The following is a 110,324-nucleotide window of genomic DNA, read 5'->3' on the forward strand; positions in this document are numbered from 1 at the left end:
AGAGCACGACATAAGCCGTAAAACCACTGCGCAGGGAAGGCCGGGATGTCCTGGCTACACCTGTATGCCGCTGTGCAGCTTCTTGTTACGCAGAATTCGCACAGTGGACCTCGGGTGCCAGCGGGCTCCCGGTCTTCCCTGCGCCCTCTTTCAATTATGAGGGTGAAGCGATGAAGCAAAGCTCGGGCGAGATGAGCCGCGAGGATGACGAACTATGTCTATCGTTGAACCAAGCTCTCGTGCCCCGGACGCTGCGCAGCGCCTCTTCGGCGGTGCGCTGCAGAGCCGGGGCCCATGTATCAGCACGTGCTGCGGCTTCCTGGGTCCCGGCTCTGCGCAGCAGCGTAAGAACGCTGCAGCGCGTCCGGGACACGCGAGGGTTAAACCGGCTTGCCCGTATACGGCATCGAGGCGGTGAGGCCGCCGTCGACCGGGAACGCCTGGCCGTTGACATACGAGGCTTCGTCGCTGGCCAGGAACAGGCCCATCGCCGCGAGCTCGTGCGGCTGGCCGGGGCGCTTCAGCGGATTGAGCTGGCCAATCTTGTCCTGGGTGCCGCGCTCCTTGGCGCGGTCAAAGATCGGTTTTGTCATGCCGGTCTCGATCAAGCCCGGGCACACCGCGTTGATGCGCACGCCGGTGCCGGTGAGCGAATACGCCGTGGTCTGCACCAGGCTGATCACGCCGGCCTTGCTCGCGGCATAGGGATGCCCGCTGGCGCCGGCCTTGAGGCCCGCGACGGACGCGGTCAGCACGATGGCGCCGGACTGCTGCTTCACCATGTGCGGCATCGCATGCTTCACCGCCAGGAAGGGGCCGATCAGATTGACGCGCAACACCTCCTGCCAATGCTCTACGGTCTGCTCGCCGAGCGGAACGAGGCCGCCGGAGACGCCGGCATTGGCCCAGATCACGTCGAGCCGGCCATGCGTATTCACCGCCTTGTCGATCACGGCGATGATGTCCGTCTCGGAGCCCGCGTCGGCGATCATGGCTTCCGCGACGCCGCCGGCCTTCTTCACCTCGTCGACGGTCTCCTTCACCGCCTCGGTGCGATCGACCGCGATCAGCTTGGCGCCTTCCCGGGTGAACAGCAGCGCGGCGGCGCGACCGATGCCGCTGCCGGCGCCGGTGATGATGACGGATTTGCCTTGCAGGCGGCCCATGCGTTTCTCCCTGTGGTGCCCCGCGCGACGCTTGCCGCGCGACGGAATTTCAAACAAGATTTCAAACGGTAAAGTGTCTTGAGACACGTTCACACCTGACGTACAGCGACATCAAACGGGATGGAAGGGTTTCGATGGCAGGCGCAGACAAGCCCAATGTGGTCATGACACGGTGGTGGTGGGTCCGTCACGCGCCGGTGCGCAATGACGGCGGCAACATCTACGGGCAGAGCGACATCGCCTGCGACACCAGCGATACCTATGTGTTCAACGCTGTTGCCAAGGTGCTGCCACGCACGGCGGTCTGGTATTCGAGCAATCTGATGCGCACGCACCAGACCGCGGAAGCGATCTGGGCGGCTGGTTTCCCAAGGCCTGAATCGATGAAATGGGAAGCGGACCTCGCCGAACAAAATCTCGGCCGCTGGCAGGGCATGAACCGCGCCCAGTTCATCGCCAGCCGCCCCGTCGGCACGAGCTGGTTCGCCGACATCAACGAGCCCGCGCCCGGCGGCGAGAGCTTCATGGATCTCTACAACCGCACGCGCCGCACCATCGAGCGGATCAACGCCGAGGCGGGCGGCCAGGACATCATCGCGGTCGCACATGGCGGCACCATCAAGGCGGCGCTGGGGCTCGCGCTCGACGGCCAGCCGGTGCGGGGATTGTCATTCGACATCGACAATTGCTCGGTGACGCGGTTGGATTATTTCGCAACTCCCGAGCGCAAGGTCTGGCGGCTGCCGATGGTGAACCAGCAACCGTGGATCGCGGATGCTGCGCACGCGGCGATGCATCAGCCGGCGGGACCGGAAGTCAAGAAGCTGGCGTGAGTGAACTGTCATTCCCGGATGGTCCGAAGGACCAGACCACAGGTGCGCAATTGCGCACCGGGGAATCTCGAGATCCCGGGTTCGATGCTTCGCATCGCCCCGGGATGACGTTGAATATCAAAAATCAATCTGGGAGAGAAACATGACCTTGTTCGACATGAAGGGGAAAGTCGCCGTCATCACCGGCTCGACGCGCGGCATCGGGCTTGCGATCGCCGAGCGCATGGCCGAGCACGGCGCCAAGGTCGTGATCTCATCGCGCAAGGCCGACGTCTGCGAGCAGGTGGCCAAGGGCATCAACGACAAGTTCGGCAAGGGCACCGCGGTCGCGGTCGCCGCCAACATCTCATCGAAAGAGAATCTGCAAAACCTTGTCGATGAGAGCAATCGCGCCTTCGGCAAGATCGACGTGCTGGTGTGCAACGCCGCCTCGAACCCGTATTACGGCCCGCTCGCCGGCATCTCCGATGATCAGTTCAGGAAGATCCTGGACAACAACATCGTCGCCAACAACTGGCTGATTTCGATGGTGGTGCCGCAGATGATCGAGCGCAAGGACGGCTCCATCATCATCGTCTCCTCGATCGGCGGATTGAAGGGCTCGACCATCCTCGGCGCCTACGCCATCTCCAAGGCCGCCGACATGCAGCTCGCGCGCAACCTCGCCTGCGAATACGGCAAGGACAACATCCGCGTGAACTGCATCGCGCCCGGCCTGATCAAGACCGACTTCGCCAAGGCGCTGTGGGACAATCCGGAGAACCTGAAGGCCTCGACCGCGCGCTCGCCGCTGCTGCGCATCGGCATCCCCGACGAGATCGCCGGCGCCGCGGTGTTCCTGGGGTCCAAGGCCGGCGACTTCATGACCGGCCAGACCATGGTAATCGACGGCGGCGCGACGATCAGTTGAGAAGCGTTGTAGGCCACGGTGCGGCCGCGAGTGACGGTGCGCTCCCTCTCCCGCTTGCGGGGGAGGGTTGGGGAGGGGGTCTCGCCACAATCGAGGACCCCCAAGAGAAGAGAGCCCCCACCCGGCACTTCGTGCCGACCTCCCCCGCAAGCGGGACAGGTTGCACCCGAGCTTGGCGCTAGATCATTCAACTCAAGCGACGCCGTCTCACTCCACCGCCGCGTAAACAAGATCCCGCACCAGCGTGCGCGTAAAATCGCGCTGTCCCGGGCCCTGGCTCATGAACACCGCGAACAGGTCCTCCTTCGGATCGATCCAGAAGAACGTGCCCGCAATGCCGCTCCAGAAATAGGTGCCGACGCTGCCAGGGAACGGCGCGATGCCGGCCTCACGGCGCACGGCGAAGCCGAGGCCGAAACCGTGGCCGGGCGAGAGCAGGGTGCCGTTGGTCTGAACCTGCGGCCCGAGATGATCGGACGCCATCAGCTCCAGCGTCTTGCGGCCGATGATCCTGTTGCCGTCCAGCGTGCCGCCGTTGCGCAGCATCAGGCAGAAGCGGGCATAGTCCATCGTGGTCGAGACCAGACCGCCGCCGCCGGACTCCATCACCGGCTGCTCGAGCATATTGAAGAGGGCGACCTTGTCGCCGGTCCAGGGATCGGCCGCGAACGGCTCGGCGAGCCTGCCCGCATTGGCCTCGGAGGTCGAGAAGCCGGTCTCGGCCATCTGCAGCGGGGCGAGCACGCGTTCGGTGAGGAACGAGCCGAGCGACTTGCCGCTGACGACCTCGATGATGCGGCCGAGGATGTCGGTGGAGCGGCTGTAGTTGAATTCCGCGCCGGGCTGGCAGACCAGCGGGAAGCTCGCCACCAGGGTGGCGTGCTCGGCGTTGGTGATCTTGCGGCTGCGGACGCGGGACTCCTGATAGAGCTTGTGCACGGGGCCGTCGCCCTGGTGCTCGTAGGTGAGGCCCGAGGTGTGGCGGAGCAGGTCCTGCACGGTCATCGGCCGCGCCGGCAGCACCAGCTCCAGCTTGCCGTCCTTGACGATGCCGACCTGCTGGCTGGCAAATTCCGGGATGAACTTTGCGACGGCGTCGCTGAGCAGCAGGTGGCCGTCCTCGACCAGCGCCATGATGGCGACCGAGACGATCGGCTTGGTCATCGAGAAGATCCGGAAGATCGAATCCCGCGCCATTGGCGTGGCGGCCGCCGGGCTCTGCCGGCCGAGTGCCTCGAACCAGCCGATCTGGCCACCCCTCGCCACCAGCACAGTGACCCCGGGGACGGTTCCCTTGTCGATCTCGCGCTCGAAGGCGTCCGACATGGCCTGCAGGCGCAGCCGCGACAGCCCGAGCGTCTCCGGCCTTGCCTCGGGCAAGGGCGGGGTGGAGGCTGCGATCGTGGCCTGTGAGGCGGCTGGAGCGGTCGCTGTGGCGGTCATGGGCACTCCCAGTTTGTTTTTGATTATCGGCAACGGACTGTGGCCCAGAAACCCCGGTACAAACAAGCGAAGCGGGCGCGGTTCACCCTTGCAAACCGGCCGTCGCCTGTGCTTGAAAGCGGCCCTGATCTTGGGGCGACCCGAGGTCTGTAGGAGTGTAGCTCAATTGGTAGAGCACCGGTCTCCAAAACCGGGGGTCGCAGGTTCGAGCCCTGCCACTCCTGCCAGTAAAATCAATCACTTAAGTCAGATGCTGGCAGGATAGGGACGGGCCGTCCCGCGGGCGAATCGTCACGCGTGAGCCCATCTCACCACGCGTGTGCCCATCCGCTTGATGTCCGGGGTTGGCAGGCCAGGCGGCGCCTAGCGGGCCGGGGCCCGCTCCGCGTCGTCGGGAATCTGGCTGAGATCGACGTTCCGGATGGGAACGCGGCGCAGCAGCGAGACGATGGTGCCGCCGAGCTCGAAATAGGTGCGCAGCCGCAGCGCACGGGACGACCCCTTCAGCTCCGCGTTCAGGCTCACGGGCACCTGGACGTAGGTGAGGCCGAGCTGGAGCAGCGAGATCAACGCGCAGATCTGATAGCCGTAGCCGTCGGCCTTGACCGCGATTTGGCGCAGCCATTTCACGGGGTAGACGATCATGCTGTGATAGTCGGACAGCCAGAAGCCGAACAGGCAATTCAGGATGAACCGCAGCGAATGCGACTGCAGCGAGCGGTTGACGGAGCGGTCCGACTGGTTGTCGCGATAGGTGATGACGAGGTCGGCGGCGCCCGCCGCCTTGAACATCCGGGCAACGCCTTCGTTCTGAAAGGCGTGATCGCCGGGAATGAGCGTGATGGCATCGAATTTTGCGCGCGACAGGGCGTATTCGAAGCCGGCACCGACACCTCGCGGCTTGGCGTTATGTTGCACGATGATGCGCGGCTCGCCGGCCGCGAACTCGTCCATGATCGCGCCGGTGGCATCGGTGCTGCCGTCGTCGATCAGGAAGATCTCGAAATCGTCGAGCAGCTCGCGGGCGAGCGGCAACACGCCGTCAATGGTGTCGGCGATCTTCTCCTGCTCGTTCAGTGCAGGGATGACGATCGTAAGCCGCTTTGCTGCCCTGGAAGGTGTCATCTTATGCCGCCCGTTGCCGGCCACTCTTTACTGGTGGAACCCCGACGCAACTCTAGGTCATCTGGGCCGACCGAACAATAAGGGGCCCGCAGATATGCCCTGCACAATCGGCACGAAACCGGCGATGTGTGTGTTCCTGGCAACTATTCGGAAAAATCATAGAGACTGGTATCGCCGATACCGAAGGCGCGGCGCAGCTGTCCGACGCGGCCTGCCATATTCCGGCCCGCCGCCGTCGCCGCGAAGTGTGAATCCACCGGTTCGACAAGGCCGCCGTCGACCAGGTTCCCAATTCGTCCCTGGAACAGATCTGGAACCTGCCGTTCGGCGATCTCCGAAAGCGGAGCCTTCCGCTCGGGCCTGTCGACGATGCCGAGCAGAATCTCCAGGGAAACCGATTTGTACACTGCGCCAAAAGCGAACACGTAACCCATCACGCAAAAACCGAAAATCGACGCGGCGTCCCAGTACTGAAATTCCGGGATGACGAGGATTCCGAGCATCACGCCGAGACCATGGGTGAGGATCGCGGCGATCGCGAGCAGGGTCACGGCTCCAAGCGACCATCCGCGAGCGCGGGCCATGAGCTGCAAGGCAGGCGCCAGCAAGGCGAAGGTCAGGGCGGCGAGAAATCCGACAACAAAGGACATCGTGGCCTCTCACCCAAGGCCCGTCGACAGACGAACGAGTTTGACGAGACGCGCGACCGCCACCCCCTTGGCCGTCGGAGCCAGCCTGCCGTGTGCCGTGATCACCATCCCCGCGCCGACCAGGAGTTTCAGACGGTTGTGCGTGAAGGTGCCGAGATCTCCGCCCTGCATGTAGGCTACGGCCCATTGCTCCAGGGTGAGGGGACGCCCGGCCTTAACGAGTGCCGTGAGCAGCGTCAGCGTAAAGCCCCAGGCTAGCAGGCTGAACAGGATGTAGAAGAACATCATCGCGGTCGCGAGCAGGAACAGTCCGCCAAGCACGTCGTCGAGATGGCGTTGACCGGGAAGCGTGAGACAGGCGATCGCGTAGAGGGCCAAGACGCTGACGCAGCCGAGCCGGAAGCGGCGGCCGGATCCGCCGGTGGCGGCGATGCGCGCGTAGCACAATAGCAGCAGCGGCAGCGCGACACTGAGACCAATCGCAGCGGCTTGCGCCGGGCCCGGGAGCATGTTCATTGCGGAAAATCGTCCCGGACGCCTCTCAGGCCCAGCCAGAGCGAAAGTCTATAAAAGGTCGCATTTTTCCGGTCAAGGGAGCCCATCATCCCGCCTTGCGGACGTCACGTGGGCGTGCGAATCCTGCCGGCGATGCCGTTCCTCCGTCCGAGATGTCCCCATTGCTGCGTGCGATAGTCGTCCTCCTCGTCGTGCTATTGGCTGCGCATGCGCCGATGCTCGTGAACGATGGTCTCTTCATGGACGACTGGCTGGTGCTCAAGCCGCGTCCCGACTATTTCATCAACATCGATTTCCTGCTGAACGGCGCCGGTCATCCGATCTTTTACAGCTACGACACGTTCGCGAACTGGACGGGCGCCCCGGTTGTCGTGATGGTCTCGCTGGCGATTGCTGGAATTATCTTCGGCGCAATATCGCTCGCCCTGACCGCAACGCGTCTCGGCCTGCTCGACCGCGCCGAGGCGGTCGGTTTCGCGCTGATCGTCTGGACCTATCCCGGCTATCAGCTCTGGGCGGGCAAGGCGAACGCTGTCTACGTCTTCAGCTTCGGACTGCTGTTCATCGGCGCATGGCTGTTGACCCTGGCCTTCAGCGTGCGCGGCCTGCGGCGCGTGCTGCTTCGCGTGGCCTGTGCGCTCGTGTTCCTGCTGGGCTTCGCGCTCAACTCGACGATCGTGCTCTATGCCTTCGTGATGCTTGGTCTCTTCGTTGCGATATGGCGGCGCGGGAAGCCGACGGACGGTTTCGTTCGCCGCACATGGCTCGCGTGCTGGCGCTGTGCCCTGGGTTATCCGGAATTGATCCTGCTTCCTCTGATCTACTGGGGCACGCTCAATATCTGGTTCAAGCGGATCGGCGTGTACGCTCAGCACTATGATGCCCATTTCCCGACGCTCGGCGAGTTGGTGAAGGGATGGTTGGCATTCTTCATCACCGGCTACAGGGACGTCCTGGCCCACGCATTGCGCGCGGCGATCACCGTCCCGGCGCTGTTCATTTTGGCGGCGGTGCTCGTCGGCATCGTCTTGCTGCTGCTGCGCGCCGACACGAAGCCGACCACGTCCAGACTCGCGATCGCCTTGCCGCTCGTGCTCGCCGTGGTTTTGTTCCTCGCATTGTCGTCGCCCTATCTGATCGCCGGCCTGCGGCCGTCGTCGACGCACTTCTACGAGAGCCGCCATCTGCTGATGCTCGGCGTGCCCTCGGCGCTGGGGTTTCTCGCAATCAAGCGGCTGGCCGAACGTTGGACCAGTCCCAGCATCGCCTTTGCAGCCATATTCGGATCGGGCCTGATCATGTCGATCGGCATGCTGTGGAGCGACTACGTCTTCATGCAGGCGCGAACGCTGAAGCAGGAGGCCCTGACGCGCAACCTTGCCGGCCGGGCCCAGCCCGCGGCGACGGTTTATGCGCTCGATGACGGCTTTTTCGACTACCCCTCACGGCATGTGCCGTTCGGTCTCGCCGAGGTTACCGGCATGCTGCGCCTTGCCTGGGGCAATCAGCCGTTCTTCGGATTTGCACTGCGCGCCGAGCGGCCCGACATCCTGCGGGGAATGGACGAGGCGCGGACGGCTCCGGGAAGCGCATTCCATCATTTCGATCCGACGGGGCCGCAGGCGACGATCTCGTTCCAGCCGGGCCCGGGAGCAGCACCGAACCAGACCTTGGTGCGGAAGTACTATGCGTGCCGGTTCCTGGCGCGCTGCGATGTTGCAGAGTTCCTGGCTCAACTTGCGCAGGTCACGATCAAGCTTGGGCCCATCGCGGGCATTCTGCCGCTCGAAGGCGCAAGCAAGGATGCCGCGCCTAGCCGCTAGCCCACTGTTTCCAGACGGTCTCCGCAAGCGCGATGTCGGTCACTGAATCCGCGCCGGAGGCCAAGGGCAGGTCTCGCGCGGCGATATCGGACACGAAGGCGTCGGCCTGGCGCCGGAATGCCCAGCTCTTATCACCCGTCAGCCGCGTGCTCTGACCATCGTGATCGACAATGACCTCCGCCTCTTGCTCGGCAAAGGGCGGGGGCAGTTCCAGGGTGACCGCGCCACGTTCAAAGTCGATCGTCAGTCCCTCGCGCCAACTGCCCTCGGAGCCGTTCACGAGATCCAGCGTGCAGGCGATGCCGTCGAAGTCGAGCGTGATGCGCGCGGCTCCCGAAGTCTCGATCGCGCTTTCGGCGACCGTCGGCGACGATCCGAGCAGGTAACGCGCCAGATTGATGATATGGCTGAAGACGTTCAGAAAATTGTCGTAGCCGGGACGCATCGCGCGCGGCATCCAGTCGGGACCGTCCGGCCAGAGTTCGATCCCGTCCGGTCGCGCTTCGCCGGTCATCACGAAATTGTCGTGCGACCGGCCGGTGTCGCCGCCGAAGCACCAGCCTTTTGCCCGAACGATGCGTCCGAGCGACTGGTCTTCGCGCAAGCGCGTCAGCATCTGCAGCGCCCGTGCCACGCCGGCATCGTGACGCTTCATGTAGCCGATGCTGTAGACGAGGTTTTGCTGCCGCGCGGCTTCGACCAGCGAACTGGCCTGGGCCGTCGTGTAGGCCATCGGCTTTTCCGACAGCACGTGCCGGCCGCTGGTCAACGCGTCCAGGACGATCGGTCCTGTGGCACGACGCTTCGTCACGACGACGACGGCGGACACCGCACTGTCCGCAAGCAGCTCCCGGTGCGTGCCGTAAACCCGGGGGATGCCAAACTTCTGCGCCGCGGCGGCGGCGAGGTCCGGCCGGAGATCGGCGATCGCGACGACGCGGCAGGCGGGATTGGCAGCGAAATTGGCGAGGTGGCACATCTGGCCGACCATGCCCGTTCCGATGATGCCAATGCCTGGCTTCACTGGCTACGATCCCTTAGCGCTTCCGGATCACGAGGAAATGCGCCGGCTGCCCCCACGTGTTGATGAAGGCCGGATCCGACTGGGTGAGGGCTGCGACCGCAGACGCATCCCGTCGCCCGATCGCGCCAAAGATGCGGTGGAAGCTGTCGAGCGTCGCGATGATGGCTTCGATGTCGGCGGCATCGTCGGCGAGAATGTCGGTGGTCCGGATCGTCTCGCGCAGCGACGCAAGGCCCGCGACCACGCGCGGCAGGCTCTCGCCGAAGGGATCATCGATCATGCCATCGACGTCGAGAACCAGCGCCTCGATCGAGGCCGAGATCGCCTGCACGGCATCGGCCTTGCCGACCAGATAGAGCTTTCGTCCGCCGAGGAAGCTCAGCCGGCTGCGGTCGAGATGGCGTCTGGCGCGATGCAGCTTCTCGTCGCCGGACAGAACTTTCTTGTGCCAGTAGATGTCGAGGCTGTCGCGGTAGGCCGGCCACGCCGAATGGACGTCGAACCCCTGTTGATGCGCCGCCGCGCACAAGGTGGCCGCGTCGAGGAAATAGCGATGCCGGACGAACGGATTTTCCAGCACGTCCATCAGCCAGGATTCGAAGCTGCGGGTGTGCGGAATGCTGTCCCACTTCGCCTCGAACAGCATCTTTGCCGTGTCGAGCGGAGCGCGACCGCCCAATGCCTTGCCGGCCGCATGGATCGCCTTGAGCGCGAGCTCGAAGAAGCCGCCATAGCGCTCGTAATAGGACACGACGGCATAACCGTCCGGATTGAGCAGCCGGTGGAAGATGCCGAGCCATTTTTCGCTCGGCTGTACCGTGTAGATGAAGCCCTCGGCATCGATGATGTCGAAGCGGCGATCGCTGCTGAAGCCCTCGACGTCGGCGAGTGCGAGCTCGCGGAGACGTTGAGTCAGGCCGAAATGTGCGAAGTAGGCCTGGATTTTCGGGTGTGCATGCCGGTTCGGCTCGGCGAGCGTCATGTTCGCGCCCCAACCGGCAAACACCAGCGCGTTCTCGCCGGAATCGGGACCGAATTCGAGCACATCGGCATCGCGGAACAGCCGCGGCGGCAGCACCAGCTTGTCCGAGAACAGCTCGCGCCGCTGGCTGGCATAGGCCTCGAGCTCGGTGGACGATTTGAAATTCCCGAACGTCGGCAGAACATCCTGACGTTCGTAATAGTTGAAGAGCTTGTCCTCAGCCATGCCGCGACCCTGCGGCCGCCTCGAGACGGTCGAGCTCGCTCCAGATGTCGTTCGGCGCGAAGATCGAAACGATCTGCAGCGGACGCTTCACGCTCTCGCGCAGCCGGCTGCTGACCTTGGCCTCGTTCTCCTCGTTCACGGCCAGGAGACAGACGAGCGGACCCGGCTTGCCGGCGAGATCCTCGGGCGAGCGGATCGGAATGCCGGTGCCGGGCAGGAACAGCCCCTGGCGCTCCTTCTGGTCGTCGACCGAGAGGTCGACGAGATCCGCCAGCTCGTGGGCGTTGGTGAAGGTGCAGGCGCGGCAGCCGGCGCCGTAGATGGCAATCTCGGCGCCGTTGGCGCGGGCCTTCGCGAGAATCGGGCGGAGACGCGCGCCATACTCGCGTGCGCGCTGACCGAATTTCTCGCCGACGCCGGACGGCGCGGGCGGCGGCGTCACGGCGCCCTTGGCGCGGCGGGCGGCGATCGCGAGGCTGCCGCCGCTGAAATTGTATTTCTTCACGGACACCGCCTCGAAGCCGTGGCGCGCCAGCAGCGTGAGCAGGGTCGGTTCGGTGAAATAGCTGACGTGCTCTTCCCAGAGGACGGAGAGGTCTCCCACCGCTGACCCCGGGGCGAAATCCGGCACGTCGATGAACAGCAGTCCGTCGTCGCTGAGCGCGATCTTGACGCAGTCGAAGAAGTTCTCGAAATCGACGATGTGCTCCAGCACCTGGCGCGATATGACGAGATCGAACTTGCCGGACTGAGCGACAGCATCGTGGGCCATCGCCGGGCTGAGCATGTCGGCATAGACCTTGATGCCGCGCTCGCGGGCGATCTTGCCCGACACCGGATTGGGCTCGACGCCGACCATGACCTTGGTGCCGCGCTCGCGCAGCTTGTCCATGAACAGGCCGTCGTTGCATCCGATCTCGAACACGGACTGGTGCTTGGAGAATTTCGCGATGGTATCGAGCTCGTCCGCCTGATGCGGCTCCGGCTTCCAGCTGCTGAAATTGTAGTTGAACTGCCGGTACAGAATGTCGGGATCGATCGGCTTGACGATCTGGGGCAGGCCGCAATCGCCGCAGGCCAGCACCTCGAACGGATATCGTTCATCCTGCTCGTTTCGGCTATGCCGAAGCCGATGCGCAATCGGCATCAGTCCGAGGTCGATGACCGGACGCAGGTTGGTCGAATGGCAAAGGCGGCAATGGTCGGTCACGGCTTTAACTCTTTGCAGGAAAACACGGGAACATCGGCGCCCCCAGGCGATACGCGGCAGTTGAAGCCTATATAGCGCCGCAGGCCGTGCCACAATTCTTAAGTTGCGCCGATCGGGCTATTCACAAGCCTGGCGACACCCTCAAGCTGGTACCCGTGGCCTTCGTTTACGGGCCTTCCTCTTGCCGAGATGGACGGAACCGGCGCGAAGCACAACCTAGTGGCAGGTCATGAGCTGATCGAGGACCGTGACGTCCGCTCGCTGGCCGTTGGGAGACAGACGGTGCTTCACCACCTCGAACGGCTCGATCCCGTAGGCCTGCCGGTAGATGTCTTTCGATCTCGTCCGGAGCGCAGAAATGCCGGCCTCGGCCTCGGGACTCAGGGTTTGACCGCCATCCCTCCACGTCAACATCCAGTAGTTCGGGGTCTCGCTATGAAGGGCGAACCGCCTCTCCAGCTCGGCGCTCTGAAAGAGGTCGGAGAAACCGTTGAGCCAGAAATCGCAATTCTGCTTCTGAACATAGAACAGCTTGACCCCAAGTGATCGAAGAGTGGCTTCGGCTGTATCGGCGCTCCCAAGTGCGATCTTGCTGAAGTTGCGCGCGACATCGCTCTGATAGGTGTGGATGACCTTACCTCGCGTGAGCAGCGGCGAGAAATAGCAGGGCACCATTGCGCGGTAGCCGTTCAGCGCGAGAATCCGATCGGAGCCCGTCGATTGCTGCAGTTCGTCACAGCGCTGCCAGTTCAGGCTGACACGCGGCATCTCGATGAGAGAGCGCCCGCGGGCCGCAAAGGCGAGGGCTCCGTCGTCCCTGAAGCTCTGCCAGGGATACGAGGTCGTCATCCAGGCGCAAGCGGCGAGCAGCGCCAAAATGGCGACATTGGGTGCAAAGCGCCCGACGAACACGGTCGGGACCAGCCACCGCACGATGACGAGCCCCCAGCAGGCGATCGCGGCGGCCGCGAGCGGGAAGAGCGCGTTGACGTGAATGGATAGCCTGATCAGGCTCGGAATGTTCAGCGTCATGTCCAGCAGCCGCACGCTGGCGACGTACGCGATCACGATGAACACTCCCGCAACACTGGGCAGTGTCCGCTTTTTCGTGAAGTCGGAGCGATCCGGAAACAACTTCGAATCGAGGAAAGAGATCGCACAAGTCGTCGCCGCGATGAGAGCTGCAACCAGGAGAACGGACTTGGCTTGCCTGATGAAGGCGACCACTCCCGCCTTGCTGAGGAAGTCGCTGACCTCCAGCGACTGCGCCAGCACGAAGAAATCAAGAATATCCAGGCTGCCGAACTGCGAGAAACGCTCGACTGATGCGATTTTTCGAAAGAGCGCGTACGGATTGGTTGCCGGGATTCCGAGATAAAAATAATTGATGGAGAAGGCCAGGATGCACCCGCCAACCGCTCCCAATCCGAGCAACAGGCTGGTGACGAGGCCAGATCGGTCTCGCTGAAGGACCTTGGTGAATACGCCCAGCGACGAAATCAAGAACACGAACGCTGCATAGAGCGGATAGGAGGCGGCGACGGCGAGGCCGCAAATGCCGGCGGCAAGCCGGTCGCGAGCTTGGGACGATCGAATGACGACCAGCAGGAAATAGACGAAGAATGCCGCCGTCTGAAGATGGTATTTGCCGAACTCCATGATGTAGAGGCCAGCCTTGACGCTCGGCATCGTGCGGGGCCACGCAAGCCCGAGGATCGCCAAACCGAGGGCTAACGGGATCGCGGCGTCTTCCCAGCGGCGTCCGAGAGCTTGCAACGGCAGAATGACACGGGCGAGCTCGAAAATGACCGCGCCGATCCCGACGAAGTAGAGAAACGAAACGATCTGGGCGACATGGGGCGGCAGGAAGGTCGCCAACAACAGATGCAGCCCGTTTCCGTGGCCGATCTCGAAGTCGGAGAAGATGGGATTGTCGGCGGCAAGCCAGATGCTGTGATTTCTCGCAACCTCCGCAAGATACGGGGCATATAGCTGCTGAACGTCGGTCGAAATCACGTCCGGTATGACGGCGCGATCGAGGAACACCGTCGCCAGGAGCCAAAGGCCCATCAACGACGTTGCGGCCAGCGGTAGAGTCACCGCGAGTTTCCGCGGCTTTCCGAAGCTGCGGCTGTCCCACAGCAGCAGCACGGCCGCAAATCCGACAACGATCTGCGGGTACAGGATCGAAAGAGCGCCGAGGCCAACCCCCGTCAAGATGAGCGCGGCCGCGCCGACGAAGAACTCATCGACGCGCTGAGTGGGCTCGTGCTTGATCAGCGAGAACGTCAGGCGTCCGGTCGCCATGATGAACCAGCCGAGATACGGCGTCAGGACGATCCAGGCGAGGACGTAAAATCGAGTCGTCCAGCCGCCGTCGAACAGCAGGGTACGGTAGGTGCCGGTTCGGTTCACGAACCAGATGGAAAGAGCCGCCGGCACGAAGATGAGGATGCGGGGCCACCACGTTTCGATGATGGCGCGCAAACGCACCTCGCCAACCGTCATCGTTTGATCTTGTACAGGGTTGCTCATGCTACCGGCGCTGCATCAGTTCGTTCGGCGACGGCTCGCGCCTGGTCGGGGCTGAAGCTGGTGCGCTCGGGTGCGATCAGCCATACCAGCCCGCCGAACAGGCCGACGATCAGGCCGCCAAGCCCTAGCAAAACCGATATTGCGAGCGCCTTGTCGGATGCGATTCCAGCAAGACCAAGCGCAGCGACCATCGCGCCTTCGCGCACACCCCAGCCTCCGATCGAGATGGGGACCGCGGAAGACAGGATGACGAGCGGGACCAGCACGAAGGCGTCAAGTGCGGAGAGGGGCGCCTCCAGTCCGATCGCGAGGACATAGCAGGTCGCGACGGTGATCAGGTGGACGACAATGGCTGATACGATCAACATTGCCCGCCCTCCGGCCGTCAGCAACGGAGCCCTGACCAGCATCGCGAATTGCACGACCCTAGCCGGTACGGCCGCGATCAAGCGTGGCGGCCACCGGTCCAGCGTCGCCAGGGCGATTGCGCCGAGGCATGCAGCTGCCAGAACGGTCACGATCGCGAAAAGGAGTGAGTTGTCGTGGACACGAGGCAGCAGGAACGGCATTCCCGCCAGGACGATGAGACCGAGCGCCAGCAGCGCCAGGAAGCGATCGGCCACGATGCTGCCGATCGTCTGCGACCATTGCACGCCATTCCGCCGCAGCATCCAGATCCGGACCGCGTCACCGCCCGCGGGCAGCACCTGATTGAAAAAGGTGCTGATGATGAGAATGCGCCAGCCGGCCAGCCAGCCCAGGGGCACGCTCATGGCGCGGAGGATCAGGATCCAGCGGTGGCAGAGAACGAAGGTCTGGGCGAACAGCAGCAACACCGCGAGCGCGAGCATGTTCAAGTTGACGGCGAGAAGATCGGCTTTCAGGGACGACAAGTCCTGGCTGCGCAAGAGCAATACCAGGATCCCGATCGACACCGCGAACTTGACCAGGGTAACCAATGCTTTTGCAGGCGGCTTCATCGTCTGGTTTCGTCCTCGATCATTCACGGCGGGATCGTCGAGCAGCGAGTGTGGTCGAAATTTACCGTCTCGCCAGATGCTCCACGGCGAGTGTGCCAATCCGCGTGACGTAGTCGTGGACCTCGGCAGCGTCGCCGCCATCGGGGGCCCAGTCGGGAAATGCCGTGCGTGAGGGATCGAACGGGCCGGCGGTGGTTTCGTGGAACACCAGCCATTCCGAGGTGATCAGGATCGAGTGGAAGACCTTTTCGGGCATCCGGTAATAGCAGCGCTTGCCCTGGCCGTAGGGCGCCATCTCGAGCACGTCGCGAATGCGGCCGTCATCCTCGAAGATCACGACCTGCGCAGTGCCCTCGATCACGTGAAACGATTCAGGTTTGCCAAAATGCTTGTGGGGCCGGACATAGGCCTCGCGATGATGCACGATCAGCATCTCGTGCAGACTGGACGCGGGATCGGGGTGCGTGCACAGCCGGCTGCGCAGACGCGGGTTACCGGCGGCGATGCGTTTCAGCTCCGCGATCGTGGCGTCATCCGCCGTGACGATGGCGTCGTCCGAATAATACACTTCCGGATTCTGCGCGCGCAGCGACGTCGGCCGGCGCAGGCCGGCTTCATTCGAAGAAGATGAACCCATGGTCGCCCCGATAGCCGCATTTGTCGTAGATCCACGCCCAGGTTTCCGGGCCGTGGAAGCTCAGGCAGGTGAGCTGCCAGTAGAGGAGGTTCGCCTTCTCGCGCTCGTTGCGGAACGATTCCACCATCAGATATTTCGAGGCGCCACGCCCGACGCGCTCGATCTCCGACACCGCGCGGAACACGTCCTCGAGCGGAAGGTTGTGCAGCACGCCGAGCGACACCACGAGGTCGAAGCTGTGATCGGGGTAGGGGAGCTCGACGGCGCTGCCGACCTTCAGCAGCGGCCGCACCTCCTCCTTGGCGTTGGCGATGCCGTAGTCGGAGATGTCGATGCCGGCGATCTTGAGGTCGGGGACGAGCTGAGTGAACTCGTAGAGCAAATAGCCCTTGCCGCAGCCGACGTCGAGCACGCTCATGCCGGGCTTGATGCCGTAGCGATCGATCAAGGTCTGGGCGAGCGGGCGCCAGCGTCCGTCATAACGATAGCCGCCATAGCCGTAGCGCCGGTCGCCATCCCAGTAGTCCTGTCCCCATTGCCGCGCGACGGTGGCGGATTCCGCCTTGTCGTGCTCGACCACGCGCTGAACGTAGTTCCGCCTGGTCGATGCGTGCATCGGTTGGAGCAGGTTGATCTCGCTCATGGGGCCCAACCGGTCCGCGGCATCGTCACAGGATGGTGGCGTATTTATTGACCAGCAGGATGTCCTCGACGGCCTGGATGTCCTTCTGCGACGACAGCGTAATCTCCTCGACGGCGGCGTGGAGGTCGCAGCCCTCGCGCAGCACGCGGTCGTACATCTGCCGTCGCCGTGCCTCGTCGGGCGGCAGCATGAAGATGCTGTAGAGGATCAGGCCATTCAAGCGGGGCAACTCGTCCAGGATGTCCTCGAGCACCATGTAGCTGCCGGGCATGATGTGCTCGACGGCGCTGAGCAGAAATTGCAGATTCTTCCGCCGCGCGTAGTCGCGGATCACGATGTTCTGGACGTGCTGCGGGGTGCGGCTGCCGTTCAGCGGTCGCGCGCCGATATAGCCGCGATGGCCGGCTCGCTCAGCCATGGAAGCCTCCCGGCAGCTTGTATTGCATGCCGACCCGCGTCGCCGGGCGCAGCAGGATCGGCTCGAAGAACTCGCCGAAGCGCTTGTCCGCATAGGGCGACATGATGCTCTTGAAGCGGCAGTTCATGCTCCAGCGCGTGCCGGGCTCCTCGTTGACGCGATTGCCGTGCATCAGGGTCTGGTTGAACAGCATCACGTGACCGTAGGGAATCTCGATGAAGGTCGCGTGCGGCTTGATCGTCTTGTACAGCTCCTCGGCGCTGCGCAAGTCGGCCATCCGGTCCTGCATGTCGCCGTTCAGCGACGGCGGCAGCAGATACATCGCCTTGGTGTGGTGGACGTCCACCAGCGGCACCCACACCACGACCTCGAACGGCGAGTCGCCCGACCAGACGTCGGAATGGGTGGCGAGCAGCGAGGAATCGTCGCCGGGCATCTGGATGCTGAGATTGACGCGGCGCTGCATGCAGAGCTCGTTGCCGACGATGGTCTCGATCGTCGAGCGCGCCAGGCGGAAATAGGTCGGCCGAAACCACGCCTCGGCGTTGAGGCCGTTGAAGACGTGCAGCCGCAGGCCGTTGAGATCGTCCACGCTCACCCGGGTGTGGATGCTGTCGAGCATCGCATAGGGATCGTTGCTGTGCGGCAGCTTCAGATAGTCCGCGGCAAGCTCCGCGGCGCGCCGCTGGATGCGGTCGAGGCCTGCGCGGTCATCGGCCGGCGTGGTGACGAAGCCGTTGTCGATGAAGCGCTGCGCCAGCGCCTGCTCATCGGCCTGAAGGAAGTCCGTATCCGTCATGCAAAATACTCCCGGGCGGTCGCGCAGATATAGCTGATATCGGCGGCCGACAGGAACTGGTTGATGGGAAGCGTGAGGATCTGGTCCGCCTGCCGCTCGGTCACCGGGAACGCGCCGCGGCCTTGCCCAAGATGCGCAGCCGCCGGCTGCAAATGGATCGGGACCGGATAGTGGATCGCGGTCTCGATGCCCTTGTCGGCCAGATATTTCTGGAAGTCGTTGCGGCGGTCGGTCTGCACCACGAAGGTGTGGAAGGTGTTGAACTCGATGTTGCGGCAGGGCGGAATGAACAGAGGAAGCCCGGCGAGCTCGGCGCGGTATTGCGCGGCGTTGCGCCGCCGGCGCTCGATCACCGAGGGCAGGTGACGCAGGCGAATGCGCAGCACTTCGGCCTGGAGCGTGTCGAGCCGTGACACGATGCCCCATTCCTGGACGTCGCTGCGGTTGATCAGCCCGTGATTGCGAAGGCGGCGGATGCGTGCGGCCATCTCGGCGTCGGCGGTGACGAGGAAACCGGCATCGCCTGCGGCATTGAGATTCTTCAGCGGATGGGCAGAGAAGCAGCCGAACGTGCCGATGGTGCCGCTCATCCGGCCGTCATAGGTCGAGCCGACCGCCTGGGCGCTGTCCTCGATCACGGCGAGCGCGTGCTTGTCCGCGATCGCCATCAGCGGGGTCATGTCGGCCATGCGCCCGGTCAGGTGCACCGGCATAATCGCCTTGGTGCGCGGGGTGACGGCGGCCTCGACTGCGGCCGGATCGATGTTCTGGTCCGGCAGCACATCCGCAAACACAGGCGTGGCGCCGACCGCGACGATCGCTGCGGTCGATGCCACGAACGAATTCGGCGGGGTGATCACCTCGTCGCCGGGACCGATGTCGAGCGCCCGCAAGGCGAGGATCAGCGCGTCGGTGCCGGAATTCAGCGTCACGACATGGGGCGAGCCGAGATAGGCGGACAATTCCTCCTCGAGCTTTCCAACCGCTGCGCCCCCGATGAAGTCGCCGCGCTGGAACACGCCCTCGACCGCCTGCATGATCTCGGCGCGCTCTTCCTCGAACTGGGCGGGAAGATTGACGTAACCGATGCGCCGGCGGTCGGTGTCAGCGTCCATGGCAGAACTTCCTGACGGTCTCGATGACGCGATCCTGCTGCGCGCGCGTCAGATGCTGGTCGACGGGGAAGCTGATGACTTCCTTGGCGTGGCGATCGGTGACCGGGAAGGTGCCGGGCGCGTAGCCGAGATGCTTGAGGCCTTCCTGCTGATACAGCGGGATCGGATAGTGGATCTTGGCCTCGATGCCGTTGTCCAGGCAGTATTGGTAGAGCTCGTCGCGGCGCTCGGCGAACACCATGTAGAGATGGTAGACGTGCTTCACGTTGGGCCGGCGCGGCGGGACGCGCAGGCCGGGCAGGCCGGCAAGGCCCGCGTCGTAATAGGCCGCGTTCTCGATCCGGCGCCGCGTGATCTCGCTGGTCTGGCCGATTAGCCAGTTGCCGACGACGGCCTGCAAGGAATCGAGCCGCGAGTTGCAGCCGAGGATCGCGATCTCGTCGCGGTTCTTCATGCCGTGGTTGCGGATCAGGCGAAGCTTCTCGTTCATGCCGTCGTCATTGGTGACGACGACGCCGGCATCGCCCCAGACGTTGAGGTTCTTGAGCGGATGCAGGGAGAAGCCGGCGGCGATGCCGTGGGTGCCGGAGCGCTTGCCGGCGAATTCCGAAAGGATGCCCTGGCAGGCATCCTCGACGACGGGGAGATTATGGCGCTGCGCGATCGCCATCAGCTTGCCCATGTCGGTGACCTCGCCGGTCAGCTGAACCGGCATGATCGCTTTGGTCTTCTTGGTAATGGCGGCTTCGACCTGGTCGACGTTCATGCAGAAGGAATCGTCGCAATCGACCAGCACCGGCGTCGCGCCGGTTTCCGCGATCGCGCCGACGGTGGCGATGAAGGTGTTGGCGGCGGTGATGACCTCGTCGCCATGACCAATACCGAGCGCCTTGAGTGGCAGCTTGAGCGCATCGGTGCCGGATCCGACGCCGATGGCGTGACGCACGCCGATCAGCTCGGCAAAGCGCTTCTCGAATTCGGCGACGGGCTTGCCAAGGGTGAAGTCACCGGTCGCAACCAGCCGGCCGATCTCGGCCAGGATCGGAGCGGGGTCGGAGAATTGCTCGAGCAGATAGGAATATCGAACGTCGTACATGTGACCCGTCAGGTGGAATGAAGTTGAGGAGCGGAGGTGCGCGACGCCGCGAGCGCGTGCTCGATCGAGGTCGCGATGGCGTTGGGCGCGAGGCCGTGCTTCTTCAGCAGCGAGTCCTGCGAGCCGTAATTGTGCATGAAGCGGTCCGGCAGCGACAGCCGCAGTATCGCGGGCAGGCCGGAGCCGAGCTTGTCGATCAGCGTCTCCGCGACCGCGCTGCCGAGGCCGCCGGAGGGCACGTGCTCCTCCAGCGTCGCCACGAGCTTGATGCCGCGGATCGCCTGCAGCAGGGCTTCGGTGTCGAGCGGCTTCACCGTATGCATGTGCAGGATGCCGGCGCGAACGCCTTGCGCGGCCAGCAGGTCGGCTGCGGCGATGGCGCGCTGGAGCATGATGCCGGTTGTCACCATGAGGACGTCGCCCGGCGGCCGCATCAGGATGGCCTTGCCGATCTCAAAACCGTGCTCGGCCTTCGAGACGACGGCGTCGCCGCCCTTGCCGAGCCGGATGTAGATCGGTCCGGTCCAGTCGAGCGTCTTGTCCATCATGCGCGCGGCCTCGTCGGCGTCGCACGGGCAGACCACCGTCATGTTCGGCAGCGCCCGCATGATGGCGATGTCCTCGATCGCCTGGTGGGTGGGGCCGAGCGGGGCGTAGACCAGACCGCCGCCATTGGCGATCAGTCGCACCGGCAGATTGTGCAGGCAGAGATCGACGGCCACCTGCTCGTAGCAGCGGCGGGTGAGGAATGTCGCGATGGTGTTGACGTAGGGCACGAAGCCTTCCATCGCCAGGCCAGCCGACATGCCGATGATGTGCGCTTCCGAAATGCCCTCGATCAGGTGGCGCTTGGGAAATTCCTTGCTCATCGCACGCAGCGTGCCGGCGCCGGGATCGGAGCCGATGTAAAGCACACGCTCGTCGCGCGCGGCGAGCTTGTGGACCATGTTCATCGCGGTGTTGCGCATGGGGAGCCGATCAAAAATCGCCGACGGCGACGCGGATGGCGTCGAGCTCGCTATCGGACAGCTTGTTCTTGTGATGCCAATCGGCGTTGGATTCCGCAGCCGGCAGACCCTTGCCCTTGACGGTATGGCAGATGATCGCGGTGGGCTTGCCCGGAACGGGAGGGACCTGCTTCAGGACGGTGCGCAGGGCGCCGACGTCGTGGCCGTTGAGCTCCTGCACGGCAAAGCCGAAGCTGCGCCATTTGTCCGCGAGCGGCTCCAGCGGCAGGACGTAGTCGGTGGGGCCGTAGCTCTGCAGCTTGTTGTAGTCGATCATCGCGACGAGGTTGTCGAGCCCGTGCTTGGCCGCGCCCATGGCGGCCTCCCACACAGATCCTTCGTTGATCTCGCCGTCGCCGAGCAGCACGAAGGTCCGGTAATTGCGCTCGCGCATGCGGGCGGCGAGCGCAAGGCCGACGCCGATCGACAGGCCGTGTCCGAGCGCGCCGGTCGACGCCTCGACCCCCGGCACCATGCCGTATTCGGGATGTCCGCCCAAGATACTGTCGGAGCCGCAAAAGCCATCGAGCTCCGATAGCGGGAAGAAGCCGCGATCGGCGAGCAGCGCGTAGAGCGCCAGGCAACCGTGTCCCTTGCTGAGGATGGCGCGGTCGCGTTCGGGATCGCGCGGGTTGTTCGGATCGATCCGCAGGATGTCGTCGTAGAGCACGCGGACCATTTCGATCAGCGACAGGGCCGGACCGACATGGCCGCGTCCCGCGGAGCGGACAGAACCGAGGACCAGGCGGCGCAAATAGAGACTGCGCTCGTCCAGCGTGCAGGTGAGGGCGGCTTCAGCGTGGGGTGAGATCTGGATCACGTTGGCAAATCGTTTGATGAAGCCGGCGTGCTTTGTCGAGCTGACCGGCAAGGCGGACCGTCAGATCGCCACCTTGCGCAACCAAGGCGCGCCGGGAGCGGCTTTCGGGCAAATAGGCATTCAGGACAATCAGGCACCAGATCGCCCCGAACACAGGATACAGTACGTCACGGCGGATCGCAAACGCGTCATCCCTAGCCGCGAAGGCTTGCGTGAGGCGTTCGATGAGGCGATTCGCGCTTGTTGCGGGCAGATCGCTGCCGGGGTGGATCGCGGTATCGGACAGCAATTTGACAGGATCGTCCCAGCCGAAATATTCGAAGTCGATGAAGCGCAGGCGGCCGCCTTCGCCGCGCAGCGCGTTGTGCAGTCCGAAGTCGGACGGGCTCAATGCGCGATGCGCGGGCAAGAGGTCCGCTGCGGGATCCCGCCCCAGTTCCGCATAACGCTGGCGGAGCCGCTGAATGGCGGTGGCAGTGCTGGGAACCAGGCTGCCGTCGATGAATGTACGCAGCTCGGGGTGATCCTGCGACTCGCGCGTCAACCCGTCGAGGCGCTGCTCGTACTGGGCGATGGCTTCCTCGGGCGAAAAGATGCTGGCCGACGCGTTCCGCAAGGTCTGCGCACCGTCGGCGTCGCGGAGCTTCTGCAATTCGATCAGGAAATCGGCCAGCTGGTCCGCATCGTTGTCCCGGGGATGCAGCATCGCCGCCTCGCCGTCGAACCATTGATACAGCGCGCAGAACGCATCGGTGTCCTTTGCGATGGGCCGTGGTGTCGAATTGATGCCGTGGCGCGACAGGAACGTCAGCGCATCATATTCCTGTCCCAGCCGATCGCGTCCGTCGGACGGATAATGCTTGAGGGCGAGGGGTGGGCCCTCAGCCATCTCCAGCCGAAACACCCTGTTGTTGCCGCCGGACCGTGCCGGGTGGGCGGCCGCGACCGTTGCTCCGGCAAGGCGGCTGCCGATCGAGATCGCATCCGCTGCGCTGATGTCGGGCTCACTCATGCCGCAAACACCTCGTCGCGGATGCCGGCCCATGTCGCGATCGGCTTGCAATGTTCGGGGTGCGGGGACTGCGAACGCGTGAACAGGATCGATCGCGTGTCCTTCGGGAAATGCGGCTGCTCGAAGACCTCGACGAGATCGTCGATGAAGATGTCCAGCTCCAGGCTCGCGAGCCTGTCGACCTTGGCGGCCATCGTGTCCTCGAAATAAACATCGCCGCTGGCCACCGCCGCTTCCGCAGCGTCGATGAGGCCGGCGCCACGCAGCCAGCCGCGTGCGGCCTCGCGCAGGTCGGTATGGTCGGGGTCCTGATGACCAAATCGGGTCTTGTGGCTGACGATGTACACCTTGGCGCCGGCCTGTCTGCAGGCCGCGAGGAATTCGCGCACGCCCGGATAGATTTCGGCGCCGCCAATGCCCTTACCGTAGACGAAGCCCTGCAGGCCTTGCCAGGCGAGCTCGCCACCCGTGCGGGATCGCAAGAGATCCCGCACATCGTTCTTCAGCCCCTCCCAGCCCTCCGGCACCAGGTCGCGCTGGCGCGCCGCGGCGGCAAAGACCTTGTCGTAGCAGATGATCGTGTTGTCGAAATCGATGCCGATCCGCACGCCGCTCACTTCAGGCTGATGTTCTGCATCATCTTGATGTTGAAATACCGGGGATCGTTGAGCGAGTTCGGCAGGCGGCCGGACCTGAAGGCGTCCACGAGGCCGGACACGGCCTGCTCGATCGTGTGCGTCGGTGCAAATCCGAGCTCGCGGCGGATCTTCTCGGAGGAGACGTGGTAGGAGCGCAGATCGTCGGTCGGCTCGACGGCCACGTCGACGTTGTTTCCGACCACCGATTTGACGATGTCGGCGATCTTCATCAGCGAGTGGTTCTCGTAGCCGATATTGTAGGTCTTGCCGTCGATCTTCGCGTCATCCTGCTGCAGCAGGAACAGATAGGCCGCCGACATGTCCTCGATGTGCAGATTGGGCCGCTTCTGCGTTCCGCCGAACACGCGGATACGGCCGGTGTTGACCGCGAGGTTGGTCAGGATGTTGACGACGACGTCGAGCCGCTGCCGCGGAGCGTAGCCGCAGACGGTGGCGGGACGAACCGTGCAGGTGACGAAGCCGGACGCGGCCTCTTCGGCGAGGTCGGTCTCGCACATCGCCTTGAACTTGGAGTAGTCGGTGAGCGGCTCGCAGGACAGTTCCTCGGTCACCTCGGCCTCGTCCTTGATGCCGTAGACGCTCGACGAGGAGGCGTAGATGAAGCGCTTGATGCCGGCCTTCTTCGCGGCGCGCACCATCGGACGGAAGCAGTCGTAGTTGATGGACTTGCCGAGCCCGGGATCGAGCTCGAACGAGGGGTCGTTGGAGATGCAGGCGAGGTGGATCACCACATTGTTGCCGCGCAGGGCCTCGTTGATCGCGGCCTCATCGCGGATGTCGCCCTTGATCAGGCGAAGGTTCGGATTGTTGCGAACCGCGTCGAAGACGGATTCGCCGTACATGAACAGGTCGAGCACCGTGACCTTGTGGCCCGCTGCCAGCAACTGGGGAACCAGCACGCTGCCGACATAGCCGGCGCCACCGGTGACCATCACGTTCCATTTCTGATCAATCACTGTCGTTCTCCAGATTTCCCGCTCGCGTTACTTCAATAGCGCGGTGACGAATTTGACCAGCGGCGCCTTTTCGACCGAGTTGCGGTGACCGACAATGCCGACCTTGATCGCGCCTGCCGCGTTGCCGATGAAGGCGACGTCCTCGATATTGCCGCCGGCTGCCACCAGCGGCGCCGTGATCGTCAGGAAGGCATCGCCGGCGCCGACCGTGTCGACGACGGTCTTGGTGAAAGCGGGCACGCGCGCGACGCCGGTCTTCGACGAGAAGGGGTAGCAGCCGAAGGAGCCGTGCGTGATGATCATGTTGTCGCAATCGATCTTGCTGTGCAGGCGATCCTCGATCACCGACGCGATGTCGCTGAACTTGTCGGTCGCGGCCAGCCGCGCTTCCGGCGCGTCGATGCAGACGTAGTCGGCCCGCGGATACTTGGTGATAAGATTATAGCCGTGGTTGCCGCTGTTGCTCTGGGCGTTGACCGCCAGGAACTTGGAGTTCGCGATGAGCGTGTCGATGGTGCTGGACGCGATCATGCCGTGACCGAAATCGGTGACGATCACCACGTCCCCGCCACGAACGCGCTCGGCGGTGATTCGGTCGATCTCCTTGCGCTCGGCCTCGTCGAGCGGCGTGTCATCCATGGTGTAGACTTCGAAGAGCTTGTGCAGGTAGCCCATCTCGACGTACCGCAATTTACGGGTCGTCGGTCGGCCCTGAATGCGGATCGGCGTCAGCGTGACATTCGGGCGGACATGCGCGCGAATGAACTCCTCGGGGTAGTCGTTGCCACCGAGCGTCGTGACGATCTCCACCGACTTGCAGAAGCTCGCCACGTGATTGGCCGCAGCAATGACGCCGCCGGCAAATTGCTCGCCATTCTTGAGCAGGGTGGCGACGATGTTCTCCTTCGAAGCCTTCCCCAGCGCCGTGACGTACTGGTATTCGTCGATGATGGTATCGCCGACCAGCACGACGTGCATGTCCTGGATCTTGTCGATCAGCTTCAGCAGGCGTTCGGCGCCGCCGCCTTCGCGTACCTTCTGGAGGTAGTCGCGCAGGGGGGGATCGTAGATGTCGAAATAGCGGTTCAGCAGCGACGACGAAGAGAAGGTGACGTCGCGCGTGAAGACGATCCGTCCGCCATGACGTTCGACGGCCTCGCGCTCGGTGGCGATCTTGCCGGTGACGTCGTCCTCGGGATTCTCGTAGTCCGAGCCCTTCACGTAGATGTCGGGGCGCACGGCATCGAGGATCGGCTCGGCGCTGGAGGTCCGGTTGATGCCGACCCAGTCGACCGTGCCGAGCGCGGCCAGCATCTCGGCGCGCATGTTTTCCGGAAAGATCGGCCGTCCCGGACCCTTGTTGACGAAACGGTCGGCGGTGATGGTCACGATGACCACGTCGGCCTCGTTGCGCGCCGCCAGGATGTGCCGGACGTGGCCGAGATGCACCAGATCGAAAACGCCGTGGCAGAGCGCGACGGTCTGGCCCTTGGCCTGCGCGGCGCGCGCAATCTCGCCCAGCTCCTCGATCGTCCTGATCTTGTCGTGCGGTGCCGGATGGCCGGTCGGCTTGTCTGTCGCAGCATTACCCATGTGGATTACCCAAAGCGCCGGCAGGTCTCAGATGGCCGGCCTGAAATGATCGACTCGCAGCAACGATATCCGGCGAGCCTGTTCAAGAGCTTGCCTTCTGCGGCGAGCCGTCGTCGTCACCGAGATATTTGAACCAGTCCTTGGTGGCGTCGGCGATCTTGTCGACCGTCCACAGCGGCGCGTCCTTGTACTGATCCATCGACTTCAGCATCGTCGCGACGCCGTCCTCGAATTTCACCTTCGGCGTCCAGTTCAGGACCCGCTTGATCTCAGTGATGTCGGCGTAGGTGCAATCGGGCTCGCCCGGTCGCTTGGGAATGTGGACCTTGTCGCCGCCGAGAAGCTCGACCAGCCGGTTGACGCTGTAGGTGTTGTCAGAGCCGACATTGAATATCTCGTGCGAGATATCGGAGCGCGCGGCGGTCACGAAGGCGTCTGCGACGTCGCTGACGAAGGTAAAATCGCGCGTCTGCTCGCCGTCGCCGACCACGGTGAAGGGCTTGCCGGCGAGCTTCTGCGCCATGAAGACGCCGAACACGGCGCCGTAGGTGCCGGTGGTGCGATGGCGCGGCCCGTACACGTTGAACAGGCGTAGCGCGACCGCAGGCAGCTTGTAGACCTGGCACCAGTGCATGACGCACTGCTCGCCGAGATTCTTGGTAAGCGCGTAGGGATACATCGGCCGGATCTCGGCGCTCTCCGGCGTCGGATAGACGTCGGGAATGCCGTAGCAGGACGACGAGGCGGCGTAGACGAAGCGCTTGGCGCCCGCGTGCCGCGCCGCTTCGAGAACGTTGACCGTGCCGTCGACATTGGCGCGATGATACGGGATCGGGGACTCGATCGAGGGAACGATGTCGGCCAGCGCCGCGAGATGGAAGACCCAGTCGATACCGTGGAAATACGGCTTGATCGACTCGAGGTCGGTGACGTCGGCCCGCACAACCCTCAACTGGCTCGAACCGGCGCGTGCGGCCAGATTTTCGGGGCGACCGATCACGAAATTATCGAGCGCGATGACCTCGTGGCCGTCGTCGAGGAGACGATCGACGAGGTGACTTCCAATGAAACCGGCGCCGCCAGTAACGATGCATTTCATGAGGAACATCCGTGACGCGAATGCCCAGCGAAACAGGCCCGCCAATGTTGAGTGAAACCCGAAAGCCGACTACCAGCCGCTCGCCGACTTTGCAAGTATTATACCTTTGCAATCCTTGGTAATAGCCGGTATCACCCGGTCATGTTGCAATCGAGCCGCCAGCCCATGCCCGCCGTGTCCGTCGATCCCGATCACAAGGCTTTCCTCGACGATTACGTGGAGCGCCTCCATCGCGCGACGGCGGTCGACGACGGCGCTTTCGCCGCAATCTCCGCCACCCGCGCCACTTGGTTGCGCGCGCGCGAGCAGGGCGGCCGCGTCATCTTCATCGGTAATGGCGGCTCGGCCGGCATCGCTTCGCATCTGGCGATCGATCTGGCGAAGAACGCATCGGTGCCTGCGCTCTGCTTCAGCGACGCGAGCATGATGTCGTGCCTTGCCAACGATTACGGATTCGAGGACTGGATCGCGCACGCCGTGCGGCTGAGCGCACGTGCTGGCGACTGTCTCGTCGCGATCAGCTCCTCGGGGCGCTCGAAGAACATCCTCAACGCGGTTGCGCAGGCGCGGACGATGAAGCTCGACGTGATCACGCTGTCGGGCATGAATGCGGACAATCCGCTGCGCAATCTCGGCGACGTCAATTTCTTCGTCGATAGCCGCAGCTACAACATTGTCGAGACCACGCACCAGTTCTGGATGATGGCCGCGATCGACCTCGTGATCGGTCGCGCGGAATATCCGGCATCCTGAGGCGGGCATCCGATGCAGTCGCGGTTCAAACAGGCGGCCCTGTTTTCGATAAAGCTGCTGCTGTCGATTGCCGTGCTGGTCTACATCGCGCGCGGTCTCGATCTCCAGCGGTTGCGCAGCCATCTCGTCTCGGTCGATCCTTTGCTGTTCGTCCTGGCGCTGGCGTTGATTTTCTTCCAGACCTTCGTGCTCAACGGCCGATGGGAGCTGATCATGCGCGCGCTCGGCGTGTCGCTGGACTGGCTCGCGGGCTGGCGGATCCTCATGATCAGCCTCTGGTTCAACCAAGTGTTGCCGTCCTCGGTCGGCGGTGATGCGGTGCGGATGTGGCTGCTGCGCCAGCGCGGCGTGCAGTGGCCGGAGGCGGTCAAGGGCGTTGCGGCCGACCGTTTCACGGCATTGATCGGTCTGATCGCGTTGATGGTGGCCGGATTGCCGTTTCTGTTGTCTCGGGTGTCCGATCAGGCCGCGATCCTGGCCATCGGCGGGCTGACGCTGGCCGGCGTCGCCGGCACCGTGGTTCTGTTGACGCTCGACCGTCTGCCCAAGCGCCTCATCGCCCATCCGGCAATCGCAAGCTTCGTCCGGTTCGGAGCGCTGGTCAGGTTTCTCCTGCTGCAGTCCGTGCGCCGTGCTTTGCTGTTCGGGTCGGCGCTGCTCATCCATCTCGTGACCGCCGCGGCCTGCTTCGCCCTGGCGCGCGGTGTCGGAGCACAGCTTTCGGTGGTGGACGCCGGCATCCTGATTCCGCCCGTGGTGCTGTTGACCGCGGTCCCGATCTCGATCAGCGGCTGGGGTGTTCGCGAGGGGGCGATGGTCGCCTGCCTCGGTCTGGCGGGTGTTCCTTCCGAGGAAGCGCTGTCGGTTTCGCTGCTGCTGGGCGCCATCAGCGTGATCATCGGGTTCGTCGGCGGCGCGATCTGGCTGGCAAGTCCGGAGCGCGGATCGTATTCAGCGGACAAGGCCGCCAAGGCGGCGGAGGAAGCCCCCAGCTACGACGGGCTGGGCAAGGAAGTCTCGAGCCACCCATGACCCGCCTGAGCCCGTTGCTGGCGGTCTGGTCTTCACAGGGTGGGATTGCCTCACCCGATCGCGTATCTCATTTTTCGGTTCCACGATGAAAAACCTGTTCTACGTCCGCCACACCTGCCGCCTCTGTCATTCGGACAAGCAGGAGCTTGTCGTCCCGATGGCAGGCATGCCGATCGGCACGCCGAACTTCCAGGTCCCGGACGCCAGCGTCGACGATCCCGTGTTCCGCGCTGCGGTGCCGATGGCGCTGCATCTGTGCAGGGATTGCGGCCATCTCCAGATTCTCCATGTCGGTAATCCCGAGATCCAGTACCGCAACTACGTCTACACCACTTCGCTCTCGCTCGGTCTGCGGGAGCACTTCGCCGGCTACGCCAATGACGTCGTCAGCCGCTTCGGTGTCGCGCCGGGCTCGCTGGTCGTCGAGCTCGGCAGCAACGACGGATCGCTGCTCGGATTCTTCAAAGAGCGCGGCATGCGGGTGCTGGGTGTCGATCCCGCTGTCGATATCGCGAAGCGCGCGACGGAAGCGGGGATCGAGACCATCGGCGATTTCTTCACCGATGCCATCGGCCACCGCATCCTGCAGAGCCACGGCGCGGCGAGCGTCGTGATCGCCAACAACATGATCGCCAATGTCGACAATCTCGATCCGCTGGTGATCGGGGTTCGCGACGTGCTCGCGCCGGACGGGTTGTTCGTGTTCGAAACGCAATACGGTGTCGACGTCACCGAGAAGAACCTGCTCGACACCGTCTATCACGAGCATCTGTCGTATTTTAACATCAAGCCGCTGATCCGTTTCTTTGCCCGGCTCGGCATGGAGCTGATCGACGTCCAGCACATCTGGACCAAGGGGGGCTCGATCCGCGTGACCGTGCAGCGCGCCGGCGGTGCCAAGAAACCGTCGGCTGAGGTCGCGCGCTTCGTCGCCGAGGAAGAACGGCTGGGCGTCGATCAGCCGGCCTATTATGCGCCCTATGTGAAGCGGATCGCCGCGATCCGCGACGAGCTGGTCGCGATGGCTGATGCCGCTCATGCGCGCGGGCAGCTCGTTGCCGGCTACGGCGTCTCGGTCGGCACCACGACGCTGCTGCCGCAGTTCGGTCTGGAGAACAAGATCGACTTCCTAGTCGACGACGATCCCAAGAAGGGGAACGTGATGGCCGGCCCGGGTTACGATATCCCGATCCTGCCGCCTGCCGCCCTTTACGAGCGCAAGCCGGCGTTCGTCGTCGTCTTCGCCTGGCGCTACGTCGACCCGATCCGGGCCAAGCACGCCCGCTACTTCGCCGAAGGCGGAAAGTTCGTGGTGCCGCTGCCGGGCATTTCCATGGTCGAGCGGGCCGACTGACCGGCGCAATAGGGCCGAGGCAGACGCTCCGGGGGAGCGTCTGGGAGGAACCGGACGGGCGCTGCGATTGCGCCCTGAAGGGTGGGTGGATAAGCCTTTGATCCGGCTGGGCTCTGCTCTAGCGCCCGGGAAGGTCGGCTGGTCCAGTCGGGCCCTCTATATCTTGACCTTTGGTCCTATCCGCAGTAGATACCCCGCACTCGCAGCCGGCCCGTTAGACGCGGATCTCCGGCGCGGCTTTGAAATCCCCGAACAATCGAGCCCGGTTTCCGGCTCATCCTTCGAGACAGAGGGCTGGGCCAACGGCGGCTGTTCGGATCCCTGAAATTCATTAGCGTCTGTCGACGGACGTTGGACATCAAAACGATGGCAGTCAGCCCGTTCAAGTTCTTGCAGGAAGTGCGCTCAGAGACCGCCAAGGTCACCTGGCCGACCCGCCGCGAGACCACGATCACCACCATCATGGTGTTCGTCATGGTCGCCGTGGCCTCGATCTTCTTCTTCGCCGCCGACCAGATCATCCGTGTCCTCATCACTTACCTTCTGGGCATTCACTGATGGCAACCGCAACCGCTCAACTGTCCGACAAGCGCTGGTACATCGTCCACGCCTACTCGAACTTCGAGAAGAAGGTCGCCGAGTCGATCCGCGAGCAGGCCAAGCAGCGCGGGCTCGAGGAGCTGTTCGAGCTGGTGCTGGTTCCGACCGAGAAGGTCACGGAAGTGCGCCGCGGCCGCAAGATCGACGCCGAGCGCAAGTTCTTCCCCGGCTACGTGCTGGTGAAGATGAAGCTGACCGACGAAGCGTTTCACCTGATCAAGAACACGCCGAAGGTCACGGGCTTCCTCGGCGCCGAAAACAAGCCGATGCCGATCTCGGAATCCGAGGCCATGCGCATCCTGCACCAGGTGCAGGAGGGCGTGGAACGGCCGAAGGCGTCGGTGTCGTTCGAGATCGGCGAGAACGTGCGCGTGGCCGATGGCCCGTTCGCCTCGTTCTCGGGTGTCGTCGAGGAAATCGACGAGGCGCGCTCGCGCGTGAAGGTCGCTGTGTCGATCTTCGGCCGTGCCACGCCGGTCGAACTGGAATTCGGTCAGGTCGAGAAGGTCTGACCGGGTCACGCGTGAAGCCGAAAAGGCTTCGCGCAAAGAGAGGCCGTGGGAGGGAGAGGGCGGTTGCCAGCCGCATCCGACCCAGACCACGAACCTGAAACCGCCGGCTCCGCCGGCACAACAGGAGTGATACATGGCAAAGAAAGTGACCGGATACCTGAAGCTTCAGGTCCCGGCCGGAGCGGCGAATCCTTCGCCCCCGATCGGTCCCGCGCTCGGTCAGCGCGGTCTCAACATCATGGAGTTCTGCAAGGCGTTCAACGCGCAGACCCAGAAGGAAGAGAAGAACACCCCGATTCCCGTCGTGATCACGATCTACGCCGATCGTTCGTTCACGTTCGAGATGAAGACGCCCCCGATGTCCTTCTTCCTCAAGCAGGCCGCCAAGATCCAGTCCGGCTCGAAGGCGCCGGGCCGCGACAAGGCCGGCAAGGTGACCAAGGCGCAGGTGCGCGAGATCGCCGAGAAGAAGATGAAGGATCTCAATTGCGATTCCATCGAGTCGGCCATGAAGATGGTCGAGGGCTCTGCCCGTTCGATGGGCCTGGAAGTGGCGGGGTAAGCGGTCATGGCAATCGGAAAGCGTTTGAACAAAGCCCGCGAAGGTGTTGACCGCGAAAAGCTTTACCCGCTCGCGGACGCCATCAAGATGGTCAAGGAACGCGCGAAAGCGAAGTTCGACGAGACCATCGAGGTCGCGATCAATCTCGGCGTCGATCCGCGTCACGCCGACCAGATGGTCCGCGGCGTCGTGACCCTGCCGAACGGCACTGGCCGTACGCTCCGCGTCGGCGTGTTCGCCCGCGGCGCCAAGGCCGACGAAGCCAAGGCTGCCGGTGCCGACGTCGTCGGCGCCGAAGACCTGGTCGAGAAGGTGCAGAACGGCTCGATCGATTTCGACCGCTGCATCGCCACCCCCGACATGATGCCGCTGGTCGGCCGTCTCGGTAAGGTGCTCGGCCCGCGCGGCCTGATGCCGAACCCGAAGATCGGCACCGTGACCATGGACGTCACCGGTGCGGTGAAGGGTGCCAAGGGCGGCTCGGTCGAGTTCCGCGTCGAGAAGGCCGGCATCCTGCAGGCAGGCGTCGGCAAGGCCTCGTTCTCCGAGGAGAAGCTGGTCGAGAACATCAAGGCTCTCGCCGATGCTGTCTCGAAGGCGAAGCCGGCCGGTTCCAAGGGCACCTACATCCAGCGCGTTGCGGTGTCCTCGACGATGGGCCCGGGCGTGAAGGTCGAGCCGGGCACCATTCTCGGCTAAGGCCTGCCTCGACGAGAGGTTTGGAAATTGCATGAGGCGAGGGGCGGAATTGGGCAACCGATTCCGCCCCTCGTCGTTTGTGCCAGGGCTCACCGGAAACAAGAACAATGGCTGACAAGGTCCTGATCTATTCGCGCTTTCCCAAGACGATGATGGCGCGCTTTGCCGAACGGTTCGAATTGCTCGACACCGGCGGCAAGCCCGCTAGCGAGGTGTTTTCGGCGGAGGATCTCAGTGGCATCCGCGCGATGCTGACCGCAGGCGGCTCGCCGCTCGGCGCGGAGGCGATGGACCTGTTTCCCAAGCTCGGCGCCATCGTTTGCTACGGCACCGGCTATGACGGTGTCGACCTGAAGGCGGCAGCCAGCCGCAACATCGCAGTCGGCCACAGCCCGGGCGCCAATGCCGCTTCGGTCGCCGACATCGCGATGACCCTGATGCTGGCGACGACCCGCCGGATCCTCGTCGCCGACCAATATGTCCGCAGCGGCGACTGGGCGGCGTCGAAGCAATCGCCGATGATGCGCCCGCAGGCCGGCATGCCCGGCCGCCGTATCGGCGTCTACGGCATGGGCGAGATCGGTCGCAAGATCGCAGGCCGCTGCGCCGCCTTCGAGAGCGAAATCGGCTATTTCAGCCGCAGCAAATACGATCTGCCCTATCGATATTTCCCGACGCTGGAGGCGCTGGCCGACTGGTGCAGCGTGCTGATGATCGCGGTCCGGGCAGGGGCCGAGACCCAGCACGTCGTCAATGCCGACATCCTCAAGCGCCTCGGGGAGCACGGCTACGTCGTCAACATCTCCCGCGGCTCTGTCATCGATGAGAAGGCGCTCGTGGCGGCCCTAACCGACAAGACCATTGCGGGGGCCGGCCTCGACGTCTTCGAAAAGGAACCGCACGCCCCCGACGCGCTGACGGCGTTGCCGAACGTGGTGTTCGCCCCGCATATCGGCGGTCACACCCTCGAATCGCACGTCGCCATGCAGAACTGCGTGCTGGCGAACCTGACGGCGTTTTTCGTGGGCAAGCCGCTGCCTCATGCGGTCAAATCGGCCTGAATCGGTCCTTATCGGCCCGGATCAAGCGCCCAGGGCAACGGATTGGAACTGGTGTGAATTTTGCTCTTGGCAAGCAGGCTCCGAGCGGTTAAAGAACCGCTTCCGGACGTGCCGGCCTCGGCTGGCGCGTTCGTGCACGCATTCCGAAAACCCGACAGGCAGGAGATCATTCCTTTTCAGGACGTCCGTGAGGATTTGCCCGAAAAGGAAGGAAAATCCGTCAGTTGGTGGAATGCGGGCAGGGGTCGGACGGTTCGCCGGCTGACCCTGTCCTGTCCAAGACTGCAGGCGCTCGCGGGAAATTTCGATTTCTCAACGGCTTAATCGCACGGCCTGCATAGACGGGTGAAGACCGGATTTCACTTCGCACCCAGCTTTAAGGGCTGGTTTCGCGAAACGGGTCTGGTTCGGACCTCGACACGCCGTGGGCCCCAGGGCTCCCGGAGGGCAGGCTTTAAATTGTCGTCTCGCCCGGCGCGTGTCCGAAGGGTTTTTTGACCCGGAGGTTCAGGTTTTGGGTGGGGCGACGGGTGCAACCCGGTGGTCCCGCTTTTCGCGATGACCGCCAACCGGAAAGAGCTTGCTGTGGAACGAGCGGCAAAAAAGGAAGCGGTCGAACAGCTCAATGAGGTCTTCAAGACCACGAGCGTCGCGGTCGTTGCCCAATATTCCGGCCTCACCGTCGCCCAGATGCAGAAGCTGCGTACGCAGATGAAGCAGGCTGGCGCCTCGGTAAAGGTCTCGAAGAACCGTCTCGCCAAAATTGCTCTTGAAGGCACTGACGTCATTGCCATCGGCCCCATGCTGAAGGGACCGACTGTGATCGCCACTTCGAACGATCCGGTAGCGGCGCCAAAGGTCGCCATCGAATTCGCCAAGGCGAACGAAAAGTTCGTCATCGTCGGCGGCTCGATGGGGAAGACCGTCCTGAATGTCGACGGCGTGAAGGCGCTTGCCTCGCTGCCGTCGCTTGATGAACTGCGCGCCAAGATCGTCGGCCTGCTTGTGGCCCCGGCGACCAAGATCGCTCAGCTCGCCAATGCGCCCGCGGGCAAGCTCGCGCGCGTCATCCAGGCTCATGCCTCAAAGGGCGAAGCGGCCTGACGCCCTTCGCAAAACTCAAACCCGAACCAGACTTACACGTAAGGAAACTGAACAATGGCTGACTTGCAGAAGATCGTTGACGACCTCTCGAGCCTCACCGTGCTCGAAGCTGCTGAACTGGCGAAGCTCCTCGAAGAAAAGTGGGGCGTTTCGGCTGCCGCGGCTGTCGCCGTGGCCGGCCCGGCTGGTGGTGGCGCTGCCGCCGCTCCGGCGGAAGAGAAGACCGAGTTCACGGTCGTTCTCGCCAGCGCCGGCGACAAGAAGATCGAGGTCATCAAGGAAGTCCGCGCCATCACCGGCCTGGGCCTGAAGGAAGCAAAGGACCTCGTCGAGGGCGCGCCGAAGCCTGTCAAGGAAGGCGTGAACAAGGACGAAGCCGACAAGATCAAGGTCCAGCTTGAGAAGGCTGGCGCGAAGGTCGAGCTCAAGTAAGCACCGCTTACTGGCGAGGTCTCGGGCGAGCGTAAGCTGGTCCGAGATCCTGGCTTGTCCCTCAAAAAGGGGCGGGCCTGATGCAAAAGGCATGCGACGGAACGCCCCGACGCAGGCCGAACACGAAAAAGTGTGGGGATTTGAGGGTTCGCCCCTCGAATCTCCACTATTGTCGCCCCATATCGGTTCGGCAGCACGAAAGCGCGGTGGGCAGGGATGGCGGATTCCCTGTAAGCCGTTGGGAGAGCAGGCTATTTCGGGCTTTTGCAGTCCGTGAAGACGATCGTTGTGACGGGCGGGCGCGCACCAGCGCCCCGCGCGTCGTTTTGCGTTTTGAAGGTCTGAAGAACAGATTCAGGACATTCTCGCCTGAAACTGAGTCTCCGGCCCCCAAAAACGGGTTCGAAAAATTCAACCCGGGGAGCGGTGGCAGCCGCGTCTCGGACGGTTCGCCCAGAGCGGGCGACGAAAATGAGAGGCCACGATGGCGCAGCAGACATTCACCGGTCGCAAACGCGTTCGCAAGTTCTTCGGACACATCAAGGAAGTCGCCGAGATGCCGAACCTCATCGAGGTTCAGAAGGCGTCCTATGACCAGTTCCTGATGGTCGATGAACCCCAGGGTGGCCGTCTCGACGAGGGTCTGCAGGCGGTATTCCGCTCGGTGTTTCCGATCTCCGATTTCTCGGGCACCTCGATGCTGGAATTCGTCCGCTACGAGTTCGAGCAGCCGAAATACGACGTCGACGAGTGCCGCCAGCGCGGTATGACCTTCGCGGCTCCCCTCAAGGTGACGCTCCGCCTCATCGTGTTCGATATCGACGAGGAAACCGGCGCGAAGTCGGTGAAGGACATCAAGGAGCAGGACGTCTACATGGGCGATATCCCGCTCATGACGATGAACGGCACCTTCATCGTCAACGGCACCGAGCGCGTGATCGTCTCGCAGATGCACCGTTCGCCCGGCGTGTTCTTCGATCACGACAAGGGCAAGACCCATTCCTCGGGCAAGCTGCTGTTCGCTGCCCGCGTCATCCCGTATCGCGGTTCCTGGCTCGACATCGAGTTCGACGCCAAGGACATCGTCTATGCGCGTATCGACCGTCGCCGCAAGATTCCGGTGACGTCGCTGATGTTCGCCCTCGGCCTCGACGGCGAGGCGATCCTGTCCACGTTCTACAAGAAGATCCTCTACAAGCGGACCAAGGAAGGCTGGCGCGTTCCGTTCGACGCCAATCGTTTCCGCGGCTACTCGACCGTCAACGACCTGATCGACGCCGATACCGGCAAGGTCGTGCTCGAGGCCGGCAAGAAGCTCACCGTCCGTGCCGCCCGCCAGCTCCAGGAAAAGGGGCTGAAGGCACTGCGCCTGGCCGATGAGGAGCTGGTCGGCAATTACATCGCCGAGGACCTCGTCAACCCGAAGACCGGTGAGATCCACGCCGAAGCCGGCGAGGAAATCACCGACAAGTCGATGAAGGTGCTCAACGAGCACGGCTACAAGGAACTGCCGCTCCTCGACATCGACCACGTCAATATCGGCCCCTACATCCGCAACACGCTCTCGGCCGACAAGAACATGACGCGCGAGGACGCGCTGTTCGACATCTACCGCGTGATGCGTCCGGGCGAGCCGCCGACGCTGGATTCGGCGCAGGCCATGTTCCAGTCGCTGTTCTTCGATGCCGAGCGCTACGACCTCTCCGCGGTCGGTCGCGTCAAGATGAACATGCGCCTCGACCTCGATGCGCCCGACACCCAGCGCACGCTGCGCAAGGAAGACATCCTCTCCGTTATCAAGACGCTGGTGGACCTGCGCGACGGCAAGGGCGAGATCGACGACATCGACCATCTCGGCAACCGCCGTGTGCGCTCGGTCGGCGAGCTCATGGAGAACCAGTACCGCATCGGCCTCCTGCGCATGGAGCGCGCGATCAAGGAGCGCATGTCCTCGGTCGACATCGACACGGTCATGCCGCAGGACCTGATTAACGCGAAGCCGGCGGCGGCCGCCGTGCGCGAGTTCTTCGGCTCCTCGCAGCTCTCGCAGTTCATGGACCAGACCAACCCGCTCAGCGAGATCACTCACAAGCGTCGTCTCTCGGCGCTTGGACCGGGCGGTCTGACCCGCGAGCGCGCCGGCTTCGAGGTGCGCGACGTGCATCCGACGCATTACGGCCGCATCTGCCCGATCGAGACGCCGGAAGGTCCGAACATCGGCCTGATCAACTCGCTCGCGACCTTCGCGCGCGTGAACAAGTACGGCTTCGTCGAGACGCCGTACCGCAAGGTCAAGGACGGTCGCGTCACCGACGAGGTCGTGTACCTCTCGGCGATGGAAGAGGGCCGCTACACGGTCGCGCAGGCCAACGTGCCGCTCGACCCGAAGGGCCGCTTTACCGAAGACCTCGTGGTCTGCCGTCATGCCGGCGAAGTCTTGCCGGTGACGCCGGACAAGGTCGACTACATGGACGTGTCGCCGAAGCAGCTCGTTTCGGTGGCCGCGGCGCTGATCCCGTTCCTCGAGAACGACGACGCCAACCGCGCGCTGATGGGCTCGAACATGCAGCGCCAGGCGGTGCCGCTGGTTCGCGCCGAGGCGCCGTTCGTCGGCACCGGCATGGAAGGCGTGGTTGCGCGTGACTCGGGTGCCGCGATCGCGGCGCGCCGTTCGGGCGTGATCGACCAGATCGACGCCACCCGCGTCGTCATCCGCGCCACGGAAGATCTCGATCCGACCAAGTCGGGCGTCGATATCTACCGCCTGATGAAGTACCAGCGCTCCAACCAGTCGACCTGCATCAACCAACGTCCGCTGGTGAAGGTCGGCGACGTCGTCAAGAAGGGCGACATCATCGCCGACGGTCCGTCGACCGATCTCGGTGAGCTCGCTCTGGGGCGCAACGTGCTCGTCGCGTTCATGCCGTGGAACGGCTACAACTTCGAAGACTCGATCCTGCTCTCCGAGCGAATCGTGAAGGAAGACGTCTTCACCTCGATCCACATCGAGGAATTCGAGGTGATGGCCCGCGACACCAAGCTCGGACCTGAGGAAATCACCCGTGACATTCCGAACGTCTCGGAAGAAGCGCTGAAGAACCTCGACGAAGCCGGTATCGTCTACATCGGTGCGGAAGTCCGCGCCGGCGACATTCTGGTCGGCAAGATCACGCCGAAGGGCGAGAGCCCGATGACGCCGGAAGAGAAGCTGCTGCGCGCCATCTTCGGCGAGAAGGCTTCCGACGTTCGCGATACCTCGCTGCGCGTTCCTCCGGGCGTGCAGGGCACGATCGTGGAAGTTCGCGTGTTCAACCGTCACGGCGTCGACAAGGACGAGCGTGCGCTGGCGATCGAGCGGGAAGAGATCGAGCGTCTGGCCAAGGACCGCGACGACGAGCAGGCGATCCTGGACCGTAACGTCTACAACCGTCTTGCCGAGCTGCTCGAGGGGCGGCAGGGCATTGCCGGCCCGAAGGGCTTCAAGAAGGACACCAAGATCACCCGTGCGGTGCTTGAGGAGTACCCGAAGTCGCAGTGGTGGCTGTTCGCCTCGCCGAACGACAAGCTGATGGCCGAGATCGAGGCCATGCGGAAGCAGTACGACGAGTCGAAGAAGGGGCTGGAACAGCGCTTCCTCGACAAGGTCGAGAAGCTTCAGCGCGGTGACGAATTGCCGCCCGGCGTGATGAAGATGGTCAAGGTCTTCGTCGCGGTGAAGCGCAAGATCCAGCCCGGCGACAAGATGGCCGGCCGCCACGGCAACAAGGGCGTGGTGTCGAAGATCGTGCCGATCGAGGACATGCCGTTCCTCGAAGACGGCACGCACGCCGACATCGTGCTCAACCCGCTCGGCGTGCCTTCGCGCATGAACGTCGGACAGATCCTCGAGACCCATCTCGGCTGGGCCTGCGCCGGCCTCGGTAAGCGTATCGGCCAGACGGTCGATGCGTACTTGTCGAAGCAGGACATCAAGCCGCTGAAGGAGACCTTGAAGAAGGTCTACGGCGAGGACGAGACGATCAAGACGCTCAACGACAACGAGTTGATCGAGCTTGGCCATAACCTCAGCCGCGGCGTGCCGATCGCGACGCCGGTGTTCGACGGCGCCAAGGAAGCCGACATCGAGGAGATGCTGAAGCTTGCTGGGCTCGACGCGTCGGGTCAGTCGACCGTCTATGACGGCCGTACCGGCGATGCGTTCGATCGCAAGGTGACAGTGGGCTACATCTACATGCTCAAGCTGCACCATCTCGTGGACGACAAGATCCACGCGCGTTCGATCGGTCCGTACTCGCTCGTCACCCAGCAGCCGCTGGGCGGCAAGGCGCAGTTCGGCGGCCAGCGCTTCGGCGAAATGGAGGTGTGGGCGCTCGAGGCTTACGGCGCGGCGTACACGCTCCAGGAGATGCTGACGGTGAAGTCGGACGACGTCGCCGGCCGTACCAAGGTGTACGAGGCAATCGTGCGCGGCGACGACACGTTCGAGGCCGGTATTCCGGAATCGTTCAACGTGCTGGTCAAGGAAATGCGCTCGCTCGGCCTCAACGTCGACCTGCACAACTCCAAGGTTGGACCGGCGCCGACGTCGGAAGCGGCCGAGTAACACGACCTTTCATGCCCGGCCTTCACGGCCGGGCATTGGCGCCCCTCCCGATGCCTTGAGGGCAGGGCGCCCTGCTCGAGTGATTTTCGAATTTGCGGCCGGAGGCGACCGGCACGCGAGGAGAAGACGATGAACCAAGAAATTATGAATCTCTTCAACCCGACGACGCCGGCTCAGGTCTTCGACCAGATCCGGATCTCGATCGCGTCTCCAGAGAAGATTCTGTCCTGGTCCTACGGCGAGATCAAGAAGCCGGAGACCATCAACTACCGCACCTTCAAGCCCGAGCGCGACGGCCTGTTCTGCGCCCGCATCTTCGGGCCGATCAAGGATTACGAGTGCTTGTGCGGCAAGTACAAGCGCATGAAGTACAAGGGCATCATCTGCGAGAAGTGCTCGGTCGAGGTCACGCTGTCGCGCGTTCGGCGCGAGCGCATGGGCCATATCGAGCTCGCAGCCCCCGTCGCCCATATCTGGTTCCTGAAGTCGCTGCCTTCGCGCATCGGCCTCCTGCTGGACATGACGCTGAAGGATCTCGAGCGGATCCTCTACTTCGAATATTACGTCGTGCTCGAGCCAGGCCTCACCGCGCTGAAGGACCGCCAGCTGCTGTCGGAAGATGAGTATCTGAAGGCGCAGGATGAGTACGGCCAGGACAGCTTCACCGCCATGATCGGTGCGGAAGCGATCCGCGAGCTGCTCAAGGGCATGGACCTCGAGAAGCTCGAGGCGACCTTGCGCCTCGAGATGCAGGAGACCGACTCCGACATCAAGCACAAGAAGCTCGCCAAGCGCCTGAAGATCGTGGAAGCGTTCCGCCACTCCGGCAACAAGCCGGAATGGATGATCATGACCGTGGTCCCGGTGATTCCGCCGGATTTGCGTCCGCTGGTGCCGCTGGACGGCGGCCGCTTCGCGACCTCTGATCTGAACGACCTCTACCGCCGCGTCATCAACCGCAACAACCGCTTGAAGCGGCTGATGGAGCTCCGCGCGCCCGACATCATCATCCGCAACGAGAAGCGCATGCTTCAGGAAGCGGTCGATGCGCTGTTCGACAACGGCCGCCGCGGCCGCGTCATCACGGGCGCCAACAAGCGTCCGCTGAAGTCGCTCGCCGACATGCTCAAGGGCAAGCAGGGCCGCTTCCGTCAGAACCTGCTCGGCAAGCGCGTCGACTATTCGGGCCGTTCGGTGATCGTGGTCGGTCCCGAGCTGCGTCTGCATCAGTGCGGCCTGCCGAAGAAGATGGCGCTCGAGCTGTTCAAGCCGTTCATCTACTCGCGGCTTGACGCCAAGGGCCTGTCCACCACCGTGAAGCAGGCGAAGAAGCTCGTCGAGAAGGAGCGGCCCGAGGTCTGGGACATCCTGGACGAGGTCATCCGCGAGCATCCGGTGCTGCTCAACCGCGCACCGACGCTGCATCGTCTTGGCATCCAGGCGTTCGAGCCCGTGCTGATCGAGGGCAAGGCGATCCAGCTTCACCCGCTGGTCTGCTCGGCGTTCAACGCCGACTTCGACGGCGACCAGATGGCCGTGCACGTCCCGCTGTCGCTCGAAGCGCAGCTGGAAGCGCGCGTCCTGATGATGTCGACCAACAACATCCTGCATCCGGCGAACGGACAGCCGATCATCGTGCCGTCGCAGGACATCGTGCTCGGTCTCTACTACGTCTCGATCATGCGCGAAGGCCTGCCCGGCGAGGGCAAGGTGTTCGGCGAGATGGCCGAGCTCGAGCACGCGCTGCACGCGAAGGTCATCCACCTCCACACCAAGATCAAGTACCGGTGGGAAGGCATCGACGAGACCGGCAAGATCTCCAAGCGCTGGATCGAGACCACCGCTGGCCGCGTCATGCTGGGTAACCTCCTGCCGAAGAACCCGCGCGTCCCCTACGAGATCATCAACAAGCTGATGACCAAGCGCGAGATCTCCGGCGTCATCGACCAGGTCTACCGTCACTGCGGTCAGAAGGAGACGGTGATCTTCTGCGACCGCATCATGGCGCTCGGCTTCTACAATGCGTTCAAGGCCGGCATCTCGTTCGGCAAGGACGACATGGTCGTGCCGCACTCCAAGTGGAAGATCGTCGACACCACCCGTACGCTGGCGAAGGATTTCGAGCAGCAGTACAACGACGGCCTGATCACCCATGGCGAGAAGTACAACAAGGTCGTCGACGCCTGGTCGAAGGCCACGGAAGAAATCGCCAAGGCGATGATGAAGGAAATCTCCTCCACCAAGAAGACGGCGGCCGGAGCGGATGCCGACATCAACTCGATCTACATGATGGCTCACTCCGGCGCCCGCGGTTCGCCGGCCCAGATGCGCCAGCTCGCCGGCATGCGCGGCCTGATGGCCAAGCCGTCGGGCGAGATCATCGAGACGCCGATCATCTCGAACTTCAAGGAAGGTCTCTCGGTTCTCGAGTACTTCAACTCGACCCACGGCGCCCGCAAGGGCCTCGCGGACACCGCGTTGAAGACCGCGAACTCGGGCTACCTGACCCGTCGTCTCGTCGACGTGGCGCAGGACTGCATCATCACGCAGAGCGACTGCGGCACCAAGCTCGGCATCAAGATGCGCGCCATCGTCGATGCCGGTACCGTGGTGGCTTCGCTCGGCTCGCGCATCCTCGGACGCACGGCCTGCGAAGATATCCGTGACAGCTCGGGCAAGGTGATCATCAAGCGCGATACGCTGATGGAAGAGAGCCATCTGGACGCCATCCAGCAGGGTGGTGTGCAGGAGGTGAAGATCCGCTCGGCGCTGACCTGCGAACTCGTCAACGGCATCTGCGGCAAGTGCTATGGCCGCGACCTCGCCCGCGGCACGCCGGTCAACCACGGCGAAGCGGTCGGCGTCATCGCGGCGCAGTCGATCGGCGAGCCGGGCACCCAGCTCACGATGCGCACCTTTCACATCGGTGGTGCGGCGCAGCTCAACGAGCAGTCGTTCGTCGAAGCCAATTTCGACGGCAAGATCGTGATCAGGAACAAGGCCATCGCCCGCAACAGCGAAGGCCATCTGGTCGCGATGGTGCGCAACATGGTGGTGGCGATCGTCGATGCCGACGGCACCGAGCGTGCGACGCACCGTGTCCAGTACGGCTCGCGCCTGCACGTCGACGAAGGCGACATGGTCAAGCGTGGCCAGCGCATTGTCGAGTGGGATCCCTACACCCGTCCGCTCCTCACCGAAGTCGAAGGTACGATCGGCTTCGAGGATCTGGTCGAGGGGCAGTCGATCTCGGAAACGCTCGACGAGGCCACCGGTATCGCCAAGCGCGTGGTCATCGACTGGCGCTCGACCCGCGGCGGCGCGGACCTGCGTCCGGCTATCGTGGTCAAGGGCAAGGACGGCAAGGTGCTCAAGCTCGCCCGTGGCGGCGATGCCCGGTACATGCTGTCGGTCGACGCCATTCTCTCGGTCGACGTCGGAGCCAAGGTCAACCCGGGCGACATCCTGGCCCGTGTCTCGACCGAAAGCGCCAAGACGCGTGACATCACCGGCGGTCTGCCGCGGGTGGCGGAACTGTTCGAGGCACGGCGTCCGAAGGATGCGGCGATCATTGCCGAAATCTCGGGCACCATCCGGTTCGGACGCGACTACAAGAACAAGCGTCGCATCTCGATCGAGCCGATGGACAAGACCGACGAGGCTCGCGAGTACCTGATCCCGAAGGGCAAGCACATCCACCTTCAGGACGGCGACGTCGTCGAAAAGGGCGACTTCATCGTGGAAGGCAACCCGGCGCCGCACGACATCCTTGCGGTCAAGGGCATCGAGGAACTCGCGGCCTATCTGGTCAACGAGATCCAGGAGGTCTACCGGCTCCAGGGCGTGCTCATCAACGACAAGCACATCGAGGTGATTGTCCGTCAGATGCTCCAGAAGGTGGAAGTCACCGACCAGGGCGATACGGACATGATCTCGGGCGAGCAGGTCGACAAGATCGAGTTCGACGCGCTGAACGAGAAGGCCAAGGAAGAGGGCAAGAAGCCCGCCACGGGTACGCCGGTTCTGCTCGGCATCACCAAGGCGAGCCTCCAGACCCGCTCCTTCTTCTCGGCGGCCTCGTTCCAGGAGACCACCCGCGTCCTCACGGAAGCGGCGGTCAACGGCAAGGTCGATCCGCTCGAAGGCCTCAAGGAGAACGTCATCGTCGGCCGGCTGATTCCGGCAGGCACCGGCGCCTCCATGGCCAAGATTCGCGAAGTCGCCATGAAGCGCGACAAGCTGATCCTGGACGAGCGCGAGAAGCAGGCGGCGGTCGTGTCGCCCGCGCCGGAAGCGGAGCTTCCTGCGCTGCCGCCCGCGGAATGATCGTTCATCCGTAGGACTACCGAGGACAATGAAAAGGCCGGCGAAAGCCGGCCTTTTTGTTGCTTTGCTTGTCTGTTGCGATGCGGGATCAACCTTTGTTCATCTTTCCTTCAGCCGCAAAAGCGCTTCTGCTAGGAGAGTTTAGACCGGTGGTCCCGTGAAGGGGGCGGGCCGGAGACCACGGAACTCACATGCTTGATCTCGCAATCGTAGGCGGCGGCCCCGGCGGGCTGATGAGCGCTTGGTATCTGAAGCGCAAGCTCGGCGACCTCTGTCGCGTCACCATCTACGAGGCCTCCGATCGGCTCGGCGGCAAGATCGTCACCCGCAAGTTCGATTCCGCGCCCGCGATGTACGAGGCCGGCGTTGCCGAGATCTACGACTACTCGATGACCGGGCCGGATCCGTTGCGCGAGCTGATCCAGCATTTCGGGCTGCAGACGATTCCGATGGATGCCGAGCAGGTGCAGTTCGGCGGCGAGCTCCTCAACGACGTGCCGGGCATGCGCCGCAAGTATGGCGCCAAGACCGCCGCGGCGATCGAGGCGTTCCGCAAGCGCTGTGCCGAGGCGATGTCGCCGATCGAATATTACGAGGGCGTCGGCGCGCACGACAACGAGAACCCCTGGGCCTACAAGACCGCCGAGCAGGTGCTCGACGAGGAGGTCGAGGACGAAACCGCAAAGCGCTTCTTCAAGGTGATGGCGCGCTCCGACATCGCCACCGAGAGCCACAACACCAACGGCCTCAATGCGCTCAAGAATTATCTGATGGATGTCGACGGCTATATCGGCCTTTATTCCATCCAGAACGGCAACGAGCAGCTGATCGAGTGCCTGCAGTCGGAGGTCAACGCCGACATCCAGCTCAATCACCGCGTGCTCACCGTCGGCAAGGCGCCGACCGGCCGCTACCAGCTCAACATGATGAACGGCAAGGGACCGGAGACGCGAGACTTCGATCTCGTGCTGGTCTGCCTGCCGCATTCCTGGCTCGCCACCATGGGGTGGGAAGGCGAACAGCTCCGCAAGTCGATGGTCAAGCACGTTTCTTACTTCGACCGTCCCGCGCATTACCTGCGCGTCTCGATCCTGTTCGATACGCCGTTCTGGGGCGAGAAGATTCCAGGCGCCTGGTTCATGTCGGAAGCCTTCGGCGGCTGCTGCGTCTACAACGAGGGTGCGCGCCACGACGTCGGCAAGCACGGCGTGCTGAACTGGCTGATTCCCGGCTCCGACGCGCTGGCCTTCGCCAATCTGTCGGACCAGGAGCTGATCGATGCCGCGCTGAAATCGCTGCCAGCCTCGCTCGGCGATGCGCGTTCGCACTTCATGGAAGGCAAGATCCACCGCTGGCTGTCGTCGGTGAACGCTATACCGGGCGGCCTGCCGGTGCGCGACGTCATGACCAATCACCGGCCCGAGCCGAAAGAGCATCCCGGCATCGTGGTGGTCGGCGACTATCTGTTCGACTCGACCCTGAACGGCCTGCTCGACTCCTCGGATGCGGCGACCGACATCATCCTGACCGAGATGATGCGCCTGCGCCGCGAGCGCGCGCAGGACGACACGCCGCTCTCCGACAAGATCGATCGCGACTATTTCGATAATTATCGCGGCCTCGGCCCCTATCACGAGGCGTGGCGGCACTTCACCGATCCCGATTACCTCACCCGGCTGCTCGGCATCGTCTGGGGCAAGACCAAGGGCACCAAGCTGCTCGTCGCGGGCTCGGCCAGCGGCGAATTGGTCGGCGCGCTGCGCGAGCGCGGCATCGATGCCTTCGGCATCGAGAGCAACCGCGCCATCCACGCCAGGACGCCGAAGGCGCTGAAGAAGTACAACAAGCTCGGCTCGATCACCGACATGCCGTTCAAGGACGGCGCGTTCGACTTCGTGTTCGAGACCAGCCTTTGCCACGTTTCCCCGAAGCAGGTGGTCCGCGCCATCAAGGAACTGAACCGCGTGGTCAAGACCGGCCTCGTGTTCGGCTCGATCACCTCGGACATGGCGCCGGCGCTGATCGACCGCTACGACCTCCTGCGCGGGGTCAAGAAACTCGGCACCTGGTGGGAATGGTCCGAACTGTTCTTCGGCAACGGTTTCGACCTCTCGATGCACCGCAAGGATTGCACCGATGCCCTGTGGGAGGCGACGCTCGCCTCCAACAAGGGGCCGGGGCAGTGGTACGCCGACGCCGACAGTCTGCGCTATTCCTTCTTCGACAAGGTCGAGGACGAGGAGGAGGACTAGCCGCGGGGCGCGCTTGAATTCGCCAATTGTTTTGCCGAATTCCTCCTGATCGCATAGAATCGGTGCAATAGCGGTTTTCCGCTATGTCCTGCTTTCTCTGCGGTCATGCCGGCCGTCAGCATCGGTTGGTTTCATGGCATCCAAGCCTCTTTCGCCCGACAAACAGAAGCTCGCCGCCGAAGAGGCGGCCGAGCTCGACGACAAGCTCGCCTCGACTGCCAAGCCGGACCTCGAAGACGACGAGGATGCCGAAGACGAGGCGGACGACGAGGTGGAGCTCGACGACGATGATGAGGACGAGGACCTCGTCGTCTTTACCGCGCGAGAAGCCGCCGGCGCGCTCGCGACCATCGTCGGGTTCGTCAAGCCGTTCCTGGCGAACTACAAGCGGATGCTGTCTTTCGTGGCGTTTGGCGTCTGCGTCGAGACGCTGTTCAACGTCATCATGCCGCTCAGCCTCAAGTTCCTGATCGACGACGCGCTCGGCGAGGAGGACTTCCAGGCCCTGTACAAGATCCTCGGCGTGCTCGCCGTCGCCGGCATCTTCACCTCGATCGTCGCGGTCTGGTACGAGCGCTGGGACGCGCGGCTGGCTGCCTGCATCATCTCCGACGTCCGCAAGCGCCTGTTCGAGCACGTTCAGGACCTGCCGGCGGCCTATTTCGGCCGCACCAAGCGCGGCGAGATCCTGTCGCGCTTCTCCGTCGACCTCTCGGCCTTCGAAGGCTCGGTCAAGACGTTTGCCAACAGTGCCGCGCTGCCGTTTCTGGAGCTGATCGCCGGCATCATCCTGATGGTTTTTTTGAACTGGCAGCTCGCGGCGGTCGCGCTGCTCGTGTTCCCGATCACACTGATCGGCCCGCGGATCCTGACGCCCAAGGCGGTGCAGGCCAATTACGAGCAGAAGCTCAACGAGAGCGCGCTGCTCGGCATGGTGCAGGAGAACGTGGCGGCGCAGGCCGTGATCAAGGCGTTCAGCCTGCAGCGCAAGATGTTCGGCTTCTTCACCTTCCGCAACCACGAGGCGCGCGACAAGATCGCCTCCGCCGCGTTCCTGTCGACCATGGTGGAGCGGACGGTCACCATCTCGGTGCTGATGCTGCACCTCGTGGTGCTCGCGATCGGCGCTTATCTTGCCACCAAGGGCCAGATCACCATCGGCACCTTCGTCACCTTCGAGAGCGCCTTCTGGGAGGTCTCCTACAACATCGCCCATGTGATGCATTTCATCCCGGTGTCGATCTCCTCGGCCGCGGCGATCCGGCACATGCAGGAGCTGCTGGACGAGCCGACCCGCGCCGCCGACCGCCCCGGCGCGCCCGATTTGCCGCGCATCACCAACGACATCACCTTCGACCACGTCACCTTCCAGTACGAGGGCAGCCAGACGCCGGTGCTGGACAATCTCAGTCTCAAGCTGAACGCGGGCAAGCGCATCGCGATCGTTGGCCCGAGCGGCTCCGGCAAGAGCACGTTGCTCAATTTGATCCTGCGGCTCTATGTGCCCGACGAGGGGCGGGTCACCATCGACGGCGTCGACGTCCGCAAAGTGACGCTGGATTCGCTGCGCCGGAGCATGGCGGTGGTGTTCCAGGAGAACATGCTGTTCAACATGTCGATCCGCGAGAACATCCGGCTCGGCAAGGAGGGCGCGACCGATGAAGAGGTGGAGGAGGCCGCCAAGAAGGCCGAGATCCACCGCTATATCATGAGCCTGCCGCAGCGATACGACACGCCGGTCGGCGAGCGCGGCGACACCCTGTCGGGCGGCCAGCGCCAGCGCATCGCGATCGCGCGCGCCGTCATCCGCAACCCCTCGGTGCTGCTGCTGGACGAAGCCACCTCGGCGCTGGACCAGACCACTGAAGCCGCGATCAACCGCACGCTGCTCAAGGTCGCGAAGGGCCGCACCATGATCTGGTCGACCCACCGCCTGACCTCGGTGGTGGAGATGGACGAGATCATCGTGATCTCAGGGGGCAGGGCGATCGAGCGCGGATCGCATGCCCAGCTGCTCGCCAAGAACGGGACCTATCGCAAGCTCTGGAACGACCAGATCCACCAGCCGCACGGAGCGGCGGGTCACGCCGACGACGGCAGGGACGATGAGGACGAAGACGACCTCGAGGATGCCGAAGACGAGGACGACGAGGAGGAATGACCGACCTCGCACCGATTCTGTGCGGGGCCATCGATGTTCGCTTGATTCCCGACGTGACGATGCGCTCTTCGGTCCGAAAAGCCCGGTCGGATGGCTCACATGCGGATAGGTCAGGACCGTCGGAAGCCTCGCGGCCGATATCCCTGGCGCTGGTCGCGCCGAGCAACCACCGCCAATTTTGGTGACGTCCCCGTCGCCGATTGCTGCTGAAGCGGGTAGATTTGCGGCTCCCACGCAAAAATGCCATGCTTCGCGACATAAAAGTACTTTATGCCCGGATATAAATAGCCACGAGGCTGGCGAAATGAAGGCTGCAGTCCCATATCGGGGACGGGCGGCGAGGGCGGCAAACAGCGATTTTGACAGGCCCCTGAAGCGCTTCGTGACTCTCGTTTCGCCTTGACTTGATCGATTCTCACTTATAGAAAGCGCCTCACTTAACGACAGGCGGTGAGCATCGCCAGCGTCGGAACGGGCCACCCGTTAGATCCCCAAGGACTAAAGCCAATAGGGATCGCTCAAGGCGGGCACCAACCTCGACGAATGCCGCTCAAACGCTGTCGATCATAGCTAGGCAATGCCAGTGCGATTCTAGTTCTCTTGAGCTTATTCTCTTGAGATCGTATTCGGATGCATGACCTCAGTGCGCGGGCCGCGGCTTTATGCTGACCGGCCTCAATACTGCGGTCCTCTGTGGCGTCGAAGCGCTTTCCGCCCGTTGATGGGGCGGTTGGCGCGATTTCGCTTTGTGCGGATTGTTCCGCGGAAGGCGACCTCGTCGGGCGGGTAGCTCGAAAGAATTTGCAGTCCCGGCAACGGGCTGCGGCAAGACAGTGGATCCGAAAAGGGTCTGCGACAGAACAAAGGGTAAGGCCAGGATGCCGACGATCAACCAGCTGATCGCTCAACCGCGTGAAGTGCAGAAGTCGCGCAAGAAGGTGCCGGCGCTGCAGCAGTCGCCGCAGAAGCGTGGTGTTTGCACCCGCGTCTACACCACGACCCCGAAGAAGCCGAACTCGGCGCTTCGTAAGGTCGCCAAGGTGCGCCTGACCAACGGCTTCGAGGTGATCGGCTACATCCCCGGTGAGGGCCATAACCTTCAGGAGCACTCGGTGGTCATGATCCGCGGCGGTCGCGTCAAGGACTTGCCCGGCGTGCGCTACCACATCCTCCGCGGCGTTCTGGATACCCAGGGCGTCAAGAACCGTAAGCAGCGTCGTTCGAAGTACGGCGCGAAGCGTCCGAAGTAAGCGGGAACCAGGTCCATGTCTCGTCGCCACTCAGCGGAAAAGCGCGAAGTCCTTCCCGATCCGAAGTTCGGGAACATCATCGTCACGAAGTTCATGAACTCGGTGATGTACGCCGGCAAGAAGTCGGTCGCCGAAGGCATCGTCTACGGTGCGTTCGGTATCATCGAAACCAAGACCAAGCAGAACCCGCTCGGCGTGTTCGAGCAGGCACTTGAGAACGTCATGCCGACGATCGAAGTGCGCTCCCGCCGCGTCGGCGGCGCGACCTACCAGGTTCCGGTCGAAGTTCGTTCGACCCGCCGTCAGGCGCTGGGCATCCGCTGGCTGATCTCCGCTGCGCGCGATCGCAACGAGAAGACCATGACCGAGCGGCTCTCGGCCGAGCTCCTGGACGCGTCGAACAACCGCGGGAATGCCGTCAAGAAGCGCGAAGACGTGCACCGGATGGCGGAAGCCAACCGCGCCTTCTCGCACTATCGCTGGTAACGGCGACACACGGAATCTAAGGAACACCCTATGCCCCGCGTTCATGCCATAGAGAATTACCGCAACTTCGGTATCATGGCGCATATCGATGCCGGTAAGACCACGACCACCGAGCGCATCCTCTATTACACCGGCAAGAGCCACAAGATCGGCGAAGTGCACGAAGGTGCCGCGACGATGGACTGGATGGAGCAGGAGCAGGAGCGTGGCATCACGATCACCTCGGCTGCGACCACTGCATTCTGGGCCGGCAAGCGCCTGAACATCATCGACACCCCCGGCCACGTCGACTTCACCATTGAAGTCGAGCGTTCGCTGCGCGTGCTCGACGGCGCCGTCTGCGTGCTCGACTCGAACCAGGGCGTTGAGCCCCAGACCGAGACCGTCTGGCGCCAGGGCGACAAGTACAAGGTTCCGCGCATCGTCTTCGCCAACAAGATGGACAAGACCGGCGCCGACTTCTTCAAGTGCCTGGCCGACATCGTCGACCGCCTCGGCGCCAAGCCGATCGCGATCCAGCTTCCGATCGGCGCCGAGAACAACTTCAAGGGTCTCGTCGACCTCGTGAAGATGCAGGGCATCATCTGGAACGATGAATCGCTCGGCGCGAAGTTCGACTATGTCGACATCCCGGAAGATCTGGTCGAGCAGGCCAAGGAATACCGCGAGAAGATGGTGGAAGCCGCCGTCGAGCTCGACGACGACGCCATGGCCGCCTATCTCGACGGCAAGGAGCCGGACGAAGAGACGCTGAAGCGGCTGATCCGCAAGGCGGTCCTGACCGGCGCGTTCTATCCCGTGCTGTGCGGCTCGGCCTTCAAGAACAAGGGCGTGCAGCCGCTGCTCGACGCCGTCGTCGACTATCTGCCGTCGCCGATCGACGTGCCCGCGATCAAGGGCACCGACGATCGCGGCAACGAAGTCGTGCGCAAGGCGGACGACAAGGAGCCGCTCGCGCTGCTCGCGTTCAAGATCATGGACGACCCGTTCGTCGGCACCATCACCTTCTGCCGCATCTACTCCGGCGTTCTGCAGAGCGGCACCGGCGTCGTGAACTCGACCCGTGAGAAGAAGGAGCGCATCGGGCGCATGCTCTTGATGCATGCGAACAACCGCGAAGACATCAAGGAAGCCTATGCCGGCGACATCGTCGCGCTGGCCGGCCTGAAGGAAGCGCGCACCGGTGACACGCTGTGCGATCCCGACAAGCAGGTGATCCTCGAGAAGATGGAATTCCCCGAGCCGGTCATCGAGATCGCGATCGAGCCGAAGTCCAAGGCCGACCAGGAAAAGCTGGGCGTGGCTCTGGCCAAGCTCGCTGCGGAGGATCCGTCCTTCCGCGTGTCGACCGACCAGGAGTCCGGCCAGACCATCCTCAAGGGCATGGGCGAACTCCACCTCGACATCAAGGTCGACATTCTCCGCCGCACCTACAAGGTCGACGCCAACATCGGCGCGCCCCAGGTTGCGTTCCGTGAGCGCGTCACCAAGAAGGCCGAGGTCAAGTACACCCACAAGAAGCAGACCGGCGGTACCGGTCAGTTCGCGGAAGTGTCGATCGTGGTCGAGCCGAACGAGCCCGGCAAGGGCTACGAGTTCGAGTCCAAGATCGTCGGTGGTGCGGTTCCGAAGGAATACATCCCCGGCGTCGAAAAGGGCCTCAACAGCGTAATGAGCTCTGGTGTCGTGGCGGGCTTCCCCGTGGTCGACGTCAAGGTTCAGCTCGTCGACGGCAAGTATCACGACGTCGACTCGTCGGCGCTCGCCTTCGAAATCGCATCGCGCGCGGCATTCCGCGAAGCCTTGCAGAAGGGCAAGTCCGTCCTGCTCGAGCCGATCATGAAGGTCGAAGTGGTGACCCCGGAAGACTACACCGGCTCGGTCATCGGCGACCTGAATTCGCGGCGCGGTCAGATCCAGGGTCAGGACATGCGCGGCAACGCCAACGTCATCAATGCGATGGTGCCGCTCATGAATATGTTCGGTTACGTGAATAACCTGCGCTCGATGAGCCAGGGTCGCGCAACCTTCACCATGCAGTTCGACCACTACGCAGAAGCGCCGGCCAACGTGTCGGCAGAAGTCCAGAAGAAGTTTGCCTGATTGTCGTCGGTCACGAACTGACGATTGAACGGAGAGTCAAATGGCCAAAGCAAAGTTTGAACGTAACAAGCCGCACTGCAACATCGGCACCATCGGTCACGTCGACCATGGCAAGACGTCGCTGACCGCGGCGATCACCAAGGTTCTCGCCGAAGCCGGCGGTGCGACGTTCACCGCGTACGACCAGATCGACAAGGCGCCGGAAGAGAAGGCGCGCGGCATCACCATCTCGACCGCGCACGTCGAGTACGAGACGCCGAACCGCCACTACGCCCACGTCGACTGCCCCGGCCACGCCGACTACGTCAAGAACATGATCACCGGCGCCGCCCAGATGGACGGTGCGATCCTGGTCGTGTCGGCCGCTGACGGCCCGATGCCGCAGACCCGCGAGCACATCCTGCTCGCCCGCCAGGTCGGCGTGCCCGCGCTCGTCGTGTTCCTCAACAAGTGCGACATGGTCGACGATCCGGAACTGCTCGAGCTCGTCGAGCTCGAAGTCCGCGAGTTGCTCTCGAAGTACGACTTCCCGGGCGACAAGATCCCGATCATCAAGGGTTCGGCGCTCGCCGCTCTCGAAGATTCCGACAAGAAGCTCGGCCACGACGCCATCCTCGAGCTGATGAAGAACGTCGACGAGTACATCCCGCAGCCGGAGCGTCCGATCGACCAGCCGTTCCTGATGCCGGTTGAAGACGTGTTCTCGATCTCGGGCCGCGGCACCGTCGTGACCGGCCGTGTCGAGCGCGGCATCGTCAAGGTCGGTGAGGAAATCGAGATCGTCGGTCTCCGTGCGACCCAGAAGACGACCGTCACCGGCGTCGAAATGTTCCGCAAGCTGCTCGATCAGGGCCAGGCCGGCGACAACATCGGTGCGCTGCTCCGCGGCACCAAGCGCGAAGACGTCGAGCGCGGCCAGGTGCTGTGCAAGCCGGGTTCGGTCAAGCCGCACACCAAGTTCAAGGCCGAGGCTTACATCCTCACCAAGGAAGAGGGCGGTCGCCACACCCCGTTCTTCACCAACTACCGTCCGCAGTTCTACTTCCGCACCACCGACGTGACCGGTGTCGTGCACCTGCCGGAAGGCACCGAGATGGTGATGCCGGGCGACAACATTGCGATGGAAGTGCACCTGATCGTGCCGATCGCGATGGAAGAGAAGCTCCGCTTCGCGATCCGCGAAGGTGGCCGCACCGTCGGCGCCGGCGTCGTCGCCTCGATCATCGAGTAACAAGCGAATAGGGAATGGTGAGTGGCGAATAGGGATTTCTATTCGCTACTCGCTACTCGCCACTCACTAAAGAAAGCACGGCAATGAACGGCCAAAACATTCGTATCCGTCTCAAGGCGTTCGACCATCGTATCCTCGATACGTCGACCCGCGAGATCGTGAACACGGCGAAGCGCACCGGCGCGCAGGTCCGCGGACCCATTCCGCTGCCCACCCGCATCGAGAAGTTCACCGTCAACCGTTCGCCCCACGTCGACAAGAAGAGCCGCGAGCAGTTCGAGATGCGCACTCACAAGCGCCTGCTCGACATCGTCGATCCGACCCCGCAGACCGTCGATGCTTTGATGAAGCTCGACCTGGCCGCCGGTGTCGACGTCGAGATCAAGCTCTAAGATTTTTGGATCCCGTTCGCGCAAGCGGACAGAAAGAACAGGAAGCAAGCCGATGCGCTCCGGAGTGATCGCACAAAAGGTCGGGATGACGCGGGTCTTTACTGAGGCCGGCGAACATATCCCCGTGACCGTGCTGAAGCTCGGCAATTGCCAGGTCGTGGGCCACCGTACCGAAGAGAAGAACGGTTACGTGGCGCTCCAGCTTGGTTCTGGTGCCCGCAAGACCGTTTACATGCCCAAGGCTGAGCGCGGCCAGTTCGCGGTCGCCAAGGTCGAGCCGAAGCGCCGGGTCGAGGAATTCCGCGTCACCGCGGATGCCATGATCCCGGTCGGCGCCGAGATCCTTGCCGACCACTTCGTCGTCGGCCAGTTCGTCGACGTCACCGGCACCTCGGTCGGTAAGGGCTTCGCCGGCGGCATGAAGCGCTGGAACTTCGGCGGTCTGCGCGCCACCCACGGCGTCTCGGTCTCGCACCGCTCGATCGGTTCGACCGGTGGCCGTCAGGACCCCGGCAAGACCTGGAAGAACAAGAAGATGCCCGGCCACATGGGTGTCGACCGCATCACCACGCTCAACCTTCGCGTCGTTCAGCTCGATGTCGAGCGCGGCCTGATCCTCGTCGAAGGCGCCGTTCCCGGCTCCAAGGGCGGCTGGATCCGCGTGCGCGACGCCGTCAAGAAGCCGCTGCCGAAGGAAGCTCCGAAGCCCGGCAAGTTCAAGGTTGCCGGTGGCGAAGCCGAGGCTGCGGCCCAGCAGGAGGGTGCGTGAGATGGAATTGAAGGTCACCACCCTCGAAGGTAAGGAAGCCGGCTCGGTCCAGCTGTCCGACACCATTTTCGGCCTCGAGCCGCGCCAGGACATCATTGCGCGTTGCGTGCAGTGGCAGCTCAACAAGCGTCAGGCCGGCACCCACAAGGCCAAGGGCCGCGCCGAGATCTGGCGCACCGGCAAGAAGATGTACAAGCAGAAGGGCACCGGCGGTGCTCGTCACGGCTCGGCCCGCGTGCCGCAGTTCCGCGGCGGCGGCCGTGCCTTCGGTCCGGTGGTGCGTTCGCACGCCACCGATCTGCCGAAGAAGGTCCGCGCGCTGGCGCTGAAGCATGCGCTCTCGGCCAAGGCCAAGGACGGCGATCTCGTCGTGATCGAGAAGGCCGCACTGGAAGCCGCCAAGACCAAGGCGCTGCTCGGTCACTTCTCGGGTCTGGGTCTGACCAACGCGCTGATCATCGACGGCGCCGAGCTCAACAACGGCTTTGCCGCTGCGGCCCGCAACATCCCGAACATGGACGTGCTGCCGATCCAGGGCATCAACGTCTACGACATCCTGCGCCGTCAGAAGCTCGTTCTGACCAAGGCCGCCATCGATGCGCTGGAGGCGCGCTTCAAATGACGAAGAACATCGAGGCTCGCCACTACGACGTGATCCTGTCGCCGGTCGTGACCGAAAAAGCGACGATCGCCTCGGAGCACAACAAGGTGCTGTTCAAGGTGGCTGCGAAGGCGACCAAGCCGCAGATCAAGGAAGCGATCGAGAAGCTGTTCGACGTCAAGGTCAAGAGCGTCAATACGCTGGTCCGCAAGGGCAAGACCAAGATCTTCCGCGGCAATCTCGGCTCGCAGTCGAACTCCAAGCGCGCGATCGTGACCCTCGAAGAGGGTCACCGGATCGACGTGACCACCGGTCTGTAAGGTCGCACGACGATGGCACTGAAGACATTCAATCCCACGACGCCGGGCCAGCGCCAGCTGGTCATGGTCGATCGTTCGGCTCTCTACAAGGGCAAGCCGGTCAAGGCGCTCACCGAGGGCAAGCACTCCTCGGGCGGCCGCAACAGCACCGGTCGCATCACCGTGCGCTTCCGCGGCGGTGGTCACAAGCGGACGCTGCGCACCGTCGATTTCAAGCGTGAGAAGATCGACGTTCCCGCGACCGTCGAGCGGTTGGAGTACGATCCGAACCGCAGCGGCTTCATCGCGCTGATCAAGTATCAGGACGGCGAGCAGGCCTACATCCTGGCGCCGCAGCGTCTGGCCGTGGGTGACACCATCATCGCCGGCAACTACGTCGACGTGAAGCCGGGCAACGTCATGCCGCTCGGCAACATGCCGGTCGGGACGATCATTCACAACATCGAGCTCAAGATCGGGAAGGGCGGCCAGCTCGCCCGTTCCGCGGGCACCTATGCCCAGCTCGTCGGTCGCGACCAGGACTACGTGATCATCCGCCTGAACTCGGGCGAGCAGCGCCTGGTGCACGGCCGTTGCCGCGGCACGATCGGCGCGGTGTCGAACCCGGATCACATGAACACCTCGATCGGCAAGGCCGGCCGCAACCGTTGGCTGGGCCGCAAGCCGCATAACCGCGGTGTTTCGATGAACCCGATCGACCATCCGCACGGCGGTGGTGAAGGTCGTACCTCGGGCGGTCGCCACCCGGTCACCCCGTGGGGCAAGCCGACCAAGGGCAAGAAGACCCGCACCAACAAGTCGACCAACAAATTCATTCTCCTAAGCCGCCACAAGCGGAAGAAGTAAGGAACGCCGGACATGGTTCGTTCAGTCTGGAAAGGCCCGTTCGTCGAGGGTTCTCTGCTCAAGAAGGCAGATGCCGCCCGTGCGTCCGGCCGTCACGACGTCATCAAGATCTGGAGCCGTCGCTCGACGATCCTGCCGCAGTTCGTCGGCCTGACCTTCGGCGTTTACAATGGTCAGAAGCACGTGCCGGTGGCCGTCAACGAGGAAATGGTCGGTCACAAGTTCGGCGAGTTTTCGCCGACCCGGACCTTCCATGGCCACTCCGGCGACAAGAAAGCCAAGAAGGCTTGAGGATTAAACGATGAGCAAACCTAAGCGCGAACGGAGCCTCGCCGAGAACGAGGCCAAGGCGGTCGCCCGGATGCTGCGGGTGAGCCCGCAGAAGCTCAACCTGGTCGCCCAGCTCATTCGCGGCCGGAAGGCAGCTGCTGCGCTCGCCGATCTGCAGTTTTCGCGCAAGCGGATCGCGGTCGACGTGAAGAAGTGCCTGGAATCGGCTATCGCCAATGCCGAGAACAACCACGATCTCGACGTCGACGATCTCGTCGTGGCTCAGGCCTTCGTCGGCAACGGCCTCGTGATGAAGCGCTTCGCCGCTCGCGGCCGTGGCCGCTCGGGCCGTGTCTACAAACCATTTTCGCAGCTGACGATCATCGTTCGTCAGGTCGAAGCCGAAGCAGCCGCTTAAGGGCGCAGGAGAAAACGATGGGTCAAAAGATCAATCCGATCGGTCTGCGTCTCGGCATCAACCGCACCTGGGATTCCCGCTGGTTCGCCGGCAAGCAGGAATACGGCAAGCTGCTGCACGAAGACGTCAAGATCCGTGAGATCCTGCACAAGGAGCTCAAGCAGGCGGCCGTCGCCCGCATCGTGATCGAGCGTCCGCACAAGAAGTGCCGCGTCACCATCCACTCGGCTCGTCCGGGCGTGGTGATCGGCAAGAAGGGCGCCGACATCGACAAGCTGCGCAAGAAGGTCGCGGACATCACCTCGTCCGACGTCGTCATCAACATCGTCGAAATCCGCAAGCCGGAGCTCGATGCGACGCTGGTGGCCGAGTCGATCGCGCAGCAGCTCGAGCGCCGCGTGGCGTTCCGCCGTGCCATGAAGCGCGCCGTTCAGTCGGCGATGCGTCTCGGCGCGGAAGGCATCCGCATCAACTGCTCGGGACGTCTGGGCGGTGCGGAAATCGCGCGCATGGAGTGGTATCGCGAAGGTCGCGTGCCGCTGCACACGCTGCGCGCCGACATCGACTACGGCGTTGCGACCGCGTTCACGACCTTCGGCACCTGCGGCGTCAAGGTCTGGATCTTCAAGGGCGAGATCCTCGAGCACGATCCGATGGCCCAGGACAAGAGAATGGCCGAAGGCGAGACGGGTGGCAGTGGTGATCGTGGTGGCCGTCAGCGCCGCGATACGGCTGCAGCCTAAAGCCGCACAGGAATTTGAGGGCTTAAAGCCATGATGCAACCTAAGAAAACGAAGTTCCGGAAGGCGCATAAGGGCCGCATCCACGGCGTTGCGTCTTCGGGCGCGACGTTGGCGTTCGGCCAGTTCGGCCTGAAGGCGACGGAGCCTGAGCGCGTCACCGCGCGCCAGATCGAAGCCGCTCGCCGCGCGCTGACCCGCCACATGAAGCGCGCCGGCCGCGTCTGGATCCGCGTGTTCCCCGACGTTCCGGTGTCGAAGAAGCCGGCCGAAGTCCGCATGGGCTCCGGCAAGGGTTCGCCGGAATTGTGGGTCGCGCGCGTCAAGCCGGGCCGGGTGCTGTTCGAGATCGACGGCGTCAACACCCAGACGGCGCGTGAGGCGCTGACCCTGGCGGCCGCCAAGCTGCCGATCAAGACGCGCTTCGTCGAGCGCATTGCGGAGTAATGGCCATGGCCCAGATGAAAATCGAAGACATCCGCGCGATGAGCCCCGACCAGCAGGATGACGCCGTCCTGAACCTGAAGAAGGAGCGCTTCAACCTGCGCTTCCAGCGCGCCACCGGGCAGCTCGAGAACACCTCGCGCCTGCGCGAGGCCCGCCGTGACATCGCCCGGATCAAGACCGTCGCCGCGCAGACGCGCGCGAAGAAGAAGTAAGAGGCTTACGAAGATGCCGAAACGTACTTTGCAGGGCGTGGTCGTCAGCGACAAGCAAGCCAAGACCATCGTGGTGCGCGTTGATCGCCGCTTCACGCACCCGATCTACAAGAAGACGATCCGCCGTTCGAAGAACTACCACGCGCACGACGAGAGCAACGAGTTCAAGCCGGGCGACATGGTGTGGATCGAGGAATCGAAGCCGATTTCGAAGTTGAAGCGCTGGGTCGTGATCCGGGGCGAACACAAGAAAAGCGCCTGATCTGTTGGCTTTAGCCGACTGACTTCAGGGAAATGTTGAGCGCCGGCTGGGCTGGCGCAAATAGAAGAGGACGAGGTGCATCAATGATTCAGATGCAGACCAACCTCGACGTGGCCGACAATTCTGGCGCACGCCGTGTCATGTGTATCAAGGTGCTCGGGGGCTCCAAGCGCCGCTACGCCACGATCGGCGACATCATCGTCGTTTCGATCAAGGAAGCAATTCCGCGTGGCAAGGTGAAGAAGGGCGACGTGATGAAGGCCGTCGTGGTGCGCGTCCGCAAGGACATCCGCCGCGCCGACGGTTCGGTCATCCGCTTCGACCGTAACGCCGCCGTTCTGATCAACAACCAGTCCGAGCCGGTCGGCACCCGTATCTTCGGGCCCGTGCCGCGCGAGCTGCGCGCGAAGAACCACATGAAGATCATCTCGCTCGCGCCGGAGGTGCTGTGATGGCTGCCAAGATCCGCAAGGGCGACAAAGTCGTCGTGCTGACCGGCCGCGACAAGGGCCGCACCGGCGAAGTGTTCGAAGTGCGTCCCGACGCCGGCACGGCGCTGGTGCGCGGCATCAACATGGTCAAGCGTCACCAGAAGCAGACGCAGGCCCAGGAGGGCGGCATCATCTCGAAGGAGTCGCCGATCCAACTGTCCAACATCGCGTATGTCGGCAAGGACGGAAAGCCGACCCGCGTCGGATTCAAGATTCTGGCGGACGGCAAGAAAGTCCGCATCGCCAAGAGCTCGGGAGCTGAGATCGATGGCTGAGGCCGCTTACACGCCGCGCCTGCGCGCGGAATACGATGCGAAGATCCGCACGGCCATGACCGAGAAGTTCGGTTATGAGAACGTCATGCAGGTTCCGCGTCTGGACAAGGTCGTGCTGAACATGGGCGTTGGCGATTCCGTCAACGATCGCAAGAAGGCCGAGACCGCCGCTGCCGAGCTGACCCAGATCGCCGGCCAGAAGGCCATCGTGACCTATTCGCGTATCGCGATCGCGACCTTCAAGCTGCGTGAAAACCAGCCGATCGGCTGCAAGGTCACGCTGCGCAAGGCCCACATGTACGAGTTCATCGATCGCCTGGTGACGGTCGCGCTGCCGCGCGTCCGCGACTTCCGCGGCCTGAACCCGAAGAGCTTCGACGGCCGCGGCAACTACTCGCTCGGCATCAAGGAGCACATCATTTTCCCCGAGATCGACTTCGACAAGGTCACGGAAGCCCGCGGCATGGACATCACCGTCTGCACCACGGCCAAGACCGACGAAGAGGCGAGGGCCTTGTTGACCGCTTTCAATTTCCCGTTCCGGCAGTGAGACGCTGACCTAAAGCCTCTCAAACGCGGATACCCAGGAGCCAAGCATGGCAAAGAAGAGTTCAGTCGAGAAGAACAACCGGCGCAAGCGGATGGTGAAGAACGCCGCCGCCAAGCGCGAGCGGTTGAAGGCGATCATCGCCGACAAGAAGCTGCCGATGGAGGAGCGTTTCGCTGCGACGTTGAAGCTGGCGGAAATGCCGCGCAACTCGTCGGCAACCCGCATCCGCCTGCGTTGCGAGCTGTCGGGTCGCCCGCGCTCGAACTACCGCAAGAACAAGCTGTCCCGTATCGCGCTGCGCGAACTTGGCTCCAAGGGCATGGTCCCGGGCCTCGTGAAGTCCAGCTGGTAAGGAGGGTCGTTTAGATGTCTACGCACGATCCAATCAGCGATCTGATCACCCGTATCCGCAATGCGCAGATGCGCTCCAAGACCAAGGTCTCCACGCCTGGCTCGAAGATGCGCGAGAACGTGCTCGAGGTCCTCAAGTCCGAGGGCTACATCCGCGGTTACGCCACGCTCGAGCACTCCTCGGGCCGCAGCGAGATCGAGATCGAGCTGAAGTATTTCGACGGCGAGCCCGTCATCCGCGAGATCGAACGTGTTTCCAAGCCCGGGCGTCGCGTCTACGCCTCGGTGAAGAACCTGCCGCGGGTCAACAACGGCCTCGGCATTTCGGTGTTGTCGACGCCGAAGGGGATCATGGCCGACCACAGCGCGCGCGACGCGAATGTGGGCGGTGAAGTCCTCTTCACGGTGTTCTGAGAAGGATTTTTGATCCATGTCACGTGTTGGCAAAAGGCCTGTGCCGGTTCCGTCGGGTGTGACCGCGACCGTCGATGGGCAGACCGTCAAGATGAAGGGGCCGAAGGGCCAGCTTCAGTTCGTCGTTCATGACGACGTCGAGGTCAAGCTCGAGAGCGGCCAGATCATGGTCAAGCCGCGGCTCGAGACCAATCGCGCCCGCGCGCTCTACGGTACCGCTCGCGCCCAGGTCGCGAATCTGGTCGAAGGCGTCACCAAGGGCTTCGAGAAGAAGCTCGAGATCACCGGCGTCGGTTACCGCGCCGCGATGCAGGGCAAGAACCTGCAGCTCGCGCTCGGCTACAGCCACGACGTGGTCTATGCGATCCCGGAAGGGATCACGATCACCGTGCCGAAGCCGACCGAGATCACGGTGACGGGCAGCGACATCCAGCGCGTCGGCCAGGTTGCGGCCGAGATCCGCGGTTATCGCCCGCCGGAGCCCTACAAGGGCAAGGGCGTGAAGTATGTTGGCGAATTCATCTTCCGCAAGGAAGGCAAGAAGAAGTAACGGAGCCGGTCATGTCCAAAGCCAAGGTTACCAATGCCCGGCGCAAGCGGAGTGTGCGGCTGAAGCTGCGCCGCTCCGGTGGTGGTCGTCCGCGTCTGTCGGTGTTCCGCTCGTCCAAGCACATCTACGCCCAGGTCATCGACGACCTGAAGGGCGAGACGCTGGCCTCTGCCTCTTCGCTCGAGAAGGCGATGCGCGACGGCGGCAAGACCGGCGCCGACATCGATGCGGCGAAGGCGGTCGGCAAGCTGCTGGCCGAGCGCGCCGCCGAGAAGGGCGTCAAGGAAGTCGTGTTCGATCGCGGCAGCTACCTCTACCACGGGCGCGTCAAGGCTCTCGCCGACGCAGCGCGTGAGAGCGGGCTGAGCTTCTAACAGAATTTGAGGATTGAGGCGCAAGCCTCTGAAGGATTGGAAAAATGGCAGAACGCGAACAACGTGGTGGACGCGATCAACGCGGCGGCGGCGGACGTGAACGCAGGGAGCGCGAGGAGCGCGACAGCGAGTTCGTCGACAAGCTCGTTCACATCAACCGCGTGGCCAAGGTCGTCAAGGGCGGCAAGCGCTTCGGTTTCGCAGCGCTGGTCGTGATCGGCGACCAGAAGGGCCGCGCCGGCTTCGGTCACGGCAAGGCGCGCGAAGTGCCGGAAGCGATCCGCAAGGCCACCGAGTCCGCCAAGCGCAACCTGACCCGCGTCTCGCTGCGCGAGGGCCGCACGCTGCATCACGACATCGCCGGCCGTCATGGCGCGGGCCGTGTCTACCTGCGTGCAGCTCCAGCCGGTACCGGCATCATCGCCGGCGGTCCGATGCGCGCCGTGTTCGAGACGCTCGGCGTCCAGGACGTGGTCGCCAAGTCGATCGGCTCGTCGAACCCCTACAACATGGTTCGCGCGACCTTCGACGCGCTGAAGCATCAGGATTCGCCGCGTTCGGTCGCAGCCCGCCGCAACATCAAGGTGTCCACTCTGCAGTCGCGCCGTATCGGTGGCGATGCCGAGGCGGCTGCCGACTAACGGAAGCTCTGGAGTAGACTCCCATGGCCAAGGCCAGCAAGACGATCAAGCTCGAGCAGACCGGCAGCGCGATCCGCCGCCATCACTCGCAGCGCTCGACGCTGATCGGGCTCAAGCTCAACAAGATCGGTCGCACCAGCGAACTGCAGGACACCCCGGCAGTCCGTGGCATGATCGAGAAGGTTCATCATCTCGTCCGCATCGTCGACGAGAAGTAAATAAGGAGAAGGGCGATGAAGCTCAGCGATATCGCCGACAACGCCGGCTCGCGCAAGAAGCGTATGCGCGTCGGCCGTGGCATCGGTTCGGGCAAGGGCAAGCAGTCCGGCCGCGGCGGCAAGGGTCAGACCGCGCGTTCGGGCGTGCGCATCAAGGGTTTCGAAGGCGGCCAGATGCCGATGCATCGCCGTCTGCCCAAGCGCGGCTTCAACAACATCTTCCGCGTCGAGTTCGCCGAGATCAATCTCGACCGGCTCCAGGAAGCGGTCGATGCCAAGAAGATCGACGCCGGCAGCGTCGTGAACGTCGAGGCCCTGGTGAAGGGCGGCGTGCTGCGCCGGCCCAAGGGTGGCCTGCGGCTGCTCGGCCGCGGCGAGCTCAAGTCCAAGCTCAACATCGAAGTCCACGGCGCCACCAAGACCGCGATCGCCGCGGTCGAGAAGGCCGGCGGCTCGGTGAAGATCCTCGCCCCTGCCAAGGAAGAAGGCGAGGCGGCGTAACAACTGCGTCATTGGCCCGCGGCTCGCGGGCCTTTACGCGTGCGGGACGTGGACTTATCGAAGCCGAGCCCCAGATAATGTCCGGTGTCCGGTATAATGTAGCCCGGCCGCGGGCATGACGGCGCAATAGGCGGCGGGAGAAAGTCCAAGATGGCCTCTGCAGCGGAACAACTGGCAGCCAATCTCAATTTCGGTGCGTTTGCCAAGGCTGACGAACTGAAGAAGCGCATCTGGTTCACCCTGGGTGCGCTGCTCGTTTATCGGCTCGGGACCTACATCCCGCTCCCCGGCATCGATCCCAATATCTGGGAGCAGGTGTTCCGCTCCCAGGCGGGCGGCATCCTCGGCATGTTCAACATGTTCGCCGGCGGCGGCATCCACCGCATGGCGATCTTCGCCTTGAACATCATGCCGTATATCTCGGCCTCGATCATCATCCAGCTCCTCACCACCGTCTCGCCGCAACTCGAGGCGCTGAAGAAGGAAGGCGAGTCCGGCCGCAAGCTGCTGAACCAGTACACCCGCTATCTCACCGTGATCCTGGCCGCGTTCCAGTCCTACGGTATCGCGGTGGGCCTCGAGGGCGCTGGCAACGTCGTCAGCGACCCTGGCCTGTTCTTCCGCCTGTCCACCGCGATCACGCTGACCGGCGGCACCATGTTCCTGATGTGGCTGGGCGAGCAGATCACCTCGCGCGGCATCGGCAACGGCATCTCGCTGATCATTCTCGCCGGCATCGTCGCCGAGCTGCCCGCCGCGCTCGCCAACATGCTCGAGCTCGGCCGTCAGGGCGCGATGTCGACCGGCCTGATCCTGGTCGTCATCATCATGGCAGTCGCCGTGATCGCCTTCATCGTGTTCATGGAGCGCGCGCAGCGCCGCCTCCTGATCCAGTATCCGAAGCGCCAGGTCGGCAACAAGATGTTCGAGGGTCAGTCCTCGCATCTGCCGCTCAAGCTCAACACCTCCGGTGTGATCCCGCCGATCTTCGCGTCCTCGCTGCTGCTGCTGCCGACCACGGTGGCGAACTTCAACGCGGGCAGCGGGCCGGAATGGTTCCAGTGGATCACGACCCAGCTCGGCCATGGCCGTCCGCTGTTCCTGATCATGTATCTGGCGCTGATCGTCTTCTTCGCCTTCTTCTACACCGCGATCGTGTTCAACCCGACCGAGACCGCGGACAATCTGAAGAAGCACGGCGGCTTCATTCCGGGCATCCGTCCCGGCGAGCGCACCGCGGAATATATCGACTACGTGCTCTCGCGCATCACCGTGCTCGGCGCGGTCTATCTGGCGATCGTCTGCTTGATCCCTGAGATCCTGATCTCCTACGCCTCGGTGCCGTTCTACTTCGGCGGCACCTCGCTGCTGATCGTGGTCAGCGTCACCATGGACACGGTGGCACAGGTGCAGGGCTATCTGCTGGCGCATCAGTATGAAGGCCTGATCCGCAAGTCGAAGCTGCGTGGCCGCCGTAGATGAACAAGGAGCTCGCGCGCCGGATCGCTTTCACGATTGGCGCGCTGCTCCTCTTCAGGCTCGGCACCCAGGTCCCGCTTGTCGGGATGGGGGCGCCGAGCTCGTCGTTCTCAGGCGAACATGTGGTTCGCTTTTCGATCTTCGCACTCGGTATCCTTCCCTATCTGACGGCCGCGATCGTCGTCCGGCTTGTCTCGCTGGTATCGCGGCGCTTGAGCTCACTCGAGAGGTCGGGCGAGCGCGGCCGGCGCAAAATCTCCGGCTACACGCTGATAGTGACCCTGGTCTTCACCACCTTCCAGGCCTACGGCTACGCCTCGACCATCCGGACAATTCCGGCGCTGGTCTCCGATCCCGACGAATGGCCCGTGCTCGCTGCCACGGCCTCGATCGTGGGTGGCGTGTTCGTCCTGGTCTGGCTCAGCGAACAGATCACCCGCCACGGCATCGGCAATGGTCTGGCGCTGCTGCTCAGCGTCAATATTCTCGTTCATGTCCCGGTCGACATTGCCGGCATCGCACGCCTTCTGCAGGACGGCCAGGTACCCGGCAGTGTCGTGCTGTTCCACGCGCTCGTCTGGATCGTGGTCGTCGCATTGATCGTCTTCGTTGAAGGTGCGCGACGCAATGTCCGTGTCGAGTTCGCCGAGCGCAGACTCGGAGATCGCCTGCTGCCCGCGCGAGCTGCGATTCTCCCGATCAAGATCAACAGTGCCGGCTTTCTGATTCCGGTCACCGCGGCGCCGTGGATCTTCTTTCTGCCGCTCGCCCTTGCGGGCCTCATCCTTGGCGGTGATCATCCCGTGGTCGCCGCAGCGTACCGGCACTTTCAGGTCGGGCAACCGGCGCATCTCATCCTCGTGTCGATCGCCGTGTTCGTGCTGGCCTTCATCTACACTGCCTACGTCGTCGATCCCGAGCACGCGGCCAAATCCCTGGCCACGCGCGACGGCACGATTCCCGATGTCGCGCCGGGCGAGGCGACCGCCGACTATCTCGACCGCGTCGTGTCATTGACGACAGTCGTCGGAGCCGTCTACCTGACTGTGTTGCAGTTGATTCCGGAGGTCTTCGAGCTTTACGGGATCGGGCTGCCTTATAGTATGATGATCAATGGCGGTGGGGCGCTGGTTGTGGTTTGCACCGCTCTTGATATCAAAGCACAGGTGCGCGACGTATCGCTCACCAATCCGGGGGGCGTACGCCGATGAGAATTATACTTCTGGGACCGCCGGGGTCGGGCAAGGGGACCCAGGCGCAGTTGCTGGTGCAACGCTATGGCATCGTCCAGCTCTCGACCGGCGAGATGCTGCGTGCCGCGGTTGCGGCCGGTACGCCAGTCGGGCTGAAGGCCAAGGAGATCATGGCCAGCGGTGGTCTCGTACCCGACGAGGTCGTGGTCGGAATCATCTCCGATCGGATCGACCAGCCGGACGCCAAGAACGGTTTCATCCTCGACGGTTTCCCGCGCACCGTGCCGCAGGCCGAGGCGCTGGACGAGCTGCTCAAGCACAAGCACCTCAAGCTCGACGCCGTGATCGAGCTTCGCGTCAACGAGAGCGCGCTGCTGAATCGTGTCGAGACCCGCGTCGCCCAGATGCGTGAGCGCGGGAAGGAGGTCCGACTCGACGACACGCCGGAGGTCCTGACCAAGCGGTTAGCCAGCTACCGCAACCAGACGGAACCGCTGATTCACTACTATTCCGAGCGGCGGAAGCTCTCGACCATCGACGGTATGATGGCCATCGACGAGGTCACCCGCGCCATCCATCGCCAGCTCCTGGCGTTGGGAGCAGTCGAGCCCAAGACCCACGCCAAAAGCGCAGCCAAGGCGGGCCCGGCCAAGAAGGCCAAGGCCAGCAAGAAAGCGAGCAAGACGGCTAGGAAAGCAGCCAAAACGACCAAAAAACCCGCCAAATCGGCGAAAAAGGCCGTCAAGACGGCGGTGAGGGGCCCCAAGAAGACGGCCAAGAAGGCCGCCGGGAGGTCCGTCAAGAAAGCGGCAAAGAAAACAGCCCGAAAGACCGCCAAGAAGGCTGTCAAAAAGGGTGCCAAAAAGGCCGCAAAAAAGGTCACGAAAAAGCGAGCTAAGCGCTAGCAGCGGTTGACGAAAGCCCCTGGAATCCCCTAATAAGCCCCGCATCCAAGTCGGATAGTTTCAAACGATGCCGGCCCCAGGAAGACCAGGGGTGGGCGTCGTGTTCGCGTTTGTGAACACCTGCCCGAGAAACCAAGCACTTAAAGACCGGTTCCTGACGAGGGATCGGCAACAGGAGAGAAGGCCGTGGCCCGTATTGCCGGCGTGAACATCCCGACCAACAAGCGCGTGCTGATCGCGCTCCAGTACATCCATGGCATCGGTCAGAAGATCGCCGGTGAGATCCTGGAGAAGGTGAAGATCCCCGTGGATCGTCGCGTCAATCAGCTGAGCGACGCCGAAGTGCTCCAGATCCGCGAAGTGATCGACCGCGACTATCTCGTCGAGGGCGACCTGCGTCGTGAGGTCGGCATCAACATCAAGCGTCTGATGGACCTCGGCTGCTATCGCGGCCTGCGTCATCGTCGCGGCCTGCCGGTGCGCGGCCAGCGCACCCACACCAATGCGCGCACGCGCAAGGGTCCGGCCAAGGCCATCGCCGGCAAGAAGAAGTAAGTTTTCGAATCCAATCGCGGCGTGTGGCGAACAGGGATGACCCCTTCGCCATGCGCCTTTCGTTCCACAGGTGTAGCCGCTGGCATTACGGCGGCGTTTGAGATCTTCAGGAAAGGTACTCTATGGGCAAGGAAGCCACCCGCGTTCGTCGTCGTGAGCGCAAGAACATCGCCTCCGGCGTCGCGCACGTGAACTCGTCGTTCAACAACACGACCATCACCATCACCGACGCGCAGGGCAACACGATTGCCTGGTCTTCCGCCGGCACGATGGGCTTCAAGGGCTCGCGCAAGTCGACCCCGTACGCCGCGCAGGTTGCCGCCGAGGACGTGTCCAAGAAGGCGCAGGAGCACGGCATGCGCACGCTGGAAGTCGAAGTCGCAGGTCCCGGTTCGGGCCGCGAGTCGGCGCTCCGCGCGCTTCAGGCCGCAGGCTTCACCGTCACCTCGATCCGTGACGTGACCACGATCCCGCACAACGGTTGCCGTCCCCGCAAGCGTCGGCGCGTTTGATCCCGAGTTGCGGGCGCATTGGCGCCCGCAATGACTTTTCTAAGAAGCCGCGGGAATGATCTGCGGCCTTTCTCCAACGCCAGTATTTGAACGCTCAAATTGACTGGCCTGTATGGGTGAAACAGTGACGATCCAGAAAAATTGGCAAGAACTGATTCGACCGAACAAGCTCCAGGTCACGCCCGGCAGCGATTCGAACCGTTTCGCGACCATCGTCGCCGAGCCGCTCGAGCGCGGCTTCGGCCAGACGCTCGGCAACGCGCTGCGCCGCATCCTGCTCTCCTCGCTCCAGGGCGCGGCGGTGCAGTCGGTGCACATCGACGGCGTGTTGCACGAGTTCTCCTCGATCGCGGGCGTTCGTGAGGACGTCACCGACATCGTGCTCAACATCAAGGACATCTCGATCAAGATGCAGGGCGAAGGCCCCAAGCGCATGGTCGTGAAGAAGCAGGGCCCGGGCGTCGTCACCGCCGGCGACATCCAGACCGTCGGCGACGTCGTGGTGCTGAACCCCGATCTGCAGATCTGCACCCTCGACGAGGGCGCGGAGATCCGCATGGAGTTCACGGTCGCCACCGGCAAGGGCTACGTGCCCGCCGAGCGCAATCGTCCCGAGGACGCGCCGATCGGCCTGATCCCGGTCGACAGCCTGTACTCGCCGGTCCGCAAGGTCTCCTACAAGGTCGAGAACACCCGCGAGGGCCAGATCCTCGACTACGACAAGCTGACCATGACGATCGAGACCAACGGCGCGATCTCGCCGGATGACTCCGTGGCTTACGCCGCCCGCATCCTGCAGGATCAGCTCAACGTGTTCGTCAACTTCGAAGAGCCGCGCAAGGAAGTCGCCCAGGAGATCATCCCGGACCTCGCCTTCAACCCGGCCTTCCTCAAGAAGGTGGACGAGCTCGAGCTGTCGGTGCGTTCGGCCAACTGCTTGAAGAACGACAACATCGTCTACATCGGCGACCTCGTGCAGAAGAGCGAGGCGGAAATGCTCCGCACTCCGAACTTCGGCCGCAAGTCGCTGAACGAGATCAAGGAAGTGCTGGCCCAGATGGGTCTGCATCTCGGCATGGAAGTGCCGGGCTGGCCGCCGGAGAACATCGACGAGCTCGCCAAGCGCTTCGAGGATCACTACTGAGCGAGTTGGGAGTGGCGAATAGCGAATAGGGACGAACATCCATTCGCTACTCGCCATTCGCTATTCGCGGCCTAGGGCGAACGCAGGAAGCCCACCTGAAAACCAGTCGCTGAACCACCGCGACACATCGAAGAAGGAATAGTCACATGCGTCACGGCAAGGTTCATCGGAAGCTCAACCGCACTGCCGAGCATCGCCGCGCGATGTTCGCCAACATGTGCGCCGCGCTGATCAAGCACGAGCAGATCGTCACCACGCTGCCGAAGGCGAAGGAGCTCCGTCCGATCGTCGAGAAGCTCGTCACCCTCGGCAAGAAGGGCGGGCTGGCCATGCGCCGCCAGGCCATCTCCGAGATGCGCGACAAGGACCAGGTCAAGAAGCTGTTCGACGTGCTGGCGCCTCGCTACAAGGACCGCCAGGGCGGCTACACCCGCATCATCAAGGCCGGCTTCCGCTACGGCGACAATGCCGCGATGGCCGTGATCGAGTTCGTCGATCGCGACGTCGATGCCAAGGGCCAGGATTCCGGTCCGGTGCTGGAGAAGGAAGCCGAGGCGGCGTAAGCCGATCGGTCTTGAATTCAGAGAGCGGCGCCTTCGGGCGCCGCTTTTTTTTGCCGACGCGGTACCTTATCGGTGCTTGCGGTATCGTCCCGGCTTTCGCCGTGACGACGAGCCCATGTCCTTCTCACGCCTGAATGTCTTTCTCACGCCTGAGTGAGCGCCAATTGCGGTCTCATGTCGAGCGCCCGATATCTCCACCGACATCGATGGAGATGAGACATGAACATCGACCTTTCCGGGAAGACCGCCCTCGTAACCGGCTCGACCGCCGGCATCGGCCACGCCATCGCCACAGGCCTCGCGGCCTCTGGCGCCAGTGTCGTGATCAATGGGCGCGGCCAGGACAAGGTCGATGCCGCCGTGCGCAAGCTGGAAGGGACGGGCGCGAAGGTGCGCGGCATCGCCGCCGACGTCTCGACCGCAGCCGGTTGCAAGGCGCTCGTTGCGGCGCTGCCAGAAGTCGACATCCTCATCAACAATGCCGGCATCTTCGAGCCCAAGGATTTCTTCGAGATTCCGGACGAGGACTGGAGCCGCTTCTTCGAGGTCAATGTCATGAGCGGCGTGCGGCTGTCGCGCGCTTATCTGAAGGGCATGCTCAAGCGCAATTGGGGCCGCATCGTCTTCATCTCATCGGAGTCCGGGCTCAACATTCCCGTCGAGATGATCCACTACGGCATGACCAAGACGGCCCAGCTCTCGGTCGCGCGCGGTCTGGCGCAGCTCACCCGCGGCACCGGCGTCACCGTCAATTCCGTGCTGCCGGGGCCGACCATGTCGGAGGGCGTCGAGACCTTTGTGAAGGATCTCGCCAAGCAGAACGGCCAGTCGGTCGACGAGGCTGCCGCCAATTTCGTCAAGCAGCATCGGCCGAGCTCGCTGCTGCAACGCTTCGCCAGTGTCGACGAGATCGCCAACATGGTGGTCTATGTTGCGTCGAAGCAGGCGTCCGCGACCAACGGTGCGGCGCTGCGGGCCGAGGGCGGCATCGTCAACACCATCGCCTGAGCCGCGCATGACTGCCTATGTGATTTCCGAAGTCGAGATGCGCGATCCCGAGGGGTTCGAAGCCTATCGTGTGCTCGCCGCAGAGACGATCGCGCAGTATGGCGGGCGTTATCTCGTCCGCGGCGGCAAGGCCGAGCTTGCCGAAGGCAACCTTCCAGCGAAGGCCATCGTCATCGTCGAATTCGCGTCGATGGCGCGGCTGAAGGAATGGTACACCTCGCCGGAATATGCCGAAGCGCTCAAGCTGCGGCAGACCGCGCTGGAACGGCGGCTGCTGTTCGTCGAGGGCGCGGCGGAAGCGTAGGAGCCGTAGGGTGGGTTAGCCTGCGGCTGCGCGAAGCGCAGTCCGCTGGCGTAACCCACCGCCGTGTGTTTCCGCAGAACCAGAGGTGGGTTACGCTACGCTAATCCACCCTCCGCACCGACGTTGCGGCGCCTACCACCCCTCCAGCACGATCTTGCCGCGCGACTTGCCACTCTCGAGCAGCGCATGCGCGCGCTTGAGGTTGGCGGCGTTGATCGTGCCAAAAGTCTGGTCGAGCGTGGTGCGCAGCACGCCCTTGTCGATGAGGTCTGCGACGTCGTTGAGCAAATGATGCTGCGCGATCATGTCTGATGTCTGGAACGAGGAGCGCGTGAACATCGATTCCCAGTGCACCGAGATCGCCTTGCCCTTGAACGTGCTCATGGTGAATTCCGGGGGATCGTCGATCAGGCCGAACCGGCCCTGCGGCGCCATGAACTCGGCGATCGCCTTGTAATGCTGATCGGTGAAGGTGAGGCTCGCCACCAGCGCGACCGGCGGCAGTTTCAATTTTTCGATCTGCTCCTTCATCGGCTTGCCGTGGTCGATCACCGCATGCGCGCCGAGATCGAAACACCATTTTTGCGAGTCCGGCCGCGTCGCGGTGGCGAGCACCGTGAGGCCGGTGAGGCGGCGGGCGAGCTGGATCAGGATCGAGCCGACGCCGCCGGCGCCGCCCGTGATCAGCAGGGTGCGCGGATCGACGCTCTTGCCGGGCACCGCGCCGAGCCGATCGAACAGCAATTCCCAGGCGGTGATGGAGGTGAGGGGAAGGGCGGCGGCTTGCGCGAACGACAGGCTCTTCGGCTTGTTGCCGACGATGCGCTCGTCGACCAGGTGGAATTCGGCGTTGGTGCCCTGGCGCAGGATCGAGCCGGCGTAAAACACCTCGTCACCCGGCTTGAACAGCGTGACCTCGGGCCCGACGGCATCGACCACGCCGGCCGCGTCATAACCCAGGATCTTGGTCTCGCCCTCGGGCGGCGCTGCGCGCTTGCGCACCTTGTAATCGACCGGATTGGCCGAAATCGCCTTCACGGCGACGCGGATGTCGCGCCCTCCGGGTTCGGGCTTTGCGGTCTCGAAATCGATCAGCGCATCCTGATCCTCGATCGGAAGCGATTTCTTGTAGCCGACGGCCTTCATGGCTTGTCTCCATCAGATGGCGCGCAGCTTGGCATGGGCGCGCCTAGCCTGCTAAGTGTCGCGCTAGCTCCAATTTGGCAAGTACTGTAAATTCGGGGATATAGTCCCTGTTTGGATACTATTGGGAAAACACGCATGAAACGGCGCGATTTTACCCGGCGCCCGGGCTGCTCGGTCGAGGCGACGCTGGACCTGATCGACGGTAAGTGGAAGGGCGTGATCCTCTACCATCTCCAGAGCGGCACCCAGCGCTTCGGCGAATTGCGCCGTCGGATGCCCGGCATCACCCAGCGCATGCTGACAAAGCAGCTGCGTGCGCTGGAGGAGGACAAGCTCGTCATCCGCAAGGTCTATGCCGAGGTGCCGCCGCGCGTCGAATACTGCCTCTCCGAACTCGGCGAGAGCCTCAGGCCGGTGATCGATATCCTCAAGGCTTGGGGCGAGAGCCATCAGCAGCGGCTGTCCGGTGCGCCGCCGCCGGCGATCGTGAAGAAGCCGAAGCGCGCAGCTTAGAGATCCAGGAGCGGCGTGCCGCTCCCGGGAGAGATACCCCTCAGAACGCGAACTGCGTGCGCATCGCGACCGCATCGAACTTCGAGCCGACATCTGCGGTCGCGATCGGCGAGGCTTGCCTCGACACCGTGCCGTGCAGATAGTCGAGCATGAAGCGGACGTTGCCGTTGACGTACCAGTTGAGTGCCAGCGTGTAGACGGTCTGTCGGCCGCCGGCGATGCCGGTCGCTGCGCCCAATTGATTGTTGAGGTCGACCGTCGAGAAGCGCCCCGCGATTTCCCACGCACCCCAGCCGCCGCCTTCGAGCGAGAAAGGATGCGCCGGCTTGACGCCGCTATAGGCCGCGTTCGCCGCGTTGTAGCTGCGGCCTTCGCCCGTCAACACGTAGCCGGCCTGCGCGTAGCCACCCTGGAATTTCAGGCTGGGTGCGCCGACCAGCGGCACGCCGGTGTTGGCGGTCCGGTCGACATTGTACCAGAAGTACTCGCCCTGAACGATGAGCGGGCCGTAGGTTGCCGCGGCTTCGACGCTGTAGACCTGCGCGCCCGAGGCATTGGCGATCGCGCCGGTCGAGATCAGCGTGGTCGGATCGAGACGCAATTCCGGACGATCGCTGAGCGTGACGGTTTGCGTGTTGGCGATGAGATTGCGCGGCGGCTGGATCAGCCACTGGGCGTCGGCGCCGATATGCACCGAATAGTCCTTGCCGCTGATCGGGTTGCCGGCGATGCGCGCCACGGCGCCGTATTGCTCGCTTGTGCCCGCCGGCGCCGCGCTCGAAGCCGAGTGGATTGCGCCGGTCGACGGCCCCGTGACATAGCCGCCGATCCAGAGCTGGTCGTTGTACCAGCGCGTACCGGCCGCGGAGCGGAAGTCGCCGGCAGCGATATTGGTCGCGATGATGCCGGCCGAGGCGCGCTCCATGAACATGATGTCGTTGGAGCTCGTGGCCTCATCGAGCGTGTAGGGCACGTCCATGATGCCCGCTTCGATCGCCATCTTGCCGCCGAACGGCTTCAAGCCGGTGTAGCTGAGATAGGCATTTTCGACGCCGGAGACGCCGCCGCCCGGCAGTGATCCAGGAGCGGTGCCGCCAAAACCGTCGGACGAGCCGCCGAAATCGTAGACCAGCGCGAAGTTCCAGTCGTTGAAGAATTTGCCGGTGACGCCGATGCGCGCGCGGCGGACGTTCTGGCCGCTGTCGAGCTTCTGCGGCACGGTCGCCGCCGTGTTGGGACGATAGTCATAGCCGCCGACATCCCAGTGCAGGCGGCTGGTGATGGCGACGCAACTGGCCTGGTCGGCGGTGCAGATGGTCGGCCGGTTGTTCGGCATGGTCACGACGACGCCGGGCGCAGGCGCCGGTCCTTTGACGGGGATCGCCGCGTTCGCATTGGCAACCACAGCCTTCGCCTCCGACCGCGCTTCGGCTTTGGCTTCGGCCTTTGCTTCGGCCTTGGCTTTGGCCGTGGCCGCCGTGTTCGCGGCGGTCTGGCTCTGAAGCTTGTCGAGCTTCTGCTCCAGCATCTTCAACTGTTGTTTGAGCAGCGCGATCTCCTGTTCGCTGCTGCTTGCTGATTGGGCTTGGGCCTGCGAGGCCGCCAACGCTCCGGCCAGGCCGATCGCCGTGACTGCAATCCTTGTCCTGCTCACGTCATGACTCCATGGTTTGACCAATTCCCCAAGTCGCAGGCGGTGAGGCTAGGAACGATTGATGACTGCCCCGCGACGACGCGCATCGGTTGCGTGGTTCCCAGTGATGTAAATTCGCCGCAACCGAATCTACCGTGAGCAAAGAATGCAAGATGATGCGTGTCATGCCAATCCACGAGGCAAGACAAATCGCCGTTCCGCACGCTTGGCTTGCTGGCCGCAGACGCCCGACGGAGGCCGAATATTGCCGCCTAGCGCCCTTCTATTGGGAGGCGAACGCGCCTATATTCCGGCGTCTTTTCCAAGAGGTAGGAATGTTTCGATCGATCCGGACCGCCGTCGTCACGGCATTGTGCATAGGCTTTTCCGCCCACTTCAACCCGGCTGCGGCGCAGGACCGTCGGGTCCCGTCGTCGCCGGCCGAACTGCGGCTGTCCTATGCGCCGATCGTGCAGCGGGTGCAGCCGGCCGTGGTCAACGTCTATGCCGCCAAGGTGGTGCAGAACCGCAACCCGCTGCTGGACGATCCGATCTTCCGCCGCTTCTTCGGCGTGCCGGGCCAGCAGCCCGAGCAGATGCAGCGCTCGCTCGGCTCTGGCGTCATCGTCGATGCGTCCGGCCTCGTCGTCACCAACGTCCACGTCATCGAGGGCGCCGACCAGGTGAAGGTGTCGCTGTCGGACAAGCGCGAGTTCGAGGCGGAGATTCTGCTGAAGGATACGCGCACCGATCTTGCCGTGCTGCGCCTGAAGGACACCAAGGAGAAATTCCCGACCCTCGATTTCACCAATTCCGACGAATTGCTGGTCGGCGACGTCGTGCTCGCGATCGGCAATCCCTTCGGCGTCGGCCAGACCGTGACTCACGGCATCATCTCGGCGCTGGCGCGCACGCAGGTAGGCATCACCGATTATCAGTTTTTCATCCAGACCGATGCGGCGATCAATCCCGGCAATTCCGGCGGCGCGCTGGTCGACATGAGCGGCAAGCTCGCGGGCATCAACACCGCGATCTATTCGCGCTCCGGCGGCTCGCAGGGCATCGGGTTTGCGATCCCTGCGAACATGGTGCGCGTCGTCGTCGCCTCCGCCAAGAGCGGCGGCAAGGCGGTGAAGCGTCCCTGGCTCGGGGCAAAATTGCAGGCAGTGACGCCCGAGATCGCCGAGAGCCTCGGCCTGCGTTCGCCGACCGGCGCGCTGGTCGCGAGCGTGGTGTCGAACGGCCCCGCCGCGAAGGCCGGCCTGAAGTCCTCCGATCTCATCACCGGGATCGACGGCCAGACCGTGGATGATCCCAACGCTTTCGATTATCGCTTCGCCACCCGCCCGCTCGGCGGCAGCGCGCAGATCGACGTGCAGCGCAGCGGCAAGCCGCTCAAGCTGACGGTGGCGCTGGAGACCGCGCCCGATACGGGACGTAACGAGCTCGTCGTCACCGCGCGATCGCCGTTCCAGGGCGCGAAGGTTTCGACCATCACGCCGGCGGTCGCCGACGAGCTGCATCTCGACGCCGACACCGAAGGCGTCGTGATCACCGATCTCGGCGGCGACAGTGCGGCCGCGAATGTCGGCTTCCAGAAGGGCGATATCATTCTGGCGGTCAACAACCAGAAGATCAGCAGGACCGGCGACCTCGAGAAGGCGGCAGGTGAGCGCCCGCGCATCTGGCGTATCACGCTGGTGCGCGGCGGCCAGCAGATCAACGTCACGCTGGGCGGATGAGTCCGAAGCGACCACAAACGCCAACGCTCTTTGCCGCGGCGGGGCTTGACCACGACGCTCCGCATCCGCTGCCGGACCGGCTGCGCCCGCGCGCGCTGTCGGAGGTGGTCGGCCAGGACCACATCCTCGGTCCCGACGGTGCGCTGACACGCATGCTGGAGACGCGCACGCTGGGATCGCTGGTGTTCTGGGGCCCGCCCGGCACCGGCAAGACCACGGTGGCGCGGCTGCTGGCGGATGCGACGGACCTGCATTTCGAGCAGATCTCCGCGGTATTCTCCGGCGTCGCCGATCTGAAGAAGGCGTTCGACGCCGCGCGCGCCCGCCGCGAGATGGGCAAGGGCACGCTTCTGTTCGTCGACGAGGTGCACAGATTCAACCGGGCCCAGCAGGATTCGTTTCTGCCCGTCATGGAAGACGGCACGGTAGTTATGGTCGGCGCCACCACCGAGAATCCGTCCTTCGAGCTCAACGCGGCGTTGCTCTCTCGCGCGCGCGTCTTGGTGTTTCGCTCGCTCGATGCCGCCGCGATCGAAAAACTGTTCGCGCATGCCGAGGAGGTCGAAGGCAAGAAGCTGCCGCTCGATGCCGAGGCGCGCGCGGTGCTGGTGCGCATGGCCGATGGCGACGGGAGGGCGTCCCTGACGCTTGCCGAAGAGGTCTGGCGCTCGGCGCGGGCGGACGAGATTTTCAATGCCGCGCAGTTGCAGGAGATTTTGCAACGCCGCGCGCCGATCTACGACAAATCGGCCGACGGCCATTATAATCTGATCTCGGCGCTGCATAAATCGGTGCGCGGCTCCGATCCCGATGCGGCGCTGTATTATCTCGCGCGCATGTTGGACGCCGGTGAGGACCCGCTATTCCTGGCGCGCCGCGTCGTACGCATGGCCGTGGAGGACATCGGCCTTGCCGATCCGCAGGCGCTCGTCATCGCCAATGCGGCCAAGGACGCGTTCGACTTCCTCGGCCATCCCGAGGGCGAGCTCGCCATCGCGCAGGCCGTCGTCTATCTCGCCACCGCGCCGAAATCGAACGCGGTCTACACCGCCTTCGGCACGGCGATGCAGGTCGCCAAGCAGGCCGGCTCGCTGCTGCCGCCAAAGCACATCCTCAATTCCCCGACCAAGCTGATGAAGTCGGAAGGCTACGGCGCGTCTTACGAATACGACCACGACGCCCCCGACGCGTTCTCCGGGCAGGACTACTTCCCGGAAGCCCTGGGCCGCCAGACCTTCTACGACCCACCCGAGCGCGGCTTCGAGCGCGAGATCAGGAAGCGGTTGGATTACTGGGCCAAGCTGCGCAAGGAGCGGGGTGGGAGGTAGACGCTCGGAACGGATTTACTATTTACGTAACGCGTAATTCCTGCTAGCACTTCGGCATGATCGTCAGCTACCGCGACAAGCGCACGGAGCGATTTGCCGCTGGTCAGCACGTCAAGGAATTCTCGGGATTTGCCCGGCAGGCAGAGACGCGCCTCGATCGACTGGACGCGGCAACGAGCTTGGCCGACTTGGCGGCATTGCCCGGTAATCGACTGGAAGCCTTGAAGGGCGATCGTGCAGGACAATTCTCGATCCGGATCAACGATCAATGGCGGATCTGCTTCAGTTGGCCGGAGGGGGCGCCCGGTCCGATTGATGTAGAGATCGTCGACTATCACTAAAGGAAGCTATGCCCCGCACGCCCATTCATCCCGGTGAGCATCTTGCTGAAGAGCTGCGCGAAGTCGGCATCACGGCCGCGGAGCTGTCGCGTCAGATTGATGTGCCTGTTAATCGCATCACAGGCATCATCAATGGACAGCGCGGCATCACCGCGGATACGGCGCTGCGTCTTGGGCACTGGTTCGGCACCAGCCCGCAATTCTGGATGAACCTGCAACAGCAATATGAGCTGCGGCTGGCGGAGAACGAGGTAGGCGCGCAGGTTGCGTCGCTGCCGCGGCGCGCCAGCGCACAGTCGACACGAAAGCTTGGAAAGACCGCATGAGCCGCCGCATCAAGAGAATGAATCCAAAACCTCGCGAGCGCGACGAGCGCAAGGAGGCGCGTCCGTTCAAGGCGCGCAGCGCAAAGGCAGCGGGACCGCGTCCGGGCAGCAACCCGCCGCGCTTTGCGGGCGAGCGCGCCGAGCGGCGGCCGCCCAAGGTGGCAGAGAGGTCCGCGCCCGAGAAGCCCGTCGAGGCGCTGCTGCCGACCAAGGTGCAGACCGTCAAGGTGACCGCCGACGAGAACAACATGCGCGTCGATCGTTTCCTCGAGGCGCGCTTTCCCGGCCTGTCGTTCTCCCACATCCAGCGCGTCGTCCGTAAAGGCGAGCTGCGCGTCGACGGCAAGCGCGTCGACAGCAAGGACCGGCTGGAGGAGGGGCAGAGCGTCCGCATCCCGCCCCTGAAGCTCGATACGCCGAAGACTGCGAGCCCGCTCTCGGAAGCTGCGCAAAAGACGCTCGCCGCGCTAAAGGAGATGACGATCTTTGAGGACGACGACGTCCTCGTGCTCAACAAGCCCTTTGGGCTCGCGGTGCAGGGCGGCTCCGGCACGACGCGGCACGTCGACCAGATGCTGGAGGTGATGCGCGACTCCAAGGGGCAGAAGCCGCGGCTTGTGCACCGGATCGACAAGGACACGTCCGGCTGCCTTCTGATCGCGAAGACCCGTTTCGCCGCCTCGCATCTGACCGGCGCGTTCCGCTCCCGGTCGGCGCGAAAAACCTATTGGGCGCTGGTGCCGGGCCTGCCGAAGCCGAAGCAGGGCCGCATCTCGACCTTCCTCGCCAAGGAAGAGAGCGAGGACGACACCATCATGCGCATCGCCCAGCATGGCGACGAGGGCGCGAGCCACGCGGTGACCTATTATGCGGTGGTCGAGACCGCCGGCAACAAGCTGACCTGGGTCTCGCTGAAGCCGGTGACGGGGCGCACCCACCAGCTGCGCGCCCACATGGAGCATATCGGCCATCCCATCGTCGGCGATCCCAAATATTTCAACATCGAGAACTGGCAGCTGCCGGGCGGCCTGCAGAACCGGCTGCATCTGCTGGCGCGCCGCATCGTGATTCCGCATCCGCGCGGCGGCGTCATCGACGCCACCGCGCCATTGCCGCCGCACATGCAGCAGTCGTGGAATCTGCTCGGGCTGGATGCAAGCCGGTTTGATCCGATCGAGAACGCGCCGGAGGAGTAGGGCTGGCTCCGCTGCTAACCCCGTCATTTGCGAGCGGAAGCAGCGATGTTCACCCGCTCACTTCCGAAACTGCTCCAGAAACATCCGCAGACTGTCATGCGCGCTCTCGATGTCCGTGATCAGCCAGCCATCGGGGCCGTCGACCAGGACGAAGTTCAGCGCGACCTTCCGGCCGCGATTGTTGAAATTCGCCGCGACATAGGTCTTGTCGTATTGCCTGCGCACGACCGCGATCGTAACAGGGCCGAGCTGCCAGCTCGGGCTCTGCACCAGGAAGTCGTAGGGCTCGACCCGGGGCGCGCTCCAGGCCTTGCGCAGGGGCGGATCGAAGAATTGCCGGGCGGTGGCCGCATCCCGCGGCAGGCCTTTGGACAGCTCCGGTGCACCGTCGCCGTAATGGGCGTAGACGTTGCGGACCAGCGATTCCGGGGTGCGAAAGCCCGCCTCCGCCGCAGCTGGCCATAGCCCGGCGAACAGGGCCGCAACGCCCGCAAGTTCCCTCATGCCCACGCTCGCTTTATCGGCCGCCGCTCTTATCTTAAAAGCCTAGCATCCAGCGACCGGGACCGAAAACTCACATGCGCGAATTGTTCGAAGAAGCAGCAGGGCAGCCCCCGCCGGATCCGCGGGAATCGGCGCGCGCGTCCGCACGCCCGCCGCAGCGCAAGCGCTTCTACAAGGAGGCGAGCGCGACCGAAGCCGCAGGCGGTTTCGCCATCACGCTCGACGGCAAGCCGATCCGCACGCCGTCCGGCCGCCAGGTGGTGATTCCGTCGCGCGCGCTGGCCGATGCGGTGGCCGCGGAATGGGCGGCTCAGGGCGAGAGCATCGACCCCATGACCATGCCGCTGACGCGGATCGCCAACAGCGTGGTCGAGGGCGTGGTCGATCGCGTCGAACTGGTCAGCGACGACCTCGCGAAATATTTCGAGTCCGATTTGCTGTTCTATCGTGCCGGCCATCCCGAAGGACTGGTCGCCCGCGAGGCCGCGCATTGGGATCCCGTGCTGTTCTGGGCCTCGGAGGCGCTGGGCGCGCATTTCATCCTGTCCGAGGGCGTCATGCATGTGAAGCAGCCCGACGAGGCGGTCGAGGCCGCGCGCGCGGCGCTGCCGGGCGACGCCTGGTCGGTCGCCGCGCTCCACGTGGTGACGACCCTGACCGGCTCGGCGCTGCTGGCGCTGGCGCTGGCTCATGGCGTGCGCGATGCCGGCCAGGTCTGGGCCGCCGCCCATGTCGATGAGGACTGGAACATCGACCAATGGGGCGTGGACGAGGAGGCAGCCAGCCGTCGGGCCACCCGTCTCAGGGATTTCGAGGCCGCCGTGGCGGTTCTGGCGGCGGCAAAGGCGTCCGCAGCCGAAGGTCCTTAACGAGAGGTTTACGACGGCGGCCTTAGGGTGTGGCCAGCGCTCCATGGGCCCCTGAGATGCCGACGCCGGTCACTTCCATCCTCCCCGTCAGTGCCGCCAGCCCTGTGGCTGATGCGACGACGCCCGACCTCGTGCTGCAGGCGGGCAGCGTCGTCGATGCCAGGGTCGTCAGTGTGATGGCCGACAATCTGGTGCGGATCGCGATCGCCAACCTCTCGATGGACGTGATGTCGGAGGTGGCGCTGACGCCTGGGCAGAATCTCCAGCTGGCGGTGTCGCAGAACGGCGGCACCATCAGGCTCGCCGTGATCAACGGGGCAGGCGAGGCCACTGCCGATCAGATCACGCTGACACCGCGTGCGGCTTCGCTGGTGGAAAGCCCGCCGCTGGCGCCATCCGCGACCGCGACACGCAACACGCTAACGCCATTGGAGCAGGTCGCCGTCACCGCGGCCTCGGCCGAGGCCGCCACAAAACAGGGCAGCCAGGCGCCGCTGTTCGCCAATCTGGCGTCCGTCGTCACCGGCAGCGATTTGCCTGCGGGCTTGAAGCAGGCGGTGCTGGACGTGCTGGCGCAGCAGACGCCGCTCAATCCCGGGCTCGATGGCGCCGATGTCGAAACCGCATTCCAGAAATCCGGCTTGTTCTTCGAGGCTTCGCTGGCCGCGGGCGCGAGGCCGCCCGCCGGAACGACGCCCGACCTGAAGGCGGCGCTGCTGGTGCTGCGCCAGACGCTGACCACGCTCGAAACCGCCGCCCCACAGGGCGCTGCAATTCCGGCTGCGACGACGGGGACACCGCAGGTCGCCACCGCACCTGCTCAGGCCGCAGGTGAGGCCGCGCAGTCCGCGTCCGCTTCCGGCCCCGAGATCGCGCAGACGCCGCGCAACGGCAATCTCGCGGCCGCGGTGCTCGCGGACGTCGTCGGCAACGCTCAGCAAGCCGCGATGCCGCGCACCATGTCCGCCGGCCTTGCTGCAAGCCTGTTGCAGGAGGCTACGCAAAACCTGCCGCGTCTGACCGGCAACGTTCCCGGCTCCAATAAGGCGGTGCCGGACGGCCACATCTTCGAAGCAGCCGCACGCGCGACGCCACCGCCGTTCCGCGGCGCATTGCCCTCGCCGCAGGCGATTGCCTCGCCCGCGCTCGCGCCGGACACGCCGCTGTCCGCAACCGTGCATCGCCTGCTCGACGATACCGATGCCGCGATTGCGCGGCAGACATTGTTGCAAATCGCTTCACTGCCTGATCGCACCGATGCCTCTGGCCACCGCATCGACCCGGCCGTGCCGCAGTGGAATTTCGAGATTCCCTTTGCAACGCCGCAGGGCACCGCGATGGCGCAGTTCGAGATCTCGCGCGATGGCGCTGGCGAATCTGCCGATGCCGCCAAACGCGCCTGGCGCGCGCGCTTCTCGCTCAACGTCGAGCCGGCCGGCCCTGTGCACGCGCTGATCACGCTGAACGGCGACAAGACTTTCGTGCGGATGTGGGCAGAGCGGCCGGCGACGGTGCAGCAGCTGCGCGCCGGCATCGGTGAGCTCAATCAGGCGCTGACGCGGGCCGAGCTCAAGCCCGGCGACATTCTGGTCCGTGAGGGCACGCCGCCGCAGCCGGCACCAGCCCGCGCCGGCCACTTCCTGGATCGCGCGACATGAGCGACCCATCCAAGTTCGCGATCGCGCTGCATTACGAAAAGGGTACCAACGCGCCCGTCGTCGTCGCCAAGGGCAAGGGCACGGTCGGCGAAAAGATCGTCGAGATCGCTAGGGCTCACGACATCCCGATCGAGGAAAACGAGGTTTTGGCCGGCGCGCTGTCCAAGGTCGAGCTCGGCGAAGAGATCCCGCCGGACCTTTACAAGGCCGTCGCCGAAGTGCTGGTGTTCGTGCTGCGGCTGTCGGGCCGGGGGCGATAGAACTCAACTGTCATCGTTTCACCACGGAGCGGCTGCATGGTCGCGCCGCTTTCATGACTCAATGGACATCGCTCTTGCTCACCCGCCGTTCCACCCTCGGCCTTCTCGCCGCATCTGCCATCCTGCCGCAGCGCGCGCTCGCCCATGTCGCGCCGCCGCGCAATGAGATCCGCGATAGCCTCGCAAAGCGCTTCACCGATCTCGGTACATCAGGCACCTTCGTCGGCTACAAGGTGGAGGACTATCTGGTCGTCGCCAGCGACAAGGAGCGCTCGGGCGAGGGCAAGCTGCCGGCCTCGACCTTCAAGATTCCGAACTCGCTGATTGCGCTGGAGACGGGCGTCGTCGCTGACCCCGACAAGGACGTGTTTGCCTGGGATGGCGTGAAGCGTCCGATCGAGGCCTGGAACAAGGATCACACGCTGCGTAGCGCGATCGCTGTGAGTGCAGTGCCGGTCTATCAGGAGATTGCGCGCCGGATCGGGCAGGAGCGCATGCAGAAATATGTCGACGAGTTCGACTACGGCAATCGCGACATCGGCGGCGGCATCGACCAGTTCTGGCTGACCGGGAATTTACGCATTGATCCGGTCGAGCAGATCGATTTCGTCGACCGGCTGCGGCGCCGCGCGCTGCCGATCAGCAAGCGCAGCCAGGATCTCGTCGCCGACATTCTGCCGGTGACCAAGGTCGGCGACAGCGTCATTCGCGCCAAGTCCGGATTGCTGGGGGCCGAACGCGGCGAGCCGTCGCTCGGCTGGATGGTGGGTTGGGCCGAGAAGGGCCAGGCGCACACCGTGTTCGCGCTCAACATGGATTGCAAGGAGCCGCGACTCGTCGGCGAGCGCATGACGCTGACGCAAGCCTGCCTTGCCGAGATCGGCGCGATCTAGCCTGTGAGTCGTGCAATCGTTCTCGTCGCGCGCGGCCGCCGTAGGGTGGGCAAAGGCGCGTAGCGCCGTGCCCACGATCTTTATGCCGTAAGCGACGATTCGTGGGCACGCTTCCGCCTTCGCTCTTCGAGCTACGGCGGACAAGTCGCTTTGCCCACCCTACGGCACCGGTGCAGGCCGAGATGCCTCTCACCCCAACTTGAACAACACCTGCAAGAACTCCTCCACCGCCTTGCGCGACTCCGCGGCCGTCTTCGGATTGCCCCCGACATGCGGGTTGAGCTCGACGCAGGCATCCATGTAGCTAAAGGGCGCATTGGTATCACCGTTCATCAGCACGCCGCGGTCGCCTTCCTTGATCTGGCAATTGCGCACGGTCTGTGAATTGGCTGATACGGCCACCGTGTTGGCACCAAGCAGACCGCTGTCGAACCCGTGCGCGCTGTCAGGGTATTCCGTCAGCACCACGTCGCGGCCCGCAGCCTTGAGCCGATCGATGAAGGCCTTGCAGCTCTTGACGGGATTGTAGTCATCCGGCGTGCCGTGGAAGATGCGGATCGGGCGCGCCGCGACCTCGTCGTCGCTCCGATACGTCGTCGAGCAGTCCGGATAGAATGGGATATAGGCGGCGAATTGGATGCCGGACTTGTTCCAGAGCTTGTTGAAGCGCGCGAGGCTCGCATAGAGCGTCGCCTGTCCGCCGCGCGAAAAGCCCATCAGGACGATGCGGTCCGGATCGACACGCGGGTGCTTTGCCAGAATTTCCAGCGAGCGGTAGATGTCGACAATCAAATTGAGCCGGCCGAGCAGTGCCTGATTTGGTCCCACCACCGTCAGCCCGCGGCCGGCGAATCCGTCGATCACGAAGGTCGAGATGCCCATGGCGTTGAACGCGTGCACCCAGGCCTCCGTGGTGGCGCCGACGCCGCTGGAGCCGTGCATCAGCACCACGACGGGAAGCTTTCCGCTGCCTTGCGCGACGCGGAATTCGCCCGCGACGGTCACCGGCTTGCCGGCCGCCGCATCGCCGCTGAGGAATTGCTGGTCGGAGAGGGTGAGCGAGGGGATCGGATAGATCTCGGCCCGGGTGGCGACTTCCTTCGGCAGGGATTGCGCGCTCGCCAGCTCAGTTGAAACGCAAAGCGCGATGAGCACGGCTGCGATGCGGAATGCCGTCGGCATCGGATTCTCCCTGATGATTTTGAGCCAGTAGAACAAGGGGCCCGCGCGCTGTCAATTTGACGCAAGGGGCGACCGCCTCAGGCGGTGTCGGTCTTCTTCGCCGTCAGCGCCTGGTCGATGGCAAAGCCGCCGATCTCGCTCATCGCCTGCGAGATCACGTCGCCCTTGCGGGCAAAGCCGGCGGAGAGGAAATCGAACTGCATGCGCGCCAGCCGCAGCACCTCGATCGGCACCGAGACCGCGGTCGCGTTGAAGCTGTCGACGGAGGCGCGCAAGCTGTCCAGCTCGGTCGTGAGCTTGCCGATATGGCTCTCGGCATTCTGCATCACGCCGATCAGCTTGCCGCGCTCCGCATCGAAGGCGGCGCGCTCGGCGGCGGCTGCCGCGGTGACCTCGGCAAGTTGTGCGCGCAGCACCTCGATCTGGCCGACCATGGCATCGGAGGCGAGATCGGCGGCCTCGCGCAGCTCGGCGTTACGCGTGCTCGCATCCAGCTGCTCATGATAGAGCCGCTCGGCCGACATTGCCCGCTGTGTCAGCGACTCGATCAGGCTTGCGGCACGCAGCAGCATCTCGCCGTTCCGCCCCGACACCATGCTGGCCATCCGCCGCAGGAAGTCGATGGTTTGGGATGACGAGTTCGGCGGCAGGGGGACGACTGTCGCGGACATCTCAGTGATGCTTGCGTGATGCTCGAGCCAAGGCGTAATGACCGCCGCCGTACCAACTGAGCTCACGCAACATTCGGCGCCTGATCGCGAGCGCGAAGCAAGCCTGAATCGGCAGGCCCGGTCAACCGGGCCGGGCCACCAAATTCGCGGCGTCAGGAGTCCTTTCGCCGGCCGATCCGGCCCAGATGGGTGAAGCCGAACCCGGCGGAATATTTCAGGCCATAGCCGAGTGCCCGGTCGATGCCGATATGGGCGAGCCAGATCAAGGCGATGGACAAGGTGAGCGGCGAGCCGAGGCCGAAGCCCAGCGTCAGCAGCGACACCGGCGCCATGTAGCTGTGGGCGGCGTTGTAGATCAGCGCGCCGAATTTGGCGTCGGACAGGTATGCCAGGAAGCTGAGATCGGGGACGAAGAAGAGCAGGGCAAAGACCAGCCAGGAGCCGTCCCAGGCCCAGTAAAGCATCACCATCCCGATAAACAGGGTGAGGCCCTCCAGCCGCAGCAGGATGTTGACGCCGCCCGTCGCCGCACCGCTCTCGGCCATTCTCTCGTCCATGCTCGCCTCCCGGGCAAAACTTTGTAATCTCTCACGCTTTTAGCCCGGACAGGGCAGCCCTGCGGCGCGGAAAGGCGCTTTCCGGTCCGCAAAATGCCGTGTTAGAACCCCGCATCACTTAAGAACTGGCGGGAGCAAATGAAACACATCCTGGACGCCCTTGAAGATCGTCGCGCCGGCGCAAAGCTCGGCGGCGGGGAGAAGCGCATCGAGGCGCAGCACGCCCGCGGCAAGCTGACCGCGCGTGAGCGTATCGAGCTGCTGCTCGACAAGGGGTCGTTCGAGGAATTCGACATGTTCGTCGAGCACCGCTCCACCGAGTTCGGCATGGAGAAGAACAAGGTGCCCGGCGACGGCGTCGTCACCGGGTGGGGCACCGTCAACGGCCGCAAGACGTTCGTGTTCGCGAAGGACTTCACGGTGTTCGGCGGTTCGCTGTCGGAAACACACGCGCTGAAGATCACAAAGCTCCAGGACATGGCGATGAAGGCGCGGGCGCCCATCATCGGCCTCTATGACGCGGGCGGCGCCCGCATCCAGGAAGGCGTCGCCGCGCTCGCCGGCTATTCCTACGTGTTCCGCCGCAACGTGCTGGCCTCCGGCGTGATCCCGCAGATCTCCGTCATCATGGGCCCCTGCGCCGGTGGCGACGTCTATTCGCCCGCCATGACCGACTTCATCTTCATGGTGAAGAACACCAGCTACATGTTCGTCACCGGCCCTGATGTGGTGAAGACCGTCACCAACGAGGTCGTCACCGCCGAGGAGCTCGGCGGTGCCTCGGTGCACGCGACGCGCTCCTCGATCGCGGACGGCGCCTTCGAGAACGACGTCGAGACGCTGCTGCAGATGCGTCGCCTGATCGACTTCCTGCCGTCCAACAACAGTGACGGCGTGCCGGAATGGCCGAGCTTCGACGACATCGGCCGCGTCGACATGTCGCTCGACACGCTGATCCCCGACAATCCGAACAAGCCCTACGACATGAAGGAATTGATCCTGAAGGTCGTGGACGAGGGTGACTTCTTCGAGATCGCGGAATCCTTCGCCAAGAACATCGTCACCGGCTTCGGCCGCATCGCGGGCCGCACCGTCGGCTTCGTCGCCAACCAGCCGATGGTGCTGGCCGGCGTGCTCGACAGCGACGCATCGCGGAAAGCCGCGCGCTTCGTTCGTTTCTGTGACGCCTTCAACATCCCGATCGTCACTTTCGTCGACGTGCCGGGCTTCCTGCCCGGAACCGCGCAGGAATATGGCGGCCTGATCAAGCACGGCGCAAAGCTGCTGTTCGCCTATTCGCAGTGCACCGTGCCGCTGGTGACCATCATCACCCGCAAGGCCTATGGCGGCGCCTTCGACGTCATGGCCTCCAAGGAGATCGGCGCCGACATGAACTACGCCTGGCCGACCGCCCAGATCGCGGTGATGGGTGCCAAGGGCGCCGTCGAGATCATCTTCCGCAGTGACATCGGCGACCCCGACAAGATCACCGCGCGCACCAAGGAATACGAAGACCGCTTCCTGTCACCGTTCATCGCCGCCGAGCGCGGCTACATCGACGACGTCATCATGCCCCACTCGACCCGGAAACGGATCGCGCGGGCGCTGGCGATGCTGAAGGACAAGAAGGTGGAAGCGCCGGCGAAGAAGCACGACAATTTGCCGTTGTGAGGGAACGTAGCCCGGATGAGCGCAGCGACATCCGGGGTTTTGCAGAGGTCCCGCATGTCGCTTTGCGCATGCGGGATACCGCGTCCTGCTGATTTGGCATCCTCGATCCAATGACTGAAGACGATCCGACCGACGAAATCTCCGATATTGAAGATCGCATCGAGCGGCTCGCCGAGATCGCGGAGCGGTGCCGGAAGTACATCCTTGCCTCCAAGATCGCGATCGGGGGCGGGGCGGCGCTGCTGTTGGTGACGATCCTCGGTGTGTTTGGCTTCGGTCAGACCGCGGCCCTCGGATCGATTGCGCTGGTGCTGGGCGGGATCGTGTCGCTCGGCTCGAACGTCAGTACGTTGCGGCAGACGGACGATGCCATTAGTGCTGCGGAGGCACGCCGTGCGGCGTTGATCGGCAGCATCGACCTGCGCGTCGTGGCTGATGCACCGCTGAAGCTGGTGTGAGGTGTAGGGCGGATTAGCGACAGCGTAATCCGCCAATGTCTTTATCGCCGGGTGCAGGCGTTGGCGGATTACGGCTTCGCCTAATCCGCCCTACGAATTACGAGCGCGCTTTATCCGCCGCAGCGAAATGCGCCATCTGGTCGGCGTGGGCCTTGGCGAACGCCGGGCGGGCCGTGGCACGCGCGACGTAGGCGCGGCAGGCGGGACTGTCCGCCAGCCCATCGAAACCATCGACGACGCGCAGCACGTCCGACATCAGGATGTCGGCGACGGAGAAGGAGCCCGCCAGCCATTCACGGCCGGCCAGCACCGGCTCGAGATGCTTCAGGCGCAGCTTGAGGAAGTCGTCCACGAATTTCCACGCCGCCGTGTCGGCCGGATGGCCCATGAACTTCGACATTCCCCAGGGCAGGCTGGCCATCTCCACCGAATTGAGCGCCGCGAACACCCATTCCGTCGCTTCAGTGCGGCCGCGCGGATTGGTCGGCATCAGCTTCTCACTGAGCCCGCCGAGATGGAGCAGGATCGCGCCGGTCTCGAAGATCGAGAGGTCGCCGTCGGTCAGCCACGGCACCTGGCCGAACGGCTGGTGCGCGAAATGCGCGGCGCCGCGATCGTCGAACGGGGCGCTTGCGACGCGATAGGGCAGCGCAGCCTCTTCGAGCGCCCAGCGCACGCGAAGGTCGCGCACGAATCCTCGCGGCGCGTCGGGAACCCAATTGAAGGTGGTCAGGGTGAGGTCGGCCATTTGCTGTCTCCGTGTCCTGGTTCGAAACAAAGGACGAGCGAAGGGCGCCCGTTCCGACACCCGCACCAACTCTTTTTGTCGGCGGCGGCGTATCCGGCTAGGCTCGCGCCAAACAACCGGAGGAAATCCGATGCCATCAGCTTTCTTCGTCGTCCGCGCCATCGTTCCCGACGCCAGCAAGCGCGCCGCCTTCGACACATGGTACGAGAGGGAACATGTGCCCGACGCGGTGACGGCATTCGGCGTGAGAAAAGCCTGGCGGGTCTGGAGCCTGGACGATCCCTCGCTGCACCAGGCGATGTATCAGTTCGATGACGAGGCCAAGCTTGCGGCGATGCTGAAGGGCGATGCGCTCAAGCAGCTCGTCGCCGATTTCAACCGCGACTGGCCCGACGTCAAGCGTTCGCGCGAGACGCTGGTGCTGGCGCAGGAGTTTGCGAAGTAGCGAGGTCCATCCAGGCTACAAACTCTCCACTCACTTCATTTCTGAATCTGAACGCCGGATTCAGCCTTGGTTCATGTCGTGACCGCGACACTCCCTCTGCATCACTTGCTCGATAGCCTAAAGGACATGTCATGGAGCGCCGGAACTTTTTGAAACTTGCATTGGGAGTGACGGCGGGCGCCGCCGCCTTCGCCGCGACCGCAAAGGCCGCGCCGTTGTCGCCGCAGCCGGTCGGCGATCCCGCGCGCATGCCGCAAGGCAACCCCGACGCTCATCCTGCCGTCACCACCAGCGCGGAAGCCGCCAAGCTGACGCCGGAACAGGTTCACTGGCATGGCCGCCACCGGGGCTGGGGTCACCGTCATTGGGGCTGGCGTCGCCGGCGCTGGCACCGCCGCCACTGGTAAAGCCGCGGCAAGCCGCGAATTTGGACGGGGATCGCAGCCGCGGTCCCCGTTTCGTTTCTGGCCGCTCAAACTCCACGGCGGACGAATCGCTGGCAGCAAGCCTGAAAACGAACAAGCCTGAAAACGAAAATGGCCGCGCAGGCTGATCCTGCGCGGCCATCTTGCGATGCAAAGAGATCAGAACGGGCGGCAGCGGCCGGCGTACCAGCGGAAGCCATAGGGGCACGCGCGCGCGCGCGGCACGACGACGACGGGCGGAGCGACCACCACAGGGGCGGGGCGCACGACGACCGCGCCGCGCATCGGGCGGCAGCCGCCGTAGGCGCCACGATACCAACCCGGGCCGCAACCCTGCGCGGCGCTGGCGGCCTCGCTGAAACCGACAACCGCGCTGGCGAGCATGGCGGCGGCGAACAGGTATTTCATGTGATCTTCCTTCTCGTCCTTGGGGCAAGTCTTTGGGGGAAAGTCTTCGGCGGCTTGGCGCTTGCGGCGCACAATGAATCAAAAGACACGATTCGACATGTTAATTTTGCAACATGCCGACACGGCGCGATCCAAACCTGCCAATCATGACCTGAATGCGGCATGAACGTTCTCTGCGTACGGCTTCATGCGACGCGGATGGAGCTGGAGCCCGTCCGATGAATCGGAACGGGCTCCAGGTTCTTGTTTGACGCGTTTTCTTGACGCGAATCGGTATCCACTTCGCTTGACGACGCTCTAGCGGCCGAGAAAGCCCAGCACCAACTCCTTGTACTTGTCCGGAGCCTCCAGGAAGACGAGGTGGCCGGTGTCCGGAATGACTTCAGCTCGCCCATTTGGCATCTTCGCCGCAAATGCCTTCGCCAGCTCGGCGTTCTGACCCATCTTGGGCCGTAGTGCTTCCGGCGCGTTCGGCCGGCCAGGCGCGTTGTGGTCGTTGGCGCCCATGATGAACAGCGTAGGTTCGGTGATGAGAGGAATCTCATGCGCGACCGGCTCGCGATAGATCATCTGCCCGGAGCTGACATAGGCGCGCAGCCAGCGCGGGTAGTCGGGGCTGCCCTTGATGTTGAAGCGGGCGTCGATGTACGGCGTGATCGCATCAGGGGGCAGCTTGATTGCGTAGTTGGTTTGCAGCTGCTTGCGATAGCCGTCGGCGGTGAGCTTGTCCTCGGTCTCAATGATTGCCTCGGTCGGCGTCGGCGGCACGTAGAGGCGGTAGTCCTCCAGCCCGATCGGCGCGGTCAGCACGAGGTGGGCGACGCGGTCAGGGTAGGCGCGGGCGATGCGCACGCCCAGCATTCCGCCAAGTGAATGGGCGACGATGTCGGCCTTGTTGATCTCTAAGTGATCGAGCAGCGCGATGGTGTTGCGAGCCAGCGTGTCGAAATGCAGTTCGCCCGCAGGCTTGGAGGATTTGCCGAAGCCGATCTGGTCCGGCACCACGACGCGGTAGCCGGCCTCGTTGAGCATCTTGATAACAGGGGCCCAATAGCTCGACGGAAAATTGCGCCCATGCAGCAGCACCACGGTGCGGCCGTTCGGCTGTGCAGGCGCGACGTCCATATAGGCCATCTTGAGCTGCTCGCCGTCGTTGACGAGCGGCAACTGGTGCACGGGGTAGGGATAGGCAAAACCCTCGAGCGCGATGCCGTAGGGCTCTCGTGGGGACGTGTCTGCGGCGTGGGCGGTGGTGAGCAGGGAAGCAAGGAGAGCGGCAGCGAGGGCGGCCGGGAGGATGCGGAACATGGGGGTCTCTAACGGTCACTGAATGACCGTTCGCATAAGCGCGTGGATGGCCGGGTCAAGCCCGGCCACGACGAGAGTGGGAGTTCACACGCAAATGTGCGACGTCACGCGAATAGCGTGATCAGTCCTTCCCGTCGCCGAACAGCGCGGCAAACTGCTTCTCGCCGGTGCGGGTGAAGTTGACGACGCGGCTGCCGGGCGTGGCGTCGCGCGCCGCCCATTTCAGCTCGGCGAAGCGCTGCATCATCGCGGCCCCCAGCGTACCGGCGAGATGATGGCGCCGTTCGCTCCAGTCGAGGCAGGCCTTGCAAACCGGGCGACGCGGATGCGTGAGCATGCCGGGCGAGATCTGCAGATGCTTGGCGAGGAAGCGTTCGCCCTCGGCCGTCAGCTCGATGTCCTGCTTCTTCTGCCTGACCAGATGCCGCTCGCGCAGGGAATCGAGCATCTGCACGCCGAGATCGCCGGCGAGGTGGTCGTAACAGATCCGCGCGCGCCGCAAGGCCGGATCTTTCGGCCCGGTGCGCACCCGCATGTGGCCGGTGCGCGCGGCAAGGCCTGCGAGGCCCTCGAGCACGCTGGCGACGTCGTCGTCGGTGAGGCGATAGTAGCGGTGCCGGCCCTGCTTCTCCGGCTCGACCAGCCCGCCGGCCTCGAGCTTGGCCAGATGCGAGCTCGCAGTCTGCGGCGTGATGCCGGCCTCCTGCGCCAGCTCGCTCGCCGTGAGCGCGCGGCCGTTCATCAGCGCGGTGAGCATGTTGGCGCGCGCGGGATCGCCGACCAGCGAAGCGACCAGGGCGATGTCGGGTCCTGATTTCATGCTTCGATGGTAGCCGAAGCATTCTGGTTGGGCAAGGGCGTAGCGTGTTGCTGCAAACACGTCATTGCGAGGAGCCGAAGCCGTAGGGTGGGCAAAGGAGCGTAGCGACGTGCCGACCAACCGTCGTCGCGGACAAAGGACGTGGGCACGCTTCCGCCTTCGCTCTGCGAGCTACGGCGGACAAGTCGCTTTGCCCACCCTACGAGACTGCGCTCGCAATGCCGAAAAACAATCAGGAGCCCATCATGTCCGTCACCGTCTTCATCCGCTACCAGATCGACCCGTTCAAGCGCGCGCAGTTCGAGGAATATTCGAAGCGCTGGCTCACTATCATCCCGAAATGCGGTGGTGACCTGATCGGCTATTTCATGCCGCATGAGGGTACAAATAACATCGCCTTTGGGCTGATCAGCTTCGAGAGTCTGGCCGCCTATGAAGCCTATCGCGCGCGGCTGCGGCAGGACGCGGAGGGAATGGCGAATTTCCATTTCGCCGAGGAACACAAATTCATCCTCGCCGAAGAGCGCACCTTCCTGCGCAAGGTGGTATTGTAGGCCCGATAGCAGCAGGAGATGCCCATGATAGCCGTGATCTTCGAGGTCTGGCCGAAGCCGGAACACCGCCAGGATTATTTCGACCTCGCAGCCGATCTGAAGCCGATCCTGCAAACCATCGACGGCTTCATCTCGGTCGAACGTTTCGAGAGCCTGACCGAGAAGGGCAAGATCCTGTCGGTGTCGTTCTGGCGCGACGAGGCGGCGGTGCAGGCCTGGCGCAACACGATGGAGCACAGGCGCACCCAGGCCAAGGGCAGGGCAAAAATCTTCGCCGATTACCATCTGCGCATTGCCAGCGTCGTCAGGGACTACAGCATGAATGATCGCGAGCAGGCGCCGAAGGACAGCCGGGCGGTGCATGACGCGCACTAACGCTGCCGGGCGCGCACTGGCGCTGCCAGGTGCGCTCTGGCGCTGCCGTGTTAGCGCGCCTATGTCTGCGCGGCCAACAAGGGAGAAGAAACATGCACGTCACGACCGCGGACAAGCGCGCGACCTTCAAGAAGATGCACGAAAGCGGCTGCTTCATCCTGCCCAATCCGGTCGATATCGGCAGTGCCAAGGCGTTGCAGCATCTCGGTTTCAAGGCGATTGCGTCGTCGAGCGCGGGCTTTGCCTGGACCATCGGCAAGGCTGATAATCACGTCAGCGTCGAGGACGTCTGTCAGCATCTGGCAGCATTGAGCTCGGCCGTCGACATCCCCGTCAACGCCGATTTCGAGGGCGGCTTTGCGGTCGAGCCGGACAGGGTCGCGGACAATGTCGAGCGCTGTGTGCGCACCGGCGTTGCCGGCCTGTCGATCGAGGATTCCACCGGCGACAAGGACAGGCCGCTCTACGATCGCGCACTCGCGGTCGAGCGCATCAAGGCCTCGCGCAAGGCGATCGGCGACAGCGGCACGCTGCTGGTCGGCCGCTGCGAAGCCTATTTGTGGGGCGTGACCGACTTGAAGCTCGTTATCGACCGGCTCACCGCTTACGCCGATGCCGGCGCCGACTGCCTCTATGCGCCGGGCTTGAAGACCCGCGACGACATCTCCGCTGTGGTGAAGGCTGTCGCACCAAAGCCGTTCAACCTCTTGATCGGCGCATCCGGCCTGTCGTTGCAGCAGGCTGAAGATCTCGGCGTGCGCCGGATCAGCGTCGGCGGATCGCTCGCCCGCGCCGCCTGGGGCGGCTTCATGCGTGCGGCGAAGGAGATGGCGGAGAAGGGGACATTCACCGAGCTCGGCACCGGTTATCCCGGCGGCGAACTCAACAAGATGTTCGGCTAGGACACAACGAAAAAGCGGCGGGACTTTTTGAGTCCCGCCGCTTTCACGCGCTATTGCTAAGTGTTACTTCGCGCCGTCAGACGGCTTCTGCGTGTCCGGGGCCGGCTTGGTCGGCGCAGCACCCGTGGTCACGCCCGGCTCGGTGTTGTTGCGCGGTGGTGTCACGTCGCGCATGCCGGGAGGCGCGGCCGGATTGGTGGGCTGCGTCTGTGCTGTCTGCGAGGCCGGCGTGTTGCTGGCCTGGTTGCCAGTGGTCGTGTTGTTCAGGCCGTAGAACACGGCGCCGAGCACCAGTGCAATCGCAACGGCGAACAACGCAACCTTGCCGCTGGAAGCGGGGCCTTCGCCAAGCTCGGGATCGGCCTGAAGGTCGGCATCCCGGCGCGCCGCGCGAAGATACTCATCGTCGGCGAGGTTCGGGCGGTACGGATCGTTGGGAAAACGGTCGTCAGCCATCGATTGGATCTCCTCGGTTATGACGCCCGGACAACCCGTGGATGCGAGATTCTGTTCCGCGGCTCCTCATGCTTTCGTCGAATGTTGCCCTCTGCGCGGGAATCGGGAACCTGTCTGATAGGGAACTGGACGCGGGTTCCATGGCCGCGACGAAGGGAACAAGCCGATGTGGAGCCTGCCGCCGACGGATAGCGTGCTTCACCTGCTGGGACTCATCGCCATCACGGCTGAGGGCATGACGGCGGCACTGGCTGCCGGTCGGCGCAGCATGGACTATGTCGGCGTTTGTCTTCTCGCCTGCGTGACCGCGCTTGGCGGCGGCACGCTGCGGGACCTGTTTCTGGGTCACTATCCGCTGGTCTGGGTGGCGAGCCCGATCTACCTCGCGCTGCCGGGTGGCGCGGCGCTGCTCACGATCCTGATCGCGCGGCTGGTGCATCGGCTGCACCTCGCGTTCATCGTGCTCGATGCCATCGGCCTCGTCGTCTTCACCATGATCGGCTGCAACGTCGGCTGGCAGATGGATGCCTCGCTGCCGATCGTGATCGTGTCGGGCATGGTGACGGGCTGCGCCGGCGGCGTGTTGCGCGACGTGCTCTGCAACGACGTGCCGCTCCTGTTCCGATCCGAACTCTACGCCAGCGTCTCGGTCGTGACGGGACTGTTCTACGCCACCGCCTTCGGCCTCAATCTCAATGCCGAGCTCTGGACCATCCTGACCTTCGTGCTCGGTCTCAGCTTCCGCCTGCTCGCGGTGCGCTACAAATGGGAGATGCCGAAATTCGTATTTACAGGGGATGAGGAGAGGTGAGCGCTGCGCGCGCGACTGGCGAATAGCGAATAGATCTGACTATTCGCTACTCCCCATTCGCCCCTACTTCCTTGCCTTCGCGACCTGCGCCGGCGTCACCAGCGGGGCCGCATTGCCCCAGGAGTTGCGGATGTAGTTCATCACCGCCGCGATCTCCTCATTGGACAGCCTGGCATAGGGCGGCATCTCGCCGGTGTTGGGCGCGCGCGGGGTGGTCACGGTGTGGGCGCCGTCGAGGATGATGCGCAACGTCGAGGACGGATTGATCGATTGCAGCAGCGCGTTGCCAGGTAGCGGCGGATAGATCCGCGGCGCGCCCGTGCCGTCGGCTTCATGGCATGCGATGCAGAGCTTTGCGTAGACCGCCTGGCCCGCCTTCATCTCGGCATCATCAGGCGGCGTCACGATCGTCTCGCGCCGCGATGGCGGCAGGCTCTTCAGGTACATCGCGATCGCGCGCACATCGGCATCGCTCATCTTCGAGGTCGAGTTGACGACCACTTCCGCCATCGGCCCGCCGGCATGGCTCCTGGCGTTGCGTGCACTCTGCAGATATTCGGCGATGTCCGCCTCGCTCCACGACTTCAGGCCCGTGCGGGAGGCGCCGTCGAGCCTTGGCGCGTACCAGCCGCCGACCTCGTTGCCCGAGAGCGCCTGCGCCTGTTTGTCCGCGCCAAAATAGTTCTTCGGCGTGTGGCAGGCGCCGCAATGACCGAGCCCGGTGACGAGATAGCCACCTCTGTTCCACGCCGCGCTCTGGCTCTGGTCCGGCTCGTACAGGCCGGGCTTGAAATACATCGCGTTCCAGACCCGCATCAGGCCGCGATAGCCGAACGGCCAGCGCAGCTCCGGCGGCTTGTTGCGGCTGACGACGGGCGCAAGCGTCCCGAGATAGGCGCGGATCGCCAGCGTGTCGTCCTTCGTCATCTTCGTGAAGTAGGGATAGGGGAACGCCGGATAGTAGTTCGAGCCGTCGGGCGCGACGCCGGTGCGCAATGCGCGGGTGAAATCGGCATCCGGCCAGGCGCCGATCCCGGTGTCGCGGTCCGGGGTCAGGTTCGGCGCATAGACCGCGCCGAACGGCGTGTCGATGCGCTTGCCGCCCGCGAACGGTTTTGCCGGATCGGCGGTGTGGCAGCCCGCGCAGTCGCCAGCCTCGACCAGCGTCTTGCCGTAGGCGATCAGCTCCGGCGACGGCTCGGCGGCGCGGGCTGCGCTTGCAACCGCACTGCACAACGCCAAGCCGACAAGAGCCGAGCCAGCCAGAATCGTCCGCATCGAAAGTCTCTCCTGCGACCAATCGCCCGCATCCGGCACGACAGGGGCATCAGTTCATTTCGCAACAGTGGGGGTATGGTGACACAAATTGAAAATGCCCAGCGTGTTTCAGGCCACGAAATTGCGATTTTTACCCAGGCCTCCCTTTGGTCCAGATTTGTGATGCGGATCGTGAAATATCCGACATAGAGTGGCGAAACTGGTCGGCGCGCCCTAGCTAAAAACAACGGGAAGGCAACGGCTTAAGTCGGCAAGACCTGAACAGGGCGATAAAGAGGACAGCATGGGAATCAACCAGGGTCCGATCAGTCTCGATCAAAAATACACCCAGGAAACCGGACACGTCTTCACCACGGGCATCCAGGCCCTGGTCCGCCTACCCATGGCCCAGATCCGGCGCGACCGCGCCAGCGGCCTCAACACCGCGGGCTTCATCTCCGGTTATCGCGGCTCGCCGCTCGGCGGCTACGACCAGCAGCTCTTTGCCGCCCGCAAGCATCTCGAACAGTACAACATCAAGTTCCAGCCCGGCGTGAACGAGGATCTGGCGGCCACCGCCGTTTGGGGCTCGCAGCAGCTTAACCTCTCGCCCGGCGCGAAGTATGACGGGGTGGTCGGCATCTGGTACGGCAAGGGCCCCGGCGTCGATCGCTGCGGCGACGTGTTCCGCCACGGCAATGCCGCAGGCTCGGCCAAGAACGGCGGCGTGCTGTGCCTTGCCGGCGACGACCATGGCGCAAAATCCTCGACCGTCCCGCATCAGTCCGACCATGCCTTCATGTCGGCGCTGATGCCGTATCTCTATCCCTCGAGCATCCACGAGATGATCGAGATGGGCCTGCTCGGCATCGCGATGTCGCGCTATTCGGGCTGCTGGGTCGGCATGAAGGTGATTACGGAGACGGTGGAGACCACCGCCGAGATCGATCTCACTGACGAGATGAAGCCGTTCATCATCCCCACCGATTTCGAGATGCCGCAAGGCGGACTCAATCTGCGCTGGCCCGACGACCGCTTCGAGCAGGACCGGCGCCTGCAGGACTACAAGGGCTTTGCCGCGATCGCCTTTGCGCGCGCCAACAGGGTCAACCGCATCACCATGGATTCGCCGAACGCCCGCTTCGGCATCATGGCCTCGGGCAAGAGTTACGAGGACGTCCGTCAGGCGCTCCGCGAGCTCGGCGTCACCGAAGAGGTCGCTGCCAAGATCGGCCTTCGCCTCTACAAGATCGGCATGCCCTGGCCGCTGGAGCCGGAAGGCGTGCATGAATTCGCCGTCGGCCTGGAGGAGATCTTCATCGTCGAGGAGCGCCGCGAGATCGTCGAGAACCAGGTCAAGCAGGTGTTGTTCAACTGGCGCGACGACGTGCGCCCGCGCATCGTCGGTAAGATGGACGAGCACGACAAACGCTTCCTGACCTTCGCCGCCGAGCTCAGCGTCGCCTCGCTTGCGACCTCGCTTACCGAGCGACTTCTCAAGCTCGATCTCAACCCCGAGATCGCTTCGATGCTCCGCGCCAAGGCCGACTGGTTCAACGGCCGTCAGGCCACCCAGATGCAGGCGGTCGCACCTGTCTCCCGCACCCCGTATTTCTGCTCCGGCTGTCCTCACAACACCTCGACGAAGGTCCCCGAAGGCAGCCGGGCGCTCGCCGGCATCGGCTGCCACTTCATGGCGCTGTGGATGGACCGCTCGACCGAGACCTTTACGCATATGGGCGGCGAGGGCGTGCCGTGGGTCGGCATCGCACCCTTCACCAACGAGAACCACATTTTCGCCAATCTCGGCGACGGCACCTATTTCCACTCGGGCCTTCTCGCCATCCGCCAGGCGGTGGCGTCCAAGACCAACATCACCTACAAGATCCTCTACAACGACGCGGTGGCCATGACCGGCGGCCAGCGCCATGACGGCGATCTCTCGCCGCAGCAGATCACCCACCAGCTCCACGCCGAAGGCATCCGCGAGATCTATCTTGTCTCGGAGGCGCCGGATGCCTATCCGGCCAGCACCATCGCGCCGGGCGTAAAGCTCTATCATCGCGACGAGCTGCAAAACGTCATGAAGATGTGCCGGGAACACAACGGCACATCGGCGATCGTGTTCGTGCAGACCTGCGCCGCCGAAAAGCGCCGCCGCCGCAAGCGCGGCCTGATGGAAGATCCGGCGCGCCGCGTCATGATCAACCCCGCGGTCTGCGAAGGCTGCGGCGATTGCTCGGTGCAGTCGAACTGCATCTCGGTCGAGCCGCTGGAGACCGAGTTCGGTCGCAAGCGCGCCATCAACCAGTCCTCCTGCAACAAGGACTATTCGTGCCTGAAGGGATTTTGCCCGTCCTTCGTCACCGTTGATGGCGGCAAGCCGCGCCACCGTGCGCCGGCTGAGCTTGCCGATATCGGCGCGCTGCCCGAGCCGGCCTCGCGCCCGACGCTCGACAAGCCCTACAACATCGCGGTCGGTGGCGTAGGCGGCACCGGCGTTCTCACCATCGGCGCGCTGCTCGGCATGGCCGCCCATATCGAGGGCAAGGCCTCGATGATCCTCGACATGTCGGGCCTTGCACAAAAGGGCGGGGCGGTGCTCAGCCATGTCCGCCTGTCGGATCACCCCGCGGAAGTGACCTGTTCGCGCATCGTCACCGGCACGGCCGATCTCGTGCTCGCCGCCGACGAGGTGGTCGCGGTCGCCAAGGACACCATCTCGCTCTGCGATTCCACCCGGACCCGCGGCATCATCAACAGCCACGTCATTCCCACCGCCGATTTCGTCCTCAATCGCGACTTCAACTTCCAGACCCGCAAGCTGAATGGGCTCTTGGAAACCGCGCTGCACGAGGACTCCGTCTTCTTCGATTTCACCAAGCCGGCCGAGCAGCTGCTCGGCGACAGCATCGCCACCAACATGATGATGATGGGCTACGCCTATCAGAAGGGCCTGTTCCCGCTCTCGGCGGAATCGATCGAGCAGGCGATCGAGGTCAACGGCGTCTCGATCAAGATGAACAAGGAGGCCTTCCGCCTCGGCCGCCTCGCGGTCGCCGATCCCGCGCGTCTTGCCGACATGCTGAAGGGCACGGACCAGGTCGCAGCGCCCAAGACGCTGGAGGCCATGACGCTCGATGAAGTCATCGAGCACCGCGCCAAGCATCTCACGGCCTACCAGAACAGCCGCCTCGCCAAGCGTTATCGCAAGCTGATCGACCAGGTGCGCGACGCCGCCGTGAAGGGCGGTTATGGCGATGCGTTGCCGCGCGCGGTCGCAGTGAACTACGCCAAGCTCTTGGCCTACAAGGACGAATACGAAGTCGCGCGCCTCTACACCGACGGCGCTTTCGCCCAGCAGCTCCGCGATCAGTTCGAGGGCGATTTCAAGTTCAACTTCAACCTGGCGCCGCCGATCCTCGGCGGTGGCCTCGACGCGCTGGGACGCCCGAAGAAGCGCGCCTTCGGCCCCTGGATGCTGAACGTCTTCGGCGTGCTGGCGAAACTCAAATTCCTGCGCGGAACGCCGCTCGACATCTTCGGCCGCAGCGCCGACCGCAAGCTCGAGCGTGATTTGATCGCCGGCTACGAAAAGGACGTCGCCACCGTGCTCGGCCTGTTGTCGCCGGTCTCGATCGATACCGCCGTGGAACTCCTGTCGCTGCCCGACCGCATCCGCGGCTACGGCCCGGTGAAGGAGAAAGCGGTCGCCGACGCCAAGGCCCGCTACGCCCAGCTCGCTGCGGACCTCGCCAACCCACCGCCTGCGCCGCGGCAGATCGCGGCGGAGTAGGGAAGTCCCGTAGGGCGGATTACGCCTTCGGCTAATCCGCCCTACGGCAACGGACTACAATTCATCCGTTTGACAAGAGTTGTGGCGCTGCGATACGAACAACCTTCGATAGTGAAGCGCGCCGGGCGATGCGGCCGTGCGCTATGCGGGGCGATGATCGATGTCATTGCGCACTGTGTTGATTCTGTTTCTGACCGTCGGTGTGTTGGCGGCGTTGGGGATGTTCTGGAATCAGCATGCCATTGAACGCGTCATGCGCGATGGCTATGGCACCACCGGAAAGATCATTTCGGCCAAAGCCGTCTCGCCGCGGTTTCCGTTCGTGTTTGACGGCGGCTGGCCGCGCTATGTCGACGAAAATCTGTCGATCGGATTGCAGTGGACCGGCAGGGATGGCGTCCAGCGCGAGCGCACGGGCATTGCGGTCAGTGCTGCCTATGCGGCGCGGATTATGGTTGGCAATCAGCTCAAGCTCCTGACGATTCCCATTCAGGCTGTTGACGACGATTCATCGCTTCCGGTCATTGTCGAAGATCTCGACGACCATCTGAGCCATGTCCGGTCCACGTCCAGGTTCATGGCGGCGGGAGCAGGCGTTTGCGCCGTGCTCCTGATGCTCGTGGTCGGATGGCAGACATGGTCGGCGCGTCGAGGCGGGCCGGGGAGCGCGACGATCGCCGCCGGAGCAAGGCGTCCCTTTCCTTACGTCCTCGGGACCCTGACTGCTGTGATGCTTCCCTTCGGCGGCTACATGCTGGTGAACTCCTACATTGAGCAAAGCACGTTGAATGAGATCCTCGCCCATGGCGATGAAGCCACCGCCGATGTGACCCGCGCCTACGGTGAGGTGAACAAGGCCGGCGAAGCCCCGAGCTATCTCGTGACGCTGGCGTGGACCGACAAGAGCGGACGACAGCAGACCTACGGACCGACCCATATCAGCCCCGCCTTCTGGCGGCAGATCACGCGCAACGGCGTCCAGACCGTCAGGCAGACCAGGATCCGCTATCTCACGGGCAGATCGGATGCGCGGCCCCTGATCGTCGACGACGCGGCCGAGCGCCAACACCAGGACAGTTTCGGCGTGAAGGGAGGCGCTGTTTTTCTTGCCTTCGGCCTGATCCTGGCCGGGCTGACCGCGTTCCGTTATCGCGCGCGCCCGAGCACCGCCTCGTAGCGAAGAGTCTGTCACCCCTCGTATCGGACGAGCGAGCAATGTTCACAGCCCTTGATGCGCCTCCCGATCGGCTCGATAAGCACGAGCAGAATTTCGTCGAGAAAGTTCGCAATCACGGCTGGTTCGGCACGCATGTCTTCCCCGATGGCGAAGGACCGGGCTTCGCCTACACGACCGGCTTCTGGCTCAAGTTCAGGTTTCCGGAGATGATCGTGTTTTCAATGGGGCAACAGACCGCCCAGGATACGTTCTGGACGATCTACCACGAGCTCGACGCAGGACGGCGACCGCTGGTCGGGGAGCCCACGGATGCGCTGTTTGAGAATGTCGCCGCCGTGCTCCTTCCGGTGTCGTTGCAGCACTACCGCTCGCATCTCGGATGGAGCAGATGGTTCTACGGCAATGACGAGTTCGAATGCCTGCAAGTCGTGTACCCCGATCGCGACGGGTATTTTCCCTGGGCTGCGGAGGCATCCGCTGAAGCCCGCGCAGCACAGCCCGACCTGACGGAGGGCAATTGGTCAGGACCACGCGAGGTCCCGTAGGGTGGGCAAAGGCGCGAAGCGCCGTGCCCACGACCTCGCCATGATTGCGCAAAAGACGTGGGCACGCTTCGCTTTGCCCACCCTACGATACCGGGCGAAACATCCAAGAGACGAGTCAATCCCCGCGAGCAAAAACATTCCACTTTACCGAAATTCGGAATTGTCGTATCAATCGGCCACCTCATCCCAGTCAGAGGGGCGTATCGCGATCGTCACGAAACGCGGGGTGAGTGGCGGTGGACGCGGGCTGCGTCGCGCGGGCGATTGTCTCGTGCACGACGGGCGCGGTCCCGCGTACGGCAAAATCGTGTGGTCCTGACGCCCGGGGTCTGTGCGTCAAGTCTTGCGCTTCAAGCGCGAGGCGACGGGGGCAATAGTGCATCGCTCCCCGGGGAGAGCGCGACATAAGCCGTAAAGCCACTGCGCAGGGAAGGCCGGATGTTGGGCTTCACCTGTATGCCGCTGTGCAGCTCTTCGTAGCGCAATTCTTGCACAGTGGACCGTGGGTGCCAGCCGGCACCCGGTCTTCCCTGCGCCCTCTGTTTTCGGAGGGAGGCAAGACGAAAGCAAAACTCGGGCAAACGTGCCGCGAGGATGCTAAACAACGCCCGCAGACTGCAAGAGGATGAAAAGGACATGGATGCTACTCGACGTATCGTCGTAAGCCTGCCGCTCGCCGAGCTATGGATTGACGACGGTCCGCTTCATGCCCAGCGCGTGGAAAGCGTTGGCGAGGAGGAGATCGTGCAGTTGCTGGAGGGCGGCTCGACCTTCGTCGTTGTTGATGTAGGAAGGCCGCTGCAGTGGATACCTGCCGCAGAGCGATTTGCTTTCTGGAAGGCTGAGCTGAAATGTCGGCTCGTGCCGGCGGATGTCGACAGCTTTGATATCAGCTCCTATCCCGGCAGCTACTGCTATCTGGCATCGGCCTGGCGCAACCCGTCTTCGTCACCGATTATTGTCTTGGAAATGCATCATTGATCGTTGCTCCCAAGAGCCGCGAGCGAACTCTCTCTCCCTCACCCTGAGGGGCCGCGAAGCGGCGTCTCGAAGGGCGAGGAGCCCCAACCGGGCCTTACATCCTTCGAGACGCGCATTCCGCGCTGCTCAGTATGAGGTGCGGGCACTTCCGCGTCCGCTGCAACGCCACTTGCGCCAAGCCGCTGCTCTCTCGCGCGACGGAATATTTCCGCGCTTGCCAATCAGGCCACCTCGGTTCAGAAAAACGGGGCAATAAGAAACGCGAGCGGAGACCTCTGTTTTGACCATCAAGGGCAAGGCCTACATTGCCGGGATCTACGAGCACCCGACCCGGCATGCGCCGGACAAATCCACCGCCCAGCTCCACGCTGAGGTCGCCAAGGGCGCGATCGAGGACGCCGGGATCAGCAAGGACGATGTCGACGGCTATTTCTGCGCGGGCGATGCGCCCGGCGGCGCCTGGCCGATGGTCGATTATCTCGGCCTGAACACCAAGAAGCTCCGCCACGTCGATTCCACCGAGACCGGCGGCTGTTCCTACATCATCCATCTCGGCCATGCGGCCGAGGCAATCGCCGCGGGCAAGTGCTCGATCGCGCTGATCACGCTGGCCGGCAAGCCGCGCACCGGCGTGATGCCGCCGCGCGCTGCCGGCGCCGAGCTCGATTTCGAGTCCGCTTATGGCGCGACCACGCACAATGCCTATGGCATGTGTGCCATGCGCCACATGCACGACTACGGCACCACCTCGGAGCAGCTGGCCTGGATCAAGGTTGCAGCCTCGCATCACGCGCAATACAATCCGCATGCGATGCTCAAGGACGTCGTCACCGTTGAGGACGTCCTGAACTCGCCCATGATCTCCGATCCCCTGCATCGCATGGATTGCTGCGTCGTCTCCGACGGCGGCGGCGCGCTGATCGTGACCACGCCCGAGATCGCCAAGAGCCTGAAGAAGCCGCTGGTCAAGCTGATCGGTCATGGCGAAGCCATGAAAGGCCCGCGCGGCGGCAAGGACCTCGACCTCACGTACTCCGCCGGCATCTGGTCCGGCCCGCGTGCGTTCGAGGAAGCCGGCATCGCGCCGAAGGACATCAAGTATGCTTCGATCTATGACAGCTTCACCATCACGGTGCTGATGCAGCTCGAGGACCTCGGCTTCTGCAAGAAGGGCGAGGGCGGCAAGTTCGTCGCCGACGGCAATCTGATCTCGGGCGTCGGCAAGCTGCCGTTCAACACCGACGGCGGCGGCCTCTGCAGCAACCATCCCGTCAACCGCGGCGGCATGACCAAGATCATCGAGGCCGTGCGGCAGCTGCGCGGCGAGGCGCATCCGAAGGTGCAGGTCAAGAACTGCGATCTCGCCATCGCCCACGGCACCGGCGGCCTCCTGGGTGTTCGCCACGCCGCTTCGACGGCCATTCTGGAGCGCGTGTGATGGTAGATGCAAAGAAATATCCGGCTCCGGTGACGAACCCCGAGACCGCAGCGTTCTGGGACGCGGCGAAGCAGGGCAAGTTCATGATCAAGCGCTGCACGGCGTGCGGCGAAGCGCATTACTTCCCGCGCTCGATCTGCCCGTTCTGCTACTCCGACAAGACGGTGTGGGAGGAAGCTTCGGGCGAGGGTACGATCTACACCTGGAGCCTGATGCGGAAATCGCCGACCGGCCCTTACGCGATCGGCTATGTCACGCTGAAGGAGGGGCCGTCGGTGCAGACCAATTTCGTCGACTGCGATCTCGAGAAGCTGAAGATCGGTCAGAAGGTGAAGGTGGTGTTCAAGCCGACCGACGGCGCGCCGCTGCCGTTTTTCACGGTGGCCTGATTGCTTTCTTCCTTCTCCCCTTGTGGGAGAAGGTGGCGCAAAGCGCCGGATGAGGGGTTCTCTCCCAGAGAGACTTTTGCTGAGGAGCCAACCCCTCACCCAAACGAGTTTGCCGCACGGCTCTCGCAGCCCTCTCCCACAAGGGGAGAGGGCACTTCGACTGGCAGCGGCGCATAAGAATCCGGAGAGGAAACCAGAAAAATGTCCGCCAGATACGAAGAACTCAAGGGCCTGAAAAATCTCGGCCAGAAATACGCCTACACCGATCGCGAGGTGATGCTCTACGCCTATGGCATCGGGCTCGGCGCCGATCCGATGGACGAGAAGGAGCTCGCTTTCGTCAACGAGGGCACGCTGACGCCGCGGCCGCTCAAGGTGGTGCCGACGTTTGCGTCCGTCGCCGCGTGGGGCGCAGGTCCCGGCGAGATGAATCTCAACCGCGTCATGGTGGTCGACGGCGAGCGCGACATCACCTTCCACCAGCCGCTGCCGGTTGCCGCGCACATCGCCGCGGACTCCTCCGTCGTCGAAGTCTACGACAAGGGCAAGGACAAGGGCGTCGTCATCGCCCACCAGACCGTGCTCAAGAACGAGAAGGGCGAGAAGCTCGCGACACTCGTCGCCTCGCGCTTCGCCCGCGGCGACGGCGGTTTTGGCGGGCCGAGCCTGACCCAGCCCGATCCGCACAAGATCCCCTCGCGCGCACCCGACAAAACCATCGACATCACGACACGCCCCGACCAGGCGCTGGTCTATCGTCTCTGCGGCGACCGCAATCCGTTGCACAGCGATCCGGAGTTTGCCAAGAAGGCCGGCTTCCCGCGTCCGATCCTGCACGGCATGTGCACCTACGGCATCACCTGCCGCGGCGTGCTCCAGACCTACGCCGACTACGACGCCAGCGCCTTCCGTCAGCACGTGGCGCGGTTCTCCTCGCCGGTCTATCCTGGCGAGACTGTGACCATGGACCTCTGGAAGGACGGCAACACGATCTCGTTCGAAGCCAAGGTGAACGCGCGCGGCGTCACCGTGATCAAGAACGGCAAGACGGTGCTGGGTTAGCGTAGTCTCGTGCCCCGGACGCAGCGCAGCGCGCCTTCGCGGTGCGCTGCAGAGCCGGGGCCCAGAGCCGCAGCAAAGAGCCGGGTCCCGGCTCTGCGACGCAGCGTTTCACGCTGCATCGCGTCCGGGGCACGATAAAAACAAACAGGGAGAAGCCACCATGGGACTACTCGACGGCAAGGTCGCGCTGATCACCGGTGCGGGCGGCGGGCTCGGTGAGGCCTACGCGAAGTTGTTTGCGCGGGAAGGGGCCTCGGTCGTCGTCAATGACCTCGGCGGTCCCCGCGATGGATCCGGCGCCGACAAGTCGATGGCGCAACTCGTAGTGGACGCGATCAAGGCCGAGGGCGGCAAGGCGGTCGCCAACGGCGCCGACATTTCCACCATGGAGGGCGGCCAGTCGGTGTTCGACGACGCCATCAAGCATTTTGGCCGGGCCGATATCCTGGTCAACAACGCGGGCATTTTGCGCGACCAGACCTTTCATAAGGCTTCCGAGTCCGACTGGGACAAGGTCATCAAGGTGCATCTGAAGGGCACCTTTTGTTGCACCATGCCTGTGTTTCGCTGGATGCGGGAAAATGGCGGCGGCGTCATCGTCAACACCGCCTCGACCTCAGGCCTGATCGGCAATTTCGGCCAGACCAATTACGGCGCGGCCAAGGGCGGCATCTGGGGCCTGTCCAACGTGCTGGCAATCGAGGGCCGCAAATACAACATCCGGATCTGGACGCTCGCCCCGGGGGCCCTGACCCGCATGACCGCAGACCTGCCCCGCTATAAGGAGAACCCGGGGGCGGCGCTGGGGCCGGACGGCATCGCGCCGGCCGTGCTATACATGGTCAGCGACTTGTCGGGCGATCAGACCGGCAAGGTGCTGGGCGTGTCCGGGCCCCGCGGCGTGCGCGAGATGCGGATGATGGAAATGGAAGGCTGGAAACCGCCGCACACGGGCTGGAAGGCCCAGGACATCGCCGATCATGCCAAGGAGATCTTCTTCTCCGAGGAGCAGATCAAGATGGGGGCGCGGCGGTTTTAGCTATGGTCGTCCCGGGGCGTGCGAAGCGCGAACCCGGGACCTCGAGATTCCGGGTTCGATGCTGACGCATCGCCCCGGAATGACGAACAGAGAGAGACGAGGAACTAAATGAAACTCACCGCCGACGCCAAGGGCACTTTCGCAATCGCGCCGACGCCGTTCCACGACGACGGCCGGATCGACGAGCGCTCGATCGACCGCCTGACCGATTTCTACGAGGAGGTCGGCTGCGACGGCGTCACGGTGCTGGGCATCCTCGGTGAGGCGCCGAAGCTCGATGCCGCTGAAGCCGAGCAGGTCGCGGTGCGCTTCGTCAAGCGCGCCAAGAAGATGCAGGTGATCGTCGGCGTCTCCGCGCCCGGCTTTGCCACCATGCGCTCGCTGGCCAAGGCCTCGATGGATGCCGGTGCGGCCGGCGTGATGATCGCGCCGCCGCCCTCGCTTCGCACCGACGACCAGATCGTCGGCTATTTCAAGCAGGCGGCGGAAGCGATCGGGCCGGATGTGCCCTGGGTGCTCCAGGACTATCCGCTGACGTTGTCGGTGGTGTTCACCCCCGCCGTGATCCGCAAGATCGTCATGGACAATCCGAACTGCGTGATGCTCAAGCACGAGGATTGGCCGGGCCTGGAGAAGATCACGACGCTTCGCGGCTTCCAGAAGGACGGCTCGCTCCGTCCGCTCTCGATTCTGTGCGGCAATGGCGGCACGTTCCTGGACTTCGAGATGGAGCGCGGCGCCGACGGCGCCATGACCGGCTACGCCTTCCCTGAACTTCTGATCGACGTCGTCAACCTCTCCAAGGCCGGCAAGCGCGATGCCGCGCATGATTTGTTCGACGCGCATCTGCCGCTGATCCGCTACGAGCAGCAGCCCGGCGTCGGCCTGACCATCCGCAAATACGTGCTGCAGAAGCGCGGCATCATCGCCTCCAGCGCCCAGCGCAAGCCCGGCGCGACCATCACGGCGACGGCGAAGGCGGAGGTCGAGTACCTGCTGTCGCGCGTTGCCCGTGTCGACAAGCGTGCCAATCTCGGCCCGCAATCCAGCGCCGCAGGTTAGTTGGATGGCCGAAACATCAGCATCACGTCCGGCGTCGACGATCCTCCTGCTCCGCGATGGTGCCGAGGAAATCGAGATCTTCATGATGGTTCGCCATCATCAGATCGAGTTCAACTCGGGCGCGCTGGTGTTTCCCGGCGGCAGCGTTGATGCCGGCGACAACGAGATCGTCGCGCGCTCCGACCTTTATTCGGGCGGCGAGGGGCTTAGCGAAGCGGACCGCGGATTTCGGATCGCCGCGATCCGCGAGACCTTCGAGGAGAGCGGCATCCTGCTGGCGCGGTCGAAGGGGACGGGAGCGCCTGTCGATGCCAGCCGTGCCGGCGAGATCGCTGACAAGCACCGCGTCGCGCTCAACGAGCACAAGATCAGCTTCCTGAGCATTTTGGCCGACAACAACCTCCAGCTCGCGCTCGACACGCTCGTGCCCTACGCGCACTGGATCACGCCGGAGGGCATGCCAAAACGCTTCGACACCTGGTTTTTCCTCGCGGCGGCGCCGCCCGACCAGCTCGGCGCGCATGATGGCCGCGAGTCCACCGACTCGATCTGGTTGTCGGCGCGCGAGGCGGTGGAGGGCGGCGAGAGCGGCCGCTTCAAGCTGCCGTTCCCGACCACGCGCAATCTGATCCGCCTCGCCAAGCAGGGCAGCGTGGGCGCCGCGCTGGACCATGCCCGCGGCATGTCGATCGTCACGGTGATGCCCGTCATGACCAAGACCGAAACCGGCCGCCAGCTGCGCATCCCTCGCGAAGCCGGCTATGACGGCGAGGTGTTCGAGGTCGGGGCGGTGGGCTAATACACTTCGACACGTAACGAACTATCTGCGACCGACGACGCGCTAGGTTCCGTCCCGGACAACGGGACGGAGCGCGCGAAATGGACAGCCGGCAGGATACCAACATCGCCGTCGAGCTGGCGCTCCTGGTCGCGCTCGCAACGCTCTGGGGCGGCTCCTACACCTTCATCAAGCTCGGCGTCGCCACGATCCCCCCGATTACCTTGATCGCGGCGCGGACCACGATCGCGGGCCTCCTGCTGCTCGTCGTGATGTGGGCGCGCGGCATCAGGATGCCCACGGACGTCGCGACCTGGCAGCGCTTCGCCTTCCAGGCCGTGCTCAACAGCGTCATCCCCTGGACGCTGATCGCCTGGGGCGAGCGCCATGTCGATGCCGCGCTCGCCACCATCCTCAACTCGGCGGGCCCGATCTTCACCTTTTTGCTCACGGCGGTCGTCACCCACCACGAGGCGACGAGCCCGCGAAAGCTGTTCGGCGTGGTCGCCGGCATGGCCGGCATCCTGCTGATCGTCGGCGTCGATGCCTTCCATGACATGGGCAGCGGGATCATTGCGGAGGCGGCCATCGTGGCCGCCACCATCTGCTACGCCTGCGCCGCGATCTTCGGCCGCAGCTTCAAAGGCCTCGATCCGATGGCGCCCGCAGCCGGCTCGCTGCTGGCGGGGGCGGCGGTCCTGGTCCCGGCCTCGCTCGTGGTCGAGCAGCCCTGGACGCTGTCACCGTCGCCGAGTTCGCTGCTGGCGCTGCTCGCGCTCGCATTGTTCTCGACGGCGGCGGCATTTGCGATCTATTTCCGCCTGATCCAGACCCTGGGCTCGGTCGGCACCACCGCGCAGGCCTATCTGCGGGTGCCCATCGGCGTCGCCATCAGCGTCGCCTTCCTCGGCGAGAGCCTGAGCCAGACCGCCTGGATCGGGCTTGCCTGTGTCGTCCTCGGTGTGGCCGCCATGACGATTCCGGCCCGGCGGCAGGCAAGCGTCAAACCGTCATAGATCGGGGAAGGGGGCTCCGAGGCCCACAAATATTAAGGATAATCGGCGGCCCGAGGCATGTTTCCCCGGGGCCGCAATACGTCGTATATTGGGCCTCCAATTTCCCGGTCCCTCAAAGCCCAATGTCCGCCGAATTGACGCCGACCCCTGAAAAAAAGCGAACATTCTCGCTCTCCATCGGCCAGCTCACTTTCGGCAGCTTCCTGTTGGTGCTGGCGGTGATCATCGTCACGTCGACGGCGAGCGTGATCGCGATCCGGCACATCGACACCACCTTCGCCGAGCTGCAGCGGCTCCAGAGCGTCGGCGACCTCGCCGAGGATATCGATCGCCGCATGAACGAGCTGCGGCTTGCCGCGCGCGACTTCGTCACCGATCCCGGCGCCGGCATCCAGTTCAAGCAGGTCGGCGAGGCGGCCTCGACGCTCAGCGACATCCTGAAGAAGACCCGCATCGAGCTCGCGCCCGAGCAGCAGGACATG

At 63.9% G+C, this 110,324-nt stretch carries 116 protein-coding genes and 1 tRNA gene (1 of these 117 running past the window's edge); 82 read left to right on the forward strand and 35 right to left on the reverse strand.

Features of this window, described 5'->3' with window-relative positions:
- Nucleotides 1-380: 380 nt before the first annotated feature.
- Nucleotides 381-1,166: an SDR family NAD(P)-dependent oxidoreductase gene (locus tag RAD04_RS33870; protein WP_461627279.1), complete on the reverse strand. Its 786-nt coding sequence runs from the start codon at nt 1,164-1,166 to the stop codon at nt 381-383.
- A gap of 134 nt (nt 1,167-1,300) precedes the next feature.
- On the opposite strand from RAD04_RS33870, the gene RAD04_RS33875 reads away from it, so the two are divergent.
- Both RAD04_RS33875 and RAD04_RS33880 read left to right on the forward strand, forming a co-directional pair.
- Nucleotides 1,301-1,999: a histidine phosphatase family protein gene (locus RAD04_RS33875; protein ID WP_461627280.1), complete on the forward strand. Its 699-nt coding sequence runs from the start codon at nt 1,301-1,303 to the stop codon at nt 1,997-1,999.
- 142 nt (nt 2,000-2,141) lie between these two features.
- Complete coding sequence (locus RAD04_RS33880) at nt 2,142-2,909, forward strand: SDR family NAD(P)-dependent oxidoreductase (protein WP_141934334.1); 768 nt, start codon at nt 2,142-2,144, stop codon at nt 2,907-2,909.
- Nucleotides 2,910-3,116: 207 nt separating this feature from the next.
- Here the strand turns inward: RAD04_RS33880 and RAD04_RS33885 are convergent, their stop codons facing one another.
- Nucleotides 3,117-4,352 carry a serine hydrolase domain-containing protein gene (locus RAD04_RS33885; protein WP_461627281.1) on the reverse strand — a complete coding sequence of 412 codons (1,236 nt, stop codon included), beginning with the start codon at nt 4,350-4,352 and terminating at the stop codon, nt 3,117-3,119.
- Between the two features lie 151 nt (nt 4,353-4,503).
- On the opposite strand from RAD04_RS33885, the gene RAD04_RS33890 reads away from it, so the two are divergent.
- Nucleotides 4,504-4,579, forward strand: a tRNA-Trp gene (locus RAD04_RS33890).
- Between the two features lie 136 nt (nt 4,580-4,715).
- On the opposite strand, the gene RAD04_RS33895 is transcribed toward RAD04_RS33890, so the two are convergent.
- The 3 genes from RAD04_RS33895 to RAD04_RS33905 form a co-directional block, all read right to left on the reverse strand.
- Nucleotides 4,716-5,477: a glycosyltransferase family 2 protein gene (locus RAD04_RS33895; RefSeq protein ID WP_461627282.1), complete on the reverse strand. Its 762-nt coding sequence runs from the start codon at nt 5,475-5,477 to the stop codon at nt 4,716-4,718.
- Nucleotides 5,478-5,620: 143 nt separating this feature from the next.
- Complete coding sequence (locus RAD04_RS33900) at nt 5,621-6,127, reverse strand: hypothetical protein (protein ID WP_461627283.1); 507 nt, start codon at nt 6,125-6,127, stop codon at nt 5,621-5,623.
- 9 nt (nt 6,128-6,136) lie between these two features.
- On the reverse strand, nt 6,137-6,643 hold the full coding sequence (locus RAD04_RS33905; RefSeq protein WP_461627284.1) for a hypothetical protein: 507 nt from the start codon (nt 6,641-6,643) through the stop codon (nt 6,137-6,139).
- Between the two features lie 152 nt (nt 6,644-6,795).
- On the opposite strand from RAD04_RS33905, the gene RAD04_RS33910 reads away from it, so the two are divergent.
- Entirely contained in the window at nt 6,796-8,466 is a 1,671-nt protein-coding gene (locus tag RAD04_RS33910; RefSeq protein WP_461627285.1) for a hypothetical protein, read from the forward strand.
- On the opposite strand, the gene RAD04_RS33915 is transcribed toward RAD04_RS33910, so the two are convergent.
- The 18 genes from RAD04_RS33915 to RAD04_RS34000 all read right to left on the reverse strand — a co-directional run bounded on the left by RAD04_RS33915 (nt 8,456) and on the right by RAD04_RS34000 (nt 27,276).
- On the reverse strand, nt 8,456-9,490 hold the full coding sequence (locus tag RAD04_RS33915; protein WP_461627286.1) for a Gfo/Idh/MocA family protein: 1,035 nt from the start codon (nt 9,488-9,490) through the stop codon (nt 8,456-8,458). The two genes, RAD04_RS33910 and RAD04_RS33915, sit on opposite strands and share 11 nt — an antisense overlap.
- A gap of 13 nt (nt 9,491-9,503) precedes the next feature.
- The gene (locus tag RAD04_RS33920; protein WP_461627287.1) at nt 9,504-10,697 is read right to left on the reverse strand and encodes a class I SAM-dependent methyltransferase; all 1,194 of its coding nucleotides are present in this window, start codon (nt 10,695-10,697) and stop codon (nt 9,504-9,506) included.
- Complete coding sequence (locus RAD04_RS33925) at nt 10,690-11,907, reverse strand: class I SAM-dependent methyltransferase (RefSeq protein WP_461627288.1); 1,218 nt, start codon at nt 11,905-11,907, stop codon at nt 10,690-10,692. Before RAD04_RS33925 ends, RAD04_RS33920 begins: the two co-directional genes overlap by 8 nt.
- A gap of 216 nt (nt 11,908-12,123) precedes the next feature.
- Nucleotides 12,124-14,415: a hypothetical protein gene (locus RAD04_RS33930; protein ID WP_461627289.1), complete on the reverse strand. Its 2,292-nt coding sequence runs from the start codon at nt 14,413-14,415 to the stop codon at nt 12,124-12,126.
- Between the two features lie 23 nt (nt 14,416-14,438).
- Nucleotides 14,439-15,422: a lysylphosphatidylglycerol synthase transmembrane domain-containing protein gene (locus tag RAD04_RS33935; RefSeq protein WP_461627290.1), complete on the reverse strand. Its 984-nt coding sequence runs from the start codon at nt 15,420-15,422 to the stop codon at nt 14,439-14,441.
- Nucleotides 15,423-15,483: 61 nt separating this feature from the next.
- A complete protein-coding gene (locus RAD04_RS33940; RefSeq protein ID WP_461627291.1) occupies nt 15,484-16,059 on the reverse strand; it encodes a WbuC family cupin fold metalloprotein in 576 nt (191 codons plus the stop codon).
- Nucleotides 16,037-16,702: a class I SAM-dependent methyltransferase gene (locus RAD04_RS33945; RefSeq protein WP_461627292.1), complete on the reverse strand. Its 666-nt coding sequence runs from the start codon at nt 16,700-16,702 to the stop codon at nt 16,037-16,039. Before RAD04_RS33945 ends, RAD04_RS33940 begins: the two co-directional genes overlap by 23 nt.
- A 25-nt stretch (nt 16,703-16,727) precedes the next feature.
- A complete protein-coding gene (locus tag RAD04_RS33950) occupies nt 16,728-17,120 on the reverse strand; it encodes an LIC12192 family sporadic carbohydrate cluster protein (RefSeq protein ID WP_461627293.1) in 393 nt (130 codons plus the stop codon).
- The gene (locus RAD04_RS33955) at nt 17,113-17,919 is read right to left on the reverse strand and encodes a sporadic carbohydrate cluster 2OG-Fe(II) oxygenase (protein ID WP_339034246.1); all 807 of its coding nucleotides are present in this window, start codon (nt 17,917-17,919) and stop codon (nt 17,113-17,115) included. Before RAD04_RS33955 ends, RAD04_RS33950 begins: the two co-directional genes overlap by 8 nt.
- Entirely contained in the window at nt 17,916-19,034 is a 1,119-nt protein-coding gene (locus tag RAD04_RS33960; RefSeq protein ID WP_461627294.1) for a DegT/DnrJ/EryC1/StrS family aminotransferase, read from the reverse strand. Before RAD04_RS33960 ends, RAD04_RS33955 begins: the two co-directional genes overlap by 4 nt.
- Nucleotides 19,024-20,130: a DegT/DnrJ/EryC1/StrS family aminotransferase gene (locus tag RAD04_RS33965; RefSeq protein WP_028141025.1), complete on the reverse strand. Its 1,107-nt coding sequence runs from the start codon at nt 20,128-20,130 to the stop codon at nt 19,024-19,026. Before RAD04_RS33965 ends, RAD04_RS33960 begins: the two co-directional genes overlap by 11 nt.
- A gap of 8 nt (nt 20,131-20,138) precedes the next feature.
- On the reverse strand, nt 20,139-21,098 hold the full coding sequence (locus tag RAD04_RS33970) for a transketolase family protein (RefSeq protein WP_183259036.1): 960 nt from the start codon (nt 21,096-21,098) through the stop codon (nt 20,139-20,141).
- A gap of 10 nt (nt 21,099-21,108) precedes the next feature.
- Entirely contained in the window at nt 21,109-21,957 is an 849-nt protein-coding gene (locus RAD04_RS33975) for a transketolase (protein WP_461627295.1), read from the reverse strand.
- Nucleotides 21,932-22,969, reverse strand: coding sequence for an aminoglycoside phosphotransferase family protein (locus tag RAD04_RS33980; RefSeq protein WP_461627296.1), 1,038 nt, complete (start codon nt 22,967-22,969; stop codon nt 21,932-21,934). Before RAD04_RS33980 ends, RAD04_RS33975 begins: the two co-directional genes overlap by 26 nt.
- The gene (locus tag RAD04_RS33985) at nt 22,966-23,577 is read right to left on the reverse strand and encodes a hypothetical protein (RefSeq protein ID WP_461627297.1); all 612 of its coding nucleotides are present in this window, start codon (nt 23,575-23,577) and stop codon (nt 22,966-22,968) included. Before RAD04_RS33985 ends, RAD04_RS33980 begins: the two co-directional genes overlap by 4 nt.
- Nucleotides 23,578-23,582: 5 nt before the next feature.
- On the reverse strand, nt 23,583-24,584 hold the full coding sequence (locus RAD04_RS33990) for an NAD-dependent epimerase/dehydratase family protein (RefSeq protein WP_461627298.1): 1,002 nt from the start codon (nt 24,582-24,584) through the stop codon (nt 23,583-23,585).
- Between the two features lie 27 nt (nt 24,585-24,611).
- Nucleotides 24,612-26,177 (reverse strand): PfkB family carbohydrate kinase, encoded by a 1,566-nt coding sequence (locus RAD04_RS33995; protein ID WP_461627299.1) that lies wholly within the window; start codon nt 26,175-26,177, stop codon nt 24,612-24,614.
- A gap of 82 nt (nt 26,178-26,259) precedes the next feature.
- The gene (locus RAD04_RS34000) at nt 26,260-27,276 is read right to left on the reverse strand and encodes an SDR family oxidoreductase (protein WP_461627300.1); all 1,017 of its coding nucleotides are present in this window, start codon (nt 27,274-27,276) and stop codon (nt 26,260-26,262) included.
- 165 nt (nt 27,277-27,441) lie between these two features.
- Here RAD04_RS34000 and RAD04_RS34005 point away from each other — a divergent pair, with 165 nt between their 5' ends.
- From RAD04_RS34005 to RAD04_RS34240, 48 genes are all read left to right on the forward strand, one after another.
- Nucleotides 27,442-28,029, forward strand: a complete 588-nt coding sequence (locus RAD04_RS34005; protein WP_461627301.1) for an SIS domain-containing protein — start codon at nt 27,442-27,444, stop codon at nt 28,027-28,029.
- 12 nt (nt 28,030-28,041) lie between these two features.
- A complete protein-coding gene (locus tag RAD04_RS34010; protein ID WP_461627302.1) occupies nt 28,042-29,061 on the forward strand; it encodes a lysylphosphatidylglycerol synthase transmembrane domain-containing protein in 1,020 nt (339 codons plus the stop codon).
- Nucleotides 29,062-29,146: 85 nt separating this feature from the next.
- Nucleotides 29,147-30,415 carry a class I SAM-dependent methyltransferase gene (locus tag RAD04_RS34015; protein WP_028141015.1) on the forward strand — a complete coding sequence of 423 codons (1,269 nt, stop codon included), beginning with the start codon at nt 29,147-29,149 and terminating at the stop codon, nt 30,413-30,415.
- 366 nt (nt 30,416-30,781) lie between these two features.
- Nucleotides 30,782-30,973, forward strand: coding sequence for a preprotein translocase subunit SecE (gene secE, locus RAD04_RS34020; protein ID WP_026202711.1), 192 nt, complete (start codon nt 30,782-30,784; stop codon nt 30,971-30,973).
- Nucleotides 30,973-31,527: a transcription termination/antitermination protein NusG gene (nusG, locus tag RAD04_RS34025; protein WP_008136441.1), complete on the forward strand. Its 555-nt coding sequence runs from the start codon at nt 30,973-30,975 to the stop codon at nt 31,525-31,527. Before secE ends, nusG begins: the two co-directional genes overlap by 1 nt.
- Nucleotides 31,528-31,660: 133 nt before the next feature.
- Nucleotides 31,661-32,089 carry a 50S ribosomal protein L11 gene (gene rplK / locus RAD04_RS34030; RefSeq protein ID WP_006611824.1) on the forward strand — a complete coding sequence of 143 codons (429 nt, stop codon included), beginning with the start codon at nt 31,661-31,663 and terminating at the stop codon, nt 32,087-32,089.
- Nucleotides 32,090-32,095: 6 nt separating this feature from the next.
- Nucleotides 32,096-32,788 (forward strand): 50S ribosomal protein L1, encoded by a 693-nt coding sequence (gene rplA / locus RAD04_RS34035; protein ID WP_014494487.1) that lies wholly within the window; start codon nt 32,096-32,098, stop codon nt 32,786-32,788.
- Nucleotides 32,789-32,895: 107 nt separating this feature from the next.
- Nucleotides 32,896-33,849, forward strand: a complete 954-nt coding sequence (locus RAD04_RS34040; RefSeq protein WP_461627303.1) for a 2-hydroxyacid dehydrogenase — start codon at nt 32,896-32,898, stop codon at nt 33,847-33,849.
- A gap of 585 nt (nt 33,850-34,434) precedes the next feature.
- Nucleotides 34,435-34,953 carry a 50S ribosomal protein L10 gene (rplJ, locus tag RAD04_RS34045; RefSeq protein WP_461627357.1) on the forward strand — a complete coding sequence of 173 codons (519 nt, stop codon included), beginning with the start codon at nt 34,435-34,437 and terminating at the stop codon, nt 34,951-34,953.
- 54 nt (nt 34,954-35,007) lie between these two features.
- On the forward strand, nt 35,008-35,385 hold the full coding sequence (rplL, locus tag RAD04_RS34050; protein ID WP_018322255.1) for a 50S ribosomal protein L7/L12: 378 nt from the start codon (nt 35,008-35,010) through the stop codon (nt 35,383-35,385).
- A 484-nt stretch (nt 35,386-35,869) separates the two neighbouring features.
- Nucleotides 35,870-39,988, forward strand: coding sequence for a DNA-directed RNA polymerase subunit beta (gene rpoB / locus RAD04_RS34055; protein ID WP_461627304.1), 4,119 nt, complete (start codon nt 35,870-35,872; stop codon nt 39,986-39,988).
- A gap of 129 nt (nt 39,989-40,117) precedes the next feature.
- Nucleotides 40,118-44,314, forward strand: a complete 4,197-nt coding sequence (rpoC, locus tag RAD04_RS34060) for a DNA-directed RNA polymerase subunit beta' (RefSeq protein ID WP_461627305.1) — start codon at nt 40,118-40,120, stop codon at nt 44,312-44,314.
- Between the two features lie 191 nt (nt 44,315-44,505).
- Nucleotides 44,506-46,566: an FAD-dependent oxidoreductase gene (locus RAD04_RS34065; RefSeq protein WP_461627306.1), complete on the forward strand. Its 2,061-nt coding sequence runs from the start codon at nt 44,506-44,508 to the stop codon at nt 46,564-46,566.
- A gap of 133 nt (nt 46,567-46,699) precedes the next feature.
- On the forward strand, nt 46,700-48,727 hold the full coding sequence (locus RAD04_RS34070; protein ID WP_461627307.1) for an ABC transporter ATP-binding protein: 2,028 nt from the start codon (nt 46,700-46,702) through the stop codon (nt 48,725-48,727).
- An 878-nt stretch (nt 48,728-49,605) separates the two neighbouring features.
- A complete protein-coding gene (rpsL, locus tag RAD04_RS34075) occupies nt 49,606-49,977 on the forward strand; it encodes a 30S ribosomal protein S12 (RefSeq protein WP_007603006.1) in 372 nt (123 codons plus the stop codon).
- 15 nt (nt 49,978-49,992) lie between these two features.
- Entirely contained in the window at nt 49,993-50,463 is a 471-nt protein-coding gene (rpsG, locus tag RAD04_RS34080) for a 30S ribosomal protein S7 (protein WP_018322260.1), read from the forward strand.
- Nucleotides 50,464-50,493: 30 nt separating this feature from the next.
- Complete coding sequence (fusA, locus tag RAD04_RS34085) at nt 50,494-52,566, forward strand: elongation factor G (protein WP_038950207.1); 2,073 nt, start codon at nt 50,494-50,496, stop codon at nt 52,564-52,566.
- A 40-nt stretch (nt 52,567-52,606) separates the two neighbouring features.
- Entirely contained in the window at nt 52,607-53,797 is a 1,191-nt protein-coding gene (tuf, locus tag RAD04_RS34090) for an elongation factor Tu (RefSeq protein ID WP_008136415.1), read from the forward strand.
- An 83-nt stretch (nt 53,798-53,880) separates the two neighbouring features.
- Nucleotides 53,881-54,189: a 30S ribosomal protein S10 gene (gene rpsJ, locus RAD04_RS34095; RefSeq protein WP_002712302.1), complete on the forward strand. Its 309-nt coding sequence runs from the start codon at nt 53,881-53,883 to the stop codon at nt 54,187-54,189.
- Between the two features lie 52 nt (nt 54,190-54,241).
- The gene (gene rplC / locus RAD04_RS34100) at nt 54,242-54,958 is read left to right on the forward strand and encodes a 50S ribosomal protein L3 (protein WP_018322262.1); all 717 of its coding nucleotides are present in this window, start codon (nt 54,242-54,244) and stop codon (nt 54,956-54,958) included.
- A 1-nt stretch (nt 54,959) separates the two neighbouring features.
- Entirely contained in the window at nt 54,960-55,580 is a 621-nt protein-coding gene (rplD, locus tag RAD04_RS34105) for a 50S ribosomal protein L4 (protein ID WP_020508797.1), read from the forward strand.
- Nucleotides 55,577-55,879, forward strand: coding sequence for a 50S ribosomal protein L23 (locus tag RAD04_RS34110; RefSeq protein ID WP_063195096.1), 303 nt, complete (start codon nt 55,577-55,579; stop codon nt 55,877-55,879). Before rplD ends, RAD04_RS34110 begins: the two co-directional genes overlap by 4 nt.
- Nucleotides 55,880-55,891: 12 nt before the next feature.
- A complete protein-coding gene (gene rplB, locus RAD04_RS34115) occupies nt 55,892-56,725 on the forward strand; it encodes a 50S ribosomal protein L2 (RefSeq protein WP_091957434.1) in 834 nt (277 codons plus the stop codon).
- 12 nt (nt 56,726-56,737) lie between these two features.
- Entirely contained in the window at nt 56,738-57,016 is a 279-nt protein-coding gene (gene rpsS, locus RAD04_RS34120; protein ID WP_008136357.1) for a 30S ribosomal protein S19, read from the forward strand.
- A gap of 10 nt (nt 57,017-57,026) precedes the next feature.
- The gene (gene rplV, locus RAD04_RS34125) at nt 57,027-57,413 is read left to right on the forward strand and encodes a 50S ribosomal protein L22 (protein WP_008136353.1); all 387 of its coding nucleotides are present in this window, start codon (nt 57,027-57,029) and stop codon (nt 57,411-57,413) included.
- A gap of 17 nt (nt 57,414-57,430) precedes the next feature.
- Nucleotides 57,431-58,156, forward strand: coding sequence for a 30S ribosomal protein S3 (gene rpsC, locus RAD04_RS34130; RefSeq protein WP_014494500.1), 726 nt, complete (start codon nt 57,431-57,433; stop codon nt 58,154-58,156).
- Between the two features lie 30 nt (nt 58,157-58,186).
- A complete protein-coding gene (gene rplP, locus RAD04_RS34135; RefSeq protein ID WP_008136349.1) occupies nt 58,187-58,600 on the forward strand; it encodes a 50S ribosomal protein L16 in 414 nt (137 codons plus the stop codon).
- Nucleotides 58,601-58,605: 5 nt separating this feature from the next.
- On the forward strand, nt 58,606-58,812 hold the full coding sequence (rpmC, locus tag RAD04_RS34140; RefSeq protein ID WP_026202715.1) for a 50S ribosomal protein L29: 207 nt from the start codon (nt 58,606-58,608) through the stop codon (nt 58,810-58,812).
- Between the two features lie 13 nt (nt 58,813-58,825).
- Nucleotides 58,826-59,074, forward strand: a complete 249-nt coding sequence (gene rpsQ, locus RAD04_RS34145; protein WP_007603028.1) for a 30S ribosomal protein S17 — start codon at nt 58,826-58,828, stop codon at nt 59,072-59,074.
- A gap of 83 nt (nt 59,075-59,157) precedes the next feature.
- The gene (rplN, locus tag RAD04_RS34150; protein ID WP_007603030.1) at nt 59,158-59,526 is read left to right on the forward strand and encodes a 50S ribosomal protein L14; all 369 of its coding nucleotides are present in this window, start codon (nt 59,158-59,160) and stop codon (nt 59,524-59,526) included.
- Nucleotides 59,526-59,840: a 50S ribosomal protein L24 gene (rplX, locus tag RAD04_RS34155; protein WP_007603031.1), complete on the forward strand. Its 315-nt coding sequence runs from the start codon at nt 59,526-59,528 to the stop codon at nt 59,838-59,840. Before rplN ends, rplX begins: the two co-directional genes overlap by 1 nt.
- Nucleotides 59,833-60,390: a 50S ribosomal protein L5 gene (gene rplE, locus RAD04_RS34160; protein ID WP_018322267.1), complete on the forward strand. Its 558-nt coding sequence runs from the start codon at nt 59,833-59,835 to the stop codon at nt 60,388-60,390. Before rplX ends, rplE begins: the two co-directional genes overlap by 8 nt.
- Nucleotides 60,391-60,436: 46 nt before the next feature.
- Entirely contained in the window at nt 60,437-60,742 is a 306-nt protein-coding gene (gene rpsN, locus RAD04_RS34165; RefSeq protein ID WP_018322268.1) for a 30S ribosomal protein S14, read from the forward strand.
- A gap of 14 nt (nt 60,743-60,756) precedes the next feature.
- Nucleotides 60,757-61,155: a 30S ribosomal protein S8 gene (rpsH, locus tag RAD04_RS34170; RefSeq protein ID WP_018322269.1), complete on the forward strand. Its 399-nt coding sequence runs from the start codon at nt 60,757-60,759 to the stop codon at nt 61,153-61,155.
- Between the two features lie 16 nt (nt 61,156-61,171).
- Nucleotides 61,172-61,705, forward strand: coding sequence for a 50S ribosomal protein L6 (rplF, locus tag RAD04_RS34175; RefSeq protein WP_461627308.1), 534 nt, complete (start codon nt 61,172-61,174; stop codon nt 61,703-61,705).
- A gap of 11 nt (nt 61,706-61,716) precedes the next feature.
- Nucleotides 61,717-62,079 (forward strand): 50S ribosomal protein L18, encoded by a 363-nt coding sequence (gene rplR / locus RAD04_RS34180; protein ID WP_008549238.1) that lies wholly within the window; start codon nt 61,717-61,719, stop codon nt 62,077-62,079.
- A 44-nt stretch (nt 62,080-62,123) separates the two neighbouring features.
- Entirely contained in the window at nt 62,124-62,720 is a 597-nt protein-coding gene (rpsE, locus tag RAD04_RS34185; RefSeq protein WP_018322271.1) for a 30S ribosomal protein S5, read from the forward strand.
- 23 nt (nt 62,721-62,743) lie between these two features.
- Nucleotides 62,744-62,938, forward strand: a complete 195-nt coding sequence (gene rpmD / locus RAD04_RS34190; protein WP_018322272.1) for a 50S ribosomal protein L30 — start codon at nt 62,744-62,746, stop codon at nt 62,936-62,938.
- Nucleotides 62,939-62,953: 15 nt separating this feature from the next.
- The gene (gene rplO / locus RAD04_RS34195; protein ID WP_028141003.1) at nt 62,954-63,439 is read left to right on the forward strand and encodes a 50S ribosomal protein L15; all 486 of its coding nucleotides are present in this window, start codon (nt 62,954-62,956) and stop codon (nt 63,437-63,439) included.
- Nucleotides 63,440-63,589: 150 nt separating this feature from the next.
- Nucleotides 63,590-64,921: a preprotein translocase subunit SecY gene (gene secY, locus RAD04_RS34200; RefSeq protein ID WP_028141002.1), complete on the forward strand. Its 1,332-nt coding sequence runs from the start codon at nt 63,590-63,592 to the stop codon at nt 64,919-64,921.
- Nucleotides 64,918-66,129: a preprotein translocase subunit SecY gene (locus tag RAD04_RS34205; protein WP_461627309.1), complete on the forward strand. Its 1,212-nt coding sequence runs from the start codon at nt 64,918-64,920 to the stop codon at nt 66,127-66,129. Before secY ends, RAD04_RS34205 begins: the two co-directional genes overlap by 4 nt.
- Nucleotides 66,126-67,016, forward strand: a complete 891-nt coding sequence (locus RAD04_RS34210) for an adenylate kinase (protein WP_461627310.1) — start codon at nt 66,126-66,128, stop codon at nt 67,014-67,016. The genes RAD04_RS34205 and RAD04_RS34210 overlap by 4 nt, the downstream gene beginning before the upstream one ends.
- Before the next feature lie 186 nt (nt 67,017-67,202).
- Nucleotides 67,203-67,571, forward strand: a complete 369-nt coding sequence (gene rpsM, locus RAD04_RS34215; protein ID WP_008549231.1) for a 30S ribosomal protein S13 — start codon at nt 67,203-67,205, stop codon at nt 67,569-67,571.
- 122 nt (nt 67,572-67,693) lie between these two features.
- Nucleotides 67,694-68,083: a 30S ribosomal protein S11 gene (rpsK, locus tag RAD04_RS34220; protein WP_007603045.1), complete on the forward strand. Its 390-nt coding sequence runs from the start codon at nt 67,694-67,696 to the stop codon at nt 68,081-68,083.
- 112 nt (nt 68,084-68,195) lie between these two features.
- Nucleotides 68,196-69,227 carry a DNA-directed RNA polymerase subunit alpha gene (locus RAD04_RS34225; RefSeq protein ID WP_008136316.1) on the forward strand — a complete coding sequence of 344 codons (1,032 nt, stop codon included), beginning with the start codon at nt 68,196-68,198 and terminating at the stop codon, nt 69,225-69,227.
- A 146-nt stretch (nt 69,228-69,373) separates the two neighbouring features.
- The gene (rplQ, locus tag RAD04_RS34230) at nt 69,374-69,790 is read left to right on the forward strand and encodes a 50S ribosomal protein L17 (RefSeq protein WP_254120454.1); all 417 of its coding nucleotides are present in this window, start codon (nt 69,374-69,376) and stop codon (nt 69,788-69,790) included.
- 219 nt (nt 69,791-70,009) lie between these two features.
- On the forward strand, nt 70,010-70,798 hold the full coding sequence (locus tag RAD04_RS34235) for an SDR family NAD(P)-dependent oxidoreductase (RefSeq protein ID WP_461627311.1): 789 nt from the start codon (nt 70,010-70,012) through the stop codon (nt 70,796-70,798).
- A gap of 7 nt (nt 70,799-70,805) precedes the next feature.
- Nucleotides 70,806-71,102: a DUF1330 domain-containing protein gene (locus RAD04_RS34240; protein ID WP_461627312.1), complete on the forward strand. Its 297-nt coding sequence runs from the start codon at nt 70,806-70,808 to the stop codon at nt 71,100-71,102.
- Nucleotides 71,103-71,234: 132 nt separating this feature from the next.
- Here the strand turns inward: RAD04_RS34240 and RAD04_RS34245 are convergent, their stop codons facing one another.
- Entirely contained in the window at nt 71,235-72,248 is a 1,014-nt protein-coding gene (locus RAD04_RS34245) for a zinc-binding alcohol dehydrogenase family protein (protein WP_461627313.1), read from the reverse strand.
- Between the two features lie 135 nt (nt 72,249-72,383).
- Between RAD04_RS34245 and RAD04_RS34250 the strand changes: the two genes are divergently transcribed.
- Nucleotides 72,384-72,761: a winged helix-turn-helix transcriptional regulator gene (locus RAD04_RS34250; RefSeq protein ID WP_461627314.1), complete on the forward strand. Its 378-nt coding sequence runs from the start codon at nt 72,384-72,386 to the stop codon at nt 72,759-72,761.
- Nucleotides 72,762-72,801: 40 nt separating this feature from the next.
- On the opposite strand, the gene RAD04_RS34255 is transcribed toward RAD04_RS34250, so the two are convergent.
- Nucleotides 72,802-74,415, reverse strand: coding sequence for an OprO/OprP family phosphate-selective porin (locus RAD04_RS34255; protein WP_461627315.1), 1,614 nt, complete (start codon nt 74,413-74,415; stop codon nt 72,802-72,804).
- 314 nt (nt 74,416-74,729) lie between these two features.
- Between RAD04_RS34255 and RAD04_RS34260 the strand changes: the two genes are divergently transcribed.
- From RAD04_RS34260 to RAD04_RS34280, 5 genes are read left to right on the forward strand one after another with little or no spacing between them, the layout of a single operon-like run.
- Nucleotides 74,730-76,136 (forward strand): DegQ family serine endoprotease, encoded by a 1,407-nt coding sequence (locus RAD04_RS34260; RefSeq protein ID WP_461627316.1) that lies wholly within the window; start codon nt 74,730-74,732, stop codon nt 76,134-76,136.
- Nucleotides 76,133-77,464: a replication-associated recombination protein A gene (locus RAD04_RS34265; protein ID WP_461627317.1), complete on the forward strand. Its 1,332-nt coding sequence runs from the start codon at nt 76,133-76,135 to the stop codon at nt 77,462-77,464. Before RAD04_RS34260 ends, RAD04_RS34265 begins: the two co-directional genes overlap by 4 nt.
- A 56-nt stretch (nt 77,465-77,520) precedes the next feature.
- On the forward strand, nt 77,521-77,805 hold the full coding sequence (locus tag RAD04_RS34270) for a type II toxin-antitoxin system RelE/ParE family toxin (protein WP_461627318.1): 285 nt from the start codon (nt 77,521-77,523) through the stop codon (nt 77,803-77,805).
- 8 nt (nt 77,806-77,813) lie between these two features.
- Nucleotides 77,814-78,131: a HigA family addiction module antitoxin gene (locus RAD04_RS34275; protein ID WP_461627319.1), complete on the forward strand. Its 318-nt coding sequence runs from the start codon at nt 77,814-77,816 to the stop codon at nt 78,129-78,131.
- Nucleotides 78,128-79,327, forward strand: a complete 1,200-nt coding sequence (locus RAD04_RS34280; RefSeq protein WP_461627320.1) for an RluA family pseudouridine synthase — start codon at nt 78,128-78,130, stop codon at nt 79,325-79,327. The genes RAD04_RS34275 and RAD04_RS34280 overlap by 4 nt, the downstream gene beginning before the upstream one ends.
- A 57-nt stretch (nt 79,328-79,384) precedes the next feature.
- On the opposite strand, the gene RAD04_RS34285 is transcribed toward RAD04_RS34280, so the two are convergent.
- On the reverse strand, nt 79,385-79,831 hold the full coding sequence (locus tag RAD04_RS34285; RefSeq protein WP_461627321.1) for a hypothetical protein: 447 nt from the start codon (nt 79,829-79,831) through the stop codon (nt 79,385-79,387).
- Between the two features lie 74 nt (nt 79,832-79,905).
- On the opposite strand from RAD04_RS34285, the gene RAD04_RS34290 reads away from it, so the two are divergent.
- From RAD04_RS34290 to blaOXA, 4 genes are read left to right on the forward strand one after another with little or no spacing between them, the layout of a single operon-like run.
- Nucleotides 79,906-80,700, forward strand: coding sequence for an ATP12 family chaperone protein (locus RAD04_RS34290; RefSeq protein WP_461627322.1), 795 nt, complete (start codon nt 79,906-79,908; stop codon nt 80,698-80,700).
- 56 nt (nt 80,701-80,756) lie between these two features.
- A complete protein-coding gene (gene fliK / locus RAD04_RS34295) occupies nt 80,757-82,358 on the forward strand; it encodes a flagellar hook-length control protein FliK (RefSeq protein ID WP_461627323.1) in 1,602 nt (533 codons plus the stop codon).
- Nucleotides 82,355-82,618, forward strand: a complete 264-nt coding sequence (locus RAD04_RS34300) for an EscU/YscU/HrcU family type III secretion system export apparatus switch protein (RefSeq protein WP_461627324.1) — start codon at nt 82,355-82,357, stop codon at nt 82,616-82,618. The genes fliK and RAD04_RS34300 overlap by 4 nt, the downstream gene beginning before the upstream one ends.
- Nucleotides 82,619-82,671: 53 nt before the next feature.
- The gene (blaOXA, locus tag RAD04_RS34305) at nt 82,672-83,511 is read left to right on the forward strand and encodes a class D beta-lactamase (protein WP_461627325.1); all 840 of its coding nucleotides are present in this window, start codon (nt 82,672-82,674) and stop codon (nt 83,509-83,511) included.
- 189 nt (nt 83,512-83,700) lie between these two features.
- Here blaOXA and RAD04_RS34310 read toward each other — a convergent pair whose 3' ends face one another.
- The 3 genes from RAD04_RS34310 to RAD04_RS34320 form a co-directional block, all read right to left on the reverse strand.
- The gene (locus tag RAD04_RS34310; RefSeq protein ID WP_461627326.1) at nt 83,701-84,693 is read right to left on the reverse strand and encodes a dienelactone hydrolase family protein; all 993 of its coding nucleotides are present in this window, start codon (nt 84,691-84,693) and stop codon (nt 83,701-83,703) included.
- 77 nt (nt 84,694-84,770) lie between these two features.
- A complete protein-coding gene (locus tag RAD04_RS34315; RefSeq protein ID WP_461627327.1) occupies nt 84,771-85,364 on the reverse strand; it encodes a hypothetical protein in 594 nt (197 codons plus the stop codon).
- A 152-nt stretch (nt 85,365-85,516) separates the two neighbouring features.
- Nucleotides 85,517-85,921 (reverse strand): DUF4260 domain-containing protein, encoded by a 405-nt coding sequence (locus RAD04_RS34320; protein WP_461627328.1) that lies wholly within the window; start codon nt 85,919-85,921, stop codon nt 85,517-85,519.
- 138 nt (nt 85,922-86,059) lie between these two features.
- Here RAD04_RS34320 and RAD04_RS34325 point away from each other — a divergent pair, with 138 nt between their 5' ends.
- A complete protein-coding gene (locus tag RAD04_RS34325; protein WP_183708996.1) occupies nt 86,060-87,592 on the forward strand; it encodes an acyl-CoA carboxylase subunit beta in 1,533 nt (510 codons plus the stop codon).
- Between the two features lie 110 nt (nt 87,593-87,702).
- The gene (locus tag RAD04_RS34330) at nt 87,703-88,050 is read left to right on the forward strand and encodes a hypothetical protein (RefSeq protein WP_092260186.1); all 348 of its coding nucleotides are present in this window, start codon (nt 87,703-87,705) and stop codon (nt 88,048-88,050) included.
- Nucleotides 88,051-88,147: 97 nt separating this feature from the next.
- On the opposite strand, the gene RAD04_RS34335 is transcribed toward RAD04_RS34330, so the two are convergent.
- Nucleotides 88,148-88,798 carry a glutathione S-transferase family protein gene (locus tag RAD04_RS34335; protein WP_461627329.1) on the reverse strand — a complete coding sequence of 217 codons (651 nt, stop codon included), beginning with the start codon at nt 88,796-88,798 and terminating at the stop codon, nt 88,148-88,150.
- 130 nt (nt 88,799-88,928) lie between these two features.
- On the opposite strand from RAD04_RS34335, the gene RAD04_RS34340 reads away from it, so the two are divergent.
- On the forward strand, nt 88,929-89,243 hold the full coding sequence (locus RAD04_RS34340; protein ID WP_461627330.1) for a hypothetical protein: 315 nt from the start codon (nt 88,929-88,931) through the stop codon (nt 89,241-89,243).
- 131 nt (nt 89,244-89,374) lie between these two features.
- Complete coding sequence (locus tag RAD04_RS34345) at nt 89,375-89,650, forward strand: twin-arginine translocation signal domain-containing protein (RefSeq protein ID WP_461627331.1); 276 nt, start codon at nt 89,375-89,377, stop codon at nt 89,648-89,650.
- Nucleotides 89,651-89,827: 177 nt separating this feature from the next.
- Here RAD04_RS34345 and RAD04_RS34350 read toward each other — a convergent pair whose 3' ends face one another.
- From RAD04_RS34350 to RAD04_RS34360, 3 genes are all read right to left on the reverse strand, one after another.
- Nucleotides 89,828-90,076, reverse strand: coding sequence for a GCG_CRPN prefix-to-repeats domain-containing protein (locus tag RAD04_RS34350; RefSeq protein ID WP_165637390.1), 249 nt, complete (start codon nt 90,074-90,076; stop codon nt 89,828-89,830).
- A 297-nt stretch (nt 90,077-90,373) separates the two neighbouring features.
- A complete protein-coding gene (locus tag RAD04_RS34355; protein ID WP_461627332.1) occupies nt 90,374-91,384 on the reverse strand; it encodes an alpha/beta fold hydrolase in 1,011 nt (336 codons plus the stop codon).
- A gap of 121 nt (nt 91,385-91,505) precedes the next feature.
- A complete protein-coding gene (locus RAD04_RS34360; RefSeq protein ID WP_461621757.1) occupies nt 91,506-92,204 on the reverse strand; it encodes an ArsR/SmtB family transcription factor in 699 nt (232 codons plus the stop codon).
- A gap of 245 nt (nt 92,205-92,449) precedes the next feature.
- Between RAD04_RS34360 and RAD04_RS34365 the strand changes: the two genes are divergently transcribed.
- The 3 genes from RAD04_RS34365 (at nt 92,450) to RAD04_RS34375 (ending at nt 94,035) form a co-directional block, all read left to right on the forward strand.
- Nucleotides 92,450-92,758: an NIPSNAP family protein gene (locus RAD04_RS34365; protein ID WP_018322300.1), complete on the forward strand. Its 309-nt coding sequence runs from the start codon at nt 92,450-92,452 to the stop codon at nt 92,756-92,758.
- 24 nt (nt 92,759-92,782) lie between these two features.
- On the forward strand, nt 92,783-93,133 hold the full coding sequence (locus RAD04_RS34370; protein WP_091957807.1) for an antibiotic biosynthesis monooxygenase family protein: 351 nt from the start codon (nt 92,783-92,785) through the stop codon (nt 93,131-93,133).
- A gap of 92 nt (nt 93,134-93,225) precedes the next feature.
- Nucleotides 93,226-94,035: an isocitrate lyase/PEP mutase family protein gene (locus RAD04_RS34375; RefSeq protein WP_461627333.1), complete on the forward strand. Its 810-nt coding sequence runs from the start codon at nt 93,226-93,228 to the stop codon at nt 94,033-94,035.
- A 63-nt stretch (nt 94,036-94,098) separates the two neighbouring features.
- Here RAD04_RS34375 and RAD04_RS34380 read toward each other — a convergent pair whose 3' ends face one another.
- A complete protein-coding gene (locus RAD04_RS34380) occupies nt 94,099-94,491 on the reverse strand; it encodes a hypothetical protein (RefSeq protein ID WP_461621761.1) in 393 nt (130 codons plus the stop codon).
- 166 nt (nt 94,492-94,657) lie between these two features.
- Here RAD04_RS34380 and RAD04_RS34385 point away from each other — a divergent pair, with 166 nt between their 5' ends.
- Entirely contained in the window at nt 94,658-95,302 is a 645-nt protein-coding gene (locus RAD04_RS34385) for a trimeric intracellular cation channel family protein (RefSeq protein ID WP_461621762.1), read from the forward strand.
- A gap of 63 nt (nt 95,303-95,365) precedes the next feature.
- On the opposite strand, the gene RAD04_RS34390 is transcribed toward RAD04_RS34385, so the two are convergent.
- Nucleotides 95,366-96,580 carry a cytochrome c gene (locus RAD04_RS34390; protein WP_461627334.1) on the reverse strand — a complete coding sequence of 405 codons (1,215 nt, stop codon included), beginning with the start codon at nt 96,578-96,580 and terminating at the stop codon, nt 95,366-95,368.
- Between the two features lie 283 nt (nt 96,581-96,863).
- Between RAD04_RS34390 and RAD04_RS34395 the strand changes: the two genes are divergently transcribed.
- From RAD04_RS34395 to RAD04_RS34450, 12 genes are all read left to right on the forward strand, one after another.
- Nucleotides 96,864-100,355, forward strand: a complete 3,492-nt coding sequence (locus RAD04_RS34395; RefSeq protein WP_461627335.1) for an indolepyruvate ferredoxin oxidoreductase family protein — start codon at nt 96,864-96,866, stop codon at nt 100,353-100,355.
- A 160-nt stretch (nt 100,356-100,515) separates the two neighbouring features.
- On the forward strand, nt 100,516-101,532 hold the full coding sequence (locus RAD04_RS34400; RefSeq protein WP_461627336.1) for a hypothetical protein: 1,017 nt from the start codon (nt 100,516-100,518) through the stop codon (nt 101,530-101,532).
- Nucleotides 101,533-101,570: 38 nt separating this feature from the next.
- The gene (locus tag RAD04_RS34405) at nt 101,571-102,077 is read left to right on the forward strand and encodes a DUF4262 domain-containing protein (RefSeq protein ID WP_461627337.1); all 507 of its coding nucleotides are present in this window, start codon (nt 101,571-101,573) and stop codon (nt 102,075-102,077) included.
- 636 nt (nt 102,078-102,713) lie between these two features.
- Nucleotides 102,714-103,058, forward strand: a complete 345-nt coding sequence (locus tag RAD04_RS34410) for a hypothetical protein (RefSeq protein ID WP_461627338.1) — start codon at nt 102,714-102,716, stop codon at nt 103,056-103,058.
- 280 nt (nt 103,059-103,338) lie between these two features.
- A complete protein-coding gene (locus RAD04_RS34415; protein ID WP_461627339.1) occupies nt 103,339-104,496 on the forward strand; it encodes a thiolase domain-containing protein in 1,158 nt (385 codons plus the stop codon).
- Nucleotides 104,496-104,885 carry a Zn-ribbon domain-containing OB-fold protein gene (locus RAD04_RS34420; protein ID WP_091957356.1) on the forward strand — a complete coding sequence of 130 codons (390 nt, stop codon included), beginning with the start codon at nt 104,496-104,498 and terminating at the stop codon, nt 104,883-104,885. Before RAD04_RS34415 ends, RAD04_RS34420 begins: the two co-directional genes overlap by 1 nt.
- Nucleotides 104,886-105,086: 201 nt before the next feature.
- Nucleotides 105,087-105,947: a MaoC family dehydratase gene (locus RAD04_RS34425; protein WP_461627340.1), complete on the forward strand. Its 861-nt coding sequence runs from the start codon at nt 105,087-105,089 to the stop codon at nt 105,945-105,947.
- Nucleotides 105,948-106,107: 160 nt separating this feature from the next.
- On the forward strand, nt 106,108-106,986 hold the full coding sequence (locus tag RAD04_RS34430) for an SDR family oxidoreductase (protein ID WP_461627341.1): 879 nt from the start codon (nt 106,108-106,110) through the stop codon (nt 106,984-106,986).
- 108 nt (nt 106,987-107,094) lie between these two features.
- The gene (locus RAD04_RS34435) at nt 107,095-108,048 is read left to right on the forward strand and encodes a dihydrodipicolinate synthase family protein (RefSeq protein ID WP_018322313.1); all 954 of its coding nucleotides are present in this window, start codon (nt 107,095-107,097) and stop codon (nt 108,046-108,048) included.
- Nucleotides 108,049-108,052: 4 nt separating this feature from the next.
- A complete protein-coding gene (locus RAD04_RS34440; protein ID WP_461627342.1) occupies nt 108,053-108,847 on the forward strand; it encodes an NUDIX hydrolase in 795 nt (264 codons plus the stop codon).
- Between the two features lie 80 nt (nt 108,848-108,927).
- Nucleotides 108,928-109,842, forward strand: a complete 915-nt coding sequence (locus RAD04_RS34445) for a DMT family transporter (RefSeq protein WP_461627343.1) — start codon at nt 108,928-108,930, stop codon at nt 109,840-109,842.
- A gap of 122 nt (nt 109,843-109,964) precedes the next feature.
- Nucleotides 109,965-110,324, forward strand: the beginning of a protein-coding gene (locus RAD04_RS34450) for a PAS domain S-box protein (RefSeq protein WP_461627344.1). Its footprint extends 2,328 nt past the window's final position; only the first 360 of its 2,688 coding nucleotides appear in the window; its start codon is at nt 109,965-109,967; the stop codon falls past the right edge of the window.

It is taken from the genome of Bradyrhizobium sp. 25ACV, assembly GCF_054863005.1.

What these genes read in the sequence shown, in the direction of transcription:
- RAD04_RS33870 (WP_461627279.1), bottom strand. Translation starts at nt 1,166, where the DNA reads ATGGGCCGCCTGCAAGGCAAATCCGTCATCATCACCGGCGCCGGCAGC.
- RAD04_RS33875 (WP_461627280.1), top strand. Translation starts at nt 1,301, where the DNA reads ATGGCAGGCGCAGACAAGCCCAATGTGGTCATGACACGGTGGTGGTGG.
- RAD04_RS33880 (WP_141934334.1), top strand. Translation starts at nt 2,142, where the DNA reads ATGACCTTGTTCGACATGAAGGGGAAAGTCGCCGTCATCACCGGCTCG.
- RAD04_RS33885 (WP_461627281.1), bottom strand. Translation starts at nt 4,352, where the DNA reads ATGACCGCCACAGCGACCGCTCCAGCCGCCTCACAGGCCACGATCGCA.
- RAD04_RS33895 (WP_461627282.1), bottom strand. Translation starts at nt 5,477, where the DNA reads ATGACACCTTCCAGGGCAGCAAAGCGGCTTACGATCGTCATCCCTGCA.
- RAD04_RS33900 (WP_461627283.1), bottom strand. Translation starts at nt 6,127, where the DNA reads ATGTCCTTTGTTGTCGGATTTCTCGCCGCCCTGACCTTCGCCTTGCTG.
- RAD04_RS33905 (WP_461627284.1), bottom strand. Translation starts at nt 6,643, where the DNA reads ATGAACATGCTCCCGGGCCCGGCGCAAGCCGCTGCGATTGGTCTCAGT.
- RAD04_RS33910 (WP_461627285.1), top strand. Translation starts at nt 6,796, where the DNA reads ATGTCCCCATTGCTGCGTGCGATAGTCGTCCTCCTCGTCGTGCTATTG.
- RAD04_RS33920 (WP_461627287.1), bottom strand. Translation starts at nt 10,697, where the DNA reads ATGGCTGAGGACAAGCTCTTCAACTATTACGAACGTCAGGATGTTCTG.
- RAD04_RS33930 (WP_461627289.1), bottom strand. Translation starts at nt 14,415, where the DNA reads ATGACGGTTGGCGAGGTGCGTTTGCGCGCCATCATCGAAACGTGGTGG.
- RAD04_RS33935 (WP_461627290.1), bottom strand. Translation starts at nt 15,422, where the DNA reads ATGAAGCCGCCTGCAAAAGCATTGGTTACCCTGGTCAAGTTCGCGGTG.
- RAD04_RS33940 (WP_461627291.1), bottom strand. Translation starts at nt 16,059, where the DNA reads ATGGGTTCATCTTCTTCGAATGAAGCCGGCCTGCGCCGGCCGACGTCG.
- RAD04_RS33945 (WP_461627292.1), bottom strand. Translation starts at nt 16,702, where the DNA reads ATGAGCGAGATCAACCTGCTCCAACCGATGCACGCATCGACCAGGCGG.
- RAD04_RS33950 (WP_461627293.1), bottom strand. Translation starts at nt 17,120, where the DNA reads ATGGCTGAGCGAGCCGGCCATCGCGGCTATATCGGCGCGCGACCGCTG.
- RAD04_RS33955 (WP_339034246.1), bottom strand. Translation starts at nt 17,919, where the DNA reads ATGACGGATACGGACTTCCTTCAGGCCGATGAGCAGGCGCTGGCGCAG.
- RAD04_RS33960 (WP_461627294.1), bottom strand. Translation starts at nt 19,034, where the DNA reads ATGGACGCTGACACCGACCGCCGGCGCATCGGTTACGTCAATCTTCCC.
- RAD04_RS33965 (WP_028141025.1), bottom strand. Translation starts at nt 20,130, where the DNA reads ATGTACGACGTTCGATATTCCTATCTGCTCGAGCAATTCTCCGACCCC.
- RAD04_RS33970 (WP_183259036.1), bottom strand. Translation starts at nt 21,098, where the DNA reads ATGCGCAACACCGCGATGAACATGGTCCACAAGCTCGCCGCGCGCGAC.
- RAD04_RS33980 (WP_461627296.1), bottom strand. Translation starts at nt 22,969, where the DNA reads ATGAGTGAGCCCGACATCAGCGCAGCGGATGCGATCTCGATCGGCAGC.
- RAD04_RS33995 (WP_461627299.1), bottom strand. Translation starts at nt 26,177, where the DNA reads ATGGGTAATGCTGCGACAGACAAGCCGACCGGCCATCCGGCACCGCAC.
- RAD04_RS34000 (WP_461627300.1), bottom strand. Translation starts at nt 27,276, where the DNA reads ATGAAATGCATCGTTACTGGCGGCGCCGGTTTCATTGGAAGTCACCTC.
- RAD04_RS34005 (WP_461627301.1), top strand. Translation starts at nt 27,442, where the DNA reads ATGCCCGCCGTGTCCGTCGATCCCGATCACAAGGCTTTCCTCGACGAT.
- RAD04_RS34010 (WP_461627302.1), top strand. Translation starts at nt 28,042, where the DNA reads ATGCAGTCGCGGTTCAAACAGGCGGCCCTGTTTTCGATAAAGCTGCTG.
- RAD04_RS34015 (WP_028141015.1), top strand. Translation starts at nt 29,147, where the DNA reads ATGAAAAACCTGTTCTACGTCCGCCACACCTGCCGCCTCTGTCATTCG.
- secE (WP_026202711.1), top strand. Translation starts at nt 30,782, where the DNA reads ATGGCAGTCAGCCCGTTCAAGTTCTTGCAGGAAGTGCGCTCAGAGACC.
- nusG (WP_008136441.1), top strand. Translation starts at nt 30,973, where the DNA reads ATGGCAACCGCAACCGCTCAACTGTCCGACAAGCGCTGGTACATCGTC.
- rplK (WP_006611824.1), top strand. Translation starts at nt 31,661, where the DNA reads ATGGCAAAGAAAGTGACCGGATACCTGAAGCTTCAGGTCCCGGCCGGA.
- rplA (WP_014494487.1), top strand. Translation starts at nt 32,096, where the DNA reads ATGGCAATCGGAAAGCGTTTGAACAAAGCCCGCGAAGGTGTTGACCGC.
- RAD04_RS34040 (WP_461627303.1), top strand. Translation starts at nt 32,896, where the DNA reads ATGGCTGACAAGGTCCTGATCTATTCGCGCTTTCCCAAGACGATGATG.
- rplL (WP_018322255.1), top strand. Translation starts at nt 35,008, where the DNA reads ATGGCTGACTTGCAGAAGATCGTTGACGACCTCTCGAGCCTCACCGTG.
- rpoB (WP_461627304.1), top strand. Translation starts at nt 35,870, where the DNA reads ATGGCGCAGCAGACATTCACCGGTCGCAAACGCGTTCGCAAGTTCTTC.
- rpoC (WP_461627305.1), top strand. Translation starts at nt 40,118, where the DNA reads ATGAACCAAGAAATTATGAATCTCTTCAACCCGACGACGCCGGCTCAG.
- RAD04_RS34065 (WP_461627306.1), top strand. Translation starts at nt 44,506, where the DNA reads ATGCTTGATCTCGCAATCGTAGGCGGCGGCCCCGGCGGGCTGATGAGC.
- RAD04_RS34070 (WP_461627307.1), top strand. Translation starts at nt 46,700, where the DNA reads ATGGCATCCAAGCCTCTTTCGCCCGACAAACAGAAGCTCGCCGCCGAA.
- rpsL (WP_007603006.1), top strand. Translation starts at nt 49,606, where the DNA reads ATGCCGACGATCAACCAGCTGATCGCTCAACCGCGTGAAGTGCAGAAG.
- rpsG (WP_018322260.1), top strand. Translation starts at nt 49,993, where the DNA reads ATGTCTCGTCGCCACTCAGCGGAAAAGCGCGAAGTCCTTCCCGATCCG.
- fusA (WP_038950207.1), top strand. Translation starts at nt 50,494, where the DNA reads ATGCCCCGCGTTCATGCCATAGAGAATTACCGCAACTTCGGTATCATG.
- tuf (WP_008136415.1), top strand. Translation starts at nt 52,607, where the DNA reads ATGGCCAAAGCAAAGTTTGAACGTAACAAGCCGCACTGCAACATCGGC.
- rpsJ (WP_002712302.1), top strand. Translation starts at nt 53,881, where the DNA reads ATGAACGGCCAAAACATTCGTATCCGTCTCAAGGCGTTCGACCATCGT.
- rplC (WP_018322262.1), top strand. Translation starts at nt 54,242, where the DNA reads ATGCGCTCCGGAGTGATCGCACAAAAGGTCGGGATGACGCGGGTCTTT.
- rplD (WP_020508797.1), top strand. Translation starts at nt 54,960, where the DNA reads ATGGAATTGAAGGTCACCACCCTCGAAGGTAAGGAAGCCGGCTCGGTC.
- RAD04_RS34110 (WP_063195096.1), top strand. Translation starts at nt 55,577, where the DNA reads ATGACGAAGAACATCGAGGCTCGCCACTACGACGTGATCCTGTCGCCG.
- rplB (WP_091957434.1), top strand. Translation starts at nt 55,892, where the DNA reads ATGGCACTGAAGACATTCAATCCCACGACGCCGGGCCAGCGCCAGCTG.
- rpsS (WP_008136357.1), top strand. Translation starts at nt 56,738, where the DNA reads ATGGTTCGTTCAGTCTGGAAAGGCCCGTTCGTCGAGGGTTCTCTGCTC.
- rplV (WP_008136353.1), top strand. Translation starts at nt 57,027, where the DNA reads ATGAGCAAACCTAAGCGCGAACGGAGCCTCGCCGAGAACGAGGCCAAG.
- rpsC (WP_014494500.1), top strand. Translation starts at nt 57,431, where the DNA reads ATGGGTCAAAAGATCAATCCGATCGGTCTGCGTCTCGGCATCAACCGC.
- rplP (WP_008136349.1), top strand. Translation starts at nt 58,187, where the DNA reads ATGATGCAACCTAAGAAAACGAAGTTCCGGAAGGCGCATAAGGGCCGC.
- rpmC (WP_026202715.1), top strand. Translation starts at nt 58,606, where the DNA reads ATGGCCCAGATGAAAATCGAAGACATCCGCGCGATGAGCCCCGACCAG.
- rpsQ (WP_007603028.1), top strand. Translation starts at nt 58,826, where the DNA reads ATGCCGAAACGTACTTTGCAGGGCGTGGTCGTCAGCGACAAGCAAGCC.
- rplN (WP_007603030.1), top strand. Translation starts at nt 59,158, where the DNA reads ATGATTCAGATGCAGACCAACCTCGACGTGGCCGACAATTCTGGCGCA.
- rplX (WP_007603031.1), top strand. Translation starts at nt 59,526, where the DNA reads ATGGCTGCCAAGATCCGCAAGGGCGACAAAGTCGTCGTGCTGACCGGC.
- rplE (WP_018322267.1), top strand. Translation starts at nt 59,833, where the DNA reads ATGGCTGAGGCCGCTTACACGCCGCGCCTGCGCGCGGAATACGATGCG.
- rpsN (WP_018322268.1), top strand. Translation starts at nt 60,437, where the DNA reads ATGGCAAAGAAGAGTTCAGTCGAGAAGAACAACCGGCGCAAGCGGATG.
- rpsH (WP_018322269.1), top strand. Translation starts at nt 60,757, where the DNA reads ATGTCTACGCACGATCCAATCAGCGATCTGATCACCCGTATCCGCAAT.
- rplF (WP_461627308.1), top strand. Translation starts at nt 61,172, where the DNA reads ATGTCACGTGTTGGCAAAAGGCCTGTGCCGGTTCCGTCGGGTGTGACC.
- rplR (WP_008549238.1), top strand. Translation starts at nt 61,717, where the DNA reads ATGTCCAAAGCCAAGGTTACCAATGCCCGGCGCAAGCGGAGTGTGCGG.
- rpsE (WP_018322271.1), top strand. Translation starts at nt 62,124, where the DNA reads ATGGCAGAACGCGAACAACGTGGTGGACGCGATCAACGCGGCGGCGGC.
- rpmD (WP_018322272.1), top strand. Translation starts at nt 62,744, where the DNA reads ATGGCCAAGGCCAGCAAGACGATCAAGCTCGAGCAGACCGGCAGCGCG.
- rplO (WP_028141003.1), top strand. Translation starts at nt 62,954, where the DNA reads ATGAAGCTCAGCGATATCGCCGACAACGCCGGCTCGCGCAAGAAGCGT.
- secY (WP_028141002.1), top strand. Translation starts at nt 63,590, where the DNA reads ATGGCCTCTGCAGCGGAACAACTGGCAGCCAATCTCAATTTCGGTGCG.
- RAD04_RS34205 (WP_461627309.1), top strand. Translation starts at nt 64,918, where the DNA reads ATGAACAAGGAGCTCGCGCGCCGGATCGCTTTCACGATTGGCGCGCTG.
- RAD04_RS34210 (WP_461627310.1), top strand. Translation starts at nt 66,126, where the DNA reads ATGAGAATTATACTTCTGGGACCGCCGGGGTCGGGCAAGGGGACCCAG.
- rpsK (WP_007603045.1), top strand. Translation starts at nt 67,694, where the DNA reads ATGGGCAAGGAAGCCACCCGCGTTCGTCGTCGTGAGCGCAAGAACATC.
- RAD04_RS34225 (WP_008136316.1), top strand. Translation starts at nt 68,196, where the DNA reads ATGGGTGAAACAGTGACGATCCAGAAAAATTGGCAAGAACTGATTCGA.
- rplQ (WP_254120454.1), top strand. Translation starts at nt 69,374, where the DNA reads ATGCGTCACGGCAAGGTTCATCGGAAGCTCAACCGCACTGCCGAGCAT.
- RAD04_RS34235 (WP_461627311.1), top strand. Translation starts at nt 70,010, where the DNA reads ATGAACATCGACCTTTCCGGGAAGACCGCCCTCGTAACCGGCTCGACC.
- RAD04_RS34240 (WP_461627312.1), top strand. Translation starts at nt 70,806, where the DNA reads ATGACTGCCTATGTGATTTCCGAAGTCGAGATGCGCGATCCCGAGGGG.
- RAD04_RS34245 (WP_461627313.1), bottom strand. Translation starts at nt 72,248, where the DNA reads ATGAAGGCCGTCGGCTACAAGAAATCGCTTCCGATCGAGGATCAGGAT.
- RAD04_RS34250 (WP_461627314.1), top strand. Translation starts at nt 72,384, where the DNA reads ATGAAACGGCGCGATTTTACCCGGCGCCCGGGCTGCTCGGTCGAGGCG.
- RAD04_RS34260 (WP_461627316.1), top strand. Translation starts at nt 74,730, where the DNA reads ATGTTTCGATCGATCCGGACCGCCGTCGTCACGGCATTGTGCATAGGC.
- RAD04_RS34265 (WP_461627317.1), top strand. Translation starts at nt 76,133, where the DNA reads ATGAGTCCGAAGCGACCACAAACGCCAACGCTCTTTGCCGCGGCGGGG.
- RAD04_RS34270 (WP_461627318.1), top strand. Translation starts at nt 77,521, where the DNA reads ATGATCGTCAGCTACCGCGACAAGCGCACGGAGCGATTTGCCGCTGGT.
- RAD04_RS34275 (WP_461627319.1), top strand. Translation starts at nt 77,814, where the DNA reads ATGCCCCGCACGCCCATTCATCCCGGTGAGCATCTTGCTGAAGAGCTG.
- RAD04_RS34280 (WP_461627320.1), top strand. Translation starts at nt 78,128, where the DNA reads ATGAGCCGCCGCATCAAGAGAATGAATCCAAAACCTCGCGAGCGCGAC.
- RAD04_RS34285 (WP_461627321.1), bottom strand. Translation starts at nt 79,831, where the DNA reads ATGAGGGAACTTGCGGGCGTTGCGGCCCTGTTCGCCGGGCTATGGCCA.
- RAD04_RS34290 (WP_461627322.1), top strand. Translation starts at nt 79,906, where the DNA reads ATGCGCGAATTGTTCGAAGAAGCAGCAGGGCAGCCCCCGCCGGATCCG.
- fliK (WP_461627323.1), top strand. Translation starts at nt 80,757, where the DNA reads ATGCCGACGCCGGTCACTTCCATCCTCCCCGTCAGTGCCGCCAGCCCT.
- RAD04_RS34300 (WP_461627324.1), top strand. Translation starts at nt 82,355, where the DNA reads ATGAGCGACCCATCCAAGTTCGCGATCGCGCTGCATTACGAAAAGGGT.
- blaOXA (WP_461627325.1), top strand. Translation starts at nt 82,672, where the DNA reads ATGACTCAATGGACATCGCTCTTGCTCACCCGCCGTTCCACCCTCGGC.
- RAD04_RS34310 (WP_461627326.1), bottom strand. Translation starts at nt 84,693, where the DNA reads ATGCCGACGGCATTCCGCATCGCAGCCGTGCTCATCGCGCTTTGCGTT.
- RAD04_RS34315 (WP_461627327.1), bottom strand. Translation starts at nt 85,364, where the DNA reads ATGTCCGCGACAGTCGTCCCCCTGCCGCCGAACTCGTCATCCCAAACC.
- RAD04_RS34320 (WP_461627328.1), bottom strand. Translation starts at nt 85,921, where the DNA reads ATGGACGAGAGAATGGCCGAGAGCGGTGCGGCGACGGGCGGCGTCAAC.
- RAD04_RS34325 (WP_183708996.1), top strand. Translation starts at nt 86,060, where the DNA reads ATGAAACACATCCTGGACGCCCTTGAAGATCGTCGCGCCGGCGCAAAG.
- RAD04_RS34330 (WP_092260186.1), top strand. Translation starts at nt 87,703, where the DNA reads ATGACTGAAGACGATCCGACCGACGAAATCTCCGATATTGAAGATCGC.
- RAD04_RS34335 (WP_461627329.1), bottom strand. Translation starts at nt 88,798, where the DNA reads ATGGCCGACCTCACCCTGACCACCTTCAATTGGGTTCCCGACGCGCCG.
- RAD04_RS34340 (WP_461627330.1), top strand. Translation starts at nt 88,929, where the DNA reads ATGCCATCAGCTTTCTTCGTCGTCCGCGCCATCGTTCCCGACGCCAGC.
- RAD04_RS34345 (WP_461627331.1), top strand. Translation starts at nt 89,375, where the DNA reads ATGGAGCGCCGGAACTTTTTGAAACTTGCATTGGGAGTGACGGCGGGC.
- RAD04_RS34350 (WP_165637390.1), bottom strand. Translation starts at nt 90,076, where the DNA reads ATGAAATACCTGTTCGCCGCCGCCATGCTCGCCAGCGCGGTTGTCGGT.
- RAD04_RS34355 (WP_461627332.1), bottom strand. Translation starts at nt 91,384, where the DNA reads ATGTTCCGCATCCTCCCGGCCGCCCTCGCTGCCGCTCTCCTTGCTTCC.
- RAD04_RS34360 (WP_461621757.1), bottom strand. Translation starts at nt 92,204, where the DNA reads ATGAAATCAGGACCCGACATCGCCCTGGTCGCTTCGCTGGTCGGCGAT.
- RAD04_RS34365 (WP_018322300.1), top strand. Translation starts at nt 92,450, where the DNA reads ATGTCCGTCACCGTCTTCATCCGCTACCAGATCGACCCGTTCAAGCGC.
- RAD04_RS34370 (WP_091957807.1), top strand. Translation starts at nt 92,783, where the DNA reads ATGATAGCCGTGATCTTCGAGGTCTGGCCGAAGCCGGAACACCGCCAG.
- RAD04_RS34375 (WP_461627333.1), top strand. Translation starts at nt 93,226, where the DNA reads ATGCACGTCACGACCGCGGACAAGCGCGCGACCTTCAAGAAGATGCAC.
- RAD04_RS34380 (WP_461621761.1), bottom strand. Translation starts at nt 94,491, where the DNA reads ATGGCTGACGACCGTTTTCCCAACGATCCGTACCGCCCGAACCTCGCC.
- RAD04_RS34385 (WP_461621762.1), top strand. Translation starts at nt 94,658, where the DNA reads ATGTGGAGCCTGCCGCCGACGGATAGCGTGCTTCACCTGCTGGGACTC.
- RAD04_RS34390 (WP_461627334.1), bottom strand. Translation starts at nt 96,580, where the DNA reads ATGCGGACGATTCTGGCTGGCTCGGCTCTTGTCGGCTTGGCGTTGTGC.
- RAD04_RS34395 (WP_461627335.1), top strand. Translation starts at nt 96,864, where the DNA reads ATGGGAATCAACCAGGGTCCGATCAGTCTCGATCAAAAATACACCCAG.
- RAD04_RS34400 (WP_461627336.1), top strand. Translation starts at nt 100,516, where the DNA reads ATGTCATTGCGCACTGTGTTGATTCTGTTTCTGACCGTCGGTGTGTTG.
- RAD04_RS34405 (WP_461627337.1), top strand. Translation starts at nt 101,571, where the DNA reads ATGTTCACAGCCCTTGATGCGCCTCCCGATCGGCTCGATAAGCACGAG.
- RAD04_RS34410 (WP_461627338.1), top strand. Translation starts at nt 102,714, where the DNA reads ATGGATGCTACTCGACGTATCGTCGTAAGCCTGCCGCTCGCCGAGCTA.
- RAD04_RS34420 (WP_091957356.1), top strand. Translation starts at nt 104,496, where the DNA reads ATGGTAGATGCAAAGAAATATCCGGCTCCGGTGACGAACCCCGAGACC.
- RAD04_RS34425 (WP_461627340.1), top strand. Translation starts at nt 105,087, where the DNA reads ATGTCCGCCAGATACGAAGAACTCAAGGGCCTGAAAAATCTCGGCCAG.
- RAD04_RS34430 (WP_461627341.1), top strand. Translation starts at nt 106,108, where the DNA reads ATGGGACTACTCGACGGCAAGGTCGCGCTGATCACCGGTGCGGGCGGC.
- RAD04_RS34435 (WP_018322313.1), top strand. Translation starts at nt 107,095, where the DNA reads ATGAAACTCACCGCCGACGCCAAGGGCACTTTCGCAATCGCGCCGACG.
- RAD04_RS34440 (WP_461627342.1), top strand. Translation starts at nt 108,053, where the DNA reads ATGGCCGAAACATCAGCATCACGTCCGGCGTCGACGATCCTCCTGCTC.
- RAD04_RS34445 (WP_461627343.1), top strand. Translation starts at nt 108,928, where the DNA reads ATGGACAGCCGGCAGGATACCAACATCGCCGTCGAGCTGGCGCTCCTG.